This is a genomic window from Haemophilus parainfluenzae (assembly GCF_014931275.1).
Classification (GTDB): Bacteria; Pseudomonadota; Gammaproteobacteria; order Enterobacterales; family Pasteurellaceae; genus Haemophilus_D.
The window spans coordinates 1-115343 of the sequence record NZ_CP063110.1 but is presented as its reverse complement, the minus strand read 5'-3'; the positions used below and the strand labels follow the sequence as shown (position 1 = coordinate 115343).

109 protein-coding genes, 1 other RNA gene and 1 pseudogene are annotated in these 115343 nt (G+C 40.1%); 61 read left to right on the top strand and 50 right to left on the bottom strand.

The annotated features are described in order from the left end of the window. The first annotated feature begins 107 nt into the window (after positions 1 to 107). The 9 genes from INQ00_RS00555 to INQ00_RS00515 all read left to right on the top strand — a co-directional run bounded on the left by INQ00_RS00555 (position 108) and on the right by INQ00_RS00515 (position 10128). The gene (locus tag INQ00_RS00555; protein ID WP_049357642.1) at positions 108 to 506 is read left to right on the top strand and encodes a DoxX family protein; all 399 of its coding nucleotides are present in this window, start codon (positions 108 to 110) and stop codon (positions 504 to 506) included. A 181-nt stretch (positions 507 to 687) separates the two neighbouring features. Continuing rightward, a complete protein-coding gene (gene purH / locus INQ00_RS00550; RefSeq protein WP_197546987.1) occupies positions 688 to 2286 on the top strand; it encodes a bifunctional phosphoribosylaminoimidazolecarboxamide formyltransferase/IMP cyclohydrolase in 1599 nt (532 codons plus the stop codon). 193 nt (positions 2287 to 2479) lie between these two features. Further along, positions 2480 to 3769, top strand: a complete 1290-nt coding sequence (gene purD / locus INQ00_RS00545) for a phosphoribosylamine--glycine ligase (protein ID WP_197546986.1) — start codon at positions 2480 to 2482, stop codon at positions 3767 to 3769. Between the two features lie 24 nt (positions 3770 to 3793). Beyond that, positions 3794 to 5017 carry a DUF711 family protein gene (locus INQ00_RS00540; protein WP_197546985.1) on the top strand — a complete coding sequence of 408 codons (1224 nt, stop codon included), beginning with the start codon at positions 3794 to 3796 and terminating at the stop codon, positions 5015 to 5017. Positions 5018 to 5080: 63 nt separating this feature from the next. Continuing rightward, positions 5081 to 5626, top strand: a complete 546-nt coding sequence (locus INQ00_RS00535; protein ID WP_197546984.1) for a hypothetical protein — start codon at positions 5081 to 5083, stop codon at positions 5624 to 5626. Between the two features lie 97 nt (positions 5627 to 5723). Continuing rightward, positions 5724 to 6293 (top strand): hypothetical protein, encoded by a 570-nt coding sequence (locus INQ00_RS00530; RefSeq protein WP_197546983.1) that lies wholly within the window; start codon positions 5724 to 5726, stop codon positions 6291 to 6293. 115 nt (positions 6294 to 6408) lie between these two features. Beyond that, positions 6409 to 7674, top strand: coding sequence for a serine hydroxymethyltransferase (glyA, locus tag INQ00_RS00525; protein WP_054419842.1), 1266 nt, complete (start codon positions 6409 to 6411; stop codon positions 7672 to 7674). Between the two features lie 356 nt (positions 7675 to 8030). After that, positions 8031 to 9740: a tetratricopeptide repeat protein gene (locus tag INQ00_RS00520; protein WP_197546982.1), complete on the top strand. Its 1710-nt coding sequence runs from the start codon at positions 8031 to 8033 to the stop codon at positions 9738 to 9740. Between the two features lie 112 nt (positions 9741 to 9852). Continuing rightward, positions 9853 to 10128, top strand: a complete 276-nt coding sequence (locus INQ00_RS00515) for a DUF1294 domain-containing protein (RefSeq protein WP_197546981.1) — start codon at positions 9853 to 9855, stop codon at positions 10126 to 10128. Between the two features lie 74 nt (positions 10129 to 10202). Here INQ00_RS00515 and dsbB read toward each other — a convergent pair whose 3' ends face one another. Beyond that, the gene (gene dsbB, locus INQ00_RS00510; protein WP_197546980.1) at positions 10203 to 10736 is read right to left on the bottom strand and encodes a disulfide bond formation protein DsbB; all 534 of its coding nucleotides are present in this window, start codon (positions 10734 to 10736) and stop codon (positions 10203 to 10205) included. 19 nt (positions 10737 to 10755) lie between these two features. Further along, positions 10756 to 12294: a Na(+)/H(+) antiporter NhaB gene (gene nhaB, locus INQ00_RS00505; RefSeq protein ID WP_197546979.1), complete on the bottom strand. Its 1539-nt coding sequence runs from the start codon at positions 12292 to 12294 to the stop codon at positions 10756 to 10758. A gap of 133 nt (positions 12295 to 12427) precedes the next feature. On the opposite strand from nhaB, the gene fadR reads away from it, so the two are divergent. From fadR to ruvX, 4 genes are read left to right on the top strand one after another with little or no spacing between them, the layout of a single operon-like run. Beyond that, the gene (gene fadR / locus INQ00_RS00500) at positions 12428 to 13156 is read left to right on the top strand and encodes a fatty acid metabolism transcriptional regulator FadR (protein ID WP_197546978.1); all 729 of its coding nucleotides are present in this window, start codon (positions 12428 to 12430) and stop codon (positions 13154 to 13156) included. Between the two features lie 58 nt (positions 13157 to 13214). Beyond that, positions 13215 to 13949, top strand: coding sequence for a 16S rRNA (uracil(1498)-N(3))-methyltransferase (gene rsmE, locus INQ00_RS00495; RefSeq protein ID WP_049384563.1), 735 nt, complete (start codon positions 13215 to 13217; stop codon positions 13947 to 13949). Beyond that, positions 13949 to 14509 carry a YqgE/AlgH family protein gene (locus INQ00_RS00490; RefSeq protein ID WP_197546977.1) on the top strand — a complete coding sequence of 187 codons (561 nt, stop codon included), beginning with the start codon at positions 13949 to 13951 and terminating at the stop codon, positions 14507 to 14509. The genes rsmE and INQ00_RS00490 overlap by 1 nt, the downstream gene beginning before the upstream one ends. After that, complete coding sequence (gene ruvX, locus INQ00_RS00485) at positions 14509 to 14928, top strand: Holliday junction resolvase RuvX (RefSeq protein ID WP_197546976.1); 420 nt, start codon at positions 14509 to 14511, stop codon at positions 14926 to 14928. The genes INQ00_RS00490 and ruvX overlap by 1 nt, the downstream gene beginning before the upstream one ends. 48 nt (positions 14929 to 14976) lie before the next feature. On the opposite strand, the gene pgeF is transcribed toward ruvX, so the two are convergent. After that, positions 14977 to 15714, bottom strand: coding sequence for a peptidoglycan editing factor PgeF (gene pgeF, locus INQ00_RS00480; protein ID WP_197546975.1), 738 nt, complete (start codon positions 15712 to 15714; stop codon positions 14977 to 14979). Between the two features lies 1 nt (position 15715). Continuing rightward, a complete protein-coding gene (gene rluD / locus INQ00_RS00475; RefSeq protein ID WP_065243051.1) occupies positions 15716 to 16690 on the bottom strand; it encodes a 23S rRNA pseudouridine(1911/1915/1917) synthase RluD in 975 nt (324 codons plus the stop codon). A gap of 109 nt (positions 16691 to 16799) precedes the next feature. Between rluD and INQ00_RS00470 the strand changes: the two genes are divergently transcribed. From INQ00_RS00470 to INQ00_RS00440, 7 genes are all read left to right on the top strand, one after another. Next, complete coding sequence (locus INQ00_RS00470; RefSeq protein ID WP_005697879.1) at positions 16800 to 17591, top strand: outer membrane protein assembly factor BamD; 792 nt, start codon at positions 16800 to 16802, stop codon at positions 17589 to 17591. 91 nt (positions 17592 to 17682) lie between these two features. After that, a non-coding RNA gene (gene ssrS, locus INQ00_RS00465) (6S RNA) lies at positions 17683 to 17880 on the top strand. 26 nt (positions 17881 to 17906) lie between these two features. Then, the gene (locus tag INQ00_RS00460; RefSeq protein WP_197546974.1) at positions 17907 to 18479 is read left to right on the top strand and encodes a 5-formyltetrahydrofolate cyclo-ligase; all 573 of its coding nucleotides are present in this window, start codon (positions 17907 to 17909) and stop codon (positions 18477 to 18479) included. Between the two features lie 135 nt (positions 18480 to 18614). Beyond that, positions 18615 to 21185, top strand: coding sequence for an ATP-dependent chaperone ClpB (gene clpB / locus INQ00_RS00455; RefSeq protein ID WP_111387372.1), 2571 nt, complete (start codon positions 18615 to 18617; stop codon positions 21183 to 21185). A 111-nt stretch (positions 21186 to 21296) separates the two neighbouring features. Further along, entirely contained in the window at positions 21297 to 21890 is a 594-nt protein-coding gene (gene mog / locus INQ00_RS00450) for a molybdopterin adenylyltransferase (RefSeq protein WP_049362318.1), read from the top strand. Between the two features lies 1 nt (position 21891). Next, positions 21892 to 22230 carry a nitrogen regulatory protein P-II gene (gene glnB, locus INQ00_RS00445; protein WP_049362317.1) on the top strand — a complete coding sequence of 113 codons (339 nt, stop codon included), beginning with the start codon at positions 21892 to 21894 and terminating at the stop codon, positions 22228 to 22230. Continuing rightward, the gene (locus INQ00_RS00440) at positions 22230 to 23270 is read left to right on the top strand and encodes an AI-2E family transporter (protein WP_197546973.1); all 1041 of its coding nucleotides are present in this window, start codon (positions 22230 to 22232) and stop codon (positions 23268 to 23270) included. Before glnB ends, INQ00_RS00440 begins: the two co-directional genes overlap by 1 nt. 82 nt (positions 23271 to 23352) lie before the next feature. Here the strand turns inward: INQ00_RS00440 and secF are convergent, their stop codons facing one another. The 6 genes from secF to tgt form a co-directional block, all read right to left on the bottom strand. Then, positions 23353 to 24327 carry a protein translocase subunit SecF gene (secF, locus tag INQ00_RS00435; protein ID WP_054419816.1) on the bottom strand — a complete coding sequence of 325 codons (975 nt, stop codon included), beginning with the start codon at positions 24325 to 24327 and terminating at the stop codon, positions 23353 to 23355. Between the two features lie 10 nt (positions 24328 to 24337). After that, positions 24338 to 26188: a protein translocase subunit SecD gene (gene secD / locus INQ00_RS00430; protein WP_197546972.1), complete on the bottom strand. Its 1851-nt coding sequence runs from the start codon at positions 26186 to 26188 to the stop codon at positions 24338 to 24340. 23 nt (positions 26189 to 26211) lie between these two features. After that, on the bottom strand, positions 26212 to 26502 hold the full coding sequence (yajC, locus tag INQ00_RS00425; RefSeq protein ID WP_005695468.1) for a preprotein translocase subunit YajC: 291 nt from the start codon (positions 26500 to 26502) through the stop codon (positions 26212 to 26214). A gap of 101 nt (positions 26503 to 26603) precedes the next feature. Next, positions 26604 to 26831 (bottom strand): sulfurtransferase TusA family protein, encoded by a 228-nt coding sequence (locus INQ00_RS00420; protein WP_197546971.1) that lies wholly within the window; start codon positions 26829 to 26831, stop codon positions 26604 to 26606. A gap of 3 nt (positions 26832 to 26834) precedes the next feature. Continuing rightward, complete coding sequence (locus tag INQ00_RS00415; protein ID WP_197546970.1) at positions 26835 to 27347, bottom strand: hemerythrin domain-containing protein; 513 nt, start codon at positions 27345 to 27347, stop codon at positions 26835 to 26837. A gap of 52 nt (positions 27348 to 27399) precedes the next feature. Further along, a complete protein-coding gene (tgt, locus tag INQ00_RS00410; protein ID WP_014064085.1) occupies positions 27400 to 28572 on the bottom strand; it encodes a tRNA guanosine(34) transglycosylase Tgt in 1173 nt (390 codons plus the stop codon). Between the two features lie 176 nt (positions 28573 to 28748). On the opposite strand from tgt, the gene INQ00_RS00405 reads away from it, so the two are divergent. Beyond that, the gene (locus INQ00_RS00405) at positions 28749 to 29921 is read left to right on the top strand and encodes a pyridoxal phosphate-dependent aminotransferase (RefSeq protein ID WP_232086605.1); all 1173 of its coding nucleotides are present in this window, start codon (positions 28749 to 28751) and stop codon (positions 29919 to 29921) included. Between the two features lie 32 nt (positions 29922 to 29953). Here the strand turns inward: INQ00_RS00405 and queA are convergent, their stop codons facing one another. The 3 genes from queA to INQ00_RS00390 form a co-directional block, all read right to left on the bottom strand. Next, entirely contained in the window at positions 29954 to 31045 is a 1092-nt protein-coding gene (gene queA, locus INQ00_RS00400; RefSeq protein ID WP_049374339.1) for a tRNA preQ1(34) S-adenosylmethionine ribosyltransferase-isomerase QueA, read from the bottom strand. 193 nt (positions 31046 to 31238) lie between these two features. Continuing rightward, positions 31239 to 32618, bottom strand: coding sequence for a prephenate-dependent tRNA uridine(34) hydroxylase TrhP (gene trhP, locus INQ00_RS00395; protein ID WP_049371619.1), 1380 nt, complete (start codon positions 32616 to 32618; stop codon positions 31239 to 31241). A 179-nt stretch (positions 32619 to 32797) separates the two neighbouring features. Further along, positions 32798 to 34114: an NCS2 family permease gene (locus INQ00_RS00390; protein ID WP_197546968.1), complete on the bottom strand. Its 1317-nt coding sequence runs from the start codon at positions 34112 to 34114 to the stop codon at positions 32798 to 32800. Positions 34115 to 34314: 200 nt separating this feature from the next. Here INQ00_RS00390 and INQ00_RS00385 point away from each other — a divergent pair, with 200 nt between their 5' ends. Continuing rightward, positions 34315 to 34845, top strand: coding sequence for an inorganic diphosphatase (locus tag INQ00_RS00385; RefSeq protein ID WP_197546967.1), 531 nt, complete (start codon positions 34315 to 34317; stop codon positions 34843 to 34845). Between the two features lie 106 nt (positions 34846 to 34951). On the opposite strand, the gene INQ00_RS00380 is transcribed toward INQ00_RS00385, so the two are convergent. Beyond that, complete coding sequence (locus INQ00_RS00380; RefSeq protein WP_197546966.1) at positions 34952 to 38185, bottom strand: S8 family serine peptidase; 3234 nt, start codon at positions 38183 to 38185, stop codon at positions 34952 to 34954. Between the two features lie 204 nt (positions 38186 to 38389). Between INQ00_RS00380 and galE the strand changes: the two genes are divergently transcribed. The 4 genes from galE (at position 38390) to INQ00_RS00360 (ending at position 43626) form a co-directional block, all read left to right on the top strand. Then, positions 38390 to 39406, top strand: coding sequence for a UDP-glucose 4-epimerase GalE (gene galE / locus INQ00_RS00375; RefSeq protein WP_197546965.1), 1017 nt, complete (start codon positions 38390 to 38392; stop codon positions 39404 to 39406). 80 nt (positions 39407 to 39486) lie between these two features. Then, complete coding sequence (locus tag INQ00_RS00370; RefSeq protein WP_197542339.1) at positions 39487 to 40761, top strand: MFS transporter; 1275 nt, start codon at positions 39487 to 39489, stop codon at positions 40759 to 40761. Positions 40762 to 40859: 98 nt separating this feature from the next. Next, positions 40860 to 41504 carry an adenylate kinase gene (gene adk, locus INQ00_RS00365; protein ID WP_049374331.1) on the top strand — a complete coding sequence of 215 codons (645 nt, stop codon included), beginning with the start codon at positions 40860 to 40862 and terminating at the stop codon, positions 41502 to 41504. A gap of 97 nt (positions 41505 to 41601) precedes the next feature. Continuing rightward, positions 41602 to 43626 (top strand): hypothetical protein, encoded by a 2025-nt coding sequence (locus tag INQ00_RS00360; RefSeq protein ID WP_197546964.1) that lies wholly within the window; start codon positions 41602 to 41604, stop codon positions 43624 to 43626. A 69-nt stretch (positions 43627 to 43695) separates the two neighbouring features. On the opposite strand, the gene lipA is transcribed toward INQ00_RS00360, so the two are convergent. The 10 genes from lipA to INQ00_RS00310 all read right to left on the bottom strand — a co-directional run bounded on the left by lipA (position 43696) and on the right by INQ00_RS00310 (position 53597). Further along, positions 43696 to 44658, bottom strand: coding sequence for a lipoyl synthase (lipA, locus tag INQ00_RS00355; RefSeq protein ID WP_197546963.1), 963 nt, complete (start codon positions 44656 to 44658; stop codon positions 43696 to 43698). Between the two features lie 62 nt (positions 44659 to 44720). Next, on the bottom strand, positions 44721 to 45362 hold the full coding sequence (lipB, locus tag INQ00_RS00350) for a lipoyl(octanoyl) transferase LipB (protein ID WP_197546962.1): 642 nt from the start codon (positions 45360 to 45362) through the stop codon (positions 44721 to 44723). A 1-nt stretch (position 45363) separates the two neighbouring features. After that, positions 45364 to 45642, bottom strand: a complete 279-nt coding sequence (gene ybeD, locus INQ00_RS00345; RefSeq protein ID WP_111314896.1) for a DUF493 family protein YbeD — start codon at positions 45640 to 45642, stop codon at positions 45364 to 45366. 107 nt (positions 45643 to 45749) lie between these two features. Beyond that, complete coding sequence (locus INQ00_RS00340; RefSeq protein ID WP_197546961.1) at positions 45750 to 46937, bottom strand: serine hydrolase; 1188 nt, start codon at positions 46935 to 46937, stop codon at positions 45750 to 45752. A 21-nt stretch (positions 46938 to 46958) separates the two neighbouring features. After that, complete coding sequence (locus tag INQ00_RS00335; RefSeq protein ID WP_197546960.1) at positions 46959 to 47816, bottom strand: septal ring lytic transglycosylase RlpA family protein; 858 nt, start codon at positions 47814 to 47816, stop codon at positions 46959 to 46961. Between the two features lie 53 nt (positions 47817 to 47869). Beyond that, positions 47870 to 48985: a rod shape-determining protein RodA gene (gene rodA / locus INQ00_RS00330; protein WP_014064074.1), complete on the bottom strand. Its 1116-nt coding sequence runs from the start codon at positions 48983 to 48985 to the stop codon at positions 47870 to 47872. Further along, complete coding sequence (gene mrdA, locus INQ00_RS00325; RefSeq protein ID WP_197546959.1) at positions 48985 to 50961, bottom strand: penicillin-binding protein 2; 1977 nt, start codon at positions 50959 to 50961, stop codon at positions 48985 to 48987. Before mrdA ends, rodA begins: the two co-directional genes overlap by 1 nt. A gap of 15 nt (positions 50962 to 50976) precedes the next feature. After that, positions 50977 to 51444 carry a 23S rRNA (pseudouridine(1915)-N(3))-methyltransferase RlmH gene (gene rlmH, locus INQ00_RS00320; protein WP_054419779.1) on the bottom strand — a complete coding sequence of 156 codons (468 nt, stop codon included), beginning with the start codon at positions 51442 to 51444 and terminating at the stop codon, positions 50977 to 50979. A 39-nt stretch (positions 51445 to 51483) separates the two neighbouring features. After that, positions 51484 to 51792, bottom strand: coding sequence for a ribosome silencing factor (gene rsfS / locus INQ00_RS00315; RefSeq protein WP_005695495.1), 309 nt, complete (start codon positions 51790 to 51792; stop codon positions 51484 to 51486). 152 nt (positions 51793 to 51944) lie between these two features. Then, complete coding sequence (locus tag INQ00_RS00310) at positions 51945 to 53597, bottom strand: putative transporter (RefSeq protein WP_197546958.1); 1653 nt, start codon at positions 53595 to 53597, stop codon at positions 51945 to 51947. Positions 53598 to 53762: 165 nt separating this feature from the next. Between INQ00_RS00310 and INQ00_RS00305 the strand changes: the two genes are divergently transcribed. The 4 genes from INQ00_RS00305 to mreD all read left to right on the top strand — a co-directional run bounded on the left by INQ00_RS00305 (position 53763) and on the right by mreD (position 58419). Then, positions 53763 to 55553 (top strand): ABC transporter ATP-binding protein/permease, encoded by a 1791-nt coding sequence (locus INQ00_RS00305; protein WP_197546957.1) that lies wholly within the window; start codon positions 53763 to 53765, stop codon positions 55551 to 55553. Positions 55554 to 55724: 171 nt separating this feature from the next. Continuing rightward, complete coding sequence (locus INQ00_RS00300; RefSeq protein WP_005695498.1) at positions 55725 to 56780, top strand: rod shape-determining protein; 1056 nt, start codon at positions 55725 to 55727, stop codon at positions 56778 to 56780. A gap of 86 nt (positions 56781 to 56866) precedes the next feature. Next, positions 56867 to 57931 carry a rod shape-determining protein MreC gene (mreC, locus tag INQ00_RS00295; RefSeq protein ID WP_197546956.1) on the top strand — a complete coding sequence of 355 codons (1065 nt, stop codon included), beginning with the start codon at positions 56867 to 56869 and terminating at the stop codon, positions 57929 to 57931. Further along, the gene (gene mreD / locus INQ00_RS00290; RefSeq protein ID WP_111327318.1) at positions 57931 to 58419 is read left to right on the top strand and encodes a rod shape-determining protein MreD; all 489 of its coding nucleotides are present in this window, start codon (positions 57931 to 57933) and stop codon (positions 58417 to 58419) included. Before mreC ends, mreD begins: the two co-directional genes overlap by 1 nt. 41 nt (positions 58420 to 58460) lie before the next feature. On the opposite strand, the gene rhlB is transcribed toward mreD, so the two are convergent. The 8 genes from rhlB to ppdD all read right to left on the bottom strand — a co-directional run bounded on the left by rhlB (position 58461) and on the right by ppdD (position 64730). After that, positions 58461 to 59720, bottom strand: a complete 1260-nt coding sequence (gene rhlB, locus INQ00_RS00285; RefSeq protein ID WP_197546955.1) for an ATP-dependent RNA helicase RhlB — start codon at positions 59718 to 59720, stop codon at positions 58461 to 58463. A gap of 90 nt (positions 59721 to 59810) precedes the next feature. Further along, a complete protein-coding gene (locus INQ00_RS00280; protein ID WP_197546954.1) occupies positions 59811 to 60092 on the bottom strand; it encodes a GNAT family N-acetyltransferase in 282 nt (93 codons plus the stop codon). Next, on the bottom strand, positions 60089 to 60295 hold the full coding sequence (gene yacG / locus INQ00_RS00275; RefSeq protein WP_197546953.1) for a DNA gyrase inhibitor YacG: 207 nt from the start codon (positions 60293 to 60295) through the stop codon (positions 60089 to 60091). The genes INQ00_RS00280 and yacG overlap by 4 nt, the downstream gene beginning before the upstream one ends. Continuing rightward, positions 60288 to 60908: a dephospho-CoA kinase gene (coaE, locus tag INQ00_RS00270; RefSeq protein ID WP_197546952.1), complete on the bottom strand. Its 621-nt coding sequence runs from the start codon at positions 60906 to 60908 to the stop codon at positions 60288 to 60290. Before coaE ends, yacG begins: the two co-directional genes overlap by 8 nt. Positions 60909 to 60994: 86 nt before the next feature. After that, complete coding sequence (locus INQ00_RS00265) at positions 60995 to 61672, bottom strand: prepilin peptidase (RefSeq protein ID WP_197546951.1); 678 nt, start codon at positions 61670 to 61672, stop codon at positions 60995 to 60997. After that, complete coding sequence (locus INQ00_RS00260) at positions 61669 to 62892, bottom strand: type II secretion system F family protein (RefSeq protein ID WP_197546950.1); 1224 nt, start codon at positions 62890 to 62892, stop codon at positions 61669 to 61671. The genes INQ00_RS00265 and INQ00_RS00260 overlap by 4 nt, the downstream gene beginning before the upstream one ends. 8 nt (positions 62893 to 62900) lie before the next feature. Continuing rightward, positions 62901 to 64280 (bottom strand): GspE/PulE family protein, encoded by a 1380-nt coding sequence (locus INQ00_RS00255; protein WP_197546949.1) that lies wholly within the window; start codon positions 64278 to 64280, stop codon positions 62901 to 62903. 6 nt (positions 64281 to 64286) lie between these two features. After that, positions 64287 to 64730: a prepilin peptidase-dependent pilin gene (ppdD, locus tag INQ00_RS00250; protein WP_197546948.1), complete on the bottom strand. Its 444-nt coding sequence runs from the start codon at positions 64728 to 64730 to the stop codon at positions 64287 to 64289. A 144-nt stretch (positions 64731 to 64874) separates the two neighbouring features. Between ppdD and ampD the strand changes: the two genes are divergently transcribed. The 6 genes and pseudogenes from ampD (at position 64875) to tadA (ending at position 69516) form a co-directional block, all read left to right on the top strand. After that, positions 64875 to 65438, top strand: a complete 564-nt coding sequence (gene ampD / locus INQ00_RS00245; RefSeq protein ID WP_197546947.1) for a 1,6-anhydro-N-acetylmuramyl-L-alanine amidase AmpD — start codon at positions 64875 to 64877, stop codon at positions 65436 to 65438. A gap of 482 nt (positions 65439 to 65920) precedes the next feature. Further along, a pseudogene (gene rppH, locus INQ00_RS00240) lies at positions 65921 to 66383 on the top strand (RNA pyrophosphohydrolase); the annotation flags it as partial. A gap of 130 nt (positions 66384 to 66513) precedes the next feature. Further along, positions 66514 to 67308, top strand: a complete 795-nt coding sequence (locus tag INQ00_RS00235; RefSeq protein WP_197546945.1) for a sulfite exporter TauE/SafE family protein — start codon at positions 66514 to 66516, stop codon at positions 67306 to 67308. Positions 67309 to 67316: 8 nt separating this feature from the next. Continuing rightward, positions 67317 to 68126 (top strand): prolipoprotein diacylglyceryl transferase, encoded by an 810-nt coding sequence (gene lgt, locus INQ00_RS00230; protein WP_197546944.1) that lies wholly within the window; start codon positions 67317 to 67319, stop codon positions 68124 to 68126. Positions 68127 to 68136: 10 nt separating this feature from the next. Next, on the top strand, positions 68137 to 68988 hold the full coding sequence (locus tag INQ00_RS00225; RefSeq protein ID WP_049364941.1) for a thymidylate synthase: 852 nt from the start codon (positions 68137 to 68139) through the stop codon (positions 68986 to 68988). Between the two features lie 9 nt (positions 68989 to 68997). Next, positions 68998 to 69516, top strand: a complete 519-nt coding sequence (gene tadA / locus INQ00_RS00220) for a tRNA adenosine(34) deaminase TadA (RefSeq protein WP_152682592.1) — start codon at positions 68998 to 69000, stop codon at positions 69514 to 69516. Here the strand turns inward: tadA and ung are convergent. Next, positions 69513 to 70187: a uracil-DNA glycosylase gene (gene ung, locus INQ00_RS00215; protein WP_269057413.1), complete on the bottom strand. Its 675-nt coding sequence runs from the start codon at positions 70185 to 70187 to the stop codon at positions 69513 to 69515. The two genes, tadA and ung, sit on opposite strands and share 4 nt — an antisense overlap. Before the next feature lie 250 nt (positions 70188 to 70437). On the opposite strand from ung, the gene grcA reads away from it, so the two are divergent. The 8 genes from grcA (at position 70438) to INQ00_RS00175 (ending at position 77713) form a co-directional block, all read left to right on the top strand. Continuing rightward, the gene (gene grcA, locus INQ00_RS00210; RefSeq protein WP_005697846.1) at positions 70438 to 70821 is read left to right on the top strand and encodes an autonomous glycyl radical cofactor GrcA; all 384 of its coding nucleotides are present in this window, start codon (positions 70438 to 70440) and stop codon (positions 70819 to 70821) included. Between the two features lie 168 nt (positions 70822 to 70989). Further along, on the top strand, positions 70990 to 72786 hold the full coding sequence (lepA, locus tag INQ00_RS00205; protein WP_054419904.1) for a translation elongation factor 4: 1797 nt from the start codon (positions 70990 to 70992) through the stop codon (positions 72784 to 72786). Positions 72787 to 72798: 12 nt separating this feature from the next. Then, positions 72799 to 73848 carry a signal peptidase I gene (gene lepB, locus INQ00_RS00200; protein ID WP_054419746.1) on the top strand — a complete coding sequence of 350 codons (1050 nt, stop codon included), beginning with the start codon at positions 72799 to 72801 and terminating at the stop codon, positions 73846 to 73848. Between the two features lies 1 nt (position 73849). Further along, positions 73850 to 74533 carry a ribonuclease III gene (gene rnc, locus INQ00_RS00195; RefSeq protein ID WP_049357777.1) on the top strand — a complete coding sequence of 228 codons (684 nt, stop codon included), beginning with the start codon at positions 73850 to 73852 and terminating at the stop codon, positions 74531 to 74533. Then, the gene (era, locus tag INQ00_RS00190; protein ID WP_054419744.1) at positions 74530 to 75444 is read left to right on the top strand and encodes a GTPase Era; all 915 of its coding nucleotides are present in this window, start codon (positions 74530 to 74532) and stop codon (positions 75442 to 75444) included. Before rnc ends, era begins: the two co-directional genes overlap by 4 nt. Positions 75445 to 75521: 77 nt before the next feature. Beyond that, positions 75522 to 76127 (top strand): CDP-alcohol phosphatidyltransferase family protein, encoded by a 606-nt coding sequence (locus INQ00_RS00185; protein ID WP_178165393.1) that lies wholly within the window; start codon positions 75522 to 75524, stop codon positions 76125 to 76127. Positions 76128 to 76138: 11 nt separating this feature from the next. Next, the gene (locus INQ00_RS00180) at positions 76139 to 76771 is read left to right on the top strand and encodes a lysophospholipid acyltransferase family protein (protein WP_197546943.1); all 633 of its coding nucleotides are present in this window, start codon (positions 76139 to 76141) and stop codon (positions 76769 to 76771) included. 9 nt (positions 76772 to 76780) lie between these two features. After that, positions 76781 to 77713 carry a phosphatidate cytidylyltransferase gene (locus INQ00_RS00175; protein WP_197547479.1) on the top strand — a complete coding sequence of 311 codons (933 nt, stop codon included), beginning with the start codon at positions 76781 to 76783 and terminating at the stop codon, positions 77711 to 77713. Between the two features lie 50 nt (positions 77714 to 77763). Here the strand turns inward: INQ00_RS00175 and INQ00_RS00170 are convergent, their stop codons facing one another. Then, positions 77764 to 78978: a pyridoxal phosphate-dependent aminotransferase gene (locus INQ00_RS00170; protein ID WP_054419737.1), complete on the bottom strand. Its 1215-nt coding sequence runs from the start codon at positions 78976 to 78978 to the stop codon at positions 77764 to 77766. A gap of 154 nt (positions 78979 to 79132) precedes the next feature. On the opposite strand from INQ00_RS00170, the gene INQ00_RS00165 reads away from it, so the two are divergent. The 4 genes from INQ00_RS00165 (at position 79133) to menH (ending at position 83487) form a co-directional block, all read left to right on the top strand. Then, on the top strand, positions 79133 to 80413 hold the full coding sequence (locus INQ00_RS00165) for an isochorismate synthase (protein ID WP_197546942.1): 1281 nt from the start codon (positions 79133 to 79135) through the stop codon (positions 80411 to 80413). A gap of 5 nt (positions 80414 to 80418) precedes the next feature. Continuing rightward, positions 80419 to 82125 carry a 2-succinyl-5-enolpyruvyl-6-hydroxy-3-cyclohexene-1-carboxylic-acid synthase gene (gene menD / locus INQ00_RS00160; protein ID WP_197546941.1) on the top strand — a complete coding sequence of 569 codons (1707 nt, stop codon included), beginning with the start codon at positions 80419 to 80421 and terminating at the stop codon, positions 82123 to 82125. A gap of 54 nt (positions 82126 to 82179) precedes the next feature. Further along, positions 82180 to 82677, top strand: coding sequence for a hypothetical protein (locus INQ00_RS00155; RefSeq protein ID WP_230845720.1), 498 nt, complete (start codon positions 82180 to 82182; stop codon positions 82675 to 82677). 66 nt (positions 82678 to 82743) lie between these two features. Continuing rightward, positions 82744 to 83487 carry a 2-succinyl-6-hydroxy-2,4-cyclohexadiene-1-carboxylate synthase gene (menH, locus tag INQ00_RS00150; protein ID WP_197546940.1) on the top strand — a complete coding sequence of 248 codons (744 nt, stop codon included), beginning with the start codon at positions 82744 to 82746 and terminating at the stop codon, positions 83485 to 83487. A 67-nt stretch (positions 83488 to 83554) separates the two neighbouring features. Here the strand turns inward: menH and INQ00_RS00145 are convergent, their stop codons facing one another. The 8 genes from INQ00_RS00145 to nrfA form a co-directional block, all read right to left on the bottom strand. Beyond that, a complete protein-coding gene (locus INQ00_RS00145) occupies positions 83555 to 84757 on the bottom strand; it encodes a BaiN/RdsA family NAD(P)/FAD-dependent oxidoreductase (RefSeq protein ID WP_197546939.1) in 1203 nt (400 codons plus the stop codon). A 3-nt stretch (positions 84758 to 84760) separates the two neighbouring features. Then, positions 84761 to 85816, bottom strand: a complete 1056-nt coding sequence (gene nrfF, locus INQ00_RS00140) for a heme lyase NrfEFG subunit NrfF (protein WP_197546938.1) — start codon at positions 85814 to 85816, stop codon at positions 84761 to 84763. A 1-nt stretch (position 85817) separates the two neighbouring features. After that, positions 85818 to 86348 (bottom strand): DsbE family thiol:disulfide interchange protein, encoded by a 531-nt coding sequence (locus INQ00_RS00135; protein WP_197546937.1) that lies wholly within the window; start codon positions 86346 to 86348, stop codon positions 85818 to 85820. Continuing rightward, positions 86341 to 88245 (bottom strand): heme lyase NrfEFG subunit NrfE, encoded by a 1905-nt coding sequence (gene nrfE, locus INQ00_RS00130; RefSeq protein WP_197546936.1) that lies wholly within the window; start codon positions 88243 to 88245, stop codon positions 86341 to 86343. Before nrfE ends, INQ00_RS00135 begins: the two co-directional genes overlap by 8 nt. A 148-nt stretch (positions 88246 to 88393) precedes the next feature. Beyond that, entirely contained in the window at positions 88394 to 89359 is a 966-nt protein-coding gene (nrfD, locus tag INQ00_RS00125; RefSeq protein WP_197546935.1) for a cytochrome c nitrite reductase subunit NrfD, read from the bottom strand. Beyond that, positions 89356 to 90033: a cytochrome c nitrite reductase Fe-S protein gene (nrfC, locus tag INQ00_RS00120; RefSeq protein WP_065243863.1), complete on the bottom strand. Its 678-nt coding sequence runs from the start codon at positions 90031 to 90033 to the stop codon at positions 89356 to 89358. The genes nrfD and nrfC overlap by 4 nt, the downstream gene beginning before the upstream one ends. Next, entirely contained in the window at positions 90033 to 90698 is a 666-nt protein-coding gene (gene nrfB / locus INQ00_RS00115) for a cytochrome c nitrite reductase pentaheme subunit (RefSeq protein ID WP_070776062.1), read from the bottom strand. The genes nrfC and nrfB overlap by 1 nt, the downstream gene beginning before the upstream one ends. Before the next feature lie 72 nt (positions 90699 to 90770). After that, positions 90771 to 92294 carry an ammonia-forming nitrite reductase cytochrome c552 subunit gene (gene nrfA, locus INQ00_RS00110; protein WP_197546934.1) on the bottom strand — a complete coding sequence of 508 codons (1524 nt, stop codon included), beginning with the start codon at positions 92292 to 92294 and terminating at the stop codon, positions 90771 to 90773. 520 nt (positions 92295 to 92814) lie between these two features. Between nrfA and INQ00_RS00105 the strand changes: the two genes are divergently transcribed. Both INQ00_RS00105 and INQ00_RS00100 read left to right on the top strand, forming a co-directional pair. Continuing rightward, positions 92815 to 97476, top strand: a complete 4662-nt coding sequence (locus INQ00_RS00105; RefSeq protein WP_197546933.1) for a YadA-like family protein — start codon at positions 92815 to 92817, stop codon at positions 97474 to 97476. A gap of 113 nt (positions 97477 to 97589) precedes the next feature. Next, entirely contained in the window at positions 97590 to 98309 is a 720-nt protein-coding gene (locus tag INQ00_RS00100; protein WP_197546932.1) for a DUF554 domain-containing protein, read from the top strand. Between the two features lie 20 nt (positions 98310 to 98329). Here INQ00_RS00100 and mutM read toward each other — a convergent pair whose 3' ends face one another. The 4 genes from mutM to radC all read right to left on the bottom strand — a co-directional run bounded on the left by mutM (position 98330) and on the right by radC (position 100520). After that, the gene (mutM, locus tag INQ00_RS00095; RefSeq protein ID WP_065243867.1) at positions 98330 to 99145 is read right to left on the bottom strand and encodes a DNA-formamidopyrimidine glycosylase; all 816 of its coding nucleotides are present in this window, start codon (positions 99143 to 99145) and stop codon (positions 98330 to 98332) included. A gap of 72 nt (positions 99146 to 99217) precedes the next feature. After that, positions 99218 to 99388, bottom strand: a complete 171-nt coding sequence (gene rpmG / locus INQ00_RS00090) for a 50S ribosomal protein L33 (RefSeq protein ID WP_005613503.1) — start codon at positions 99386 to 99388, stop codon at positions 99218 to 99220. 11 nt (positions 99389 to 99399) lie between these two features. Beyond that, on the bottom strand, positions 99400 to 99636 hold the full coding sequence (rpmB, locus tag INQ00_RS00085) for a 50S ribosomal protein L28 (protein WP_005599762.1): 237 nt from the start codon (positions 99634 to 99636) through the stop codon (positions 99400 to 99402). A 218-nt stretch (positions 99637 to 99854) separates the two neighbouring features. Next, a complete protein-coding gene (gene radC, locus INQ00_RS00080; protein ID WP_197546931.1) occupies positions 99855 to 100520 on the bottom strand; it encodes a RadC family protein in 666 nt (221 codons plus the stop codon). Positions 100521 to 100721: 201 nt separating this feature from the next. On the opposite strand from radC, the gene coaBC reads away from it, so the two are divergent. The 5 genes from coaBC to crp all read left to right on the top strand — a co-directional run bounded on the left by coaBC (position 100722) and on the right by crp (position 104046). Continuing rightward, positions 100722 to 101924 (top strand): bifunctional phosphopantothenoylcysteine decarboxylase/phosphopantothenate--cysteine ligase CoaBC, encoded by a 1203-nt coding sequence (gene coaBC, locus INQ00_RS00075; RefSeq protein ID WP_197546930.1) that lies wholly within the window; start codon positions 100722 to 100724, stop codon positions 101922 to 101924. A gap of 84 nt (positions 101925 to 102008) precedes the next feature. Then, complete coding sequence (dut, locus tag INQ00_RS00070) at positions 102009 to 102464, top strand: dUTP diphosphatase (RefSeq protein WP_197546929.1); 456 nt, start codon at positions 102009 to 102011, stop codon at positions 102462 to 102464. A gap of 3 nt (positions 102465 to 102467) precedes the next feature. After that, entirely contained in the window at positions 102468 to 103121 is a 654-nt protein-coding gene (gene slmA / locus INQ00_RS00065; RefSeq protein ID WP_005698358.1) for a nucleoid occlusion factor SlmA, read from the top strand. A 21-nt stretch (positions 103122 to 103142) separates the two neighbouring features. Continuing rightward, a complete protein-coding gene (locus INQ00_RS00060; protein WP_005695554.1) occupies positions 103143 to 103361 on the top strand; it encodes a YheU family protein in 219 nt (72 codons plus the stop codon). Between the two features lie 16 nt (positions 103362 to 103377). After that, the gene (crp, locus tag INQ00_RS00055) at positions 103378 to 104046 is read left to right on the top strand and encodes a cAMP-activated global transcriptional regulator CRP (RefSeq protein ID WP_014064026.1); all 669 of its coding nucleotides are present in this window, start codon (positions 103378 to 103380) and stop codon (positions 104044 to 104046) included. Between the two features lie 509 nt (positions 104047 to 104555). Here crp and nagE read toward each other — a convergent pair. Next, positions 104556 to 106022 (bottom strand): N-acetylglucosamine-specific PTS transporter subunit IIBC, encoded by a 1467-nt coding sequence (nagE, locus tag INQ00_RS00050; protein WP_197546928.1) that lies wholly within the window; start codon positions 106020 to 106022, stop codon positions 104556 to 104558. A 228-nt stretch (positions 106023 to 106250) separates the two neighbouring features. Between nagE and INQ00_RS00045 the strand changes: the two genes are divergently transcribed. The 6 genes from INQ00_RS00045 (at position 106251) to nagA (ending at position 111713) form a co-directional block, all read left to right on the top strand. Continuing rightward, on the top strand, positions 106251 to 106940 hold the full coding sequence (locus tag INQ00_RS00045) for an N-acetylmannosamine-6-phosphate 2-epimerase (RefSeq protein ID WP_197546927.1): 690 nt from the start codon (positions 106251 to 106253) through the stop codon (positions 106938 to 106940). Positions 106941 to 106951: 11 nt separating this feature from the next. Then, positions 106952 to 107890: an N-acetylmannosamine kinase gene (locus INQ00_RS00040; RefSeq protein ID WP_197546926.1), complete on the top strand. Its 939-nt coding sequence runs from the start codon at positions 106952 to 106954 to the stop codon at positions 107888 to 107890. Further along, entirely contained in the window at positions 107883 to 108749 is an 867-nt protein-coding gene (locus tag INQ00_RS00035; protein WP_005698439.1) for a MurR/RpiR family transcriptional regulator, read from the top strand. The genes INQ00_RS00040 and INQ00_RS00035 overlap by 8 nt, the downstream gene beginning before the upstream one ends. Positions 108750 to 108758: 9 nt before the next feature. Further along, positions 108759 to 109637 (top strand): N-acetylneuraminate lyase, encoded by an 879-nt coding sequence (nanA, locus tag INQ00_RS00030; RefSeq protein WP_005695560.1) that lies wholly within the window; start codon positions 108759 to 108761, stop codon positions 109635 to 109637. Between the two features lie 90 nt (positions 109638 to 109727). Continuing rightward, entirely contained in the window at positions 109728 to 110531 is an 804-nt protein-coding gene (gene nagB / locus INQ00_RS00025; protein ID WP_197546925.1) for a glucosamine-6-phosphate deaminase, read from the top strand. A 36-nt stretch (positions 110532 to 110567) separates the two neighbouring features. Next, complete coding sequence (gene nagA, locus INQ00_RS00020; RefSeq protein WP_197547478.1) at positions 110568 to 111713, top strand: N-acetylglucosamine-6-phosphate deacetylase; 1146 nt, start codon at positions 110568 to 110570, stop codon at positions 111711 to 111713. Between the two features lie 63 nt (positions 111714 to 111776). On the opposite strand, the gene recF is transcribed toward nagA, so the two are convergent. Genes recF through dnaA form a run of 3 tightly spaced genes read right to left on the bottom strand, consistent with a single transcriptional unit; the run spans position 111777 to position 115343 of the window. After that, a complete protein-coding gene (gene recF / locus INQ00_RS00015) occupies positions 111777 to 112859 on the bottom strand; it encodes a DNA replication/repair protein RecF (RefSeq protein ID WP_014064019.1) in 1083 nt (360 codons plus the stop codon). A gap of 5 nt (positions 112860 to 112864) precedes the next feature. Beyond that, on the bottom strand, positions 112865 to 113965 hold the full coding sequence (gene dnaN, locus INQ00_RS00010) for a DNA polymerase III subunit beta (RefSeq protein ID WP_014064018.1): 1101 nt from the start codon (positions 113963 to 113965) through the stop codon (positions 112865 to 112867). A gap of 10 nt (positions 113966 to 113975) precedes the next feature. Then, positions 113976 to 115343, bottom strand: coding sequence for a chromosomal replication initiator protein DnaA (gene dnaA, locus INQ00_RS00005; protein ID WP_197546924.1), 1368 nt, complete (start codon positions 115341 to 115343; stop codon positions 113976 to 113978).

The window sequence follows — 115343 nt, the reverse complement described above, 5'->3', positions numbered from 1 at the left end:
TATTTCCTAATAGTAAAAAGTCTTTTTCGATTCGAGGTATTGTTTGGCTTTGAGTTAATCATTAATATACGCCCCGTTCTCAAATCACTTTTTATTAGGAAAACTTTATGAAAAACTTAGAAAAATACTCTCCGTATGTTTTAGCTTTATTACGTATCGTCGCTGCGTATATGTTTATCTTACACGGCACAGCGAAATTCTGGGAATTCCCAATTTCAATGACGGGCGGTAACGGCGCAGTGGGCGATCCAATGATGATCGTCGGTGGAGTAATCGAGATTGTTGGTTCAATCCTATTAATTTTAGGCTTATTTGTTCGCCCGGCGGCATTTATCCTTTCGGGTCAAATGGCTTATGCGTATTTCTTTATGCACGTTGCAGGTAAAGGGAATTTATTCTTCCCAATCGCGAACGGTGGTGAACTTGCTTTACTTTACTCTCTCGTGTTTTTCTATTTTGTGTTTGCTGGTGCCGGTGCATTTTCTTTAGATAACCGCAAACGCTAATTACATTATTCACACTGTTAGATTGCCCGCATTTTGCGGGCTTTTTTGTTTTCTAAACCTCCTAAATAAGCCGTCGAATCTTGAAGTGCGCTTACCAGGAAAATTTTTTCTACATAAACGCAAACGTTTGCGTTATAATTCCACGCGCTTATTTTTAACCATTTAATTAAAGGAAAATGTAATGACAGATCGTCCAATTCGTCAGGCTTTACTGAGTGTTTCTGATAAAACTGGTATCGTAGAATTTGCTCAAGGCTTGGTACAGCGAGGTGTAAAACTCCTTTCCACAGGCGGTACCGCAAAATTGTTGGAGCAACATGGTTTGCCGGTGACTGAAGTGTCTGATTATACGGGGTTCCCAGAAATGATGGACGGTCGTGTGAAAACCTTGCATCCAAAAGTACATGGCGGGATTCTTGGTCGTCGTGGTATAGATGATTCCATCATGCAGCAACATGGCATTGAAGGCATTGATATGGTTGTCGTGAATTTATATCCGTTTGCAGCCACTGTGGCTAAACCAGATTGTACTTTGGCTGATGCGGTAGAAAATATCGATATCGGTGGACCAACCATGGTGCGTTCTGCAGCGAAAAATCATAAAGATGTGGCGATTGTGGTAAATAATGGTGATTTCAATGCAATTCTTGCAGAGATGGATAAACATCAAAACAGCCTAACGCTTGAAACCCGTTTTGATCTTGCGATTAAAGCATTTGAACATACTGCGCAATATGACTCCATGATTGCCAACTACTTTGGACAAATGGTGAAACCATATCATGTAGCAGAGGAAGAAGATGCGAATGCGAAGTGCGGTCAATTCCCACGGACTTTAAACCTTAACTTCGTGCGTAAACAAACCATGCGTTACGGCGAAAACGCCCATCAAAATGCGGCTTTCTATGTTGATTTGAATGTGAAAGAGGCGAGCGTGGCTACGGCTAATCAACTCCAAGGTAAAGCCTTGTCTTACAATAATATTGCAGACACCGATGCAGCACTTGAATGCGTGAAAGAATTTGATGAGCCAGCTTGTGTGATCGTTAAACATGCCAATCCATGCGGTGTAGCTTTAGGTAAAGATATTTTAGACGCCTATAATCGCGCTTACCAAACTGATCCAACTTCTGCATTTGGCGGCATTATTGCGTTCAACCGTGAATTAGACGAAAAAACCGCGAATGAAATTGTGGAGCGCCAATTCGTTGAAGTGATTATTGCGCCGAAAGTTTCTGCTGAAGCGCAAGAAGTCGTGAAACGTAAGAAAAATGTTCGTTTGCTTGAATGTGGTGAATGGACGTCACGTTCCGAACGTTTAGATTTCAAACGCGTGAACGGAGGCTTGTTAGTACAAGATGCCGATTTAGGCATGGTTGGTTTGGATGATTTAAAAGTGGTGAGTAAACGTCAGCCAACTGAACAAGAATTAAAAGACTTATTATTCTGCTGGAAAGTGGCGAAATTTGTGAAATCGAATGCCATTGTTTACGCCAAAGACAATCAAACTATCGGCATTGGTGCAGGCCAAATGAGCCGCGTGTATTCTGCTAAGATTGCGGGTATTAAGGCGCAGGACGAAGGCTTAACCGTAGCTGGTTGTGTAATGGCATCTGATGCGTTCTTCCCATTCCGTGACGGTATTGATGCTGCAGCAAAAGTAGGGATTCAATGTGTGATCCATCCAGGTGGTTCAATGCGCGATCAAGAAGTCATCGATGCAGCAGATGAACATAATATGGTGATGGTATTGACTGGAATGCGTCATTTTAGACATTAATTTATGTCGTAACTTCGCTCAATGAGCGAATTACTTTTTTACTTATTCCTCCCCCCTCTTTCGTAAAGAGGGGGGCAGGGGGGAGATTTAAACGATGCTAAATATACTATGAGGTTGAAATAACTTCTGCCAAATCTCCCCTCCCCCTCTTTGCTAAAGAGGGGGTTAAATTCAAAAAGATACAAGGAGCATTATGAACATCCTCATCATCGGAAATGGCGGTCGTGAACACGCCTTGGCTTGGAAAGCTGCACAATCTCCATTAGCGGACAAAGTTTTCGTCGCACCGGGCAATGCGGGGACAGCATTAGAACACAAAGTAGAAAACGTGAATATTGCTGCAACAGATATCCCTGCTTTAGTGAAATTTGCTCAAGATAAACAAATTGGATTAACCATTGTTGGCCCTGAAGCTCCGTTAGTGATTGGGGTAGTCGATGCATTTCGGGCGGCCGGATTGAAAATTTTTGGCCCAACTCAAGCGGCTGCGCAATTGGAAGGTTCAAAGGCATTCACCAAAGATTTCCTCGCTCGTCATAAAATTCCAACGGCAGAATATCAAAACTTTACCGAAGTTGAGCCTGCGTTAGCGTACTTGCGTGAGAAAGGCGCGCCAATTGTCGTTAAAGCAGATGGTTTAGCGGCGGGCAAAGGCGTAATCGTTGCAATGACATTGCAGGAAGCGGAAGAGGCTGTGCGTGATATGCTTTCTGGTAATGCTTTTGGCGAAGCGGGTAGTCGAGTGGTGATTGAAGAGTTTCTAGATGGCGAAGAAGCTAGTTTTATCGTCATGGTAGATGGTAAAAACGTCGAACCTATGGCGACTAGTCAAGATCATAAACGCGTGGGCGAAAATGATACAGGCTTAAATACTGGCGGTATGGGCGCGTATTCGCCTGCGCCAGTGGTGACACCAGAAATTCATGATCGCATTATGCGTGAAGTGATTTATCCAACAGTCAATGGCATGGCAGCGGAAGGCAATGTTTACACAGGTTTTCTATATGCCGGATTAATGATCATGCCGAATGGTCAGCCGAAAGTAATTGAATTTAATTGCCGTTTTGGCGATCCAGAAACTCAGCCAATTATGCTTCGTTTAGAATCCGATCTGGTAGGATTTTGTCTGAAAGCTTGTGATGGTAAATTGGACGAAGTGAAATCCCAATGGAATCCAAAATCTTCCTTAGGGATTGTTTTGGCGGCTGAAGGCTATCCAGGCGATTATCGTAAGGGCGATGAAATCACCGGTTTGCCTCAAAGTGCGGTCGAAAATGAGAAAGTTTTCTTAGCGGGCGTTGCAGAACAAGAAGGCAAGTTAGTCACGAACGGCGGTCGCGTGCTTTGTGTTACTGCATTAGGCGAAAGCGTATTTGAAGCACAACAAAAAGCCTTAAAACTCGCTGAGCAAATTCAATGGTCTGGACGTTTTTATCGTCGAGATATTGGCTATCGTGCTGTTGAACGTGAACAGCAAAAATAACGACATTAAATGTTAAGGTATCGAATGGATTATAAAAATAAGGAATTATGTCATCTTCGCACAATCAGTTTTTTTCTAACGTTACATAAAGATAAAACGCAATGGGAAGATGCACTTTATTCGGTGAAACGTGATGTGGATTTGTTATTACCTGCTGTACAGAAAGCAGGTTATACCTTACAATCGATTCGAGTGATTACCAATCCCTTTGGTGAATATTTGGATTTAACCAATTTGCAGACAGCAAAAGCAGATTTGCAGTATTTAACGGAATTATTGAATAAATTTAATGAAAGTGGAATCCGTCTTCGATTTGCAATAGGCGCGGCGAGAAATAAAGAGGAAATTGCTTTATTACCAGAGTTAATCGCCGCTTATGGCGACTTGTGTAATGCTTGTGTCAATGTGCCATTAGATGAAAATGGCGTGTTAGATAATGAACTTATTGAGCAATCTGTTTATGCGGTACAACGAATTGCAAATATCACACCACGTGGCGAAGGCAATTTTAACTTTACTGTGAATTTTAACTGCAAGCCATTTATCCCTTATTTCCCCGCCGGTTATCATCTAAGTCATTTGCCAAACAGTTTTGTCATTGGTTTAGAAACACCCGATTTATTAGTTGAAGTATTAAAATCTGTGCCAAAATCGCCTCATAATCAATTTTATGCTGATTGCTATCAAGCTATGTCGCAAGCCCTGCAATATCATGTAGATCAAGTATTAGAGGTGTTAAGTGCGGTCAAATTGTCGGGTGAATTTGAATTTGCAGGCATTGATAGTTCGGCGGCACCATCTAAAAATTGTTCATCCATGACAAAAATCTATGAATTAATGGGATTGCCCTATTTTGGTGCAGCTGGTTCAGTCGAGGTTTCTGCTTTACTGACAAAAGTGTTTAAATCAATCCAACACGTGCCATTGGTTGGGTTTTCTGGATTGATGTTGGCGGTGACAGAAGATTTAGGTTTAGCCGAAGGTACACAAAAACACTATTTTGATATCCGTGCTTTACTGACTTATAGTGCAGTATGTGGTATCGGTTTAGACACAGTCCCAGTGGCGGGAGATGTCAAGGCAGAAAGCATTGCCGCTATTATGCGCGATACAGGAACAATGGCATTTCGCTTAAATAAACCACTAACTGTACGCTTATTCCCAATTCCGAATAAGGTTGCAGGTGAAATATCAGAATTTGAAAGTGATGATTTATGTAACTGCCGCCTTTTACACATTCCTGATTAGACGAAAATTTCCCTATTTTGTTGTGAACAACGTTATCCCTACTATCAATAAAAGGAGTATCTCATGAGAAAATTAATATTAGGTAGCCTTGCTGCTGCATTATTAACAGGTTGCTCGGGGGCTTCAAATGTCTCACAAAGTTCAACATTAGATGGCGAGTGGATTTGTCATACTATCCCGACACAAGATAAACAAACTTACGAGCGCTTAGATCACTTTGTCTTAAAGCCAGATGGAACAGGCGCCTTGCGAGGCATTTCCTACATTGAATTGGATAAAGAGACGACTATTCGTTATTTAACAAAAGGCAAGGTGAAATGGCAGAACCAAAATAATGTCTTGAGTTTTGATTTTGTTAATCGCGCGATGGTGCCTGCGCACAGTAACAATGTGGCGAAAGCTATCAAGCAAGATAAGAAATTACAAAAACAAGAAAAAGAGCAATTGGCTGCGTTTTATAGCAAATCAGGCGATCACGTGAATATGCCAATTGAACTTAAACAGAATGGCAATCAACTTATTTTAGATAAGGATTTTGCGACTTGCCGACGAGTCACAGAGAATGACAAAGATATTCAGTTATTGAATCAGTGGTTTGTGAAGAAATAAATGCAATTATTTTAAGCTTGATAAAAAAACAAGCGCGATTTTAACCTCACTTTATTTTTGTAAGTGCGGAAATCAACTTAATAAAAGGAGTATTACTATGAGAAAATTAGTATTAGGTAGTCTTGTCGCTGTATTGCTATCGGGATGTGCAACAGCGCATCAGCAAACTGAACAGGAAAAAGCATTGGTGGGTGATTGGATTTGTCATGTGAAACCAGCCGCCAAGGCACCTTTGCCAGTTGAGCATTTTGATTATGTCACTTATCGAGCGGATCAAACTGTGCTTCTACGCGGTATTTCACAGATTGATACAAAAGAAGGTTGGATGCGTTATTTATTGCAAGCCAAAGCCAAATGGCAGGCAAGTGATGGTAAATTGAGTTATGACTTTACCGATCGTCTATTTAAAACTGCCCATTCACCGCAAGTTGCGAAAATCATAGAGCAAGTTCCAGAGTTTAAAGACTATGAGAAGGAATTTGTTTCACCTTGCGATCGTTGTGGTGATCATTTGGATATGAAGATTAAAATGAAAAGTCCAACAAGGATGACAAATTTTAATACTTATACGAAAGAAACCAGCCAATGCCGTAAACTTAGTGCGGGCGAGAAAACAAAAGAAGTTAAATTAATTGAAAAATTAGTGAAAGAAAAAGGCTCGATTTAGATAAATGAATGTTTTTCATTGTAATAATGAAAAATATGGTCGAAATTTTTGGTTAAGTTTTTGCCTGGAAACAGGTAAACTATACACAAATAATTCAAACAACGAGGAAAACACAATGTTTAAAAAAAGTATGAACATCGCTGATTACGATCCGGTTCTATGGCAAGCCATTCAGGACGAAAATCGTCGTCAAGAAGAGCATATCGAGCTTATCGCATCTGAAAACTATGCGAGTCCACGCGTAATGGAAGCGCAAGGTTCTCAGTTTACCAACAAATATGCAGAAGGCTATCCAGGTAAACGTTACTACGGCGGTTGTGAGTACGCAGACATTGTGGAGCAGTTGGCGATTGATCGCGCGAAAGAGTTATTTGGTGCGGATTATGTGAACGTACAACCACACTCAGGTTCACAAGCAAATGCGGCAGTATATGGTGCATTAATCAATGCGGGCGATACCATTTTAGGGATGGATTTAGCACACGGTGGTCACTTAACCCATGGGGCAAAAGTGAGTTTCTCCGGTAAAATCTATAATTCTGTACTTTATGGTATCACTGCTGATGGTTTAATCGACTATGAAGATGTGCGTCAAAAAGCGTTAGAACATAAACCAAAAATGATCGTGGCTGGTTTCTCTGCTTATTCTCAAGTGGTAGATTGGAAAAAAATGCGCGAAATTGCGGATGAAGTGGGCGCGTATTTATTTGTTGATATGGCTCATGTTGCGGGCTTAATCGCAGCAGGTTTATATCCAAACCCATTACCATACGCACATGTTGTAACAACGACTACCCATAAAACTTTAGGTGGTCCACGTGGTGGTTTAATCCTTTCTTCTTGTGGTGATGAAGAGCTTTATAAACGCTTACAATCTTCAGTTTTCCCTGCAAACCAAGGTGGTCCATTGGTTCACATTATTGCGGCGAAAGCGGTATGTTTCAAAGAAGCATTAGAGCCTGCTTATAAAGAATACCAAGCAAACGTGATTAAAAATGCGAAAGCAATGGTAGAAGTGTTTAAACAACGTGGTTATGACGTGGTTTCAAATGGCACAGAAAACCATTTATTCTTAGTCAGTTTCATCAAACAAGGCTTAACAGGTAAAGCAGCAGATGCAGCACTAGGTAAAGCGAATATCACCGTTAATAAAAACTCCGTACCAAATGATCCACAAAAACCATTTGTGACCTCTGGTATTCGTGTTGGTACACCAGCTGTGACTCGTCGAGGCTTTAACGAGCAAGACTGTCGTGAACTAGCCGGTTGGATGTGTGATGTATTAGATGCATTAGGCAAAGAAAACGAAGAGCAAGTGATTGCAGCAACCAAAGAAAAAGTATTGGCAATCTGCAAACGTCTTCCTGTTTACGCAAGCTAATTTTTAATCATTGTTAAAAGAAACGGTAACATCAGTAAAGGATGTTGCCGTTTTTTATTTCAATTTTTCTATTCTCCACTGAGAGATGGAGAGCTAATCGCTTGATATTATAGTAACTATTTTTCTGAGCAATTGAATAGTTGAATAAAATACTATATTATTTGGTAGCTCAACTAAACGATAAATATATTAATTCTTCAGCCTAAAGAGCCTGGGTAAAAACCAGCCTCCATTATGCTTACTTAAATTGCCACGATAGTGGTTTAACGGTGCTGAGCCTATTATCCAATTTAGTTGAAAATCTGACCGCACTTTTGTACTCAACTGAAATACATTTATCTCTCCAAAGGAAATCCATGCTTAAAACATTATTTAATTTATTTCGAAAAACTGATAAAAACAGCCTTGAAACATTACAGCAACGTGTAGAACAAGGGGATGCTGAGGCAATGTATCAGTTAGGACGTTTTTATCATATTGGAGAGGTGGTAGAAGCTGATTACGATAAAGCGATGACGTTATATCACCGCGCGAATGCATTGGGTTATCCATTGGCGGCAAGTAATATTGGCGCACTTTATGATGATATGGGGGAGCCTGAAAAATCAGTGGAATGGTTTGAGCAAGGCATTCGTCAGGGCGATAAACGAGCGACAATCAATTTGGGACGATTCTATCTTTTAGGCATTGGCGTGGAGCAAGACACATTTAAAGGCATGCAAATGCTAGAGAAATATGACAATAATGGGCTTGCTTCATACCTCTTAGCACAGGTATATGATGGCGTTATAGGATATGACGTTCCAATTAATTATCCTAAAGCATTGGAATATTACTTGTTTGCTGAGAAGAATAAACAAGATTTAACCAATGAAGATTTAATGACGCTTTATAATAACCTTGGGATACTCTACAACGCTCACGAGGATATTCCAACCAATTATGTTGAAGCGCAAAAATACCTAACCAAAGCTGCTGAAATGGGGTTTCCTAATGCAATGTATGGTTTAGCAAATTTACACGATTTTAAAGGGGATAAAAAGCAAGCCTTCAAATGGTATTTAAAAGCTGCTGAAAATGGCTTAATTGATGCCTATTACTATGTTGGTAATGCTTATAAAAGAGGTGAGGGGGTTCAACAAGATAGCCAGAAAGCCTTGAAATGGTTAGAGCTAGCAGCAGAATACCAAATGAGGGATGCGGCTTGGGAATTGGCTGAGATTTACCAGGAAGGGCTAGGTAATGTGCCACAAAATTTAGAAAAAGCTCAAGAGTTTTATCTACTTGCAAAAGAATCAGGAGAGAATGTCGAACGTTCAGTGCAACAGCTGCAAAGTCGTCTTGCTGTGCGTGATGATTTTGATGCATTACTTGAACGAGCGAAAGAAGGCAATCTTGAGGCGCAAAAGGATTTAGCGATGGCTTACGTTCGAGGTGATGAAATTGAACAGAATTATGAAGAAGCCTTTAAATGGTATAAAGCTGCCGCCGAACAAGGCGATGCAGATGCACAAAATAGCCTTTATAACCGCTATGCAAAAGGCGAAGGAGTTGAACAAAATAGCGAAGAAGCGATGAAATGGCTACATCGTAGTGCCGATCAAGGTCATGGGCTAGCTTATTATAATTTAGGGTTTGAATATAGTTCAGGTGTTTTAGTCAAAAAAAATGAACTAGAAGCGATCAAATGGTATAAAAAAGCAGTAAAAAAAGACGTCACAGAAGCTTATTATCAACTCGGATTTCTTTATACTTATGGCGATACTATTAAAAAAGATTACAAGTCTGCATGGGAATGTTATGAATTGGCGGGCGGAAGCTGGAACGGTGAAGCACAAAATGAATTAGGTATCCTTCACTTTAATGGGCTAGGAGTACCAAAAGATGATGCAAAAGCCTTTCTCTATTTCCAACTTGCTGCTGAAAACGGCAGTCCTGAGGGAATGTATAATTTAGGTGCGATGTATGACAATGGCTTTGGGACAAAACGCAACCGCAAATTCGCTACTCAATGGTTTAAAAAATCCTGTGAAGCTGGATATGAAAAAGCATGCGAGATGCTATAAAAATAGAGCTTACTTTATGTTTATCCGTACAAAAGGATGGGCGTAATACATGGTCAATGTGTTAGAATTAACTATTCTTTTTATTGTTTTTTGATCTTCTAGTTTACGCATAATGCTGATTCAGCTTTTATTTGTAATGTTAGCGGCGGTAAATATCGCCGCTTATTTTTTAATGTGGAAAGATAAAGTCCGCGCGGTTCGTCACGGCTGGCGAATTTCTGAAAATACCTTCTTCCTATTAAGTCTTCTTGGTGGTTTTATTGGTGTTTATTGCGGGATGAAGCGCTTTCGCCATAAAACCAAACATTTCAGTTTCAAATTTGTTGTTATTCTCAGTGCCTTTATTTGGCTAGTCTTAATGCCTTACTGGTATTTCTTTCTTGAATAATATTGAGTACAGAATGACTTTCAGTAATAAAAAAGCCTAGAGAATATCTCTAGGCTTTTTAGCGTGTAGTTAGATTATTTAAAAATGAGGCGTCTTCTTCTGCTTTTCTTCACTTGTGAAATAGTAATTAATCCCAATACAAGGACATAAACAGCAAAAATAAACACGAGCCATTGCACCATAGTAATACCGAAGAGTGACCATTGACTTTCATTACAGCTACCTGTCGGATTGAAGACTGCGGGTAGCCATTTATGGAATGGTAAAGTTTCCGGAAAGTTAGGTATAAATTCACATTGTTTCCACGGTGCAGGGTTCATTTGTAAATCAAGGTGACGGATAGATATCATTAATCCTTTAATTGCACTAAATAAACCCACAATAAGAGCAAGAATGCGGATAATAAGCGAACTTGGGGCTAAGGCGCCGATAAGACCAGCGACGAATAAACCCACAACAGCTAAACGTTCATAAACACAAAGTACGCAAGGTTGTAAACCCATGCCGTATTGAAAATAAAGTGCGGTCGATTCTAAGGCAAAAGCGGTAAATGCCAAAAAGATCCACGCTGAACGTTTAAGGGATAATTGCTTAAAAAAGTCGAGCATTCTTTCTCCTTATGCTTCACTAAATAGGAAGAATTAAGCCAAGTTTCGCAAGCAAAATTGTCATATCTGGTAAGATAAATTCGATAGCAAGGAAACCCACCACAGTTAATACGATGGTGTAAGGCAATGCCATATAGACCATTCTACCATAGGAAAGTTTAATTAACGGTGCAAGAGACGATGTTAGTAAGAACAAGAATGCAGCTTGACCGTTTGGCGTTGCTACAGAAGGTAAGTTTGTACCTGTATTGATTGCGACCGCAAGTAATTCAAATTGGTGTGGTGCAATTGACCCAGCTGTAAGCGCATTTTTTGCTTCATTGATGTAAACCGTTGCAACGAATACGTTATCAGAAATTGCAGAAAGTAAACCGTTGAAACCATAGAATAAGGCTAACTGAGTTTTCTCTTCTGCACTTAATACGAAGTGGATAATTGGACCAAAGAGTTTTTGATCAATAATTACCGCAACGATAGAGAAGAATACCACTAATAACGCAGTGAAAGGTAAGCTTTCTTGGAATGATTTACCAATAGCGTGCTCATCGGTTACACCAGTAAAGGTAGTCGCAAGAATAATCACACTTAAACCGATTAGACCAACAGCGGCTAAGTGGAACGCTAGACCTAAGATTAACCAAATCGCGATAAGACCTTGAACAGAAAGACGTACTTTATCTTGTTTAGACATTTTTTGTGTATTTTCACGATCTAAATCAGCCAAGATTTTCCATACTTCTTCTGGTAATTTTTCGCCATAGCCAAATACTTTAAATTTTTCCACTAAAACACAAGTGAGTAATCCACAGATAAATACCGGGATGGTTACTGGCGCCATACGGAAGAAGAACTCAATGAAGTTCCATTTTGCTTGTTCTGCAATAATCAGGTTTTGTGGTTCACCCACCATGGTCATTACACCACCTAGTGCTGTCCCCACACCTGCATGCATCATTAAGCTACGTAAGAAAGAGCGGAATTTTTCGAGAGTTTCGTGATTTTTAATTTTGTTATCATCAGAAATATCAACTGCATCTTGTAGTGTTTTACCGGATGCGACTTTGTGATAAACCCCATAGAAACCCATAGCTACGCTGATAATTACTGCAACAACAGTAAGTGCATCTAAGAAAGCTGAAAGAAATGCAGCACTAAAACAGAACGCGACAGAAAGTACGATTTTAGAACGGATACGGACTAATAATTTGGTGAACACATAAAGCAAAAGTTGCTTCATAAAGTAAATACCGGCCACCATAAAGATTAAAAGTAAAACGACTTCAAAGTTTGCCATGATCTCGGCTTTAACGTGCTCTGCATTCGTCATACCAATAGCAATAGCTTCAACGGCTAATAAACCACCCGGTTGAAGAGGATAGCATTTTAATGCCATTGCTAGGGTGAAAATAAACTCAGCCACGAGTACCCAACCCGCCACAAATGGGCTTACCCAAAAGAATAAAATTGGGTTAATTACCAAGAAGGCAATAATAGTTAATTTATACCAATCAGGGCTCGAGCCCAGAAAGTTTTTCATAAAAGCTTGTGTGTAAGTCATATTGAACTCCGTTTTTTATAGTCCTATCATTGTAATATATACTGCTTTAAAGGATAATAGACCAGTTAAAGATTTATTCAATAAATCACATTTTTTTGATCTTTTTAGACTTTTTTATATTTATTTCATACTCATGCAAACAGATAATACCCTTTTACGGGCTCAAAGCCCAGCTGCGCTTGCCGAAGAATATATTGTTAGAAGTATTTGGGATGATGTATTTCCCGCCGGCACCAATCTTCCTTCTGAGCGTGATTTAGCTGATAAAATCGGCGTAACACGCACCACATTACGTGAAGTATTACAGCGTTTGGCTCGTGATGGCTGGCTTACCATTCAACACGGCAAGCCGACAAAAGTCAATGATATTTGGGATACAGCTGGTCCAAGCATCATTGAAACCTTAATTACCTTAGATCGCCAAAGTGCGCCGTTAATTATTGAAAATATGTTGTCATTGCGTAGTCGCATGTCAGAATCTTATATTTATGAGGCAGTAAAAAATTCACCTAAAGCTTCTGCAGCCTTGTTCAAAGGGATGGATGCTTTAGAGAATACCGCTGAAAGCTACATGGAATTTGACTATGCCTTATTTCGTCAGTTTACCGTAATGGCTAATAAACCTTTCTATCGTTTAATTTTCAATAGCTTACGTGGGGTTTATCATAAAATTGGTTTGCTATTCTTTAGTAACGAAAAACATCGCCAAGTGACACATGATTTTTATGTAGAATTGCGTGATATTTGTGAAAAAGGTCAATCTGATTTAGTGGTGGAATGTATTCGTAAACACAAACAAGTTACCTCCGCCTACTGGCGAGCCATTTTAGAAAGTTTGCCAAAAGATTTAGCAACAGAATAATATTAAAAGTGCGGTTGAAAATGACCGCACTTTTTCCTTATATCAAAGACTCAATATTATGCGTATTCCAAGAATTTATCATCCAGAATCCCTTAAAAATCAATCTACTTGCCAACTTTCAGAGGATGCGGCTAATCATGTAGGGCGTGTACTTCGCATGACTGAAGGTGAGCAAATTGAATTATTTGATGGTAGTAATCATATTTATCCAGCAAAAATTATTGAAGCGAGCAAAAAAGCCGTTAAAGTGGAAATTCTTGGTTGTGAATTGAGTGATAAGGAGTCGAATTTATCGATTCATTTAGGGCAGGTTATTTCACGCGGCGATCGAATGGAATTTACTATTCAAAAATCTGTGGAATTGGGCGTGAATGTGATTACACCATTATGGTCAGAACGCTGTGGCGTGAAGTTGGATGGTGAACGTATGGATAAGAAAATCCAGCAATGGCAAAAAATTGCTATTGCAGCTTGTGAACAATGTGGCCGTAACGTTGTGCCAGAAATTCGTCCATTAATGAAATTACAAGATTGGTGTGCAGAAAATGATGGCGCGTTGAAATTGAATTTACATCCAAGAGCCCAATATTCAATTAAAACCTTGCCTTCTATTCCAAAAGAAGGTGTTCGTTTGCTTATTGGTTCAGAAGGCGGTTTATCACCTCAAGAAATTGCTCAAACTGAACAACAAGGATTTACTGAAATTTTATTAGGAAAGCGTGTGTTACGTACAGAAACAGCCTCTTTAGCGGCGATTAGTGCGTTGCAAATTTGTTTTGGAGATTTGGGATAATGATGGATTTACAAGGGCAATTTTTAATTGCGATGCCACAGTTGGAGGATTATTTCCAAAATACCGTGGTGTATATGTGTGAGCATAATGAGCAAGGTTCGATGGGTTTAGTGATTAATCAACCCACCGATTTAAGCATTGCTGAGTTGTATTCAAAAATGAATTTTATGATGAAAAATGACCGCACTTTTAGCAATGAACTTGTACTTGCGGGTGGCCCAGTACATTCTGAGCGTGGTTTTATTCTGCATAAGAAAACCGCGAAAGAATTTGAGCACAGTTATAAAATTACCGATGAGATGTATCTCACCACTTCGGCAGATATTGTGGAAACCTTTGGTTCAGAGGGTGCACCCGAAAAATATCTTGTTGCGCTCGGTTGTGCAAGTTGGACAGCAGGACAGTTAGAACAAGAGATTGCAGATAATGCCTGGTTAGTGGCACCAGCTTCAGACACTATTTTATTTGAAACGATTTATGAAGATCGTTATCCTGCCGCGAATCAATTATTAGGGATTAATCCTCATAATTTTGTCTTTTCACAAGTGGGGCACAGTTAATGGCCATCACAGCAATCGCGTTTGATTTTGGCACAAAAAGCATTGGTTGTGCAGTCGGGCAAAGTATCACGGATACGGCGCAAGCCTTACCTGCATTTAAAGCGCAAGATGGCATTCCAAACTGGGATGCTATTGAAAAATGCTTAAAAGACTGGAAGCCTGATGTTATTGTGGTGGGATTGCCTTTAAATATGGATGGTACCGAGCAAGATTTAACACTTCGTGCGAAAAAATTTGCCAACCGCTTAAATGGTCGTTTCGGTATCAAAGTAGAACTGCAAGATGAGCGCTTAACGACGGTTTCTGCGCGAGATGAAATTTTCCAACGTGGCGGTTATCGTGCTCTCAATAAAGGCAAAGTAGATGGGATTTCTGCTTGCTTGATTTTAGAAAGTTGGTTTGAAAACTATTCAGAATAAGCCAAAAATAAACCGCACTTTAAGGTGCGGTTTGTTGTATTGATAGGTTTATTTTTTTATCCAAATCAGACTCGCCATTCTTCCTGTTTTGCCATCTCGACGATAGGAAAAGAAGGTCTCTTTTTCATTGAATGTGCAATGTTCCCCACCGTAAATTTGGGTAATCCCTAATTTGTTGAGGCGTTGAGTAGCAATTTGATAAAGATTGCCGAGGTATTTTCCGGATTCATTCGGATCGGGTCGAAAAGCCGTTTCTGCAATCGGGTCAAAAGCCATAAATTGTTCAATCACTTCTTTGCCTACTTGGAACGCATTAGGTCCGATAGCAGGCCCAAACCACGCAATAATCTCTTCGGGGGCAGATTGGAAACATTTCATCGTTTCTTCTAACACTCCATCACAGAGTCCACGCCAGCCCGCATGTGCCGCCGCTATTTCAGTCCCTTGCTTATTGGTGAATAAAACCGGTAAGCAATCAGCTGTCATCACCAAACATACTTGGTTAGGTTGATTGGTGTAAACCGCATCAGCCTCTAAATTATTACCCTCATAAGGCACCGTAATTACACGAGTGCTGTGCGTTTGAGTTAAAAACAACGGGAAATGTGGCAGATTAAATTTTTCGACCAATAAAGTGCGGTTAGTTTTGACCGCACTTTTATCATCTTCGACATGATCACCCAAATTGAAACTATCGAAAGGCGGCAGGCTTACGCCACCTTCTCTCGTAGTTGTAAACGCTTGGATATGTGGTGGAACATTCCAGTTTGGAACAATGGCTTTCATCTTAATAATCCAATTCGTCTTTATGTTCGAGGTAATCCGCTTTTAAGGCATGCAGTAATTCGACAAAGTCATCTGGCAATGGGGCATACCATTCCATCATTTCACCTGTAATTGGGTGAGCTAAACGCAACATAACCGCATGTAAGGCTTGGCGTTTAAAATTACGCAGAACCTCATTGAAGGCTTCGCTTGCATTTTTAGGTGGGCGAGGACGACCTCCGTAAGTTTGATCACCTAATAATGGATGCGCAATATGTGCCATGTGCACACGAATTTGGTGAGTTCGACCGGTTTCTAAACGTAAGCGTAAACGCGTGTAATTACGGAAATTTTCCATAATGCGGTAGTGCGTCACAGCGGGTTTACCCATTGGGTGAACCGCCATCAATGTGCGTTTTGTCGCGTGGCGAGCCATTGGTTGGTCTACGGTTCCACCTTTGGTCATAATGCCACTGGCGACGGCTTCGTATTCACGAGTGATCTTGCGTTTTTGCAAGTCACGCACGAGTTTCGTTTGTGCAGGAATCGTTTTAGCAACAACCATGAGACCCGTTGTGTCTTTATCTAAACGATGCACAATTCCTGCGCGCGGTACTTCGGCAATAGGTGGATAGTGATAGAGTAGTGCATTAAGTACCGTGCCATCCGGATTGCCTGCACCAGGGTGGACGACGAGATCTTTAGGTTTGTTAATCACGATAATATCGTCATCTTCATAAACGATATTGAGTGGAATATTTTGTGGCTCAAAACGGTTTTCATCTTCCACTTCTACCGAAATCTCAATTTGCTCTCCGCCATAAACTTTTGCACGTGGAATATCGGCAATTTCACCGTTCATTTTTACCTGTTTTGCTTCAATCCAGGTTTTTAAACGCGAACGGGAATATTCTGGGAACAACTCTGCGAGGGTTTGGTCTAAACGCTGTCCCATTTGTTCGGGCTGAATTTCAGCCGTTAAGGTCATTTGTGGCATAAAAAATCCATCTAAAAATTTAAAAAGTTGGCTTATTGTGTAATGTTCTATACAATATTCGTTAATTGTAACTTATTTATTGATTTTCGTAAAAATTAAGGAAAAAAGAATGCGTAAAATAAAATCTCTTGCACTTATTGCATTGACCTCATTCGCGATTGCAGCTTGTAGCAGTGGTAATAAAGAAGTGGAACAAGCTTCTGTTGATGATCTTTATGCAAAAGGGGCCGCAGCATTGCAAGAAGGAAGCTATTCTGACTCGATTCGTTATTTAAAAGCAGCAACAGAGCGTTTCCCTGGTAGTACTTACCAAGAGCAAGCAATGCTTGATTTAATTTATGCAAACTATAAAACGCAAGATTACACCGCAACGTTGGTAACTGTAGATAACTACTTACACCAATTCCCACAAAGTCCAAACCGTGACTATGCAGTGTATATGGCGGGTTTAACTAACTTGGCAACGGCTGATAACATGATTCAAGACTTCTTTGGTATCGATCGTGCAACGCGTGAAACAACTTCAATGAAAACGGCGTTTTCAAACTTCCAAAGCTTAGTGCGTGCGTTCCCAAATAGCCCATATTCACAAGATGCAGTAGCACGTATGGCATACATCAAAGATTCATTAGCTCGTCATGAATTAGAAATTGCAAAATTCTATGCAAAACGTGATGCATGGGTAGCTGTAGCAAACCGTGTAGTGGGTATGTTACAACAATATCCAGATGCCAAAGCGACTTACGAAGGTTTATTCTTAATGAAAGAAGCCTATGAAAAAATGGGTTTACAACAATTAGCGAGTCAAACTCAACAAGTCATCGATGCGAATAAAGATAAACAATTTGCGGACGTGAAAAAACCGGAAGAGTCTGATTTAATTCAACCGGTTAAAAAATAATCCCGTCCCTTGTGGGACGTGCTTGAATAAGCAAAATTATTCAAATAAAGGCTAGTCAAACCAATCAAATTGAGCTAGTATAAATTTAAAAGATTTCCTGGGGTGTTCGTGGATGGGTTATGTCCCTGAGCCGATACTTAGAACTTTATAAATCGGTTTCCCGCCATTGGTGTGTAGGCTTGACCTTTGACTTTGTCATTGGACTAAAGAAACCTAAAAATGGCCTTACCGGTTTCCTTGGACCGTCGGGTTCAAGGACTACTACTCGTAGCGGCACTCTGGGACCTTTCTCTTAAATCCATTCTTTCCAATCGAATGAAATCAACACAGCAAACGCTTCGCAATCAACTCCGTCAACAAATTCGTAAAACACGAGCAAATTTGACCGCACTTCAGCAGCAACAGGCGGAAGATTCCATTACTCAACAAGCTCTTGCATTAATTGAAGAACGAAATGCGCAGCATATTGCCTTGTATGTTTCCTTTGATGGAGAAATCTCCACAGATAAACTTATTAAAACCCTTTGGGCACAAGATAAGCACGTTTATTTGCCGGTATTACACCCTTTCAATCCTAACCACCTTTTGTTTTTACGTTATTTGCCAGATACACCGATGCTGAAAAATAAATTTGGCATTTGTGAGCCCAAACTCAATGTGCAAAACGTATTGCCTTTGGATGAATTAGATATTCTTTTTACGCCACTCGTCGCGTTTGATAAACAAGGAAATCGTCTAGGTATGGGCGGTGGTTTTTATGATCGTACCTTACAACATTGGCAAAATACTTCTTTTATCCCTGTGGGATTAGCCCATCAATGTCAGCAAGTCGAACAGCTTCCCACAGAAGTGTGGGACGTGCCACTTCATCAAATCTTAGTTGCTTAAACCTATCAAGACGTAAAGTTTGATAGAAAAAATTAAAAATAGTCTATTTTTTCTCTTGAAATACCAAAAAAGGGTCTTATTTAATTACTCATAAAGGGGATGACCCCAAGTATTTTATGCAGGAGAAGATAAGATATGAATATTGAAAAATTTACCACTAAATTCCAACAAGCACTTAGTGAAGCACAGTCATTAGCGCTTGGTAAAGATAATCAGTTTATCGAACCAGTGCATTTATTGGCCGCACTTTTAAATCAACAAGACGGTTCAATTGCACCGATTTTGACAGCAAGTGGCGTGAATGTCGCGTTATTACGTAATGAATTAAACGCAGAATTGAATAAATTGCCACAAGTGTCAGGTAATGGCGGAGACGTGCAAATTTCTCGTCAATTACTCAACTTATTGAATTTATGTGACAAATTAGCACAACAAAAACAAGATAAATTTATTTCCAGTGAATTGTTCTTATTAGCGGCGCTTGAAGAGCGTGGCGCATTAAATGACATTTTGAAAAAATGTGGTGCGAAAAAAGAACAAATTTTACAAGCGATTCAACATATTCGCGGAGGACAAAGCGTGAACGATCAAAATGCAGAAGAAAGCAGACAAGCTCTTGAAAAATATACGATTGATTTAACAGCTCGTGCTGAAAGTGGCAAACTCGATCCAGTTATTGGTCGTGATGAAGAAATTCGTCGAGCCATTCAAGTATTGCAACGTCGTACCAAAAACAACCCAGTATTAATCGGTGAGCCTGGTGTAGGTAAAACCGCTATTGTGGAAGGTTTGGCACAACGTATTGTCAATGGTGAAGTACCGGAAGGCTTGAAAAACAAACGTGTCCTTTCTTTAGATATGGGTGCCTTGATTGCAGGTGCTAAATATCGTGGTGAATTTGAAGAACGTTTAAAAGCGGTATTAAATGAACTTGCAAAAGAAGAAGGTCGCGTGATCCTCTTTATTGATGAAATCCATACCATGGTTGGTGCAGGTAAAACTGACGGTGCGATGGATGCAGGTAATTTATTAAAACCAAGTTTGGCACGTGGTGAATTACACTGTGTGGGTGCAACAACGTTAGACGAATATCGTCAATATATCGAGAAAGATGCTGCACTTGAGCGTCGTTTCCAAAAAGTCTTTGTGGATGAGCCAAGTGTGGAAGATACCATTGCGATCTTACGTGGTTTGAAAGAGCGTTATGAGATCCATCACCATGTAGATATTACTGACCCAGCAATCGTGGCAGCGGCAACACTTTCGCATCGTTATATTTCCGATCGTCAATTGCCGGATAAAGCCATCGACTTAATCGATGAGGCGGCTTCTAGTATCCGTATGGAAATTGACTCTAAACCTGAGCCGCTCGATCGTCTTGAACGCCGTATCATCCAATTAAAATTGGAACAACAGGCGTTACAAAAAGAAGAAGACGAAGCAAGCCGTAAACGTTTAGAAATGTTAGAAAAAGAACTTTCTGACAAAGAACGTGAATATGCTGAGCTTGAAGAAGTATGGAAGTCAGAAAAAGCAGCGCTTTCAGGTTCTCAACACATCAAACAAGCGTTAGATGCGGCGAAAACTGAAATGGAGCAAGCACGTCGTGCTGGCGATTTAAGCAAAATGTCTGAGCTTCAATACGGTCGTATTCCAGAATTGGAAAAACAACTTGCTGCCGCTGAAACCGGTGAAGGCAAAGAAATGAGCCTATTACGCTATCGTGTGACAGATGAAGAAATTGCGGAAGTACTTTCTAAAGCAACCGGCATTCCAGTTTCTAAAATGATGGAAGGTGAGAAAGAAAAACTCTTACGCATGGAAGAAGAATTGCACAAACGTGTGATCGGTCAAGAAGAGGCAGTCGATGCCGTAGCAAATGCGATTCGTCGTAGCCGTGCAGGGCTTTCAGATCCTAACCGCCCAATTGGTTCTTTCTTATTCTTAGGTCCAACTGGTGTAGGTAAAACTGAGCTTTGCAAAACTTTAGCGAAATTCCTCTTTGACAGCGAAGATGCGATGGTGCGTATTGATATGTCAGAGTTTATGGAAAAACACAGCGTATCTCGTTTAGTGGGTGCGCCTCCAGGCTACGTAGGCTATGAAGAAGGTGGTTACTTAACTGAGGCTGTACGTCGTCGTCCATATTCGGTGATTTTGCTTGATGAAGTGGAAAAAGCCCATGCGGATGTATTCAATATCTTGTTACAAGTATTGGATGATGGTCGTTTAACTGATGGTCAAGGCCGTACTGTGGACTTCCGTAACACGGTGGTGATTATGACCTCTAACTTGGGTTCTGATTTGATCCAAGGTAGTAAAGACGAAAGCTATGGTGAAATGAAAGCCTTAGTGATGTCAGTGGTGAGCCAACATTTCCGTCCGGAATTCATCAACCGTATTGACGAAACTGTGGTATTCCACCCACTTGGTAAAGATAATATCCGTGCGATTGCAAGTATCCAATTAGAACGTTTAGCAAAACGTATGGAAACTCGTGGTTACGAATTAGTGTTTACTGAAGCTTTATTAGATTTCATTGGTGAAGTGGGTTACGACCCAATTTATGGGGCGCGTCCATTAAAACGTGCAATCCAACAAGAGATCGAAAACAGCTTGGCACAACAAGTTCTATCTGGTCAATTATTACCAGGTAAAGTGGTCACAGTGGATTATGTGGATGGCAAAGTTCAAGCCAGACAATAATTTGTAAAATGAAAGCCATTTAGTGAAAGCTAAATGGCTTTTTTATGCTTTGGTAAAAGATAAAATAGGGTAGAATGACGCTGTGTATTGCGTATAAAAATGAGGAAAAAAATGACCGCACTTTTAAAAATTGGTTTGGTTTCAGTATCAGATCGTGCATCAAGTGGTGTGTATCAAGATCAAGGGATTCCAGAATTACAACAATGGTTAGAGCAAGCGTTGGTGGATCCTTTTGAAGTGGAAACGCGATTAATTCCAGATGAGCAACCATTAATCGAACAAACGCTGAAAGAATTAGTGGATGAGCACCATTGTCATTTAGTGCTCACAACGGGCGGTACAGGTCCGGCAAAACGTGATGTGACACCTGATGCCACGTTAGCAGTAGCCGATCGTGAAATGCCTGGATTTGGCGAGCAAATGCGTCAAGTGAGTTTACATTTTGTGCCGACAGCGATTTTATCTCGTCAAGTTGGTGTGATTCGTAAAAATAGTTTGATTTTGAATTTACCGGGTCAGCCAAAAGCCATCAAAGAAACTTTAGAAGGCGTGAAAGATGAGCAAGGCAAAGTCTTAGTGAAAGGAATTTTTAGTGCGGTGCCTTACTGCTTGCAATTAATCGATGGTATTTATATTGATACCAAGCCTGAAGTGATTACAAGCTTCCGACCGAAAGCCGCACGTCGCGAAAATTTGGAGAAATAAGATGAAAAAAATCGAAGCCATTATTAAGCCATTTAAATTAGATGATGTGCGTGAAAATCTATCTGATATTGGCATTAGCGGAATGACGGTGACTGAAGTCCGTGGTTTTGGTCGTCAAAAAGGGCATACAGAGCTTTATCGTGGTGCGGAATATATGGTGGATTTTCTGCCTAAAGTGAAAATCGAAATTGTCGTGCCAGATGATTTGCTTGAACAATGCCTTGAAACCATTGTTGAAACTTGCCAAACAGGCAAAATCGGTGATGGTAAGATCTTTGTTTATGATGTAGAACGCGTGATCCGTGTTCGTACAGGCGAAGAAAATGAGGAAGCCATTTAGTGGAAAAAAACTTAAATTTTAACCGCACTGTAGTCGCTATGGCGGCTTTAGTGATTGTGTTTGCGGGAATTAAACTGGCGGCAGAGATTGTCGTGCCTTTTTTATTGGCATTATTTATTGCCATTATTTGTTCGCCAGTGATTAAAGCAATGACACAACGCAAAGTACCACATGGTATTGCGATTGCCTTGTTGTTTATTTTGATTTTAATTGTATTCTTTTTCCTCGCGGGATTAATTAACAGCAGTGTGCAAGAATTTACGCGTTCTATTCCGCAATATAAAGTACTGCTTTCAGAGCGTATAAATGACTTTATGGCATTAGCCCAAAAACTGAAATTGCCGATTGTGATTTCTCGCGAAGCCATTATGGAGCATTTTGATCCAAGTGTGATCATGAACTTTGTGAGCCGTTTGTTATTAAACTTTTCTGGCGTGGTGACGAATGTTTTTGTGTTGATCTTAGCGGTGATTTTTATGCTGCTTGAAGCACCAACCATGAAGCATAAACTTGCTTTAGTTTTAAGTGATAATGAACATGATGTTGTCGCGGAAGAACATCACATCGATCGTATTTTAGATGGTGTGATTAGTTATCTTGGTGTGAAAACGGTGATTAGTTTGCTTACCGGCGTCTCGACGTGGATTTTGTTGGATGTAATGGATGTCCAATATGCGATTTTATGGGCAACCTTAAGCTTCCTATTAAATTACATTCCAAATATTGGCTCGATTATTGCAGCCGTGCCGATTGTTGTCCAAGCGTTATTGCTGAATGGATTTGGTGTGGGTATGGGCGTGACAGCTGGTATCATTGCATCAAATATTGTGATTGGTAATATTATTGAACCAAAAATGATGGGAAAAACTTTAGGGCTTTCTACCTTGGTCGTATTCTTTTCGTTGCTTTTCTGGGGATGGTTGCTCGGTACAGTCGGTATGTTACTTTCAGTGCCATTAACAATGGCGTTTAAAATTACCTTGGAAAGCTCTGAATCAACGAAGAAATATGCGGCTTTATTAGGTGATGTAAACGACTAAAGTGCAGTCATAAAATGTCATAATTTTAGCAATAAAAAAGCCACCGTTATGGTGGCTTTCTTTTTATCTGATGTTTAATAGATTAAGGTAAATCATCTACTTCTTTATCCACTTTGGGTGGAATCATATGTTCACGGCGTAGGCCGATATCATAAGCAATCGCAATCGCGATAAAGATTGATGAGTAAGTACCAAAACCGATACCAATTAATAACGCTAATGAGAAGTTATGAATTGATGGACCACCAAAGAAGAACAAGGCAATCACAACAAGAAGCGTTGTGAGAGATGTCATGATGGTTCTCGATAAGGTTTGCGTTAAGGAAATATCAATAATATCGATAGTTTCTACACGGCGAATTTTACGGAAGTTTTCACGCACACGGTCGAATACCACGATACTATCGTTGATAGAATAACCTACAACGGAAAGAATCGCCGCCACGAAGGTTAAATCCATTTCGACTTGTAATGCAGAGAATACACCGAGTGTAATCACCACGTCATGCGCAAGTGAGGCAATACCACCAAAACCTAAACGCCATTCAAAACGTGAACCCACGTAAATTAACATCATTGCCAAGGTAGCAAGAGTCGCATAAACCGCACCTTGAGCTAGTTCTTCACCGACGTTCGGACCGACGAATTCGATACTGTTAATATGAATATTCGGATCAATCGTTTGGAGCATGCTTTTAACGTGATCACCAATAGCAGAATCGTTATTGTCAGCCGGCAAACGAATCATCACGTCTTGTACAGAACCGGTTGTTTGTACAATCGGGCTTGCAATACCATTTTGATTTAATGTGCCACGGATTTTCTCTAAATCAGCCGGTTGTGAGAAATGAGTATCAAATACCACACCACCGGTAAAATCCAAGCCCCAGTTAAAGCCTTTTGTCACAATGAAGAAGAGGGAAATCGCCATCAAAATCACAGAAAATGCATATCCCACAAATCTCACTTTCATAAATTCAGTGAGAGGGAATGGCAATTTAATCCCATTCACTTCACGGATAAAATGTCCGTTTTTATCTTTTGCAAATAATCTCATCTTATCCTACCTAAATTGATAATTTTTCAAGACGTTTACCGCCGTATATGAAGTTCACGATAGCACGTGTTCCGGTAATCGCTGTAAACATTGAAATTGCCACACCTAATGCAAGGGTTACTGCAAAGCCTTGAATTGGGCCAGTACCCACAGCATAAAGAATGATTGCCGTTAAAATTGTGGTTAAGTTCGCATCGAAGATAGAGGTGAATGCACCATTATAACCTTCGTTAATGGCTTGCTGGATTGGACGACCATTACGAATTTCTTCTTTGATACGCTCAAAAATAAGTACGTTGGCATCCACCGACATCCCCAGGGTTAATACGATACCCGCAATCCCTGGCATGGTGAGTGTTGCACCTGGTAGGATAGACATCAATCCGACTAATAAAACGATATTAATCACCAAGGCGAAGCTTGCGATAATACCGAAGATTTTATAGTAAATCAGCATGAATACTATGACGGCAATTAAGCCCCAGAAGCTTGCATCAATACCTTGTTCTACGTTTTGTGCACCAAGAGAAGGACCGATTGTACGTTCTTCAACAATTTGCACTGGCGCGATTAATGCTCCTGATTTTAATAACATAGAAAGGTTTTGTGCTTCTGCAGAACTGCTTACACCCGTAATTTGGAAGTTAGAACTAAAGCGCCCTTGAATGGTTGCGACGTTAATGACTTCTTCATTTTTCTCTAAAATGGTTTTGCCATTTTCGTCTTTTTTACCGTTGTCTTTGTATTCTACATACAAGGTTGCCATTGGTTTTTTGTAGTATTTCTTGGTAGTTTGCGACATGATTTCGCCGCCTTCACTGTCCAAGGTTACACTTACTTGTGGCGTACTGGTGTTTTGGTCTAAACCAGAACTTGAGTTGATGATGTGTTCACCACCCAATACCGCACGTTTGTAAAGCGCAACAGGTCGACCTTGACGGTCATATTTGATTTCTGTATCAGAAGGCAACATACCACGAGCAGCGGATTCAGGGTTCACTAATGAATTCACAATGCGGAATTCAAGTGTTGCGGTTGCCCCTAAGATTTCTTTTGCGCGCGCAGTATCTTGAACACCCGGTAATTCGATAACGATACGTTCTGCACCTTGACGTTGGATAACCGCTTCAGCTACGCCTAATTCAGCGACACGTTTACGTAAAATCGTTAAGTTTTGCTCGATGGCTAAGTTACGTGATTCTGTTAATGCCGCTTCTGAAAGGGCAAGGTTTAAGGTGTTGTCACCAATGTCAGACACGTCTAATGTTGGGTGTAACTGACGAATAATACGCGCTGCTTTTGACATTTGGTCTGCGTTTTCTAATGTGACCGTTGTACCAAATTTGTCGCCATTTTTAATCGCCGTAAACTGAATTTTTTCTTTACGTAATTCGTTGCGTAATGTGTCTTGTAACTGTTCTTGACGTTTAGCAAGCGCAGAATTCATGTCCACTTCCATTAAGAAGCGTACACCACCACGTAAGTCCAAACCCCATTTCATCGGGTTAGCCCCAATGCTGCTTAACCAAGCCGGTGTTGCCGGTGCAAGGTTTAATGCCGTGGTGTAGTTGTTGCCTAGTTTTTCTGCAATTTTATCTTTGGCAAGAAGTTGGTCATCTGTGTTGGTGAAACGGGCAAGAATGGAGCCATTTTCAAGAACGATAGATTTGGTTGGAAGGTTATTTTCTTTCAGTACATTTTGTACTTCAGTTAATGCGGTGGTGTCTGCTTGTTGTCCGCGAGTACCGGAAATTTGCACCGCTGGATCTTCACCATAGATATTTGGAAGAGAGTATAAAGCACCAATGGCGACCACAAGGATCACCATTAGATTCTTCCATAATGGGTAACGATTTAACATAGTTTTCCCTTTAGGAATTTAAATTAGAGAGATTTTACAGAACCTTTCGGTAATACTGAAACGATGTAGTTACGGTTAATCGTGATTTCAGTGGTATCGTTTAAAGCGATAACAATTTCAGCACCTTCGGTTACTTTAGTGATTTTACCAATCAAACCACCAGCGGTTAATACTTCAGTGCCTTTCGCTAATTCAGACATTAATTTTTTGTGTTCTTTGTTACGTTTCGCTTGTGGGCGGTAAATCATAAAATAAAAAATTAAACCGAAGATCACGAAAATAAATAACGTGGACATTGGGCTTTGTGCTTCCATTGTGTTTTCCTTATAAATGAAAAGTTAAAAGTGTGCGTAAAATACCATAAAACGGCATTCAGTAAAAGCCGATGAAGGCAATAACAACGAGAATTTTAGGATTAATTGATTTTTTTCAAGCAAACTTCGAAGATTTGCTCGGAAAGCCAATGTTGATCCACTAATTCACATTGATTTTCTTCACAAAAAACAACAAAATTTTCCACCGCACTTTGACGATTTAATTGCAAAACTAATTCCTCATTCGGCGCTAAATTTGCCAAAGCCTTCTTCGCCGTTAAAAGCGGAATCGGGCAGGAAAGTGCGGCCAAATCTAATTGATATTTCATGGTTTAAACTTGGCGACGAGCAAACATAATTTTGCCCATGGCGGTCAGTTGTTCTGCGGATAAATATTGCTTACCAAGCTCAAATAGCGGCTCTTCAAGGGCAAGATGTCTATCATAGCTTGCTACAAATAGCGTAATCAGTCTTTCATCTACATCAATCCGTTTCTCTGCAATCAATTCTTCTAGTTGTTCAGAAAGTTTTGCCCAATTTTCATGCAAAGTAACATGTTGGCGTTCTAATTCATCTACCGATTCTTTCGCTTGAGGCGCTTTTTCAATTAAAGCAGGGAAAAAATCTTTTTCTTCATCATCATGATGAAGGGGTGCCGCGTGATTAAAATACTGCAAAATGGTTTTCACATCATTTAATACGGCTTGATTCACGCCATTTTTTTCTAAGTAGCCAGGAAGAATGGTGAGTTGCTTACAAAAGCGTCTCACTTTGTTATGACAGGCATAAAGCATATCAATCGGCTCATTCCAAGTGGCAAATTGTTGAGGTTCAAGGATTTGCATAAGGTTTCCTTTGTTAAAAAGTGCGGTCATTTTTGACCGCACTTTGCATGTGTTATTCTGATAATTGTGTTTCAGAAGATTGAGTAGGATCTAACTGTAATGGTGGAACAGGTTTGCCCATACGAGCATAGAATTCCACCACAAAATCATCAAAACGATCGTCTTCGATAGCTTGACGAATCTCCGCCATTAAACGTTGATAATAGCGTAAATTGTGAATGGTATTTAAGCGCGCACCTAAAATTTCACCGCATTTATCTAAATGATATAAATAAGCTTTGGTGTAGTTTTTACAGGTGTAGCAATCACATTCTGGATCTAATGGACTTGTATCATCGCGGTATTTTGCATTACGGATTTTGACAATACCATCTGTCACGAATAAATGGCCGTTACGTGCGTTACGGGTTGGCATTACACAGTCAAACATGTCAATACCACGACGCACGCCTTCCACTAAATCTTCTGGTTTACCCACGCCCATTAAATAACGGGGTTTATCAGCCGGGATTTGTGGGCAGATGTATTCTAAAATACGGTGCATGTCTTCTTTAGGTTCACCTACCGCTAAACCACCCACCGCATAACCGTCAAAGCCAATATTGACTAAGCCTTCTAATGATACTTTGCGTAATTCTTCAAATACGCCGCCTTGGATAATACCGAATAGGGCATTCTTATTGCCTAATTCATCAAAGCGATCACGGCTACGTTTTGCCCAACGAAGAGACATTTCCATGGATTTTTTCGCATAATCGAAAGTCGCAGGATATGGCGTACATTCATCGAAAATCATCACGATGTCAGACCCCAAATCATATTGAATCTCCATGGATTTTTCAGGTGAAAGGAAAATACGCTCACCGTTAATTGGATTTTGGAATTTCACACCTTCTTCGGTGATTTTACGTAATTTACCTAAACTAAATACTTGGAAGCCGCCACTGTCAGTCAGAATAGGACGATGCCATTGCATAAAATCATGCAAATCACCGTGTTTACGCATCACCTCTTGACCAGGTCGAAGCCATAAATGGAAGGTGTTACCTAATAAAATTTCTGCACCTGTTGCACGCACTTCTTCCGGTGTCATACCTTTTACGGTGCCATAGGTCCCCACTGGCATAAATGCTGGGGTTTCTACGCTGAACGTACCTTGTGGACGTTCAAATACCAAGCGACCACGACGCGCACTGCCGCTGGTTTTATCTAATTCATATTTCATTTTCTTTCCTCAACGAATAAACAGTTCGAAGATTTTTTGCAATAAAAAAGCCTGTCTTGTTTTCACAGGCTTAACAATCTTTGTGAGAGAGCATTTTATGCGGTGTGATTTAATAAGTCAAAAAATCTCTTGCAGAAGTAAATTTTCATGCTAATTTGAATAAAAATGCATTTTAAATGAATAATTATATTTTAAATCGGGAGGCGATTATGCAACGGAGAACACTTTTTAAATTAGCAGGTACGACAGCGTTAGGTATGGCATTGGCACCAAAATTGATGGCAGAAAATCAGGTGCCAAAAGCAACGTCAACGAAAGTATTACATCTCAATTTTAATGAGAATGCGTTAGGGATGTCGGAAAAAGCAAAACAAGCGATTATGAATAGTTTAGCAATCGGTTCATATTATCCAGATGATCAACGTGCAGCAGTCATTACGCAATTAGCTGCTAAACACAATGTCGCTGAAAGTTTCATTTCATTGGGAAATGGTTCTTCAGAAAATATTCAAGCAGCCGTCCAAGCATTGATCGTTAAGGCTCAAAATGCAAAACAAGCGGTTCAACTCGTGGTGCCGGATCCAACATTTAATTATGCAGAATTATATGCAAAAGCGTTAGGTGTGCCAGTGGTGAAAGTGCCGCTCGCAGACGATTTTTCTTTTGATTTAACGAAGTTAAAAAACGCCGCAGAAGCCTTTGATGGTGTGACGATTTTCTATTTATGTAACCCAAATAATCCAACATCAATGATTACGCCGGCTAAAACACTTTTCCCTTGGATTAAATCATTTTCTCAAAATAGCTATTTTCTGCTAGATGAAGCTTATGCGGACTTTGTGGAGGATCCTGCCTTTGAAACAGGTATGACATTAGTCAAAGAAGGCTTGAAAAATGTATTAGTGACACGGACTTTCTCTAAGTTTTATGCGTTAGCGGGCTATCGTGTGGGATATTTACTTGCTCAGCCGGAAGTGGTTGAAGAAGTGGAAAAATTTATGTCATTGGATAACACGAATCTTGCGGGAGCCGTGGCTGCAGTGGCCTCTTTACAAGATAAAACCTTTGCAAAATTGAGTTTCCAAAGTAATGCGGTTTCACGTCAGATTGTTCAAAATGCCTTAACAGAACTTGGTTTAAAATTTGCACCATCTAATGGTAACTTTATTTTCCATGAGATTAAGGGAGACGTAAAAACTTATCAAGAACGCATGAAAGCGCATTCTATTTTGGTGGGACGGGAGTTTTTGCCTATTCAAGGATGGAATCGTCTCACGCTTGGTACACCAGATGAGATGAAAGTGTTTGTTAAAGTACTAAAAGAATTTAGAGCAAAAGGTTGGATTTAAAAAAATGGGTGGCATTTGACCACCCATTTTTCTTATTCTAACCCTTTTACATTGGGATTTTTAGTAATAAACATCGCATCACCATAACTGAAAAAACGATAGCGATTTTCGACCGCACTTTTATAGGCGTTCATAGTGTGGCTAAAGCCTGCAAAGGCAGACACTAACATAATCAATGTACTTTCCGGTAAGTGGAAGTTGGTAATTAACGCATCCACCACACGGAAGGATTTACCCGGGTAAATAAAAATGGATGTATCTGAAAAATAAGGTTCAATTAAATCTGGGTTGCCATTTTCTTCTGCAGATAGGGCTGCCGTTTCAACTGAACGCACTGATGTTGTACCTACCGCAATCACACGTTTACCCGCTTTTTTCGTTTCAATAATGGCATTGCAGACTTCTTGAGAAAGCTCCACATATTCCGCGTGCATAATGTGATCTTCGATATTTTCAACGCGAACAGGTTGGAATGTGCCTGCGCCCACGTGCAAAGTCACAAATTCAAAATTGACACCTTTTTCGTGTAATTTTTGTAAAAGCTCATCATCAAAATGCAAGCCAGCCGTTGGCGCAGCCACTGCACCAGGCACTTTGTTATACACGGTTTGATAGCATTCTTGATCCGCTTCTTCATCAGGGCGATCAATATAAGGCGGTAACGGCATATGACCGATTTCTTGCAACACATCAAGTACATTGCGACTTTTATCCGCTAATTCCACTTCAAAAAGCGCATCTTGACGACCAATCATAATCGCTTTTACGCCCTTATTTTCACCGAGCTTATCTTCACCTAAAAATAATTCAGCGCCTTCTTTTGGTGCTTTTGACGAACGAATATGTGCTAAGAAATGATGTTCACTTAAAACACGTTCAACCAATACTTCAATTTTTCCGCCACTGGCTTTACGACCAAACATACGAGCAGGAATCACGCGCGTATTGTTAAAAATCAACAAATCCCCTTCGTCGATTAAATCCAATACATCGGTAAAAGTGCGGTGAGAAATTTCCCCGTTTTCACCATTAAGCTGTAGCAAACGGCAAGAAGAGCGATCTTCTTTAGGGTAACGAGCAATCAGCTCATCAGGTAAGTCAAAATGAAAGTCAGAAACACGCATAATTATAAATAATGAAAGCTAAAAATGGGGCATAGTCTAGAGCTATTCGGAGGAAAGAACAAGAAAAAAAGCCCTTTCAAAAAGGTGAAAGGGCAAAATATTTGGAGTCATACTATGAGTTGTTGAATTAACAAATCAGGTATGGGATGTATTATAGTGCATTTATTAACAAATGCAACAATTTTTTAACAAATTAATTGTGTGGATTGCGTGTGTTGGTGTTGACTAAGTTACGCATCAACAATGCATAATCAAGTTGGACGTCTTGTGGGACATCTAAAAAGACAAAGTGACCATCGCCAAGTGCGGCTTCCACATTTTCATTTTTGCGATTGAGCATTTTTTCAATTTTAAAGACGATGTTGCCTTGTGGAGTCATCATTTCTACTTCATCACCAAGCAAGAATTTATTTTTCACCGCCACTTCAGCCATACCTTGCTCGTTACGTTTACCGGTAAATTCACCGACAAATTGTTGGCGTTCAGAGATAGAGTAGCCGTATTCGTAATTTTGGTATTCATCGTGCGTATGGCGACGTAAGAAACCTTCGGTATAACCACGATGAGCAAGGGATTCCAACGTATCCATTAAGCTTTCATCAAATGGTTTGCCTGCTGCCGCATCATCAATGGCTTTGCGGTAAACTTGTGCGGTTCTCGCGCAGTAATAGAATGATTTAGTACGGCCTTCGATTTTTAAAGAATGCACACCAAGTGCGGTCAATTTTTCCACGTGTTGTACGGCACGCAGATCTTTTGAGTTCATGAAGTAGGTGCCGTGCTCATCTTCAAACGCCGTCATTTGCTCATCGGGCTTTTGTGATTCGGTATAAAGGAAAACCTTATCCGTTACTGCACCTTCACCTAAGGTTGGTGCGACATTTTTCACTTCGATTTGTTGAGCAGGATCGATTTTTGGCACGATGTTGCCCACTTCATCCGTCGTGCCTTCTTCCATTTTGTATTCCCAACGGCAAGCATTCGTGCAAGTGCCTTGGTTAGGGTCGCGTTTGTTGATATAGCCAGAAAGCAAGCAACGGCCAGAATATGCCATGCACAACGCACCGTGTACGAAGATTTCGAGTTCGATATCGGGCACGTGTTGGCGAATTTCGGCAATTTCTTCAATGGATAATTCGCGCGATAAAATCACACGAGTTAACCCCATTTGTTTCCAGAATTTTACCGTTGCCCAGTTTACCGCATTCGCTTGTACAGAAAGGTGAATATCAATATCCGGGAAGTTTTCACGCACCAACATAATTAAGCCTGGGTCAGACATAATTAAGGCATCTGGGCCCATGTCGATGACAGGTTGTAAATCTTTGATAAAGGTTTTGAGTTTGGAATTATGCGGTGCAATGTTTACCACTACATAGAATTTTTTACCAAGTGCATGGGCTTCATCGATCCCGATTTTTAAATTGGCATGATTAAATTCATTGTTACGTACACGTAAGCTGTAACGTGGTTGGCCTGCATAAACGGCATCTGCACCATACGCAAAGGCATAGCGCATATTTTTGAGGGATCCCGCAGGGGAGAGTAATTCAGGTTTAAATGGGGTTGTCATAATATTCTCTTGTCTGATTTCAGGTCAGTAGCTTGCTTTTGGCAAGCCGTATTAAAGGCCTGTATTTTAGGCGGATTTAGGGATTTGTAAAGTAAAAGTGCGGTTGGTTTTTTGATTGTTTTTTAGGTTAAAAATAAAAAAGGCGAACCATTCGTTCGCCTTATCAAAATTGTATTTAATTAAATCGCCCAGCCGCCAGCATAGAATGCGACAAGGACAATGGCGATGATAATTGTGCCGATGTTGAGTTTTTTCACATCACCACTCACGATACGACCAATCACTAATGCCGCAAAGCCAAGCATGATACCGGTTACGATGTTTGCCGTTAACACGATGAATACCGCGCAAACTAAGCCGCTCATTGCGCCCACGAAATCATCGAAGTCTAATTTGCTCACATTGCTTAGCATTAATAAGCCTACATACATTAACGCCGGTGCAGTTGCATAACCTGGCACTAAGAATGCAAGTGGTTGGAAGAATAACATTAATAAGAATAATACGCCGACCACGATAGCGGTGATACCCGTTTTACCGCCTGCGGCTGTCCCTGCTGCTGATTCGATATAAACAGCGGCTGGCGCAGTACCGAATAAACCTGAGAATAAGCTACTTACAGAATCAGAGGTTAAGGCTTTGCCACCGTTGATGATTTGTCCATCTTTATCTAATAAGTCCGCTTGTCCTGCAACGGCGCGAATAGTACCTGTTGCGTCAAATACGGCGGTCATCACTAACGCAAAAACAATCGGTAAAATGGCAGGTTGTAATGCACCTTGGAGATCTAATTGTAAGAAAAGTGAGTTTTCACCAAAGGTTGGCATTTTGAAGATTTGGCCATTGAATGTTACGTTTGGATCGAAGATTAAACCTACGATAGTAATCGCGATGATGACCCATAAAATCCCGCCTTTTACTTTCATTTTTTCTAAGCCAATAATGAATGCAAGACCGATTAAGGACATCATCACAGGGAACGAGGTGAAATAACCTAATTTAACCGGTAAACCCGCTTGGTTGCCGACCACTAAGCCTACGCCATTTGCGGCGATTAAAAGTAAGAATAAGCCGATCCCGATCCCTGCACCATGCGCGATACTTGATGGCAGGTTACGTAGAATCCATGAACGAATACCTGTTGCAGAAATTAAGGTGAACACCAAACCCATGAGGAATACGGCACCTAATGCCACAGGAATAGAAACATGTTGACCAATCACTAAGCTAAATGCGGTGAAAGCAGTTAATGAAATGGCACAGCCGATCGCCATTGGCGCATTTGCCCAAAAACCGATTAAAATTGATCCAAGCCCCGCGACTAAACAGGTTGCAATAAACACTGATTCAGCCGGAAAGCCTGCATCACCCAGCATTTTAGGCACAACAATCACGGAATACACCATCGCTAAAAAGGTGGTTAAACCTGCGATGATTTCTTGACGAACCGTTGAACCGCGTTTGCTGAGTTCAAAGGTTTTTTCTAAACTTGACATAAAGTCCCCTAGGTTAATAATCAAAAAAAGACGTGCTATTTTATAGCAAATTACTTAAAAGTAAACGTTTGCGTAATCGTTTTCTGTCAGTCTGGCGGGAAAGTGAGGTCAGTTTTGAGGATGTTTTTCGCATATTTTTTTATCGACTAAAAACTGCTATACTCTGCAAGTTTTTAACGTAATCAAAAAAAGGAAAAACAATGGCTGATTTTAATCAAATTTTAACGCCAGGCGATGTAGATGCTGGCATTATCAATGTGGTAAATGAAATTCCAGAAGGTAGCTGCCACAAAATCGAATGGAACCGTAAAGTTGCAGCGTTCCAATTAGACCGTGTTGAGCCAGCGATCTTCGCAAAACCAACTAACTATGGTTTCATTCCACAAACTTTAGACGAAGATGGCGATGAGTTAGACGTTTTATTATTAACTCGCCAACCACTTGCAACAGGTGTATTCCTCGAAGCAAAAGTAATCGGTGTGATGAAATTCGTTGATGATGGCGAAGTGGACGATAAAATCGTTTGTGTGCCAGCAGATGACCGCGATACCGGCAATGCATACAACAGCCTTGCCGATGTGCCTGCGCAATTAATCAAACAAATTGAATTCCACTTCAACAACTACAAAGCATTAAAAAAACCAGGTTCAACGAAAGTGACTCACTGGGGCAATGTAGAAGAAGCAAAAGAAGTGATTCGTGAATCAATCAAACGTTGGAACGAACGTTAATTTTTCATTTTAATGAATTTAAAAGGAATCAAGTTGATACCTTTTTATTTATCTATGAGCAAAAGTGCGGTCAATTTTGACCGCACTTTTGTCTTATTGAATATCGTTAAAACGAGAAACGTAATTCCGCATTAACATTATTGGCTTTGGTATCGTGGTTATAAGCACCTTGATAGCCGACTTTCATACTCAATACTGGTGTAAATTGAGCTTGTAGTGCCACACCTGTCGTGACGACATTTTTCAATTCTTTACCATAAAGATTCGCTACACCTTGGTTATTGATAACTAAGCTACCTTCAGCGGCTTTATCTTTATGGAAACGATGATAAGCCACATCACCTAATAGATTTACTTGAACGCCACCGATTGCAAATGGAATGGATGGACGTAAACCTGCAGAGGTGACGATTAAATCACGATTGTTGTCTTTTAACTGCACTTCGTCTTTTGTCACACCTTTGTTTTTGATGTGCATATAGCTTACGCCAGCATAAGGTTCAATCGCAAAATGTTCCCCTTTTAAGCCCGTGTAGGCAAGTTCAGCAAAGACATTTTGTGTTTGGCTATGGGTTTTCACGCCTTGTGCAAATTCAGCCCGTTGTTCGTGTTTACCCCAGCTTTGAATAAAGCCAATTTTCGGTGTTAACACGTTGAAGCGATGTTCAGCTGTTAAGCCTAAATGTACGGCACGATCTCTCGAAGTGCGGTCAATTTTGTGGCTGTTTTGTGTTGAGCCAACAAATACACCTATATGTTTGTTTGTATCAATGGTCGCATCAATACCCACAAGTTGATTGTACGCATGGCTGCTTAAGCTATCTGTGCTGAAGTGGGTGAAGGTGCCACTTGTCCAAATTTGTGTGCCTGCATCAAGCTGAGCTCTGACCGCACTTGGTTGGGCAAGTTGCTGACGAAGCAATAAGCCGTTTAACACATTGTGTTGTTGAGCCGAGAGATCCTCATCATAGCTTAAACGAGCAAAAGCTTGGCGAGCATTCTCTTCAGTTCCCAAAACAAGGTTTTGGTAATCAGGGCTGTTTGTTGCTGCATCTAAGGTGTTGGCGATAGCCGCTTCATTTTCAGTGGTTGCTGCAGATGCAAGGGCTTTTTTCTGAACGGTCACTTTCAATGTATTCGCATTACTTTCATTTTTCACCGTAAGGAAATCATAAGTGCGAGGTGTTTCAACTACTGCATTTTCAGCTCCTACAAATGAGCCAAAACCTTGTACTGAAACCACTTTTTGTGGATCTTGTTGTAATTGAGGCAGAATTTCTTCGTCAAATTTATTTGGCACTAAAACAGAACCGTCTGCAAAGGTTGCATTGACGTTCGCAATACCATTATTCAGTAAGAAACGACCACCTTTTTCTACCGTTGCAGTGACCGTTTTCGCAGTGCTGGTTAAGGTTTCGGTGGCAAATCCATTCTCACTTGGTTTAGTGACTTCCGCTTTCGGTAACACTTCCAATGTTGCACCTTGTTTTACGATAACTTGTTGTGCCGAACCAAGGGATTGATTTAACCCTGAAAGCTGACCTTCATTCACGGTAATTTCACCAGTGAAGCTGTTATTACCGGTGAGGGTTAAGGTACCAGAACCATTTTTAGTTAATGCACCGACATAGCCCTGTGCAGCACGTTCATTACGAGCCACTTCACGTGCTAAACCTACTTGATATTCCGCTTTTTCTTCAGCTGTCGCGCCTGCACGATTTTGCATTAACGCTTGTAATTCTGCTTTGAGTGTTGCCCAAGTTGCCGCTTCAGTTTGATCTTCGACTTGACGTGCTTTGATGGCTTTATCGCTAATATCATTTGACCAAACATCATTTTGGTTGAGGTTGATTTTCACGTTTCCTAAGAATTGACCAGGACCAAACATGGCTTTGCCAAGATCCAAAATACCCCAACCCCAAACGTTACTTGGTACACCTTGTTCAGTTTCCCAACGTTCTAATGGTTTACCTTCAAGCCCTTTACGAAGTGTGGTTTGTCTCGCAGTAGTGAGCATAACATCGCGCGCTTGATCGGTTGTCATGTATGGATAGCGAGAAAGAATGACACCTAACGCACCACTTACGTGAGGCGCCGCCATTGAAGTACCACCAGCCGATTTGTAGATAGGCTCACCATAAGTGTCGTTGTCTTGTAATTGAATATAGGCAGAATAGATGTTGGCGGATGGTGCCGCAATCGTCCACCATTTTGAATGGCCGGCTAGGTTAAATTCTTGAATATCTGCGCCTGCTTTTTCATCACTCACATCGTCATTTGAGTCATTCGGATAACCTTCACCACCGACTTGCCCTGTGACGTTTACCCAGTATTTTTCTGCATCAGGTCTGAAATAAGGCAACATCGCACGCGTAAAGGACTCTGCCATCATACTGCGGTTACCCGCTGTAAAAACTTGAATCACTTGTTTATTTTTTGCCACTTCATAAGCCGCATCAACAAAGTTTTTCTCACCACTGGTGACAAATTGATAATAAGCTTTTTCAGCTTCGTCTAAGTTACTTAAATAAATATATGCCGCAGGACTGGAAATTGGCTCAGGTGCTTTTGGTACATCGTAGTATTGCACGCCATATTCAGGCACATCACGCCAATCATATTTTGGTTTGTAGCCTTGTGCGCCAGCAAAGGATGAATTAACACGACGGTTTGACCCCCAACTGTTATTAATCACTTTTGCACCGGCATCTGCTAGGGCAGAGTAGCCTTGTAAGAAGAAACCATAGTCTTGATTTGGACCATAGGTCATGTTGTCGTTACCACCGGTATTGGCAGAATACAGATTAGCACCGAATGCTACACCATGCATCTCGTTGCCATCACGCGTTGCCGCCATTGTACCGCCAACGTGCGTACCGTGTGCATCATTGGTATATTTATGCCATGTGCCGTCAATATTGAAGGCTTCACCTTTAGTGAAGATGCCATTATCTGTTTTATCAAAATTACGTTTGCCGTTTTTTACGGGTTCGTTTTTATTAATTGGCCCATTGCCCACAGAGGCATCGGGATAACGCATGTCATCTTTACTATAAGTCCCTTCCGTTTTTACAACGTGGATTCGACCGTCTTGAAATTCAGGGTGGTTTAATAGTACGCCAGAATCCATTACGCCAATTTTCACGCCAAAACCATTAAAGCCAAGGGCATAAGCCGTGGAGGCATTCATTGAGGTCAAGCCCCAGTCTTTGAGGTATTCGGCACTTTCCCAACTTTTGGTATTACCAGCTTGGCCTTGTTCAGAATAAGCGGCTGCATTAGCAGCATACCAACCAACGAGTAATGCGAGTGCGGTTTTTTGAAGTATTTGAGGTTTCATGTTGTCTTCCTTTATCTTTTTGATTTTCGCAGGCTATTATTCGCCTCATCGAGAGGTGCTTCAATGATTCAAATCAAATTCCTATAGAAAAATGTTTATTATGTGACAACGATCACACCAAAGTGCGGTCAAAAAAGGGGATAAATTTATGTATCGTAGAAATCAATGTTATAATTCACGAACAAAATGATTAAGGAGCAAACCATGGCGATTTTAGTAACAGGTGGAGCCGGCTATATCGGTTCACACACCGTAGTGGAATTATTAAATGTAAATAAAGACGTGGTGGTATTGGATAATTTATGCAATTCCTCCCCAAAATCTTTAGAACGAGTCAAAGAAATTACCGGTAAAGACGTGAAATTTTATGAAGGCGATATTTTAGATCGAGCTTTATTACAAAAAATCTTTGCTGAAAACAGCATTCAATCGGTCATCCATTTTGCGGGTTTAAAAGCTGTGGGTGAAAGTGTTCAAAAACCCGCTGAATACTATATGAATAACGTATCAGGCACGATTGTTTTGATTCAAGAAATGAAAAAAGCAGGCGTGTGGAACTTTGTATTTAGTTCATCTGCAACGGTTTATGGTGATCCAGAAATTATTCCAATTACGGAAGATTGTAAAGTGGGTGGCACAACCAATCCTTACGGCACATCTAAATACATGGTGGAACAAATTTTGACTGATGTTGCGAAAGCTGAACCGCAATTTAGTATGACGATCTTACGTTATTTCAACCCCGTGGGCGCTCACGCAAGTGGCTTGATTGGTGAAGATCCAAATGGCATTCCAAATAATCTATTGCCTTACATCAGCCAAGTTGCGATCGGTAAATTACCGCAACTTTCGGTATTTGGTAGCGATTATGATACTCATGATGGTACAGGTGTACGTGATTATATCCATGTGGTGGATTTAGCGATTGGTCACTTAAAAGCATTAAATCGCCATGAAAATGACGCAGGTTTACACATTTATAACTTAGGTACAGGTACGGGTTATTCTGTGCTTGATATGGTGAAAGCGTTTGAACAAGCGAACAATATCGAAATCCCGTATCGTCTTGTTGCGCGTCGCCCTGGTGATATTGCAACATGCTATTCTGATCCAAGTCTTGCTGCGAAAGAGTTAAATTGGACAGCTGAACGTGGTCTTGAGCAAATGATGAAAGACACTTGGAATTGGCAAAAAAATAATCCGAAAGGATACAGAGATTAATCTCACTCTTGTTGGGCGGAGTATCATTCCGCCCTTAATATTTCAATCAGATAAAACACGCTCAAAAATAACCGCACTTTATGTCAGAACAATCCCTTTCTAGTCAAATATTTACCCGAAAAATGCTGATCTGTGTCTTTACTGGATTTAGTTCGGGTTTACCACTTTTCGTGTTATCGCAAATGTTGCCGGTATGGCTGACAGATAAAGGGCTTTCCGTTGAATTAATCGGTGCATTGACAGGGGTGATGGTGCCATATGGTTTGAAGTTTTTATGGGCACCATTATTAGACCGCTATTTCCCGCATTTTTTAGGGCGTCGTCGTAGTTGGTTATTGATTTCTCAAGTGATTTTGCTGATTTCCCTTTATGCGATTAGTCAGTTTGATCCTGTGGCACAGTTGGGAACAGTAGCTAAACTTGCGACATTTATTGCCTTTGTATCTGCGACACAAGATATTGTGCTTGATGCTTATCGCCGTGAAATTTTGACCGATAATGAATTAGGATTGGGAAACACCATCCATATCAATGCTTATCGTGTTGCAGGTTTAATTCCTGGGGGGCTGTCGCTTTATTTAGCGACGATTCATCCATGGGAAACCGTCTTTTTACGGACCGCACTTTGTATGCTAGCGGGCATATTTATGACGCTCTTTTTAGCGAAAGAACCAAACATTGCACAGGTCGATCGTGATCAACCTTTCTATATGGTGTTTTGGATACCCTTGAGAGAGTTCTTCCAACGTAAAGGCGTCGCGCAAGCCATCGGTTTTTTACTCTTTTTGTTCTTGTATAAATTTGGTGATTCGTTTGCTACTACGTTACAAACTAAATTCGTCTATGACATGGGCTTTGAAAAAGAGCATATTGCGTTGGTGGTAAAAAGTATCTCTCTTTGGGCAAGTATCTCAGCCGGTCTCGTCGGTGGCGTGATTATGTTACGCCTAGGCATTAACCGCGCATTATGGGTATTTGGTTTTATCCAATTGATTACTATTGGTGGATTTATTTGGTTAGCTGCATTTGGGCATTTTGACCATATCGGTGCTGCAGAACTTTGGAAATTAGGTTTCGTGATTGCGGGTGAATATATCGGTGTTGGTCTTGGTACCGCTGCCTTTGTCGCCTTTATGGCTCGCGAAACGAATCCGCTTTATACAGCCACTCAATTAGCTTTATTTACCAGCCTTTCTGCTTTACCAAGTAAAGGGCTTGGTATGTTATCGGGCTACTTGGTTAAAGCAGTAGGCTACTATCATTTTTTCTGGATTTGTTTATTCCTTGCTATCCCAGGAATGATTTGTTTATTTTGGGTGGCACCATGGAATGAAAAAGGAAATGAAAAAGCTTAAAATAAAATAAAGTGCGGTCAAAATTAACAGCAAAATCATTTGACCAAACAAGGCTTTAACGGTATTTTAAACAGGTCTATTATTTATTGGAGATTCGTATGAAAATTATTCTTTTAGGTGCACCTGGTGCAGGAAAAGGCACACAAGCGCAATTTATTATGAACAAGTTTGGTATCCCACAAATTTCAACAGGGGATATGTTCCGTGCAGCGATTAAAGCAGGGACTGAATTAGGCAAACAAGCAAAAGCATTAATGGATGAAGGGAAATTAGTACCGGATGAATTAACCGTGGCGTTAGTAAAAGATCGTATTTCTCAACCAGATTGTGCAAATGGTTTCTTATTAGATGGTTTCCCACGTACGATTCCACAAGCGGATGCATTAAAAGAGTCAGGCGTGAAAATTGACTACGTTTTAGAGTTTGATGTACCAGATGAAGTGATCGTTGAACGTATGAGTGGTCGTCGTGTACACCAAGCATCTGGACGTTCTTACCACATCGTTTACAACCCACCAAAAGTGGAAGGTAAAGATGATGTGACGGGTGAAGATTTAATTATCCGTGCAGATGATAAACCAGAAACGGTATTAGATCGTTTAGCGGTTTACCACAAACAAACCAGTCCATTAATTGATTATTACCAAGCTGAAGCGAAAGCAGGTAATACGCAATATTTCCGTTTAGATGGTACTCAAAAAGTGGAAGCTGTAAGCCAAGAATTAGATAAAATCTTAGGCTAAAAAAGATTGAAAACTGACCGTACTTTGAAGAGAAAAGTGCGGTTAATTTTTCAAAAGGATTTTGAGATCATAAATTGAGATCGCATCTGGGGACGTTATGAGCAAGAAAAAAACAATAACATTGACGATTTCGGCTATCGCAGTGGCACTTGGGATCGGCGCACAATTTTATACCAATCACAAAATCGATCAGGTATTAAAAAATTTCCCTTACTCTTTGGATAATCAAGCAACATTGAATGTGACGCAAACTGCGAAAAACTTTTTTATTCGTGAGTTAATCTTTAGCGTAAAAAATAGCGAGTCGAAAAACACGAGTGTGATTTCAACCAAGCTTACCGCGTTGCCTTTCTTTATTACGGCTGAGTCACAGTTATCCGATCAATTAGTTCGTCAATTAAATAAAACATTAAATATCACGATTGATAAAAATACAATTAACAGTAAATTTTCTCCAGTAGGGGATTATTTACAGTCTGATATTTTGACGGAATTCCGTGATTTTGCGAATAAGTCCCAAAACCTTTCTATCGGTCTTAATTTCTTAAAAAATAAAGAAGTTGAGCTGAAAACAACCTTAAGTGGATTTAATTACGATAAAGACACTAAACTGGAACAAATTGAAGGTGAAGCTCATCTAGTACCTGTCGGTGCAAATCAGTATGACCTATCAAGTATAGAATTAACCGCGAAAAATGCCGAATTAGCGTTGTTAAATGGTGAAAATACACATATTTACCTTAAAAATGCGACTTACCATTTTGATGTAAAACCAGGCGAGGCAGATAAACGAGATCTGAGCACAAAATTCAGCAGTGATATTTTGCGCGTAGCCAATAAAAGCCGTACGACGGAAGAAAGTCAAGCAACAGCGGGTGGTTTAAATTTATTAGTTAAGCAAAACGGTGTACCTGGTTCGATCAATTTTCATCATGAATTTAAAAAATTAAGTGATGGTTCATTAAGCATTAAAGATGGCGTCAATTTGTTGACGAAAATTTTTACACAAAATGATCGTTTTGATAGTTCGTTATCTGTGCTTTCTGTTAATGTCCCTAAAAATAATCAACCTTACTTTAACTTACAAAATGCAGGTCTTGAACTTAAGTTGGCGAATACGGATTTAACTAAAGCCAATGTGGATTTTAAACTGAATGTTGAAAGCGTGAAGCAAACGCCTACCGATGAAGACCGTAAATGGGAAGCCAAAGGTGGTAAGGTTAATATTCAGTTAGATGATTACAATGTGGCAAATGAACTGGCTTTTGTACCGTTTTTATTAGATACCATTGCAGAGAAAGAAGCGCCGGCAAAAGACAATAAAGATTTCTTAAATGCCAAAGATAAATGGGTAAAAGAATTTAGTGGTAAAACCAATATTGAAGCCGCGTTAAAATCATTTAATATGGCCGATTTAGTGCTTGATAACATATCAGCCAGTGATAAGACGGAAACATTAGACAATGACCAATATAATGAGCATATCACATTGTCTGCGAATAAAATTGGTTATCCAAGTGCGGGTTTCCAATTTGAGAAATTATCTGTGGATGCGCCATTTAAAGTTAATCATAGCAAAGCGCATTTATCAGCAAGATTTTGCTCAGCACCTTTTTATGGTGCATTATGTAACACGCATTTAACGTCAGCAACATTTGAGAAATACATTAAAAACTCATGGAAAGAGCTCGATTTAATTGTTGATAATGCAACGTTAAATTTCAATTTAAATACTTATCCTGAAACCACTGCTTATCCAGTTAAATTGGAAGTTAGTGGTATTGTGCCTCAAGTACCAGAAGATGATTCATCGGATATGATTCCTGATAATATTGAAGGCACATTTAATCTGACATTAAATAAAATGTTGTTTGATGACCAAAATGAAAAAGCCTTAGCAATTAAGGAAAACTCATACTTTTGGCAATATTTAAGTAGCTTTGTGAAACATGATGGAAAACTTCACCGAGAATTTGTGGAAGAAGGTGATAACTATGTTTCTAGAGTAGAAAAAACGGAAAATGGCTATTTAATTAATGGTCGTACGTTTGAAGATCTTCGTCAAGAAAGCATGATGGAAACTGACGAGGGGGAAGAAGGGAAACCCGCCGCAACTGACTAGTTGAAAGGATGACATAAAAAATGACCGCACTTGAGATTTAAGGTGCGGTCATTTTTTATCTGTTTTTGATTACTTCACTAATCCACCACTTGCTTGTAAATCAGCATGGTAGGAAGAGCGAACAAATGGACCACAAGCTGCGTGTTCAAAGCCCATTGCGTTGGCTTTATCACGGAACTCATCAAACTCTGCTGGAGGCACATAGCGAGCAACCGGTAAGTGATGGCGACTTGGTTGGAGATATTGGCCAAGTGTAAGCATGGTGACGCCATTTGCACGTAAGTCTTCCATCACTTCAAGGATTTCTTCATTGGTTTCACCCAATCCAACCATTAAGCCTGATTTAGTTGGAATGTTTGGGAACATTTCTTTGAAATCATGAAGTAATTTTAAAGACCATTGATAATCAGCACCTGGACGAATTTCTTTATATAAACGAGGCACATTTTCCAAGTTGTGGTTGAATACATCTGGTGGATTGTCTTTTAATTTTTCTAAGGCTTGAGTAATACGACCACGGAAATCAGGCACTAAAATCTCAATTTTAATACCGGGATTTAATGCACGTACTTCTTTTACACATTCAGCAAAATGGCCAGCTCCACGATCAGGTAAATCATCGCGGTCAACAGAGGTAATCACCACATATTTCAACTTCATATCTTGGATGGTTTCAGCTAATTTACGTGGTTCATCCGGATCGGGTGGTAAGGGTTTACCATGTGCAACGTCACAGAAAGGGCAGCGACGAGTACAAATTGCGCCTAGAATCATAAAGGTTGCCGTGCCATGATTAAAGCACTCGTGTAAATTTGGACAAGAAGCTTCTTCGCATACAGAATGTAGGCCATGACGACGCATCCCGTTTTTAATCGTTTCGATCTTTAATGAGCTAGACGGCAATTTGATCTTCATCCATTCCGGCTTTTTCAATAATTCTTGGTCAGGATCGATATTTTTAACAGGGATAATTGATGTTTTGGCAGCGTCGCGGTATTTTACTCCGCGTTCCATTTTAAAAGGCGTTGACATTGTTCTTTCCTAAAGAAAAATGCCTGATTCAGGCATTTTTAAATGTGTTATAAAAGTGAATGTTATAAATTTGTAACATTATAGCCCAAAAGTTCGGCAAAGTGTTTAATTAATTTGGGGGAAACCTTGTCAAGTGTCGCCTCTTCTTTACCAATAAAGTCAGCAAGCTGACACATTTCAAGCCCTGCATAGCCGCAAGGATTAATATAATGGAAAGGATTGAGATCCATATTGATATTAAATGCCAAACCGTGGAAAGAGCACCCTTTACGGATACGTAAGCCTAATGAACAGATTTTTTTGCCGTCAATATATACGCCTGGTGCATCGGGTTTTGGATAACCTTTAATGCCATAGTCTGCGAGGGTTTCCACGACAGATTGTTCAAGTGCGGTCACTAATTGACGAACATTTAAATGTTCATGACGTTTAATATCAATGAGCACATACATGACCTGCTGACCTGGACCATGATAAGTAATTTGACCGCCGCGATCTGATTGAACAACAGGTATATTACTACTTTGTAATAAGTGCTCTGGTTTGCCGGCTTGGCCTTGTGTGAAAACAGGGTGATGCTCGACAAGCCAAATTTCATCAGTTGTTTCTGCATCTCGATTATCGGTGAATTCCTGCATTTTATGCCAGATCTCTTGATAATCTTGTAATCCTAATTGACGGACAATTAAATCTGTTTTGTTCATCTTAGATAACCATTTTGACACCTTCCACTTTAGCAAGCTCTTTGTAAAGGGTTTCTACTTGCTCAAAGTTTTGTGCCACGATATCAATTGAAACAGAATTATAGGTTCCTTTGCTGCTGCGTTTTTCCTTTGGAATATAATCACCAGGTAAATATTTTTGTATCACCGCAACGATGTCTTGCGCTAAGCCTTCACGGTTAACACCTGCGACTTTAAATGTCATTGCAGCGGGGAATTCCATTAACTCTTTTAGTTTTTCATAATCATTTTCGGTTGTCATGTTGCATCCTTATTTAAGAGTAAGGTGCATGAATCAGTTAAATTCACACACCTTACGAATTTATTGATGTGATATAAATGGGGAAGTGCGGGTAATTTTCAAGGCCTTTAATCAAATAATCCTTTGATTGTTAACACTAACCAGTCCCAACCTTTACCGAAGAAACCACCTTCTTGCACGTCTTCTAATGCTTGAAGATTAACAATTGCCACATCCTTGCCATCTAGTTGATAAACGATTTTACCAACAACCTGACCTTTTGTTAAAGGTGCTTGTAAGTATTTGTTATCTAATTCGTAACGTGCTTTTAAGTCTGCTTGTTTCCCTTTTGGCACTGTAATAAAGCCATCTTGTAATAAACCAAGTTGAACTTCACCTTTATCACCGTAGTAAACCGATTGTGTTGAAATTTTTTCATTGGCTTTGTGGGCTTTTAATGTTTCAAAGTTAGCAAACCCCCATTGTAAGAGCTTTTTGCTTTCTACTTCACGCCCTTTATAGGTTGGTACGCCCATCACAACAGAAATCAAACGCATATTATTTGGACTTGTTGCCGATGCGACAAGGTTATAACCTGCTTGGCTAGTGTGACCTGTTTTCATGCCGTCTACATTAATGGTTTTGTCCCATAGTAAGCCGTTACGGTTAGGTTGTTTGATTTTGTTAAAGGTGAAGTCTTTTTCTGCGTAGATTTTATATTCATCCGGTAAATCACGAATAATATGTGCACCAATAATCGCCATATCACGAGCAGTTGAATATTGGTTTGGATCGTCTAAACCGTGTGGAGTCGTGAAGTTGGTATTTTTTAAGCCAAATTGTTGAACGTATTTATTCATGGTATCAACGAAGTTAGCCACGGTACCAGAAATATGTTCTGCCACTGCGACACACGCATCATTACCTGAAACAATGATAATCCCTTTGTTTAAATCACCTACGGATACTTGTTGATTTAAATTTAAGAACATTTTTGAAGAATCTGGGAAGTTTCTTCCCCAAGCACTTTCGCCAATGGTAACCATATCTTCATTATGAATTTTGCCTTGTTTTAATGCAGCACCTACCACATAACTAGTCATCATTTTAGTTAATGAAGCAGGGTATTGGCGTTGATCTGGATTAAGTGATGCAAGCACCGCACCAGAATTGTAATCCATTAAAACATAGGTTTGCGCATTCACTTCTGGTACAGCAATACCGTATTGAAGATCTTCAGCTGCAGCGAATGTTGAGGCAGCCATTAATCCCGAGAATAGAACAATTTTTTTCAATTTTGCAGATTGTTTTAACATAGTTTTTCCTTTAATAGCGTATTAGTTTTTATAAGTATAAACGATTACTGGTTGTCCATTGGTCGTTTTTTGTAATTTTGTTTTTAATTGATTAACATCAGCTTGATCAGCTAACGGACCAAAATGAATTTCGTAGTTTTGTCCATTTTGGTTAATTTCTGCCTTTATGCCGTCTAGATCGAGTCTGTTTATGATGTCTTCGGCTTGATTTTTTGACGACACTGCGAGAAGTTTTAGCTTGAAGACAGTTTTTGCATCGTTTGTGCTGTCTAAGTTTTGATTTTTTTTTTCGTTATTTTTATTGATAACTAAACGATCACTGGCTTCTTGTGTTTTAGCATGCTTAGCTAATGTTTTTGCTCCCGCACCTGAAATTTGACCTTTATGATCCACATGTAACGCTTCAATTCTTACTTGCCCTGTACCACGAGCAATAAGACCCAATTCTTTCGCAGCAGAATGGGATAAGTCAATGATACGTTTCTCACTGAATGGACCGCGATCATTAATCCGCACGATCACTTTGCGATTATTATGCAAGTTTGTGACAACTGCATAAGAGTTTAAAGGCAACGTTTTATGGGCAGCGGTGAACAGTGCCGAATTATAGCGTTCACCATTAGCTGTTTTACGACCATTAAATTTATGGTGGTAATAGCTTGCTGTCCCTTCTTTTGAATAGGATTTCGCTTCATTACCTTGCGTGGTGTATGTTTTACCATTCACTTCATAGCTCTGTGGCGCTTGAACGGTCGTGGTAATCGACAGTGAATCCCCTTGAATGCCATACATCTTCTGTGTATTAGCAAAAGCGGCAATACTTGTACCAATTGTTAAGGTGAAAAGTGCGGTCGTTTTTAAGATGTTTTTTAATGTCATACTTATTACTTTCAAGATTATCGGTGCTCTTCATAAGAAAGCCAAAAGGGAAATTAGTTCCCTTTCATAAAGCGAGGTTTGTGAGTATGAATAGACATCACTAAACCAAAGCTCGCCATAATGGCCACATATGAAGTACCGCCGTAGCTAAAGAGTGGTAAAGGCACCCCTACGACAGGCAAAATGCCGCTCACCATACCAATATTCACGAAGACATAAACGAAGAATATCAGTGTTGTTGCACCAGCAAGAATGCGCCCGAAAGAGGTTTCTGCATTCACTGCAATTATTAAGCCACGGATAATAATAAACAAATAAATTGCCATCAGAATAAGAAAGCCGACCATTCCATGTTCTTCACTCATCACGGCAAAAATAAAATCAGTGTGTGGTTCAGGCAAAAACTCTAATTGGGATTGTGTCCCTTGCATCCATCCTTTGCCTGACATACCGCCTGAACCGATGGCAATTTTGGATTGCAAAATGTGGTAACCTGCCCCAAGCGGATCTTTCTCTGGATCAAGTAAGGTTAATACACGCATGCGTTGGTAGTCATGCATTAAATACATCCACATGATAGGAATAAATGCTGCTAAGCCAACTACCGCAGCAAGAATAAGCCACCAACTCATCCCTGCTAAGAATACCACGAATAAGCCCGATGCACTAACCAGAATTGATGTTCCTAAGTCTGGTTGAATGGCTACAAGTAAAGTTGGTACCATAATCATGGCGATAGCAATAAAGGTTTCGCTCATTTTAGGTGGTAATGGACGATTACCTAAATACACGGCGACCATTAATGGCACCGCGAGTTTGACAATTTCAGACGGCTGAAAGCGAATAAAACCAAGATCTAACCAACGCTGTGCTCCTTTACTGGTTGTACCGAAGGCATCAACTAAAATCAGCATAATAAAACCAACCAAATATAAATAAGGAGCCAGTCGCTGATAAAATTTAGGGGGGAGTTGTGCCATAATCATCATGACAACAAAACCTAATATGACCTGAATGATACGGTTTTGGAACATGACTTCACTGGCACCAGATGCACTATAAAGCACAAGCATACCATAGGCAGTAATGGCAGCTAAACCAATAAATAATAAGAAATCAATATGTAAGCGTTGCCATAATCGCAAGCATAAAGGCACTTTTTCTTCCATTATTCATTCTCACTTGGTTGGGGTTCTTGCGTTGGTACGTCTAACTCAGTTTGGTCCGTCATCTTTTCTTTTTCAGCATTTTGTTGACGTTCAATTTGCGGCAAGCGTTTATTTAGGTAGAAATCCATAATTTGACGTACAATTGGCGCGGCATTACTTGAGCCGCCCCCCGCATTTTCTAAAATAATCGTGACAACTAATTTCGGATCTTCGTAAGGTGCATAAGCAGTGAACCAAGCATGGTCATGCAATTCTTTTTTCAATCCTGCAGCATTATATTTTTGGTTTTCTTTTAAGCTGAATACCTGTGCAGTACCGGATTTCCCAGCTACATGGTAATTGGTGCCGACAAAGGCTTTTCGTCCTGTTCCTGCACCATAATTCACCACGTTAAACATCCCTCGTTTAGCGGCATCCCAATAAGCTTGTTTCGGATCAGTAATATCCTCATATAAAAGCGGGTCTTGATAGGGCTCAATGATAGAGCCTTCTACTGATTTCATTAAATGAGGCGTATGTATTTTCCCGTTATTAACCACGATAGAGGTGGCTTTTGCTACTTGTAATGGCGTAGCCGTCCAATAACCTTGTCCAATCCCTACAGAGATTGTATCGCCTTGTACCCAAGGTTTTTTATAACGTTTTTGTTTCCATTCTTTACTCGGCATATTGGCCGTGGCTTCTTCTTGGATTTCAATACCTGTCGGCATACCAAAGCCAAAGCGTTTCATCCACATGGAGAAACGATCAATACCTAAATTAAAGGCAGTTTGATAGAAGAAGGTATCCGATGATTCTGTAATGGCTTTATTTAAATCTGTATAGCCGTGCCCTGATTTTTTCCAATCTCGGAAACGCTTTGTCGAGTTTGGAAGCATCCAGTAACCAGGGTCAAAAATGGTAGTATGAGGCGTAATCACCCCTTCCGTTAATGCTGCAACAGCAACAAATGGTTTTACCGTAGAGGCTGGTGGATAGACCCCTTGTGTTGCACGACTGTAAAGTGGGCGAGCAGGGTCGTTTAATAAGCGTTTGTAATCGCTAGCGGAAATCCCATCCACGAATAAATTATTGTCATAACTCGGTGTGGAAACCATCGCTAACACGCTGTTATCTTTCGGATCAAGCACGACAACAGCACCTTTTTGCCCTGAAAGTAATGACATAATATAGCGTTGCAAGGCTAAATCGATAGTCAGATGAATACTTTTACCCGCTGTGGCTGGTTGCTCACGTAATTTACGGATAACTTTCCCGCGGTTATTGATTTCCACTTCTTCAAAACCCGTCGTACCGTGGAGTTGTTCTTCGTAATAGCGTTCAATACCCAGTTTTCCCATATCAGTGGACCCTGAGTAGTTAGCAAATTTTTCTTCTTTTTTTAGGCGTTCAACATCTCGGTCATTAATACGCCCAACATAACCCAAAATATGGGTCATGGTTTCACCATACAGGTAGTTTCGTTTGAAATAAGGGCGAACATCAAGGCTTGGATATTTATACTGGTTTACTGCAAAACGGGCAATTTGTTCTTCCGTTAAACTTGGTTTGAGTAAAATCGGCGTATAACGTGTACCGCGACGACGTTCTTTTTTGAAATGCTCAATGTCTTCATCAGTTAGCCCTACAACATATCGCAATTCTTCAAAAGTGCGGTCTAAATTTTCTGTTTTTTCCGGCACGATATATAAACCGAAAAAGGTGAGGTTTTCTGCCAGTAATTCGCCGTAACGGTCGTAAATTAATCCACGAGTAGGAGGAAGCGGAAGTAATTTAATACGGTTACCATTAGAGCGAGTTTGGTACATGTCGTAATTCACCACCTGGAGATGGTAAATATTGGCAAATAGTACGCCGCTGAGAGCCAAAATACCGATGAATGCCACCAATGTTCGACGCGCAAACAAATTTCGCTCCGCTTTTTTATCGCGGATCGGTTCATTAGTTGGTGCAGAAAAGAATTTTTTTAAATTCATCGGTAATGTAATGCGTTATTCTCTGTGATAAGGATGGTTTGTTGTCAGTGACCAAGCGCGGTATAAACTTTCTGCCACCACAACACGCACTAACGGATGGGGCAGTGTGAGTGGTGACAGGGACCAACTTTGTTCTGCTACAGCTTTACATTCAGGGGATAAGCCTTCTGGCCCGCCAATAAGCAAGCACACATCACGACCATCATTTTTCCAGCCTTCTAGTTGCTCTGCGAGCTGTGGTGTTGTCCAAGGTTTGCCTGGGATATCTAATGTCACCACTTTACCTTTTCCGCAAGCGGCTAACATTGCTTTGCCTTCTTGCTCTAAGATGCGTTTAATGTCAGCATTTTTGCCACGTTTGCCTGCAGGGATTTCAATAAGTTCAAAAGGCATGTCTTTAGGAAAACGACGTTGGTATTCTTCAAATCCAGTTGTCACCCAAGCTGGCATTTTTGTGCCCACTGCGATTAATGTGATTTTCATCCTTTTCCCTTTCAAAAGACAGTCAAAATTGACCGCACTTTATGCCCAAAGTTTTTCTAACTGATACATCTCACGTGCATCACGTTGCATAATATGTACGATAGTTTGACCGAGATCGACCACGATCCAATCAGCTGTATTACGACCTTCTTCACCAAAGGTCTCATAACCGGCTTTTTTACATTCTGCAATAAGGTTATCTGCCATAGCAGACACTTGGCGGCTAGATGTACCAGTACAAATAATCATATTTTCAGTAATCGATGATTTGCCTTTTACATCAAAATGCACAATTTCGGTGCCTTTTAAATCATCGAGTTTATCAATTACAAATTCAACTAATGACATTTCTTTTCCTATTTGAATAAAGCGATGAATTCTATCATTGAATGAAGGAAAGGGGTAGGCTTAGGGCGGATTTTATTTGAATTGTTTTATGGTTGTAACAGTGCTTGGCATAAACATTGGGGCAGTGATACTGCCCCAAGTTTGAAAGGGTATTAAACCCATAAAAGAATCGCTAACAATTGTGGTGAAATGATCCGCAGGAACATTGTGAGCGGATAAACTGTCGCGTAGGAAAGGGATGCTGCACCACTTCCTTCTTTTAGTTCGTTTGCGAAAGCGAGCGCTGGAGGATCAGTCATCGAACCCGCCAATAAACCACAAAGTGAAAGGTAATTTAATTTCGCATATAAACGGGCAATGATTCCCACAATCATTAATGGTATGAGTGTGATAAAAATACCGTATCCCATCCATTCAAGACCAGAACCATTGGTGAGCGTGTCTACAAAGCTACCGCCAGATTTTAAACCCACCACGGCAAGGAAGAGCACAATACCAATTTCGCGCAATGCCAAGTTAGCACTTGGTGGCATAAACCAATAAAGTTTACCGATAGAGCCAATTCGAGCTAGGATTAACGCGACGACTAATGGCCCGCCAGCTAGCCCTAATTTTAATGCCACCGGGAAGCCCGGAATATAGAAAGGAATAGATCCGAGTAACACCCCTAAGCCAATCCCAATAAATACCGGTAACATTTGCACTTGTAGCAGTTTTTGTTTAGCGTTCCCGATAACTGAAATGGCTTGGTTGAGAATGTCGGTTTTACCCACCATATGCAATACGTCACCGAATTGAAGGGTGGTATGGGCTGTTGGCACCAATTCCACACCTGCACGGTTTAAACGTGAAATGACTACACCGTATTTTTGATGAATGCCGAGATGACGAATTTTTTTACCTAATACTTTTTCATTGGTAACCACAACGCGTTCAGAACGAATTTCGCCACTCAAGCTTGCGACTGGAACATCTACTTCTTCCCCGATAATAAGATGCATTTTTTTCAAGCCTTCAGGATTACCAACTAAATGCAAAATGTCACCAAGTTGAACATCGGTATCTGCTTTTGGCACAATGACTAATTCACCTCGTTTTAAGCGAGAACAAACTACATCTTCATCGTCAAAACCAGGGATCTCAATTAAATGGATACCATTGAGATTGGTATTAGTGACTTTTAGGGACATGCTTTTAAGTGCTTCTTTGTCGTGGCCACTTTCTTTTTCAAAATTCGCCGCTTCTTCATCCACTTTAATTTTAAAGAAAAGGCGAATAAGCCACATAGAAAGCAAAATGCCACAAATCCCAAAAGGATAGGCCATCGCATAGGCCATCCCCATGTTAGATGTCGTTTGTGACATCCCTAATTCGGAAAGAATTTGCTGACCCGCACCGAGAGATGGCGTATTTGTGACCGCACCCGAGTAAATACCAAGTGCGACATCGAGGGGAATATCTGCAAACTTATAAATGAGAATCGTCACTAACGCACCGAGCGCAACAATTAAGATTCCTAACCCATTTAAGGTTAATCCTGATTGCCGTAAGGACGCAAAAAAGCCCGGTCCTACTTGAATACCAATCGTATAAACAAACAGAATTAAGCCGAACTCTTGAACAAAATGTAACGTATGGGTATCCAGTTTAATGCCATATTGCGTAGTAAAATGGGCAACCAAAATACCACCAAATAGCACGCCACCAATACCTAATCCTACACCTTTAATTTTAAAATGCCCGATCCATAGACCAATTACGGCAACGAGGGCAAGCAAACTAATGGTAATCGCAGTTTCACTCATACCGACCTCTAATTTATTAAAAATTTAACTATTTTGGATTATAACAATTTGATTTCCTACCCGCTTGTAACAAAGTCAAAAAATGTTATCTCTATCACATTTTTTCTTGCTTAAAAATAAACACCGCCTAAAATGACCGCACTTTTTTGATTTTATAGGTTGATTATGGATTACGCTCAAGAGGCCATTAATTCGCTTTTATGGATAGTAAAAACTCTAGCGATGACGGCAGTTGTGTTTAGCTTTGGTATTTTCTTATTAGTCCGTTTTACCCACTGGGGTAAACAATTTTGGCAATTTGCGGGGGGGTATCTTTCACCACGTCGAAGTATTAAACCTTTGCTATTTTTCTTGTTAATTGTGGCGATGACATTAGTCAGTGTGCGTATTAGCTTGGTGCATTCCGAGTGGTATAACAATATGTACACGTCCTTACAGGAATTTAATGAACCAGTGTTTTGGGATCAAATGGTGCTGTTTTGTGTGATTGCGACAAGCTCTGTCATGACGGCATTACTTAGCTATTATTTAGAACAACGCTTTTCTATTAATTGGATTGAATGGTTGAATAGTCAGTTAGTCGATAAATGGATGGATAATCGTGCGTACTACAAAACGCAGTATGTTTCCGCTAACTTAGATAACCCCGATCAACGTATTCAACAAGATGTGCAATCTTATGTGAGAACCTCGCTTTCCTTAAGCACTGGTGTGATTGATGCTGTCACCTCGATGATTTCTTACACGATCTTATTGTGGGGATTAGCGGGGCCAATGATGGTATTTGGTACTGAAATTCCTCGTATGATGGTGTTCTTGGTGTTCACTTATGTGATTATCACCACCGTGATAGCATTCCGTTTAGGACGACCGTTAATTATGTTGAATTTCGTCAACGAACGCTTAAGCGCTAACTATCGTTATTCTTTAATTCGTATCAAGGAATATGCGGAAAGTGTAGCATTTTATGCCGGTGAGAAAGTTGAGCGTAGCCAACTTTATAAACAATTCGGATCGGTGATCAATAACATGTGGGATATTGTTTATCGAACCTTAAAATTCTCTGGTTTTAACCTAGTGGTTAGCCAAGTTTCGGTCGTGTTCCCTTTACTCATTCAAGTGGGACGTTATTTTGAGAAACAAATTAAACTCGGCGATCTTATGCAAACGCTACAAGTATTTGGTAAGTTGCATTCAAATCTTTCATTCTTCCGTAATTCTTACGATGGTTTTGCAGGATATAAAGCCACATTAGATCGTTTAACTGGCTTTAGTTATGCGATTGATATGGCGAATCGTCAATCTACGTCGCATTTACATGAACACGAAACAGACGTGATCTTTAAGGATTTAAGCATCAGTAATCCATTTGGAAAAACCTTAATTGAGAATTTAAATTTGACGCTGCCAAAAGGTTCAACCCTATTAATCCAAGGTAATTCTGGTGTGGGGAAAACCACGTTGTTGAGAACCGTGGCAGGGCTGTGGGCGTATTCTGAAGGGGATGTGTATTGCCCAACCCATCAGCTTTTCTTATCGCAAAAACCTTATTTACCACAAGGCAGTTTATTGACTGCGCTAGCTTATCCGAATGAAGAAAAGGCTTTTAATCGTGAGGAGATGATTGAGGTATTAAAACAAGTGTCTTTAGGGCATTTACGAGATCGTTTAGATCAAGAACAAGACTGGACGCGTATCCTTTCTCTTGGTGAGCAACAACGTTTGGCTTTCGCACGTTTGTTATTACATAAACCAAACGTCGCGTTCTTGGATGAAGCCACTGCGAGTATGGATGAAGGCTTAGAAGATAATATGTATCGACTATTAAAAGAACGTTTACCTAATACAACGGTTATTAGCGTGGGGCATCGTTCAACTTTACAAGCTTTCCATCAGCAACAATTGATGATTTTAGGTAACGGGAAGTGGCGATTCACTGACCAAAATCTCGTATAAAACACCATTAAAATTGACCGCACTTACCTTGTTAGAAAAAATAGTGAGGTAAGTGTAGATGAACAAAGTAAAAAATCCTGTTATCAAACTCGATTTTTTGGTACATTTATCACAATTTTTTTCTATGCTCAGAAATGAGTAATTTTTCACCAAACTAATGACGGAATTCTTATGTTATTCAAAAAAATTCGTGGTTTATTTTCAAACGATCTTTCTATCGATCTAGGTACAGCAAATACATTAATTTACGTGAAAGGCCAAGGCATCGTACTTGATGAACCTTCAGTTGTGGCAATTCGTCAAGACCGTATGGGCGCATACAAAAGTATTGCGGCAGTAGGTAAAGAAGCAAAACAAATGCTTGGTCGTACCCCAAAAAGTATCGTGGCTATTCGTCCGATGAAAGATGGTGTAATTGCTGATTTCTCTGTGACAGAGAAAATGTTGCAATACTTTATCAAGCAAGTACATAGCGGTAACTTTATGCGTCCTAGCCCGCGCGTACTCGTTTGTGTACCGGCTGGTGCAACTCAAGTTGAACGTCGTGCAATCAAAGAATCAGCATTAGGTGCAGGTGCACGTGAAGTATATTTAATTGAAGAGCCAATGGCGGCTGCTATCGGTGCTAACTTGCCGGTTTCTACAGCGATCGGTTCAATGGTCATTGATATCGGTGGTGGTACCACTGAAGTGGCTGTGATTTCTTTAAACGGTATCGTGTATTCATCTTCTGTACGTATTGGTGGTGACCGTTTTGATGAAGCGATCATCTCTTATGTTCGTCGTACTTTTGGTTCCGTTATTGGTGAGCCAACTGCAGAGCGTATCAAACATGAAATTGGTACAGCATACATTCAAGAAGGCGATGAAATTTTAGAAATGGAAGTGCACGGTCACAATCTTGCTGAAGGTGCCCCTCGTTCATTCAAATTAACCTCTCGTGATGTACAAGAAGCTCTTCAGCAGCCATTAAATGGTATCGTTGCAGCGGTGCGTACAGCGCTTGAAGAATGCCAACCAGAACACGCCGCAGATATTTTCGAACGCGGTATGGTGTTAACGGGTGGTGGTGCTTTATTACGCAACATTGATGTATTGTTATCAAAAGAATGTGGCGTACCAGCAATCATCGCAGAAGAACCATTAACTTGCGTAGCTCGTGGTGGCGGTGAAGCAATCGAAATGATTGATATGCACGGCGGCGATATTTTTAGCGACGAAATTTAATCTCTAAAAGTGCGGTCAGAAAAATCGGCGTTTTTAATTCGTCTGATTTTTTGACCGCACTTTTCCTTTCAACCCTAGGACAGTGAATGAAACCCATTTTTGGTAAAGCACCACCATTAGGTATTCGACTCGCGTTAGCAGTGATTGCTTCGATGACACTCATTTTAGTTGATGGGCAAACCTCATCAATGACGAAGGCGCGTAGTGTCATGGAAACTGCCGTGGGGGGCCTATATTACCTTGCGAATGGGCCAAGAACGGTTCTAGATGGTGTATCAAATAACTTGGTGGATACCAATAAACTGCTTATTGAAAATAAAGTATTGCGTGAGCAGTTGCGTGAGAAAAATGCCGATCTTTTATTATTGGATCAACTCAAGGTAGAAAACCAACGTCTTCGTTTACTGCTTAATTCGCCTTTACGCACCGATGAATATAAAAAGATTGCAGAAGTGCTTACAGCTGAAACCGACGTCTATCGTCAGCAAGTGGTGATCAATCAAGGTGAACGAGATGGTGCTTATGTTGGGCAGCCTGTGATTGATGAAAAAGGGATGATTGGGCAGATTATATCTGTCGGTGAGAATACAAGCCGAGTGTTACTTTTGACCGATGTGACCCATTCTATTCCTGTGCAAGTTTTACGTAATGATGTGCGCGTGATCGCGAGTGGCACAGGGCACTCAGATGAACTTACCTTAGATAATGTGCCTCGTTCTGTGGATATTGAAAAAGGCGATTTATTGGTGACTTCAGGTTTGGGCGGCCGTTTTGTTGAAGGCTATCCTGTGGCTGTTGTGCAAAGTGTCTCTCGTGATGGCTCAAATTACTTTGCAACGGTGAAAGCGAAACCTTTGGCTGAGTTAGATCGTTTACGTTATTTGCTTTTACTTTGGCCGAGCAATCTTGATATGTCGAAAGTCAAATCCATGTCACCAGAAGAAGTGCGTCGACTTGTACAGCAACGTTTAGAAAGTCAAGCTAATGAAGCAACTCATTCAGTGAGTAAAACCAAAATTACAGATGATCAAGAGGATGGAGTACAGCCGCATACAGGAAAAGAAATTGTGGATCCTGACATTCCGACCACAATGCCTCAACAAGAGGAACCCATTTCTCCAGATCAGCAACAACATAGGGAAGAAGACTAATGCAAGGGCGTTTTATTTTTCAATGGGCGACCATTTTATGCTTCTTTGTTGTGGCATTAATTATGGAATTAGCCCCATGGCCAGCAGGCTTTCAAGCTTTTAAACCGTCTTGGTTGGTTTTAGTTTTGCTTTATTGGACGCTTGCGCTACCCGATAGAGTAAGCATTGGTTGGGCATTTTTACTCGGGGTTTTATGGGATATTGTGCTAGGCTCTATTCTTGGGGTTCATGCACTGGTGCTTTCTGTGGCTTTCTATTTTGTTTCCAAATATTACCTAATTTTGCGCAACCTTTCTCTTTGGTTCCAAAGTTTATTGGTACTTCTTTTTGTTTTTGCGATTCGAGTGGCTATTTTCTTGGTTGAATTCTCTTTGCATGGGGCATTTTTCAACTGGCAGGAAATCTTTGGTGCCATCGCATCAGGTGTGTTATGGCCATGGGTTTTCTTATTGATGCGTACTACACGTCGAAGAGTCGGATTACATTAATCATAAAAAAAGCTGATGAAGGAGTTCATCAGCTTTTCTTTTTAGTTTTTACGACGGTAGTTTGTTTTTCTCGTCGTAGTATTTCTTGTTTGAGGCGCAGGATTGCGTTTTAAACGATAAGGTTTTGGAATATCACTAATCAATGAATTCGGGTCATATTGGCTGACCGGAATAGAATGACCAATGTATTCTTCAATTGCCGGTAAATTCATCGCATATTCTTCACAAGCAAAGCTGATAGACGCACCACTTTCACCCGCTCGACCAGTACGGCCAATACGGTGAACGTAATCTTCTCGGTCATCGGGTAGATCAAAGTTAAAAACATGAGTCACGTCTGAAATATGTAATCCACGCGCTGCAACATCGGTTGCAACGAGAATATCGAGCTCACCATCTGTAAATTGTTTGAGCAATGAAAGACGTTTTTTCTGTGCTACATCCCCTGTGAGTAATCCCACACGATGGCCATCTGCCGCTAAATAGCCCCAAATTTCTTCACATTTATGTTTAGTATTTGCAAAGACAATACAGCGCTCGGGCCATTCCTCTTCCATTAACGTGAGTAAGAGTGGGATTTTATCTTCATTTGACGGATAGAACAGTTCCTCTTTAATTCTATGTCCCGTTTTTTGTTCTGGTTCAATTTCGATATATTCAGGGGAATTCATATCTTCAAAGGCAAGTTCGCGCACTTTGTAAGAGAGCGTTGCAGAAAAGAGCATGGTGAGGCGTTCTTGCGGAGAAGGACACTTGCGTAATAAATAACGAATATCACGAATGAATCCTAAATCAAACATGCGATCAGCTTCATCCAACACCACGACTTGAATGTCATCTAAACGAATAATGCCTTGTTTGACATAATCGATCACACGCCCCGTGGTACCAATTAAAATATCCACACCGTCTTCAATCGCCTTAAGTTGTTTATCATAGCCATCACCACCATAAGCAAGTGCGGTTCGTAATCCACTTGTTTTAGCTAACAACTCTGCATCATTATTAATTTGTACTGCCAGTTCACGGGTTGGTGCAAGAATTAATGCGCGAGGTTGATTGGTGGCAAAATCAGGTTGATGTGTTAATAAGTGATGAAATGTTGCCGTTAAAAATGCCATCGTTTTACCCGTACCGGTTTGCGCTTGGCCTGCAACATCTTTTCCTTGTAATGTGATAGGTAATGATAATGCTTGAATTGGGGTGCAATATTCAAATCCCTTATCTTGCAGGGCTTTTTGTACGATAGGATGTAATGGAAGATCAGCAAATCGCTGCTGACTTAAATAATTTTTTTGCATGATAAATAATGGTTCTCAGAAATAAATGGGGCTAAGGATAGCACGAAGTCAGAAAAATATCCTTAAAAATGACCGAACTTATTAATAAGCTTAAGCTTGTGATTTAGCTGATTGGGTTCGCTCCCATTTTCTTGCAATATAGCTACAAGTTGGGTGCAAAGTGAGCTTTTTAGCCTGGATGAAATGAATTAAGGCTTGATAGAGTTTGTCTGCCACACCTTGCCCTCGAAGAGAATCATCAACAAATGTATGATTAGCATTAATGGTATCGGGTTTTTCATAAAAATAGGTGAGTTTCGCGATTTTCTTGCCTTGCTCATCGAGCAAGAAAAACTCGCCCTGTTCACCATTATCGTGATGCTGAAGACTCATTTGATACTCCATTCATCACTGAGATTGGGATCCATAGCAAAATCTGCAGTATCACTTGGAATGGCTTTTTCTTCTGCAGCCCATTCCCCTAAATCAATGAGTTGGCAACGTTTGCTACAAAAAGGGCGAAATTGGCTTTCCTGTGTCCAAAGTACAGGCTTTTGGCATGTCGGGCAGGGGACTTCAAAAATTTCATCAGACATTTTTCTTTCTCGATTCACTTAAATAAAATTGGTGCAATTCTAGCACTTTTTGTTTTAAGTGCGGTAAGTTTTCAGGCAATTTTGCATCATTTGAAATGATATCATCCGCCCATTTTAATCGTTCTTCACGGCTGACTTGTGCATTCATAATGGCTTGAATTTGCTGAATATTATTATGATCTCTCGATGACGCACGAGCCAGCTGAGTTTCAGGTTTTACATCGACAACAAGTATGCGGTCGCAAAGCGTAGTGAGCTTATTTTCAATGAGTAATGGGACGACAAATAACGTATAAGGAGCACTCTGGCTGTTTAACTGGGCCAACATCCTTTCGCGAATAGCGGGATGTAATAAATGATTGAGCCAGTTTTTCTCATTTTCGTCTGCAAATACTTTTTTTCGTAGCTCGGCCCGATTTAATTCGCCTTCTTCAGTCAAAATTGATTTACCAAAGTGCTCAGCAATTTGAGCAAGTAGCGGCGAGCCTTTTTCAACCACTTCTCTTGCCACAATATCTGCATCAACAATGGGGACACCAAGTTCAACAAAAAGATTTGCAATCGTGCTTTTTCCACTACCGATGCCGCCAGTGAGGCCCACAATATAAGTCATAATATTCCTTGCTACTTGATTTAGAGGGGATGCTTCGCATCTATCCTTTAAATATAATATTTTCCAACGTTGCCAATATATTACATTTATAGGGTTATTGCACTGGTGATGATTAAAGATAAGCAAAGAAAGGGACCGAAAGGTAAAACGGACTTACGAGAAATCCAATAAGCCATTATGCCTAATAGACAAGCAATGAATAAGAAAAGTGGTAAATGTGTGATGGTGAGATAAGTCCCGATTCCTAAAGCGAACCAATAATCGCCACGGCCTAACGCTTCCTTCTTATAAAACCATTTAGACAAATGATAGATAATATAAAAAATACCGAAAAAACTAACCGCACTTTCTAAACTTTGAGAAAGCGTCAGAATTGAAAATTCTTGATGTGCGCCGAATAAACCTAGGAAAAATAAAAAGAGGCAAGGTGTCGGTGAAATCAGTTGATAATGCCAGTCTAGCCAACTGATAACAAACAGTAGACTAAGCGTAATCGCTAGCCATAAAGTAAATAATTCATCCTGAAGAAAATAATAGAGTACAGCAAAACTGAGTCCAAACCCTAAAAAATAAAGACAAATATGACCGCACTTTTGAGATTGAATCGCTGCTTTTTCGCTATGGAAAATAGGACTGTTTTCAGGATAAAGTTCGATATAGTTCTGATAAATTTCTTGTTGTAGATTGGGGATAAAACGATCAATATAAAGCCAAACAAAGATACCCGCTAAACCACCCAATAAGAAAAAGGCTAATATCATCATTGGATTACGGATCCCATATTAAAAATCGGCAGATACATGCCCATCATAATAATACCGATTAAACTACCAATGATGAGCATCATTAAAGGCTCTAAAAGTTGGGAAAGTAAATCAATTTGATGATTGAGCTTTTCTTGATAGTTATCAGCAATATGACGCAACATCAACGCAAGTTTTCCACTTTTTTCTCCAATCTGTAGCATTTGTTGTGCTTCCATTGGGAAAAGATGACTACTGACACTTTCTGAAAATGGATAACCTTGCGAAACCCACTGTAAAATTGACCGCACTTCTTGTTGTAGCAGAATATCACCTTTTAAGGTACGTTGTGTTTGCCAGGTTTGTTGTTTGGGGAGGAAGCTATTTAAGGCTGGCGTTAATGCCACTCCGGATTGAAGCATTAATTGGAGGTTATGGCTAAAACTGATTAGGCGAGAAAGGCAAATGATATTGCCCCAAATTGGCATGCGGCTAATTAGTGCATTCTTTTTTTGATTTAGCCAAAGGGAATGTTTTAATGCCATCTTCAACATAAAAATAGCGAAAGTGCAGGCAATCATTAACGCAACAAAATGATGTTGTAGGAATTGAGACATGGCTAATAACACAGCAGTCAATGTAGGCAATTCAGCGGAATTTTCGCCATACATTTCAGCAAATTGCGGTACAACGAAGAGTAATAAAATCAACGTAAGTGAAAGCGAAATACCTAATACCATGGCAGGATAAAGCATAATTTTTTGCAATTTGCGTTGAAGCGTTAATGATTGTGTTCGACGTTCTGCAATTTTAGTGCATACCTCTGCCAGTTTTCCTGTCATTTCTCCCACTTGAATAAGTTGAATCTCTTGAAAGTTTAAATACTTTCCTTGTATTTCCAAGCTTTGTGAAAACGGAAGACCACTTTCAATTAACTCAATTAAGGCGCTAAGCCACTGATGCAAACCCAATTGTGTGCAGTTGTCTTGCAAAATATGTAATGCATTTTTTAATGGAATGGCAGAACTGAGCAATGTAGCCAGTTGATTCAATAAAGCACTGATTTCTGCATTTTTCGGTTTCTGATTAAGTTGCCAATCTTGTTGCAAGCGAATGTGACTAAAACCTTTTGCAATTAACAGAAATTGTGCGGCTTGTTTAGATTGAGCAACAAGGCTACCTTTTTGCCATTGTTGCCGCTGATCATAGGCTTGGAAGTAAAAGAGTTTTTGTTTTGCCATAGAGACTCCTATTTTTTGCCTAACACGCGTTGAATTTCATCGAGATCGGTGACTTGATCTTTTACTTTTTCTAATGCGCTTTGATAAAGTGAGTCAAAATCGGTTTGGTAACGGTTGTTTTCACATTGTAAAAATTGATACACCCCAATACGTCCCCGATATCCCTGATGGCAATCGCAAGACTCACTAAAATGTTGACTGCACTTTAAGCAACGTTTACGCACCAATCGCTGTGCGATAACTAATAAGAGACTATTTTCAATTTCGTGAGATTGAATGCCTAATTGCTGTAAGCGTGAAATTGCTGAGATGGCATCGTTGGTATGTAAGGTAGAAAGCACTAAATGGCCAGTTTGAGCTGCTCTTAATGCCATTAATGCACTTTCTTCATCTCGAATTTCACCAAGCATAATAATGTCGGGGTCTTGTCGTAAAAATGTGCGAAGTAATCGACTAAAATCTAAACCAATTTGTGGATTTACTTGAGTTTGAATGATGCCTTCTAATTCAATTTCAACGGGATCCTCTGCCGTCATAATATGTTTATCTGGCGTATTGAGCCATTGAAGTGCGGTATAAAGTGAGATACTTTTTCCACTTCCTGTTGGTCCCGTTACAAGGATTAAACCCTGAGGTTGACCGAGTGCATGTTGAAATTGATTTTGTTGGTTTTGTGTCATACCCAATTCAGCAAAACTTAACTGAACAGGTTTATTTTGTTGCAATCGTAATACCGCTTTTTCTCCCCAATGCGTGGGCAAGGTAGAAAGGCGGAAATCTAAAATATCGGAGAATGTCGTTTTGAATTGAAAACGGCCATCTTGTGGTAGCCGAGTTTCACTGATATCCAGTTTGGCTAAGAGTTTTAAACGAGAAATCACACGATTGGCGAGTGATTTACTGATAATCGGCTGTGGTTGTAGTACGCCATCAATACGCAAACGAACCAAAAGGCCATTTGGCTGAGTTTCTAAATGAATATCGGAGGCATTTTTTTGCAGGGCGGTTTCAAAAATACCATTTAATAATTGAATAACGGGTTCATCTTCATTAGATAAATTGGCAGTGCTTTCGTCTTCTGAATGATGATAAAACGTCGCTTGTTCTTCTATTTGATTGGCTTTCGGTGCAAGGGATTGTAAAAGTTGTTTGAGTTGATGTGTTTCAAATAAAATTGGCTCAACCAATTTTCCACTTAAAAAAGCAAAGGTTTCACAAGCCGCAAGATTATTCAGCGAATCCACCGCAAGCCATAAATGGTGTTCATCTTCTTTAAGTGGTAGCGCAAAGTAACGCAACAGCAATGCTTGTTGCTGTTGGTTTTGTTGCCAATATTGTGGCGAGATCTGATAAATCTCGCCATTTTTTGCGATTGCTTGATAGGCCATGTTTCGCTATTTGGTAGGAGAGCAGAAGCCCGCAGGGAATAAATCCGCATTGCTCGGGCAAGCGGTTGTCCAGGTCACACCTGATGAGGTTGAGCCTGTCGCCGTTAAAGAATAACTGATCCCATCCAATGCGCCATTTCCTGTTACCGTAATCACACCCGATTTCGTGGTAATGGATTTAACATAGCCTTTTGCAGTAGTAATGTCTGCTGTAATGCCATTTGAACCACCAGAACAGTTTGTTGGGGCATTGGTGCTATAGACACATAATTCCACATCAGATTTATAAGGTGCAGAAGCTTGCAATAATTCGGAGATGGCTGCTTTTTTGGTATAATTTTGATAAGACGGAATGGCGATCGTCGCGAGAATAGCAATAATCGCAATCACGATCATCAATTCAATTAACGTAAAACCTTTATGTAAGGGTTTAGAAAAAGTCAGTTTCATTAAATTAAATTTCCTTTTGGTTGAATAAAAAAATGCCAGAATTTTGGCTGCAACATTGTGTAAAAGGGAAAGATGAAAGTAAAATTGACCGCACTTCTTTTGCGATCGAGATCGCAAAAATGAAATTTAATCGCAGAAAAACAGATGAATAAGATAAAAAATGGCTGGTTAAGCCAAACAAGAAAAGTAATTTCACCACATTTTGATGAACGTCCTAATGTAGAGGATATTTCATTACTCGTCATTCATTACATCAGTTTGCCGCCAGAACAATTTGGTGGGGGATATGTAGATGATTTTTTCCAAGGAAAACTCGATCCCACTATCCATCCTTATTTTGAAGAGATTTATCAATTTCGAGTGTCAGCCCATTGTTTAATTGAACGGGATGGCAAGGTGACGCAATATGTGAGTTTCGATGATAGAGCATGGCATGCGGGGCTTTCTTGTTTTGAAGGTCGGGATAAATGCAATGATTTTGCGATTGGGATTGAGCTAGAGGGCAGTAATGAACAACCTTTTACAGAGGAACAATACCAAGTGCTTGCTGAATTAACACGAGATATCATACAAGCTTACCCGAAAATAACGCTCGATCGTATCGTTGGGCATTGCGATATTTCACCTGGTCGTAAGATCGATCCGGGTCAATATTTTGAGTGGGAGCGCTATTTAACGTTAGTCAAAAAAGGCTTGGATAAAAAATAATCACTAAAATTTTTGATTGAATGTGAGTAAGATAATTTCTGTGAATAAGCCTTATCTTAATGAAATTAAAGAGAAAATCTTCCCTCTAAAATTGAAGATAAAATGCTGAGAAGAGTTATGCAACACTCGCCATTTGCTCAATCACAGTTTTATCCACAGAAATATTGAATAACTCACAGTTGTTATTTCTTCACCAAGCAAGGAATGTTTAAATTAAAAAATGACTGATTTTTGACCGTACTTTGACGAGAAAAAGTGCGGTCATTTTTTTCGGAAAATTTTTGATTAAAGGTTATGCAAAAATGAAAAAATGAAGTGTGAAAAGCGATTTTTGATCTTTATACACAGTTAAATTTAGATTATCCAAGTGTTACCCACAGAGTTATCCACAATAGGATAAATATGCCCATTCGGTTGATAAAAAAGCGAATTTATGAAACAATCTGCAAATTATTTTTGTACAAAATTTAAGGTGAACGATAGTGATCGATTTTGATGGCTACCGTCCAAATGTAGGCATTGTCATTTGTAATCGCAAAGGACAGGTGCTTTGGGCTAAACGATACGGGCAGAATTCGTGGCAATTTCCACAGGGTGGAATTAATGATAACGAAAGTGCCGAACAAGCCATGTATCGTGAATTATATGAAGAGGTTGGCTTACAACCCAAAGATGTGAAGGTGCTTTACGCGTCTAAACATTGGTTGCGTTATAAGCTGCCGAAGAGATTGCTGCGTTATGACAGCAAACCCATGTGTATTGGGCAAAAACAACGTTGGTTTTTGTTGCAATTAGTGGGCGATGAAAAAAATATTAATATGAACACAACAAAATCACCCGAATTTGATGGTTGGCGTTGGGTGAGTTTTTGGTATCCCGTACGTCAGGTTGTGTCCTTTAAAAAAGATGTTTACCGCAAAGCGATGAAAGAGTTTGCCCAAGCAATATTTGGTAACGACAAAACATTGCTTGAAAATACGCAAGAGCATGAGATAAATAAACCGTATCACGCCTCACGTAAGAACAGCTTTTCTAAATATCAAAAACGTCCATCTTATAAATCAAGGGGGTAATAATGCTCACTTTTATCCTGCTTTGTTTGCTTGTCGGGGCTATCGTTGGTTTTCTTGCTGGATTATTTGGCATTGGCGGCGGATTGGTTATTGTGCCAACCTTGGTTTATTTATTGCCGATGATGGGTATTCCTGATCAAATGTTGATGTCCACAGCCTTAGGGACTTCATTTGCAACCATCGTGATTACTGGATTTTCTTCCGCACAGCGCCATCATAAACTGGGAAACATTGTGTGGAGTGCAGTGAAAGTACTCGCGCCGGTGATCATGATTACGGTATTTATCTCAGGTTTATTTATTGGCAAACTCGATCGTGATGTATCTGCTAAAATCTTTGCTTGTTTAGTCGTTTATTTAGCAGCCAAAATGATCATTTCTATTAAGAAAAATACAGTAAATGCTAAGCCTTTAACAACACAATCTTCCGTCATTGGCGGTATTTTGATTGGTATGGCATCAAGTGCAGCAGGCATTGGTGGCGGTGGTTTTATCGTACCATTTTTAAACTCTCGCGGTATTGATATGAAAAAATCTATTGGTTCTTCTGCATTTTGTGGCGCACTTCTTGGTTTATCTGGCATGTTAAGCTTTATGGTGAGCGGTTGGGGTAACCCTTCCATGCCGGATTATTCTCTAGGGTATATTTATTTACCCGCAGTGCTCGGTATTACAGCCACCTCATTTTTCACTTCTAAATTAGGGGCAACAGCGACCTCAAAACTCCCTGTATCAACCTTGAAAAAAGGCTTTGCCTTGCTATTAATTGCAATCGCAGTTGATATGTTTATGAAATAAGGAATGTTATGAATTCAGAATTTTTGATGCTTCCACATTTTGATCCTACTATTTTCACTTTTGGTGATAGCAATATTGGGTTGCGTTGGTATGGTTTAATGTATTTATTAGGCTTTATCTTTGCTCGTTGGTTAGCTGTTCGTCGTGCAAATCAACCTAATAGTGGTTGGACTGTCGATCAAGTGGATACGTTACTTTTTAATGCTTTTATGGGGGTATTCTTAGGTGGACGTATTGGGGATGTTTTCTTCTATAACTTTGGTCATTTTATGCAAGATCCACTGTATTTATTCCGTGTTTGGGAAGGGGGAATGTCATTCCACGGTGGATTAATTGGGGTGATTATCTCAATGATTTGGACCTCTTATTCTCAAAAAAGAAGCTTCTGGCAGACAGCAGATTTTATGGCGCCTTTGATTCCATTTGGTTTAGGGATGGGGCGAATTGGTAACTTCATCAATTTAGAACTTTGGGGACGAGAAACCAATGTTCCTTGGGCCATGATTTTCCCAAATGATCCATTGTTATTACCACGCCATCCTTCACAGCTTTATGAAGCATTCTTAGAAGGTTTCGTGCTGTTTATTATTCTGAATGTCTTTATTAAAAAGCCTCGCCCAGCAGGTTCTGTAGCAGGATTATTCCTTGTTGGTTACGGGATTTTCCGTTTTATCGTTGAATATGTCCGTGAGCCGGAAGTTGAATCTTTCTTAGGCATCATGACACGTGGCCAAGCTCTTTGCTTACCGATGATTATTGGTGGTGGATTAATTATGGCATGGGCATACAACCGCGCAAAAAGTGCGGTTCATCAGTAAGGAGTTTTTTATGAAACAATATTTAGATCTTTGTCGACGCATTGTAAATGAAGGTGAGTGGGTTGCTAATGAGCGTACTGGCAAGCGTTGCCTTACTGTGATTAATGCAGATTTAGAATATGATGTTGCCAATAATCAATTCCCCTTAATTACCACGCGAAAAAGCTATTGGAAAGCAGCGATTGCGGAATTTTTAGGTTATATCCGTGGTTATGATAACGCCGCTGACTTCCGCAAGCTTGGCACCAAAACATGGGATGCAAATGCCAATGAAAATGCCGCTTGGCTTGCCAATCCACATCGTAAAGGCACCGATGATATGGGACGCGTTTATGGTGTGCAAGGTAGAGCATGGCGTAAACCGAATGGCGAAACCATCGATCAACTTCGTAAAATTGTGAACAATTTAAGCCGAGGGATTGATGACCGCGGTGAAATCCTGACTTTCTTTAACCCAGGTGAATTTGATCTAGGCTGTTTGCGTCCTTGCATGCACACTCATACTTTCTCTTTAGTCGGCGATACATTGCACTTAACGAGCTACCAACGCTCTTGTGATGTGCCACTTGGCTTAAACTTCAATCAAATTCAGGTCTTTACTTTCCTTGCTTTGATGGCGCAAATTACCGGCAATAAACCGGGTAAGGCATATCATAAAATTGTAAATGCGCATATTTATGAAGACCAACTTGAGTTAATGCGTGATGTGCAATTAAAACGTGAACCATTCCCTTCACCACAATTAGAAATTAATCCTGATATTAAAACCCTTGAAGATCTTGAAACTTGGGTAACGATGGATGATTTCAAGGTGGTGGGTTATCAATCTCACGAACCGATCAAGTATCCTTTCTCAGTTTAGGCATTCAAAGTGCGGTCAGATTTAGACGAGAAATTTATGCAACACGCCCTGATGCTTGCTGATCGTGCAGAGGCACTCGGCGAGATTCCTGTCGGGGCGGTGTTGGTGGATGATGAAGGAAATATTCTCGGTGAAGGCTGGAATTTATCTATCATTGAAAATGATCCGACCGCTCACGCTGAAATTGTCGCATTGCGTAACGCCGCACAAAATATTCAAAATTATCGTCTGCTCAATACCACACTTTATGTCACCCTTGAGCCTTGCACCATGTGTGCAGGTGCGATTTTGCATAGCCGGATTAAACGATTAGTCTTCGGTGCGTCAGATTATAAAACAGGGGCTGTAGGTTCTCGCTTTCACTTCTTTGATGATTATAAAATGAATCACACGTTAGAAATTACCTCTGGCGTGCTCGCAGAAAAGTGCGGTCAGAAATTAAGTGATTTTTTTAAAAAAAGACGAGAACAGAAAAAGGAAGAAAAGCGGGAAAAGAATCTCCCGCTTGATGTTGAATCACAATCTTAAACTTGCCAATTAATTTCAGTTAAACCATTTTGCTTTAAGTATTCGTTGGTTTTAGAAAAATGATGACATCCTAGAAAACCACGATGTGCTGAAAGAGGGGAAGGGTGAGGGGCAGTTAAAACATAATGACGATTGCGATCAATAAATTGCCCTTTTTTCTGCGCATGGCTTCCCCAAAGTAAAAATACTACTTTTTCACGGTGTTCATTGAGTGCTGCAATTACTTGGTCGGTGAAGATTTCCCAACCAAATTTAGCGTGTGAATGCGCCATACCGCGCTCTACAGTTAGCACAGTGTTAAGCAACAGTACACCTTGCTCCGCCCATTTCACCAAGTAACCATGATTTGGCATTTGAAAACCAGGAATGTCGTTAGCCAATTCTTTATACATATTCAGTAAAGAAGGGGGAATTGCAACCTCAGGTTTCACCGAAAAAGCTAAGCCGTGCGCTTGATTTGGGCCGTGATAGGGATCCTGTCCTAAAATGACAACTTTCACCTCATCAAATGCCGTATATTTAAAGGCATTAAACACTTCGTCTTGTGGTGGGTAAATGGTTTTTCCGGCAAGTCGCTCTTGATGCACTTGTTGTAGAATGTGTTTAAAGTAAGGTTTTTCTTTCTCTTGACCGATAACATCTGTCCAGGTTTTCATTCTGTATTTCCTTATTGGATAAGCTTGGAGACATTATAAATGAAATTGCTGAGAAAGGCTTTATTTGAGAGTAATGTTAATATCTTGTTAAAATCATGGGCATATTGAGTTCTTGTTACGACTAAAACTTTAATCTAGATCAATTTTTAAAAATTAGTCAGAAAAAAGAACCTGTTTTAGGTCAAAATTAATTGAATTCTTCAAATAGTTTGATAAAATTTGCACAGTTTAATAAATATACAACCGCCAAATTAGGAGGCACTTTATGATCAAAGGTATTCAAATTACTCAAGCAGCAAATGACAATCTTTTAAACTCATTCTGGTTATTAGACAGCGAAAAAAATGAAGCTCGTTGTTTATGTGCAAAAGCTGAATTCGCAGAAGACCAAGTAGTAGCAGTAAGCGAATTAGGTCAAATCGAATATCGTGAATTACCAGTAAATGTAGCACCAACTGTTAAAGTTGAAGGTGGTCAACACTTAAACGTAAACGTATTACGTCGTGAAACATTAGAAGATGCAGTAAACAACCCGGATAAATACCCACAATTAACTATCCGTGTTTCTGGTTACGCAGTACGTTTCAACTCTTTAACACCAGAACAACAACGCGACGTTATTACTCGTACTTTCACTGAAAGCCTATAATTTCAGTTTGAATGAAAAAAGAAACCCCGAAGTAATTCGGGGTTTTGTTTTATCTAAAAGGTTTGAAAATTTGACTGCACTTTTCCCTTTCATCCCTAGCGATTTCCGTGCTTTTCAGGTACAATCCGCCAGTTAAATTTAATGATTTTTGAGAAAACTAATCTATTTATGAAGAATATTCGCAACTTTTCTATTATTGCCCATATTGACCACGGTAAATCGACCCTTTCTGACCGATTAATTCAGACCTGTGGGGGCCTTTCGGATCGTGAAATGGAAGCGCAAGTGTTGGATTCCATGGATCTTGAGCGTGAGCGCGGTATTACCATTAAAGCGCAGAGTGTAACCTTAAATTATCAAGCCAAAGACGGTGAAACATACCAATTAAACTTTATCGATACACCAGGGCACGTGGACTTCTCTTATGAAGTATCGCGTTCTCTTGCCGCTTGTGAAGGGGCATTGTTAGTTGTGGATGCTGGACAGGGCGTAGAAGCTCAAACCTTAGCAAACTGTTATACCGCCATTGAAATGGATTTAGAAGTAGTGCCGATTTTGAATAAAATCGACTTACCAGCGGCAGATCCTGAACGTGTTGCAGAAGAAATTGAAGACATCGTGGGTATTGATGCGATGGAAGCTGTACGTTGTTCGGCTAAAACCGGAGTGGGTATCGAAGATGTATTAGAAGAAATCGTTGCGAAAATTCCCGCGCCAGAAGGTGATCCTGATGCACCGTTACAAGCATTGATTATTGACTCTTGGTTCGATAACTATTTAGGCGTGGTGTCATTGGTTCGTATTAAAAATGGTGTGTTGCGTAAAGGCGATAAAATCAAAGTAATGTCTACCGGACAGGCTTACAACGTTGATCGTTTAGGGATTTTTACGCCAAAACAAGTGGATACGACGATATTAAATACCGGCGAAGTGGGTTGGGTTGTTTGTGCAATTAAAGATATTTTAGGTGCACCAGTAGGGGATACCTTAACGCATCAGCATAATCCAGCAAGCCATGTATTACCAGGCTTTAAGAAAGTAAAACCACAGGTTTATGCTGGTTTATTCCCAGTTAGCTCTGACGATTATGAAGCTTTCCGTGATGCGTTGGGTAAATTAAGCCTAAACGATGCATCACTTTTCTATGAACCAGAGAATTCAACCGCTTTAGGTTTTGGTTTCCGTTGTGGTTTCTTAGGGCTTTTACACATGGAGATCATTCAAGAGCGTTTAGAGCGTGAATATGATCTTGATTTGATTACCACCGCGCCAACTGTAATTTATGAAGTTGAAATGACGAGTGGTGAAGTGGTTTATGTGGATAGTCCAGCGAAATTACCGCCATTGAATAATATTTCAGAAATTCGCGAGCCTATTGCGGAATGTAATATGTTGGTACCACAGGAATTCTTAGGTAACGTGATTACCCTTTGTGTGGAAAAACGTGGCGTACAAACCAATATGGTGTATCACGGTAACCAAATTGCATTAACTTATGAAATCCCAATGGGCGAAGTAGTATTGGATTTCTTCGATCGTTTGAAATCAACTTCTCGCGGTTATGCCTCTTTGGATTATGGTTTTAAACGTTTCCAAGCGGCGGACATGGTGCGCGTGGATATTATGATCAACGGTGATCGTGTTGATGCGTTAGCGTTAATTGTTCATAAAGATAATGCACCTTACCGTGGTCGTGAGTTAGTTGAAAAAATGCGTGAGCTGATTCCACGTCAACAATTTGATATCGCGATCCAAGCAGCGATTGGTAACCACATTATTGCGCGTTCAACCGTAAAACAATTGCGTAAAAACGTATTAGCAAAATGTTATGGTGGTGACGTGAGTCGTAAGAAAAAACTCTTACAGAAACAGAAAGAGGGTAAAAAACGAATGAAGTCTTTAGGTAACGTGGAAGTACCGCAAGAAGCGTTTTTAGCGATCTTACATGTAGGTAAAGATAAATAGGAAAGTAGAGTAATGTCGAATGTATTTTTTATTCTGTTGTTAGCCGTGGGATTTGCTGGTTGGAAAGCGTTAGACCATTTCCAGCTGCCTAACACATTCAGTATTTTATTGCTGATTTTGACCGCACTTTCTGGCATTTTATGGTGCTATCACCGTTTCGCCGTGATGCCGAGACGTCGTCGTCAAATCGCACGAGCAGAACAACGTTCAGGCAAAGCGTTAACGGATGAAGAAAAAGCAAAAATTGAGCCAATTTCAGAAGGTTCGGAATTTATTTCTTCACTTTTCCCTGTGTTATCTGTAGTGTTTCTTGTACGTTCATTTATTTTTGAGCCGTTTCAAATTCCATCAGGATCAATGGAAGCAACATTGCGTGTAGGGGATTTCCTTGTTGTTAATAAATACACTTATGGTATCAAAGATCCGATTTTCCAAAATACGATTATTGAAGGTAATAAGCCAGAACGTGGTGATGTAATTGTGTTCAAAGCTCCAGAGCAAGCGTTACTTCATACAAGCTTAGGTGCAACGAGAGCAGCGTATGCTGAAAATCTTGCGTTAACATCCAAAGACAATATGTCAGGCGTAGATTATATTAAACGTATTGTGGGTAAAGGTGGCGATCGAATTATCCTTGATGTTGAAAAAAGTGCTTTAACCATTGTGCATGGTAAAGATGGCAAACCTTGTGAAATAGACTGCCAAGCTAAAGTATTTGAATATAAACAAGAACCAACTAATCCAGCATTTCCAACTCAAGTGGAATATCTGGAAATCGGCGATGTGACACATACGATTTTAGTTGAGCCAATGCGCCGTTATTCTGGTATTGAATTCTATCCACAAGAAGGTTTACCTGCTGCAGAATGGATTGTGCCTGAAGGGCAATATTTTGTGATGGGCGATAACCGTGATCATAGTGATGACAGTCGCTTTTGGGGATTTGTACCGGAAAAAAATATTGTGGGTAAAGCCACTTATATTTGGATGAGTTTAGAAAAAGAACCAAATGAGTGGCCAACAGGCTTCCGTTTCGACCGTTTCTTTACAAAAATTAATTAATATGAATCATTTAGATCGACTAGAACGAAAAATTGGTTATCAATTTTCCGATCTAAAACACTTAAAATTGGCACTGACACACCGCAGTGCCTCCACTCAACATAATGAACGCCTAGAATTTCTAGGCGATTCGATTCTCAATTATGTCATTGCAGACGCGCTTTATCATCAATTTCCTCGTTGTAATGAAGGTGAACTTAGCCGTATGCGCGCAACATTAGTGCGTGAGCCGACACTGGCAATGATTGCCCGAAATTTTGAGCTTGGGGATTATATGTCCTTAGGCTCTGGTGAGCTAAAAAGCGGGGGCTTTCGCCGAGAATCTATTTTAGCCGATTGTGTTGAAGCGGTAATTGGCGCAATGGCATTGGATTCAAGCTTTGATAAAGCGGCAGATATTGTTCGTAGTTGGTATAAAACCTTATTGGCTGAAATTAAGCCAGGCGATAACCAAAAAGATGCCAAAACGCGTTTACAAGAGTATTTACAAGGTAAGCATTTCGCCTTGCCAACTTATGAAGTGATTAAAATTGAAGGGGAAGCTCATTGCCAAACCTTCACCGTGGAATGTACGGTAAAAAACGTACCAAATATTGACCGCACTTTTATTGCAAAAGGTTCTAGCCGTCGTAAGGCAGAACAAGCGGCCGCAGAACAAATTTTAAAAATATTGGAAATAAAATGACCGAATTAAATCAAGAACAAGAGACCTATTGTGGTTTTATTGCTATTGTAGGCCGCCCAAATGTAGGGAAATCCACCCTGTTAAACAAAATTTTGGGGCAAAAAATCTCGATTACTTCCCGCAAGGCACAAACCACGCGTCACCGTATTGTGGGAATTAAAACCGAAGGCATCTACCAAGAAATTTATGTGGATACGCCGGGACTTCATATCGAAGAAAAACGAGCGATTAACCGTTTAATGAATCGTGCAGCCAGCTCAGCGATCGGGGATGTGGATCTTATTATTTTCGTCGTGGATGGCACACATTGGAATGCCGATGATGAAATGGTGTTAAACAAATTACGTAATGCCAAAGCGCCTGTTGTACTCGCTATCAACAAAGTTGATAACGTCAAGAATAAAGATGATTTGTTGCCATTTATTACTGATTTAGGCAGTAAGTTTGATTTCGCGCATATTGTGCCGATTTCTGCACAACGTGGTAATAACGTGCATCAATTAGAGAAAATTGTTCGTCAGTCCTTACGTAAAGGTGTTCATCACTTCCCTGAAGATTACGTGACCGATCGTTCACAACGTTTTATGGCGTCGGAAATTATCCGTGAAAAATTGATGCGCTTTACCGGTGAGGAATTACCTTATTCTGTGACCGTTGAAATTGAACAATTCAAAGTAAATGAGCGTGGTACTTACGAGATTAATGGTTTGATTTTAGTTGAGCGTGAAGGTCAAAAGAAAATGGTGATTGGTGCTCAAGGACAAAAAATTAAAACCATTGGTATGGAAGCGCGCGCTGACATGGAACGCTTATTTGATAATAAAGTCCACCTAGAACTTTGGGTCAAAGTGAAGTCTGGTTGGGCGGACGATGAACGGGCCTTAAGAAGTTTGGGGTATATGGACGAATAAAAACTTGAGTAATACTCTATACTATTCTATTATTAGCGAAATTTTTATGTTTACTAATAAAAACAAGGAGATGGTAGATGAGTATCTATGCCTTAAAACCCAAATTTCAGAATTTACTTCGGCCTTTAGTTAGGCAATTAGCAGCAAAAGGCGTGACAGCAAATCAAGTTACGCTAATTGCTTGCTTACTTTCAATTTTATTAGGTGTGGTTCTCGCACTATTCCCGACATTTTCCACTCTTTTCTTCCTTATTCCTATTTGGTTGTTTTTACGTATGGCGTTAAATGCTGTTGATGGCATGCTAGCGCGTGAGTTTAATCAAAAAAGTCGATTAGGGGGTTATCTTAATGAAATTACTGATGTCGTCTCTGATGCAGCACTTTACCTTCCTTTTGCTTTTGTCGCGCCTTTTGATGGTATTCAAATCTCAAGTATTATTTGGCTTGCGGCGTTGAGTGAGTTATGTGGCATTTTGGGACAAGTTCAAGGCAAAACACGTCGTTATGATGGTCCAATGGGTAAAAGCGATCGTGCGTTTGTGTTTGGTGTACTCGGTTTACTCTATGCGGTGAATGGTAGTTTGCATTCACTTTTCTGGTGGGTAGCGAATATCCTGATTATCTTGCTCATCGTGACTTGTATTAAGCGAGTAAAAAATGGATTAGCGGAAGTGGCAGAGTAATAGGAGTAAATATGATCGCGAGATTAATCGATTTTTTATTGTGTCGTTTTGCCTCTTTTATTACAGGTGTTCGACCTCAAGCAGCAATTTCTGAACAATCTTCAGAGGGGCATCGTGTCTATTTTGCCAATCATAACAGCCATGGTGATTTCATCTTACTTTGGATTTCATTACCTTATGAAGTGAGAAAACAAACTCGCCCTGTCGCAGGCAAAGATTATTGGACGAAAGGCGCAATTCGTCGTTTTCTAGCTAATAAAGTGTTTAATATGTTACTTATTGAGCGTAATAGCCAAGATCCACAAGCGGCAATACGACAAATGACGGAAGCATTGGAGAATGATTCGCTTATTCTTTTCCCTGAAGGAACCCGTAAAACGGATGATGATTTGCCTCTCCAACCCTTTAAAAGTGGCTTGTATTACCTAGCAAAAGAAAATCTTGATTGTGAATTTGTCCCAGTTTGGATTAGCAATATGAATAACGTTTTACCAAAAGGCTTTATTTTACCGATCCCGTTGTTATGTGATCTTTATGTCGGTGAACCATTAAAAATTGGGACAGATGAGACTAAAGGTGAATTTTTAACACGTGCGCAATCGGCATTATTAAGTTTAAACATCAGTGAAAAAGGCAAATCTTAGGAGTAAATGATGACAGAAATATGGCAACTCTTCGGTGGTTTATTTATCGCCTTAATTTTTGCTTCCACAGTGGGATATGTTTTAAAACGCAGAGCGGGCGTGGATACACCTAATAGTGTCATTGATAATCTGAATGCACGCATCAATGCTTGGTGGGTGATGATTGGGATTATCTTTATTGCGAGCTTATTGGGTTTTTATGGCGTGATTGTGCTCTTTTTGATTATTTCATTTATGGGATTGCGTGAGTTTCTTTCTCTATTGAATATTCGTCGAGGCGATCATCTTGCACTTGCAGCCTGTTTTTATGTGATCTTACCATTGCAATATTTTTTAGTCGCCATTGATTGGTTTAGTATGTTTACTATCTTCATTCCAGTATATGGCTTCTTATTTTTACCGATTCTTTCAGCATTACTGGGTGATCCTGCGAATTTCTTAGATCGTTCTACGAAAATTCAGTGGGCATTGATGATTAGTGTATTCTGTATTTCACATATTCCGGCTTTACTGACACTTGATATCTCAGGTTATGAAGGAAAAAATCTGTTATTAATGATTTTTTTAATCTTGGTGGTACAGTCTAGCGATGTGTTGCAATATGTTTGGGGTAAACTCTTCGGCAAACATAAAATTGCGCCAACCTTATCCCCATCCAAAACAGTAGAAGGCTTTGTTGGCGGTGTATTAAGTGCAAGTTTATTAGGTATGCTACTTCATTGGATGACACCATTTAATGCATGGCAGGCGTTTTTAATGAGCATGTTAATTTGCCTAATGGGATTCTTGGGTGGACTCGTGATGTCAGCAATGAAACGCAGTATGGGCGTGAAAGACTGGGGGAATATGATCAGCGGTCATGGCGGTATTTTAGATCGTATGGATTCGCTTTGTTTCTCTGCACCAATTTTCTTCCATGTTGTGCGCTATTTCTGGGCTTAGATATAAATCATGAAATAAAAAAAGAGCGGTTAATTAACCGCTCTTTTTTATTATTGCTGATAAGTTTCTAAGAATCGTGCTAGTTTGCCAATCGCTTCTTCTAATTGGCCTGCATAAGGGAGAGTCACCACACGGAAGTGATCAGGCGAGTGCCAGTTAAAGCCTTTACCATGTACCAAAAGCACTTTTTCTTTACGTAGTAAATCGAGTACAAATTTTTCATCACTATGAATGTTGAATTTTTTGATGTCGAGTTTCGGGAACATATACATTGCCCCCATTGGTTTTACGCAGCTAACACCAGGGATTTGAGTGAGTAATTCGTAGGCTTTATTACGTTGTTCAAGTAAACGACCGCCAGGTTGAATAAATTCATTGATGCTTTGATAGCCGCCTAATGCGGTTTGAATGGCGTGCTGCATTGGTACGTTTGCGCATAAACGCATAGATGCCAGCATATCTAAGCCTTCAATATAGCCTTTTGCGTGTTGTTTTGGACCATTTAAAATCATCCAACCTTGGCGGAAACCTGCAACACGATACGCTTTTGATAAACCATTGAATGTAATCGTTAATACATCTGGTGCAAGGGCAGCGATATGATGGTGGACAGCACCATCGTAGAGAATTTTGTCATAAATTTCATCCGCAAAAATAATCAGATTATTTTCACGTGCTACTTCGATAATTTCTTCGAGCAATGCTTTACTGTATACCGCACCAGTCGGGTTATTTGGGTTGATCACCACGATAGCTTTAGTTTTGGCATTGACTTTCGCGCGAATATCATCAATAGCAGGGAACCAGCCCGCTTCTTCATCACATAAATAATGTACCGCTTTCCCGCCAGAAAGCGTTACAGCCGCTGTCCATAACGGATAATCTGGCATTGGTACTAATACCTCATCACCATCATTAAGAAGGGCTTGCATTGACATGGTAATCAATTCAGACACACCATTCCCGATGTACACATCGTTTACCGTTGAATCATGAATGCCTTTGGATTGGTAGTATTGCACGATAGCTTTACGTGCGGAATACAAGCCTTTAGAGTCACAATAACCTTGTGCAGAAGGTAAGTTGCGGATGACATCAACTAAAATTTCATCTGGCGCTTCAAAGCCAAATGGGGCCGGGTTGCCGATATTTAATTTTAAGATTTTGTTGCCTTCTTCTTCTAAGCGTAAAGCTTCTTTGTGAACCGGTCCGCGAATATCGTAGCAAACGTGTTCTAATTTGTCTGATTTTGGAAATGAGCGCATTAATAACATCCTATGATAATTAGATTTTCATTCAAAAATTACGTCTAATTTACGCTTAAATTCTTATCTTGAAAAGATTTAATAAAAAAATTTTTTGAATGTATTAAAGTGCGGTAGAATATGGGCTAATTTTTTGTGTATTTTATTATTTTTCATGGGCCCTTTAGAACAAGCTAAATCTGCGCTAATTCGCCAATTTGACGCTTTGGCGACAACGGATCCGCAAGCATCTATTGTACATCTTCAAACGAAGGTGGAATCGGATGTTGATCTTTTGGCGTGGATGAAAGGGCAGTCAGTCTATCCGCAATTTTATTTGCGTTTTCGTGATGAAGCTAAAACCGTCGCTGCCGTGGGTAAAGTGCGGTCATTTTCAGATGTGAATTTGGCACAGCAATTTATTCAAGAGCATGATTTTCCTTTAGTGGGCGGTTTACAGTTCCAAGGTGAAAGTCAGTTTATTTTGCCGCAAGTTTTAATTGAACAGCAAAATGGTGAGACCGTAGTTTCAGTTTTTGTTGAAACAAATGAGCTTGATTCAGCAAAAGTGATGTTGAATTCATTTAAAAAAATGACCGCACTTTTACCGCTCAATCAATTAACCATCGAAAGTGTAGCGCCAAAAGCGAATCAAGACACGTGGTGTGATTGGGTCAATCAAGCGCTCACTCGAATTCGACAAGGGGAATTAACCAAGCTTGTCTTAGCAAATGAAACGGTGTTTCGCATTCATGGCGAATTAAACGGAAAAGATTTTCTTGCTGCAAGCCAAGCCAGAAATAGCGGTTGTTACCATTTTCTATGGGCAGATAACGCCCAAAACTGTTTTGTGGGTTCGACGCCAGAACGCTTATTTGCACGAGATAATCGTCTGTTATTTACAGAAGCCCTTGCGGGTACCGCACCTGTTAGCGATAATCCACTTGAAAATGATGAACGAGCAAATTGGCTGTTAAATGATGAAAAAAACCTCAATGAAAACTGGTTGGTGGTTGAGGATATTTCACAAAATATCAGTCACTTAGTGGAACAAATTACCGTTGATGATGTCGCATTAAAGCCATTACGAAAAGTGCAACATTTGATTCGAAAAATGCAGGCAAAATTGACCGCACTTTGTACGGATGCCGATTTGCTGAAAGCGATCCATCCAACGGCTGCAGTGTCAGGCTTACCGCAACAACAAGCGAAGAAAGCCTTGGCTGAAATTGAAACTTTTGATCGTCGTTGGTATGCCGGAACGTTAGGCTTGATGACCCAAAATCTCTCGGAATTTTGTGTCACCATTCGTTCGGCTTTTATTGGAGAAAATCAAGTGCGTGTATTTGCTGGAGCCGGTATTGTAGAAGGCTCACAACCTGTAGAAGAGTGGTTGGAAATTGAACGTAAAGCGGCAGGGCTCATTTCCCTGTTTGCAGAGAATAACGGAGAATAAGAAGAATGTCTGTAAGCGTATTTAATCGTTGTTGGTCAAAGGTGATCTTAGAAACCTTGGTTCGCCAAGGGGTCAGTCACTTTTGTATTGCGCCTGGTTCACGATCAACACCTTTAACGCTAGAAGCTGTGCGTTTACAAAATGCCTCTCGAGCAACGTGTCATAGTCATTTTGATGAACGTGGATTAGGCTTTTTTGCCTTGGGGATTGCGAAATCTACGCAAGCACCTGTTGCCGTGATTGTAACTTCAGGGACTGCTGCTGCAAATTTATATCCCGCGATTATTGAAGCTCGCCAAACAGGCGTGAATTTAATTATTCTTACCGCTGATCGTCCACCTGAATTATGGGAATGTGGTGCGAATCAAGCGATCGTGCAACAAAATATGTTTGCAGATTATCCAGTAGCAAGCGTAAATCTACCGAAACCTCAAGTAGATTATGCGGCGAAATGGTTAATTTCTACGTTAGAGCAAGCTTGCTATAAACAAAAACAACAACCAGGCGTGGTGCATATCAATGTGCCTTTTGCTGAGCCACTTTATAATGCGCAAGAACAAGAAATTGACAGCCATCCGTGGTTAATGCCAATTCAACGTTGGTTAAGCCAGCCTAAAAATTGGGTTGATCATCAACTTCTACAACAAGAAGTGCTTATGCACGAGAATTGGGATAGCTGGCGTACGAAACGTGGTGTGATTGTCGCAGGGCAATTAACCCCAGAACAAGCAATGGGTATTAATTCATGGGCAAATACCATGGGGTGGATTTTGCTGACGGATATTCAATCCGGTGTTGAACCGCTCATGCCTTATGCGGATATTTGGCTAGCAAACCAAACCGTGAAGCAAAAATTACTTCAAGCTGATATCGTGATTCAATTTGGTTCTCGTTTTATCAGTAAACGTATTAACCAATTCTTAGCGGAGTTCCAAGGCGAATTTTGGGTGGTGGAGCAAAGTCAAAATGCAGTTGATCCAAATCACCATACGCAAACTCGCTTTAACGCCAAAGCACATCATTGGTTGCGTGCACATCCGCCATTGCGTCAAAAAACTTGGTTACTCGAGCCACTTGCGCTTTCAAAATTCTGTGCAACCTTTATCGAACAACAAGTTGGTGGCAATCTTAATGAAGCCTCATTAGCACATCATATTGAGCGTGTTTTACCTTACAACGGTATTTTGTTCTTAGGAAATAGCCTTTTTGTGCGCTTGGTTGATGCATTAACGAAATTGCCAGAAGGTTATCCAATTTTCACCAACCGTGGTGCAAGCGGAATTGACGGTTTATTAGCAACCGCTGCGGGTATTGGTATTGGTTCGAATCAACCTGTAGTGGCGATGATTGGCGATACGTCCACGCTTTATGATTTGAACTCTTTAGCCTTATTTAAGAATGTGACTCAACCAACCATTATTTTTGTGATCAATAATAATGGTGGTGCGATCTTTGATATGTTGCCGGTTGATGAAGAGGTAAAAGAACAATTCTATCGCTTGCCACATAATGGTGATTTCTCACAAATTGCGAATATGTTTGGCTTGAAATACGCCTTACCTTACACCTGGGCGGATTTAAGTGCGGTATTAAAACAGGCTTACACGCGTCGCCGTGCAACCTTAATTGAAATCAAAACGAACCCTAGCGATGGCAGTGCAACTTACAAACGTTTGATTGATCAAATTAGTCATGCGGTGATAGGGGAGTAGTTAGCACCTTTATGCTAACTAAAATTCATTCATTTATAAATAAAGGAGATGAGTATGCTTAAGAAACATGCTTACAAAGCAATTTTTGCTGCATTAGTAACGAGCCTATTAACGGGTTGTATCGCTTATGAGGAAAGCACCAAAATCACCATGAACGATGTGCGTAATATGGATTATGGTAGCTATCCGAAAAATTACGAAAAAGCCATTCGCCAGCATTTAGCTCGTACTTTAATTGATCCTAATTCTTTAATGCTTGATGGCTTTAGTAAACCAAAAAAATTCTTACGAATTACAAGCAGACGCTATGATGCAGAAACAGAAACTTATAGCCCTGCAGCTTTCTTAAAATACTACATTGTTTGTGCCAGAGTGAATGCGAAAAATAGCTATGGTGGCTATACAGGCTGGCAAGAACACATTTTTTATTTCCGTGATGGAAAAATTGTGAATTCAAGTGAATATGGTTTGATCGATGGTTGCAGTGACCCAAATGATATCGTTATAAATAATGAAACCTTTTCAGATGTGGATATTATTGATAAGCCATAGGGTTAATGAATTTTACTATATGGTCTGGCCCAACCTGACCTAAATTTTATGTATTCCGTACAAATCATGACCAATCTTATCTTCCTTCACGGCTTACTTGGTACAAAATCGGACTGGCAAAAAGTCATCGAAAATCTACCGCACTTTCGTTGTCTCTCTCTCGATTTACCGTTTCATGGAGAGAATAAAGCTGTAGCGGTTGAAGATTTTGAGCAAACGGCTCAATTTCTTGAAAGCCAAATACAAAGTCTCATAAAAGATGAACCTTATATCCTTATAGGTTATTCACTTGGTGGGCGAATCGCACAATATTATGCACTACATGCTCAAGTGCAAAGAGGCAATTTACAAGCAGTGATTTTAGAAGGGGCGAATTTAGGTTTGCAGTCTGAGCAAGAAAAACAAAGCCGTTTAGTTAATGACAAAATGTGGGCTGAGCGTTTTTTCCATGAAAACCCTGAAACCGTGCTAGAAGATTGGTATCAACAGCCTGTGTTTTCTCATTTAAATGAACAGCAACGTAAGTCCTTAATTGAAAAGCGAAAAGCCAATTTCGGGGAAAATATTGGTAAGATGTTATTAGCAACTAGCCTTGCCAAACAGCCTGATTTTCGAGAGAAAGTGCGGTCAAGTTTGCTGCCATTTTTCTATTTTTGCGGTGAGCGAGATCAAAAGTTTCGTCAAATGGCAGAGGATAATCAACTTGATTTAACGCTTATCCCTTATGCTGGACATAATGCTCATTTAGAAAATTCGACATGTTTTGCGAAAAAAATTGAAGATATCATTTTAAAAATCGCTAATCCTTAAGTCCTAAACAACAAAAAAAGCTGATGCGTGAACATCGGCTTTTTGTCTTTTAAATGTAGAGAGGGACTTAACTTTCAGCAATTCCCATCGCACAAACGGCTGCAGAACTCCATGCCCATTGGAAGTTGTAGCCACCTAACCAGCCGACAACATCCAACACCTCACCGATAAAATAGAGACCTTTAATCTTTGTCGCCTCCATGGTTTTGGATGAAATCTCATGAGTATCAACGCCCCCCATTGTGACTTCAGCCGTTCGGTAGCCCTCAGTACCATTAGGAATAAATTGCCAGTTGTGGATTAAATTCTCTAACTTTTCTAACCGCACTTTACTCACGTTTGCGATCACTTCATCTTGAATCAAGCCTTGTTCTAACCAAAGTTCGACTAATTTTTTCGGCAATAAGCGACTTAATACGGTTTTAAGCTGCAATTTCGGCGAAGATTGACGCATCTCATCTAGGTGATGACGAATATCGTTATAAGGTAATAAATCTAAATGAATGCTCTCACCCGGTTGCCAATAATTGGATATTTGTAAAATAGCAGGGCCTGATAAACCACGATGGGTGAATAACATTTGATGAGTAAAGGTTTTGTGCTGATTCGTTGCAGCCACATCTAATGAAACGCCAGAGAGTGCCGAGTAGAATTTGTCACTTTCTCGCCATGTGAATGGCACAAGGCTTGCACGCGGAGGAATCACATTTAATCCAAACTGTTCTGCAATTTGATAGCCAAAAGGCGAGGCGCCCAAGCCAGGCATGGAGAGCCCACCTGTGGCGATAATTAAATTCTGGCATTGCCATTCAATCGCATTTACCTTTAATTTAAACCGTACTTTAGGGTTATTTTCAACCGCTTCAACATCACTCACTTCGCTGCGTAGTTGAATGTGAACACCGTATTTGTCACATTCCGTTCCGAGCATCTTCACAATATCTTCTGCACCGTTATCACAAAATAACTGACCTAATTCTTTTTCGTGGTAAGGAATGCCATACTCAGCGACTAAAGCAATAAAATCCCATTGTGTATAACGTTTTAAGGCGGATTTGACGAAGTGTTTGTTCTGGCTGATATAACGGCCAGACGTAATTTCCATATTGGTGAAATTACAGAATCCACCGCCAGACATTAAAATTTTTCGGCCAATTTTCTTACCATTATCAAAAATAGTGGCTTGTTTGCCCAGTTTGCCTAACTGGGCGGCACAAAATAAGCCGGCGGCACCGGCTCCAATAATGATATTTTCTGAATAGCGACTCATAATTTATTGTGATGCTTGCCCTTTTTCAAAATAGTCTATCATTTTGATTCGTTGGATGACAGTTCGGCGATCCACGGCAGCATTACCTGAATCTAATAATTGCTGCCAATAAGCTTTGGCTTTTTCAGCTTCATGATTTTTAAAGGCTTCAGTCGCCAATAATGTTATCACTGATATTTCATGTTTATCTTGTTTTAACGCCTCATCCATTATTTGCTGGATTTGTGGTGTGATATTTTGACCTGCTTGATAATAAAGTGCGGTTGCTTTTAAGCCTAAAATAGCCGGTGTTGTGCCTGAAATTTTTTCTGCATTGCTATAGGCGATGAGTGCATGATCAAATTCATCATTTTGCATATAGGCATCACCTAGCTGAGCCCAAAGCTCAGAGTTATTCACATCTTCTCGAATTTTATTTTGAATTTTGAGCACCATATCTTCTTTTTGATGCACCATTGATGTATCTGCTTTTTTGTTGGCAAGCTCAAGCATCTCTTTTTCACCTTGTTGAACACGCTCAAAACGATCAAGGGAGAAGTAATAACTTAAAGGAAGAATCAATAAGATTGCAAAGACCCAAATCGCGGATTTGGTTTCAAATTTGACCGCACTTTTTTCTTCTTTAGGGGCAGTATGAGGTTGATTTGCGAGTTGTTTTGGCTCGCTTTCTGATTTTTTAGTAGAAAATAAAATTAACGCAAAAGCACCAATTAATAACAAAATAGGCAATAGCCAGAGTAGTGCCGTATTCCATTGAAAAGGTGGCTTATAGTTCACGAAATTACCGAAACGAGCTGTCATCGTGTCGATAATTTGCTGATTCGTTTTTCCTTCATCCACCATTTTATAGACTTCAATACGTAAGTCATAAGCAATCGGCGAATTAGACTCAACTAAGTTTTGATTCTGACATTGTGGGCAACGTAAGGATTTTGCCAGTTCAACAGCACGAGTACGATCGGCTTGGTTTTTAAACGCATAGGTGTCGACCATTTCTGCGTGAGCAAAAAGGGTAAACGTCAGTAAAAGTGCGGTCAGAAATCGGGTTAATTTTTTCATTTTACTTTTTAGTTAATTCATCAAGTTTTGGTTTGATCTCAGTGAGCCATGTTTCTCGATCCATATAGCCTGAATGACGATAACGGATCATGCCGTGCTCATCGACAATATAGGTTTCTGGTGCGCCATCTACGCCTAATTGCATCGCAAATTCACCACGGCTATCGTCAATAGTGAGTATGAACGGATTGCCCATACGTTCGAGCATCGCAATACCGTTTTGAGGTTTGTCACGATAGTCGATTCCAACAATGGGCACTTCTTTTGAAATTTCCATCAAAAGAGGGTGTTCTTGTTGGCAATAGCCACACCAACTTCCCCACACGTTGAGTAGGAAAGGTTTCTTTGGAAAATCTCTCGGGCTGACAATTTGACTCGGTTCAAGCAAATTCGCTTGATAGAATTCCGGCACAGGCTTATCAATGAGCGCGGAGGCAATTTGTTTTGGGTCTTTGTGTAAGCCAATAAAAAGCAGTAAACAAATACTCAACAACAAAATCAGTGGTAAAAACAAAATAAACTTTTTATTCATCACGTTTTCTCTTCAAATTGATGGCTGAACATAATGCGCCAAGTGCCATTAAAATGCCTCCGAGCCATAACCAGCGAATAAGCGGCTTGTAATGTAAGCGGAATGTGAATTCACCTTTGCCTAAGTTATCGCCCATAACAATATATAAATCGCCCCAAAAGCCTGCATCTAAGCCTACTTCACTCATGGTCATGGTGCGAACATCATAATAGCGGCGTTCCGGTACAATTTCAGCGTAAGGTTTGCCTTGTTCTGACACGCTAAAGAAAGCGACTTCGGCGGTAAAGTTTGGCCCTATTTCATTGGAAAAACGATCGTAGTGGAATTCAAATTGACCTAATTGTTGGCTTTGTTGTGGCGCGAGTCGTACACCTAATTCACTGCCAAAGTAACTACTCATCACGGCGCCCATTGAGGCAATAGCTACGCCGCAGTGTGCGAGAATCATCCCGAAATAGGCAAGTCTTACTTTTACCCAGTTTTGCCATAAGGTGACGAATAATACCCAAATCGCGAGGGTGAGTAATACATAAGCGAAGAAATGGAAACGTAACGCACTGTCATTTTGTAGCGCATTCCAAATCATGCCATAAGCTATCACTGCTGCTGGAATGAGCAATAACAAGCGTTTGAAAAAGCGTTTTTTATCGGCTTGAAACCAGCCTAAGCAAAGCGTCGCCGCCATCGCGAAAAGCACTAAAGTGAGTAATGGCAAGAAAATGCTATTAAAGTAAGGCGCGCCTACGGAAATACTTCCCCAACTCATGGCTTGGAAAAGCATTGGATAGAAGGTGCCTAAGAAGGTACTGACGGTGGCAACGGTCAATACGATATTTAAGCCTAAAATTGCCCCTGTTTTAGAAATGAGCGGGAATTTGACCGCACTTTCATTGTTATTTGTGCGTAGGGCAAATAAGCTAAGTGAACCAACAGTTAGTAAGAAGAAAATGAGCAATAATACATAACCACGGGAGCTATCTAAAGCAAAAGCATGAACAGAGGTTAATGCACCTGAACGGACAATAAATGTGCCTAATACGCTGAATGCAAAAGCGAGTAGGGAGAAGAGTGTTGTCCAATAGCTGAAAGCACCTTGTTTTTCAGTCACCATTAAGCTGTGTAAAAGAGCAAGACCTAATAACCACGGCATAAGAGAGGCGTTTTCTACTGGGTCCCAGAACCACCAGCCGCCCCAGCCTAATTCATAATATGCCCACCAGGCACCGAGAACTATCCCTAAGGTTAAGAATAACCAAGAAACGAGCACCCAAGCTCGCATAGCACGTGCGATCGCTTGTGCAGAACGATTAAAGATTAAAGCTGAAATGGACATGGCAAAGTTAACGGCAAAGCCCACATAACCCACATATAACAGTGGCGGATGGAAAATTAAGCCAATATCTTGCAGCATTGGATTGAGATCTCGTCCTTCCGAAGGGGCAGGAAACGCACGTCCAAATGGATTGGAGTAGAACAAAATAAAAATAGCAAACCCAAGACAAATTAAGCCGAGTAAAGAAAGGGTTTGTGCAGAAAAAGTGCGGTCATTTTTGCGAGAGAAAAAGGCAAAAGCCACTAACCAAAGACTTAATGTGAAAAGCCAAAATAAAATTGAGCCTTCATGTCCGCCCCAGGTGGCGGCGACTTTGAAAAATGTCGGTAGTTGAGAATTGGAATGTGCTGCCACGTATTCCAATGTGAAGTCATCTGTCGCAAAAGAGTAAGCAAGAATACCGATGGAAACGCTCGTAAAAATACCGAAGCAATAACTTAATCCCCAAGCCGTGTTAGTGAGAGTGGGTTTATTTCGCCAAATACCAATTTGCGGCACGATGGAAAGTAAGAGCGCCGCGGTGGTGGCAAAGAGTAATGAGAGAAATCCGAATTCGGGGAGCATAGTATTCTTCAGTATTAATGGTTGTATTTGACAAAATAAGGTTAATTTTAAGCATGAAAAAACATACGTAAAATTAACCGCACTTTAGTCTTTTAAATAAACAAAAGGCGTATTGTATACGCCTTTTGATTAAATAAGAAGTTTATCCTTACGCAACGGTAAGTTGTCCTGCATACAAGATGAAGTAACGTAAGCAGAGAACCCCGATTAAGTCGAAGATTGACACAAGGATAATAAAGTTCTTGTTGTATTTTAAGTTGTCTTTTACGGCAAGGTTGGCAAGTAGTGGAATTAAGATACCAATTAAGAATACCCCAATCCAGAAGACTGCACCCCAGAAGCCAGATAATGCATTCTGTAAGGCAACCACTTTTTGGCCACCACCAAAATAAAGACCCACGAAGAAACAAACTAATAAACCAAGCTCAGTTACCATGATTGGCACTTCAAATTTATGAATGAAGTGTGATTCATGGCTATCACCTTTTAATTTACCTGCAATGAGGATAAATAAGAAGGTTGCAGCGATACCAGAAGAGGTACCTGAAGCCAAGAATAACGCTGGTAGAACAGGGTTATTTAACATTGGGTAACTAATCAATGCTGAAAGTAAGAAACCGGTATAAGCCCCTAGTACAGCAGCTAAGATGAAGAGAATGACTTCTACAGGACCAGTTAAACGTTCTAATACATTGATAATTTTACCGACGAAACCAAGTTTTGGCATAAAACGTTGAATGAACGCCATGATATCTTCTTTGAAGATAACCGCACACCAACATACCAAGAACAGCATATAAACTTGGAATAACATTACCCCCATAGACATTACAGAGTTAAATTGATAGTTAAACATCAATTTCCAGAATGTCCAAGGACGTGCCAAGTGGAAAATTAACAGGGTTAAACCGATTAATGTTGGCACAGAACCTAAAAAGGCGGCTGCTCTGATAATCCAGTTTTTGCTAGGATTTTCTAATTTGTGACTACGTTTATAAGCAATCGCTAATTGTACCGCACCGGAAGAAATACCAAGTAAGAACAAATAGATAGCGATTGTTGAATCCCACACCAAATTAGGTGTGTGAAACGGAACAGGATAATCTAATGTCATCTTCTTGGCTCCCCGTGTTGGAATGGAATATGGTAGAGATTTGGTTGAGTACCTAATTCCACTTTCGTGCGATAAACCGGTTTTTCTTTCACTTTGCGGGACACTTCGCTGCTTGGGTCATTCATATCACCAAAGGTTAATGCTTTGGTTGGACAAGCTTCTACACAAGCAGGTTGTTTGCCAGCTGCTAAGTTTGTATCGCGACAGAAGTTACATTTATCCGCAGTAAGATGCTCTGGATGAATGAAACGTACGCGATAAGGACAAACTGCGATACAGTATTGGCAACCCACGCAAAGATCTTTAGTTACATCAACGATACCTGTTTCAGGATCAATAAATGATGCACCGGTTGGACAAACAGCCACACAAGGGGCGTTTGTACAATGTTGGCAAGATTGACGGAAAAACTCGTATTCTTGATTTGGGAATTCGCCATAAGGTTCACTACGGAGAATTTCCAAACGTGAAACGCCTTTAGGAACGTGGTTAGTTTCACGACAAGCATCCATACAAGCGGTACAGCCGATACAAGCTGTTTCGTCGTGTACCATTGCATAGCGTTTCGGTTTATCCGCCTTTTCCTCTTTCGCTAAAGAGGTAACTGATGTCCCCGTCATAAGGATTAATGCCCCCATGCCGGAAACAAAGTTTCGGCGTGAACAAGCTGTCATTATTTATCCTTTTGTTCGGTTGATTGCGTTTGTGATTGTGCGTCTTTTGCCGCTTTGCGTTTTTGTTGTTCGCCGTGGCAATCTACACAAAGTTTCACACGATTTTTCGGTTGAATACCTTTCATCGCATCATCTTTCGGGTGTAATGTGTGGCAGCTTGCACAAGGCAATTTCATTGCGTGAACATCGTGCGCCCAAAGTTTTTCACGAAGTTTTGCTGGTTGGTGACAAGCAAAACAAACTTGGTTTTGTTCTTGTGCTGTGTACATTGGTTTTTTATCACCAAAGATATCGCCATCAAAACGCATCACATCTTTTGCACCACGACGGTGATCTTCCGAAATATTACCGTGACAGTTTACACAGTTAATCGGTTTACCTGTGTTAGGGCTTTTTTGATTTAAGTGTGCGCCATGGAATTTACCAAAGTGTAATTCACCACCAGATTGATCTAAAGTTTGGTTTTTATCAACTTGGTCAAATTTGTGACATTTTGCACAATATTGGTTTGGATCACGTTGGTTATCCATTTGTGGCTCGTAAGTAAGTTGAGAGGCAGGTGTTTTTGCCATCTCTTCCGCACTTGCAGCCATTGGCATTGCCGCAAGCATTGCAAGCAATGCAAGGGATTTTGCCGATTTGCTGATTAAAGAAGTTAAATTCATTCTGATTACCTCAAATATATGGTTAAAAATGACCGCACTTCGACACTTTAGTTACAAAGTGCGGTTCTTTTTTTATTGTTTTGTTGCGGTATCTTCAGCTAATTTGCCATTGGCTTTCGCTTCTTTTACCCATTGAGGTACAACAGTTTCTAAGAATTCTTTTTTCGCTTGACGTTCTTTCTCGATATCAATACCCATTACTTTCCATGCTTTATCAGCTGTAGAAATATCTGGTACTTCAACCGGAGTTTTTACGCCATGTTTAGTTAAGATTGCTGCAAGTTTAGCACGTGCATCCGCAGCTTTGTCTATGCCAGAACCTAATACGCGAAGCATTACATCAGGTGCGTGCATGTGGCCACCGTGGCTTGCTGCTGCGTAGTCCCAACGCCATTGAGCGTGACGGATATCCATTAAAGCAGGTTCCATTTCTTCTTTAGTTGCACCTGCATCCCATGCCGCTTTCGCTTCAAAGTGAGCACGAACAACTTGATCTTCTAAACGACCCATTACATCTTTCACTTCTTTTTTACGTGAAGCAACGATGTCTTTAAGTTTTTCTTTGCTTTGATCGTGACAGTTTGCACATGTGGTATCAAATGCATCGAATGGGTTTTGGATTTGGTGGTCGGTGTAAACTTTACCGTCTTTACCTTGTACTTTAGGCATGTGACAGTCGATACAAGTTACGCCGTTTTTACCGTGCATACCTAAAGACCAAATTTCAAAGTCAGGGTGTTGAGCTTTTAACATTGGTGCTTTAGAAAGAGAGTGAGTCCAGTCACTGAAACCGATATCATCGTAGTATTTTTCGATGTCATCAACAGTTTGACCGTTATCCCAAGGGAAGGTTACTTGTTTTAAATCACCTGCGAAGTAGTACTCAACGTGACAGTTAGCACAAACTTCAGCACGTTTTTCAGTGCGAGCAGCTGTGTTAAAGCTTAAGTTAGCTTGTTCTTTACCTTCAGCTTTTGCTTTTGCTTGAAGTGCATTATTTAAGTGATCTAATGCACGAAGAACGTGTGGACGAGCAATACGTAATGCTGGTTTGCCTTCGGCAAAGTCTTTTGATGTAGTATCGTGACAGTCTGCACAACCGATTGAGTTGACCACTTCAGGTCCACCTTTAGCCCATTTTGCACCAAAGTAACCATCTTCACCCCATTCTGCAATTAAACGAGGAACGTCTGGACCTTTACAAGTCCAACATGCCATTGGTTGAGGGCCATCATTTGCATTTTTGGGCGCACCAGTACGTAAAATATTACGTACATCTTCTACTGCATAAACGTGACCACGAGGTGCGTTATATTCTTTTGCGAAAGAATAGCCCCCCCATAACACGATTAAACGAGGATCTTGTTCATTAGCATAGATGATTTTGTCGCCTTTTTCAGTCGCTTTCCACGAATTGAATTGGCTAGGATATTTCTCAGCAAATTTTTCATTCACTGCTTCGATTTTTAAATTAGGGTTTGGTGCTTCCACAGGTTGTTCAACAGGCTTGTACACCATTTCAGCCATCGCTGAGTTATACACACCTAAAGCTGCGAAAGAAGTGGCCAAAACAAGGCTTTTTCTCAATGCGTTCACGATAATCACTCCATTAGGAAAGAATAAAAAAACAATTTTAAATGCAAACAATTCCTATTAAGCTTTTGAATTCACTCATAAAAATAGTTCAGTGCAAGCATAAGATACCAAAAAGTAGTAGTTTTTCTAAGGTTATCTTCCAAAAGTTTGAGGTTGATCAAACTTTAAAATCAAAATACTTCTAAAGAGGTATAAGGGGGTTAGGGAAGTGGTAGGTGAGTTGCATATTAAGAGAAAAAAGTGCGGTCAACTTTTACATTGTTTTTGACTTATATAAAGACGATTCCATGCTCATTATTACTGACTTTGACCTAATTTTAATGAGCATTCTTTTTACGCAAACGATACCTTGCATAGAAAATGTAAATTTCTTGTGAAAAATGGTATAAAAAGCGATCATTTTCTTGATCTTATAGATGAGTCAGCTATACTCCCAGAACCTTATTTTTACCCATCTTGTTCTATTGTTTGTTGGGATGTGATGAATACCTAAATCTATTTAACTTGGGAGAACTTTTTTATGAACAAAGTATTTAAGATTATTTGGAACAAAACGACACAATCTTTCGTCGTGACATCAGAATTAGCGAAAGGAGCCGTAAAAGCTTCTTCAAACTCCGAACAACGTGTAACAAGCGAAACACGTTTATCTTCTCTTTTTAAACTTTCTGCATTTGCACTTTCTTTATCTGCAGTGATGATGCCGGCGCAAGCGCAAGTGATTGTGGGGGATGGAAGCAATGCGCCTACAAATGTACATCCTTTTAGTATTGCGGTTGGGAACAGTGCCACATCAGCAAGCGGTGGAAGTACTACCGCTATTGGTTATGGCGTAAATGGTCGTTATGACAATAGTGTGCTGATTGGTGATGGCACAGGAAATTATGGTGGAACAGCGGGTAGTCGTAATATTCTCATCGGTCAAAATGCTCAAGTTGGCGATAGCACTTCTGTTGTACGAGTAAACCAGTCTATTGCTATTGGAGCTGGCATTAGAGCTGATAAAGCGGAGATATATGGTGGTTCTATTACTGAAGGCGCATGGGCTCGAGGCGATCAATCAATTGCGATTGGCGGTAATGTTGTTTCTTATGGTAATGCATCGGTTGCGATTGGTGGGGATGATACTGATAAAGCAGCGGCTACACAAACGACTTATATCAATACTAATGGCCAAGATAAAACGGGAACGGTTCAACAAGCATTTAAAGATTTAACTGGAGGGGATCTTCAAAGTCCCCGTTGGATGAATACGATTGCTGGTGAGGCTGCTGTATCATTAGGAACAAAAACAAAATCTGGGGATCTTTCATTAGCATTAGGTTCATTGGCTGCAGCTCAAAAAACGAATGCTGTCGCTGTTGGTACTGGGGCTAATGCATCGTTTGCAAACTCTGTTGCGATTGGTGGTGGTTCTGCGACGGATAAAGCAGGGGTTGCCTATACTACTCGTACTATTTTAGGGACAACCTATACTTGGGCTGGTGGTGCAAATACTATCGCAGGGGACGTTGTTTCCATTGGTAAAAAAGGTTATGAACGTCAACTCATCAACTTATCACCAGGTGATATTTCCGCAAATTCAACTGATGCAATTAACGGTTCTCAGCTTTATGCTGCGATGGCAGAAATTGAAAAAATTCATTATTTCTCGGTTAAATCAAATGTAACAGGTAACCAGAATAATACTGGTGCATCTGGAGTTAATGCGATTGCTATTGGTCCAAATGCGAGCACTATTACAGAAGCCTCGATTACTATGGGCTTAAATGCCAATGCATCTGATAGAGGTAAAAATGCAGTTGCGATTGGTGCAGATGCTAAAACAACAGCAGAAAATGGTGTTTCATTAGGCCACAAAGCTAATAGTGAGTATTCAAACTCTACGGCAATTGGTTATTCAAGCCATGCAAATGGTGGTAATGCTACGGCTGTTGGTACTAATGCCAAAGCCGTTACTAACTCGACAGCACTAGGTTCTAATACAGATGCTAAAGAGTTAGGCGTAGCCATTGGCCATACTGCCTCTTCTGCTTATGCAGGCGTTGCTACGGGGGCAAATGCAAATGTTAGTGGCATTTATGGTATCGCAATAGGTAATAATGCTAATGCTTCAGAACAAGCATCTATTGCTATCGGTAAGGGCGCAGCTGGCTCGGCAGCTGATGGTGTAGCGATTGGTTCATCAGCTAATGCAACGGTGCAAAATTCAGTTGCACTAGGTAAATATAGTGTTGCAGGTGGCAATGTTTTCGGTGGAACCGCCCATGAAGCAGCCTTCAAAAATGATACTGGCGTGAGTGAAAATAAACAGTTTAAAGCAGGTCTAGCTAATAATTCGCTTGGTGCTGTTTCAGTTGGTAAAGAAGGTTTTGAACGTCAAATTCAAAATGTTGGTGCAGGTCGTGTTACTGCTAATTCAACTGATGCAATTAATGGTTCACAGCTTTATACCGTATTAACTTATAGTGGCTTTAACGTACAACAAAATGGTACTTCTAAATCACGTATCAATAACAATGGTTTTGTGAACTTTAAAGATGGTAATTTAACCACTGTAAATGTAACTGATGCGGATAATGGCACAATTGTGAAATTTGATGTCAACACAACAACTATCACTACTGATGCAGAAGGCAATGCAACTGCAGCGAATCCAAGCAATCTAGCAACTGCAGGCGACGTGACTAGCGCAATTAATAAAGTACGTAACATGCCATTAACCTTTGCTGGTGATGCAGGAAAGGATGTAGAGCGTAAATTAGGTGAAAAAGTTAACTTAGTTGGTGGTGTAACTGATGAGACTAAACTTTCTGATGGTAACATTGGCGTGGTGGCAGATGGTACTGATAAGTTAGAAATCAAATTAGCTAAGGATATCAAAGTTGATAGCGTAAAAGCTGGTGATACAACCATTAATACTGATGGTTTAAAAATTGTCGGTGGTCCAAGTGTCACTAAATCAGGTATTGATGCAGCAGGTAATAAAATTAGCAATGTTGCAGCGGGTACCGATGACAAAGATGCTGTGAATTTTTCACAATTAAAAGATGTGGAAAAAGTAGCTAATAAAGGCTGGAATTTAACTGCTAATGGAGAAAATAGTAGTAATGTAGCACCTGGTGAAACGGTTGATTTGAATAACACCGATGGCAATATTAAAATTACCAAAAATGCAGCAGATGATAATGTGACGTTTAATTTAAATGAAACGATTAATGTTACTAATGTTAATGCTGCAGGTAATGTAACAGTTGGTGATACTGTTTTAAATACAGATGGCTTGAATATTAAAGATGGTCCAAGTGTAACAAAATCTGGTATTGATGCTGCTGGCAAGAAAATTAGCAACGTAGCAGCAGGTGATGTAAATGAAACATCACAAGATGCAGTAAACGGTAGCCAACTTTATCAAACAATTAATAACCTCACCACAAAAGGCTTTGGATTAACTGCTCAAGATGGTAATTCTGTGAAGAAACCATTAGGTGAAACGGTTGAGGTTGTTGGCGCAGATAAAAATATCAGCACCAAGGTTGAAGAAGGTAAAGTTAAGATTGCTTTATCGAAAGATATCAAGGTTGATAGTGTCACTGCGGGCGATACCAAAATTGATAAAGATGGTTTGAAAGCAGGTGATGTTACCGTGACTAACGCACCAATTAAAGTAGATGGTAACGTAGTAAATAACGTTAATGAGGCGATTAATCAAACTGCGAAACAAGCATTTAGTCCACTTACTTTTGCTGGTGATACTGGAAACAATGTAGAGCGTAAATTAGGTGAAACAGTTAACCTAGTTGGTGGTGAAACGGACACGACTAAACTTTCCGATGGTAACATTGGTGTGGTAGCAGATGGCACTGATAAGTTAGAAATTAAATTAGCTAAGGATATCAAAGTTGATAGCGTAAAAGCTGGCGATACAACCATTAATACTGATGGATTAACTATTGCTGGTGGGCCAAGTATAACCAAATCAGGTATTGACGCTGCAGGTAAGAAAATTAGCAATGTTGGAGATGGCGATGTATCTAAAGATAGCAAAGATGCAATAAACGGTAGCCAACTTTATAATGCTGTAGCGACCACTGATTTAAAACCTAATACAACAGGAAAAATTGATACACCTGTAGATGGCTCTAAATTGGTGAATGCAACCACTGTTGCAAATGCAATCAATAATTCTGGTTGGAATGTCACTGTGAATAAAGACGGTGGTGAAGCTGAAGGTGAAACTGTTCAAAAGGTAAGCCCAGGTAATACCGTGACTTATATCGCAGGACAAAATATCAAAATTAAGCAAGATGGCATGAATTTCACTATTTCTACTACCAAAGATTTAAAAGCCGGAACTGTAAATGCCACAACAGTTAATACTACTACAATCAATCTTGGTGAAGGTGATAATTCAACGCCAATTACAGTGGTAAGTGGTAAAGATGCAGCACCAAACTTGGATGGTAAAACACCAAATCGTATGAACTTTGGTGGTGAAACTATCGCAACATTAAGCGATGGCTTAAAATTTGGTGCAAATGTAGGTGATGTTTACGGTGCGAAATTAAATAGCCAAATCAATGTGAAAGGTGCAGATAGCAACACAAACTGGAGTGAGTTTGATGGTGGCGATAATGTGATGACCAACATTGATAAGAGCGGTAATGTTCGTGTAGGTATCAAGAAAAACCTTAAAGTGGAAAGCGTAACTGCAAACAAATTCACTGCGGGTGATACTGTGATTGATGGCAATGGCGTAACCATTAAAAATGGTCCAAGCATGACTAAAAATGGTATTGATGCAGGTAATAAACAAATTACCAATGTTGCACCAGGGCGCATTGCAGCAGACAGTACTGATGCGGTAAACGGCAGCCAATTACACGAAGTAAAAGCTGACATGAATAACAAGATCAATAAGTTAAATGGTCAAGTGAACAAGTTAGGTAAGCGTGTAAATGCAGGTACAGCAAGCGCGTTAGCGGCGTCTCAATTACCACAAGCTTACATTCCAGGTAAGAGCATGGTATCTGTGGCAGCGGGTAATTACCAAGGTCAAAATGCAGTGGCATTAGGTATGTCACGTATTTCAGATAACGGTAAAATCATTATTCGTTTAGCAGGTACTAGCGATACACAAGGTAAAGTGGGTGTAGCAGTTGGTGCAGGTTACCACTGGTAATTTATTGTTAATAAATAAAAGGCATGGGAAACCATGCCTTTTTTATTGCCAAAAGTGCGGTCGATTTTCATCTTGTTTTTCGTATAATAGGGTAAGTCAACTTGGAGAAGAATATGATTATCGGACCTTATATCAACGCACTGGCGATTATTAGTGGCGCAGTTATCGGTGCGGCGCTCGGTGGACGCATTCCAGAGCGTTTACGCACTAATCTAACCTTAATCTTTGGCTTGTGTTCCATGGGCATGGGTATTGTGATGGTGGCGAAAACCACCAATATGCCAGCAATGATTTTATCGGTGTTATTAGGGACGATAATTGGCGAGTTGCTTTTATTGGAACAGGGGATCAATAAACTGGCATCATCAGCCAAAGGTATTGTTGAAAAGATGTTTCCTGATAAGCCAAGTAGCATGCATAGCCAAGAAGAGTTCTTATCTAAATTTGTTGCGATTGTAGTTTTATTTTCATTTAGTGGAACGGGGATTTTCGGGGCGATGAATGAGGGGATGAGTGGTAATTTTGATATCCTCATTGTGAAATCCTTTTTAGATTTTTTCACCGCGATGATCTTTGCCACATCGCTTGGCATTTCTGTGGCAAGTATTTTTATGCCACAAACATTGGTTCAAGTGATTTTAGCTTATTCTGCGGTGTTTATTATTCCTTTTGTAACACCTGAAATGCGAGGTGATTTTGCTGCGGTAGGCGGTATGCTAATGATTGCGGCGGGCTTTCGCATTTGTAATATCCAAATGTTCCATGTGGCGAATATGTTGCCGGCTCTTTTTCTCGCCATGCCAATTTCTCATTTCTGGAGTACCTTTTTCTAAAAAATAGGCGTGTATAACGCCTATTTCTTTTTCTGACAATGAGGGCAATAAAAGCTATTGCGTTGCCCAATAATCATACTTTCAATCTTAGTGCCACATTTAGGACAAGGTTTATCTTTGTTTCCGTACACTAACAATTCCTGAGCAAAATAACCTGGACGGCCATCGGGTTGTAAGAAATCTTTTAATGTTGTACCACCTTGTGTAATGGCTTTCGCTAATACGTTTTTAATCGTTTCAACGAGTAAGGCACATTGGTTTCGTGTGAGATTTTCGGCTAATTTCATCGGATGCAAACCACATAAAAAGAGTGTTTCATTGGCATAAATATTTCCTACGCCCACGACGACAGCATTATCCATTAAAAAGGTTTTAAGTGCGGTCGATTTCTTGCGTGATTTTTTAAAAAGGTATTCCGCATTAAATTCATCAGAAAGTGGTTCTGGACCAAGTTTTAGAAAAAGATGAAAGTCACCTAAGCTTTCCGTCCATAACCATGCACCGAAGCGTCTCGGGTCATTATAACGCAGTAATTTGCCATTATTCATTACAATATCAAGGTGATCGTGTTTATCAATAGGACTATCGTGCGGCACAATTCGAACAGAGCCAGACATGCCTAAATGGCCAATGATATAACCTTTTTCAGTATGAATAATGAGGTATTTCGCACGGCGAGAAGTATCTAAAATTTTGACGTTTTTGAGCGTTGTTAATTCAGGAGAGACAACCCAGCGTAATTGTGGTTGACGCACTACAATTTTTTCAATGGTAAAACCTTTTAAATAGGGACTGACACCGCGTAGGGCTGTTTCGACTTCAGGAAGTTCAGGCATAGATAATCTCGGTAATGAATTTGTGATATAAAAAAACCCGAACAATGTCGGGCTTTTTTCAAATCAGCAAAATTATTTGATTTTTGCTTCTTTATAGATAACGTGTTTACGCACTACTGGATCAAATTTTTTGATTTCCATTTTTTCAGGCATATTACGTTTGTTTTTATCAGTTGTGTAGAAGTGACCAGTCTCTGCTGTAGAAACTAAACGGATTTTCTCACGAGCGCCTTTAGCTGCCATGTTTTAGCTCCTTAGATTTTTTCGCCACGAGCACGGATTTCAGCTAACACTGCATCAATGCCTTTTTTATCGATAATACGCATACCTTTCGCAGTTAAACGTAAGGTCACGAAACGGTTTTCACTTTCAACCCAGAAACGGTGAGTGTGAAGGTTTGGAAGAAAACGACGACGTGTCGCATTCAACGCGTGTGAGCGGTTGTTACCCACAGCTGGACGCTTGCCTGTTACTTGACAAACTCTAGACATAATAATCTCCAATAATTTAAATATAAGCTCGAGCTTATGGTTCGGATAATGAAGCTTAAAACTAAGCTTGCTTCCTCGTCAGGTCGCAGTATCCGACCCACTTACTATATTAAAGGTCGCAAATTATACTGACTTTATTTTCATTTCTCAAGTCCAAAAGCGATTTTTCCGTCTTTAAATGGAAATGAATGATAAAAAAATCATCAAATTCTCTAAAACTATAACAGATTATGTTCAGCAAAAGAATAACAAGTCCCTTTGCCGACAATAAAATGATCCAAAATACGAATATCCATTAACTCAGCAGCCTCAATAATTTTTTGTGTGATCATTTTGTCGGAATAGCTCGGTTCTGCTAGGCCAGAAGGGTGGTTGTGAGCCAAAATTAAGGCAGCTGCATTGCAGTAAAGGCTTTCTTTGATGATTTCACGCGGATAGACATTCGTTACATTAATTGTTCCTAAAAATAACCGCTCTTTTTTAATCAAACGATGTTGATTATCTAAAAATAACACCATAAAAATTTCACGTTCTTCATGGTGAAGCTCAGCTTGAAGATAAAGCTTTACCGTAGATGTGTCGCTAAATACATGCTCTATCAGTAATTCTTGCTTCAGATAACGTTTTGTCATTTCTGTGGTGGCTTGCAGTTGAATAAACTGCGTAATGCCTAATCCTTTTACTTTGCAAAAGGCTTCTTTATCTGCGCTTAATAAGGTTTGAAGAGAGCCAAAATGTTGCAGCACGTTATGTGATAATTCCATGACAGGGCAACCTTTAATCCCTGTTCGTAGAAAAATAGCGAGTAATTCGTGATCTTCTAGGGCTTCAACTCCATATTTCAACAATTTTTCACGAGGCATTAAAGGAGAGTTTGTTTGCATATTAATTAATGAAAAGAAAAAAGTGCGGTCAATTTTCAGGATGTTTTCAATCTTTGCGAGAAACTAGTTTTATTTTTGAAATCGAGATCGCAAAAATAAAATTTTTTATTGGCGAAATTTGAAGTAAAATAGGCGACCTTAAGTTGTTAAGTACTAACACACAAAACATATCCATTCTATTAAGTTGCAGCGGAGTAGCAAATGAGCTTGAGCGGAAAGCGTATTGTTGTCGGGATTACAGGAGGCATTGCCGCCTATAAAACCATTGAGTTTATTCGTTTATTACGCAAATCTAACGCAGAAGTTCGAGTGGCTTTAACGCCAGCCGCCGCTGAATTTGTCACACCTTTAACGCTACAAGCCATTTCGGGTAATGCGGTTTCTCAATCTTTACTTGATCCTCAAGCTGAATTAGCCATGGGGCATATTGAGCTGGCCAAATGGGCCGATGCGATTGTGATTGCGCCGGCTAGCGCCGATTTTATTGCGCGTTTAACCGTTGGAATGGCAAATGATTTACTCAGTACGATTTGTCTCGCGACAAGTGCACCTATTTTGCTCGCACCGGCTATGAATCAGCAAATGTACCGCCAGGCGATTACACAACAAAATTTGACCGCCCTTTCTGCGCGAGGTATTCATTTTGTGGGGCCAAATAGTGGCTTTCAAGCTTGTGGTGATGTGGGCGCAGGCAGAATGTCTGAGCCTGCTGAAATTTTCGAATCACTTCAATCACTTTTTGCTATCCAACAAGATTTAGTCGATTTAAGTGTCACTATTACAGCTGGTCCGACGCGTGAAGCTATCGATCCGGTTCGTTATATTTCTAATCACAGCTCAGGTAAAATGGGCTTTGCAATTGCCGAGGCTTTTGCAAAACGTGGGGCAAATGTCATCTTAATTGCGGGGCCTGTTAATCTGGCTACACCGAAAAATGTTCATCGTATTGATGTGACAACCGCCTATGAAATGTGGCAAGCCTCCCTTGAAAGTGCGGTCAAAAATCGCATCTTTATTGGCTGTGCCGCTGTGGCTGATTATCGAGTGGCGGAAGTCGCTGGTCAAAAAATTAAGAAAACCAATGATAACGATGAGCTTTCTCTTAAATTGGTGAAAAATCCAGATATTATCGCTAGTGTGGCAAGTTTAGAAAAAAATCGTCCATTTGTTGTGGGCTTTGCAGCTGAAACACAAAATGTCGCTGAATATGCGAAGAGCAAACTTCAACGCAAAAATTTAGATATGATTTGTGCTAATGATGTATCGGGTGGGCAAGTATTCGGACAAGATCAAAATGCCTTGCAGATCTTTTGGAAAACAGGCGAAAAAGCGTTGCCGTTAGCTGATAAAAACAAATTGGCAGAAGTGTTGGTCACCGAAATTGTTGAGCATTATCACAAATAAAATACGTTCAAAATTCGTTGGATTTTGTGACCGCACTTTTGTATGACAGATGTATGACAGATTTCTTTTAAAGGATAAATAAGCATGAAAAAAATTGATGTAAAAATTTTAGATAGCCGTATTGGCAACGAATTTCCTTTACCAACTTATGCAACCGAAGGTTCAGCAGGTTTGGATTTACGTGCATTGCTTGAAGAAGGCATTGAAATTCAACCAGGCGAAACCAAACTTATCCCAACAGGCCTTTCAATTTATATTGCCGATCCGAACCTTGCAGCAGTGATTCTGCCTCGTTCGGGTTTAGGTCATAAACACGGTATCGTTTTAGGTAACTTGGTGGGCTTAATTGATTCAGATTACCAAGGTCCATTAATGGTGTCGGTATGGAATCGTGGTCATGAACCGTTCAAAATTGAAGTTGGTGACCGTATTGCGCAATTAGTCTTTGTGCCAGTAGTACAAGCGGAATTCAATATTGTCAGCGAATTTACCGAAACTGAACGCGGTGATGGCGGTTTTGGTCATTCAGGTAAAAAATAAACTATGGTAGAACAATTATCTCTCGTAGAAGTTGATGAGATTGCGGCGGAAATCAAACCGCCAAAAATCGAAAAACGCACGGTAAAAGAACGTCGGCAACAAGTGTTGACGGTGCTTACCCATATGTTGCATTCTGAACGGGGAATGGAGCGTATGACAACAGCGCGTTTAGCGGAAGAAGTAGGAGTGTCAGAAGCGGCACTTTATCGTTACTTCCCAAGTAAAACTAAAATGTTTGAAGCCTTGATCGATAATATTGAAGCGAATTTATTTAGCCGTATCACCACATCGATTCGTAACGAAACCAATACGATGAATCGAGTGCGCGACATTATGCAGATGATCCTCGACTTTGCGCGTAAAAATCCTGGCTTGACACGTATTTTGACCGGACATGCCTTGATGTTTGAAGAGCCTCTTTTACAGGCTCGTGTCGCGCAATTTTTCGATCGTCTTGAAATGCAATTTGTGAATATTTTACAAATGCGAAAATTACGTGAGGGGCGGGGTTTTAACGTTGATGAACGCATTATTGCGGGGCATTTAGTGACCCTTTGTGAAGGGCAGTTTATGCGTTATGTCCGCACAAACTTCCGTTTAGGCGCAAATCAAAGTTTTGAACAGCAATGGCGTTTTCTTGAACCGCTTTTTGCTTAATTGACTTTAGTTGATAAATATATGATTATTCCGTGGCAAGAATTGCCAACAGAAACCTTAGAAAATATTGTGGAAAGTGTGGTACTTAGAGAAGGTACCGATTATGGTTCACACGAATTTTCTTTAGAACAAAAAAAACAACACCTACTAAACAAGATTCATAATGGAAGTGCAGTGATTGTTTGGTCAGAATTACATGAATCCATTGATATAAAAGATAAAATGGAATTTCTAAAATGAATCAATAGGAGCTTATATGTCAGAAGATGTAGAATTACTTGAAGAACAAAAGTTACAAGACGATGATCAGCAACGCGATCCTGCTCTGGATTGGTTCCTAACTCACTGTCATTTGCATAAATATCCTGCAAAATCGACCTTAATCCACGCAGGGGAAGATGCCAATATTTTATATTTCTTAATTAAAGGAACGGTGATGGTTTCATCAAAAGATGATGAAGGCAAAGAGATGATTTTATCTTATTTAGGTGCTGGACAATTTTTTGGTGAAGCGGGTTTATTTGATGAAGGCTCGAAACGTTCTGCTTGGGTAAAAACGAAAACCCCTTGTGAAATTGCAGAAATTTCTTATAAAAAATATCGTCAGCTTATTCAAATTAATCCTGAGATTTTAATGTTCCTTACTTCTCAGTTATCAAAACGCTTGCAAAATACATCTCGACAAGTGACTAACCTGGCCTTTTTGGATGTGGCGGGGCGTATTGCTCAGGCGCTTATGCATCTAGCAAAACAACCTGAAGCCATGACTCATCCGGATGGCATGCAGATTAAAATTACTCGTCAGGAAATTGGTCAAATGGTGGGCTGTTCACGTGAAACCGTAGGGCGAATAATTAAGATGCTGGAAGATCAAAATCTAATTCATGCGCACGGTAAAACCATTGTGGTTTACGGCACTCGATAGCAAAAATAACCGTCTTTAATAAGACGGTTATTTTGTTTTTGTTACATTGATGTGATAGTTGAAATGACTTTGTTAATTTTTATACGAAAAGCGAAAAAATACTTCTTCTAGTGCAATATCTTAATTGACAAAATAGCAGAAGACTTCTATCATAACACTGCCTTCCAATGTAGTTTCTTTGGAAGTCAGGATTGGTCTCCTGAATATACAAGTGGCTTTTAAAAGATTCTTAATCTTTTAATTTTATATCGCAGACTGGAACCCCAGAGATGCTTTAAATCTATGGTGGGCTAGGTAGAAATCCCGCAGGGATGCGATGCAGTAAGCCACTTGCTGTTAAGACCAATTCTGCTTAGTTCCACCACCCTTCAAAACAATCTTCAATTTTCAAACTTTCATTTTACTCACTTCAAACGAGAAATTCTCAGCTAAAGTGCGGTCATTTTTTACTTTATTTTTGGCAAAAAAATACCGACCCATTTCTGAGTCGGCATTTCATTTTGTGTGTGTTATTTCACTTTTTGTTTCATGGCTTCAGCCACAAGTTCAGCTTCAGGGCCGAGAACCACTTGTAAGCCATCGTTACCAATTTTCACGATACCTTTTGCACCAAGAGATTTAAGCTGCTCTTCATTAATTTTATGTTGATCGACTAAGCTTAAACGTAATCGAGTGATACAAGCATCAATATTTTTGAAGTTATCAGCACCACCTAAAGCATCAATAAATTTGACCGCTCTTTCTTCACGAGATTGGTTCGCTGCTGGTTGTGCGGCAGTAGTTTCTTCTGCTTCTTCTGTACGACCTAATGTTTTTAAGTTGAAAGCTTTAATTGCAAAACGGAATACTGCATAGTAAATTACGAAGAATACTAAGCCTTGTACGATTAGCATATACCATTCAACGGCTAATGGGTTACGTGATGAAAGCACCATATCTACGAGACCCGCACTGAAACCGAAGCCTGCGATCCAATTCATTGTTGCCGCGATAAAGACAGAAATACCGGTTAATACCGCGTGGATGAAGTAAAGCACTGGTGCAACAAACATGAAAGAGAATTCTAATGGCTCGGTGATACCTGTAAAGAATGAGGCAAATGCACCCGCAAGCATGATTGATGCCACTTTAGTTCTTTGACTTGGTTTAGCGCTGAGATAAATCGCTAATGCTGCACCCGGTAAACCGAACATCATAACAGGGAAGAAACCGGCTTGATACATACCCGTTACACCAACCGTTGCAGTACCTTCAGCAAGTGATTTTGCACCACCTAAGAAGTTTGGAATGTCATTGATACCTGCGACGTCAAACCAGAATACAGAGTTCAATGCATGGTGTAAGCCAACAGGAATGAGTAAACGGTTGAAGAAACCGTAAAGACCCGCACCAACAGCGCCTAAGTCTTTAATGCTTTCACCGAATGACACTAAACCACCGAAAATATATGGCCAGATGTAAAGCAATACGAAGCTGATGAACATCATGACAAAAGAAACGACGATTGGCACAAGGCGTTTTCCGCTAAAGAAGGAGAGTGCTTTTGGCAATTCCACTTGATAGAAACGATTATAAAGTTCAGCTGAAATCACCCCGATCAAAATCCCAATAAATTGGTTATTGATTTTCCCGAAGGCGGCAGGCACTTCACTTACGTCGATATGTTGTAGCTGAGCAACGCTGCCAGGTGAAAGTAGAGTGGTTACCACATAGTAACCCACTAAACCTGAAAGTGCAGCGGAACCATGTTTGTCCTTAGATAAACCGAAAGCAACGCCAACGGCAAAAAGCAGGCCCATGTTATCGATGATAGCACCGCCTGATTTAATTAAAAATGCAGCAAGTTGACTGTTAGCTCCCCAGCCATCTGGGTCAAGCCAATAACCAATACCCATCAGTACAGCCGCTGCTGGTAAGACAGCAACAGGTACCATTAAGGCTTGCCCAATTTTTTGCGCATAACCTAACACATTCATTTTTTTTCTCCTATTTATAGTAATGAAGTATTACTTCATATTCTAAAGTAAAAAAAAATATTTTGTACAAATGTGGTAACTTTATCTCAAAATTGAGAAGCCGATCACAATTTTTGAAATTGTACTTCAAAAAATATTTTTTTATGGTGCAAGTTTTACTGCGTTTTACTATAATGGACAAAAAGCCAAAAAGGAAACCAAGTGTTACTGTCTAATGTAGGAGTTTATATGTCGAAATTATCACATAATGAAGTATTAGATAAAATCAAATTTGGTCTTATTGCTTCTTGTCAGCCTGTTGATGACGGCCCGATGGATAAACCAGAAATCGTGGCAGCCATGGCACAGGCTTCTGTTGTTGGTGGTGCCGCAGGATTGCGTATCGAGGGCATAGAAAATCTTAAAGCAACACGCCCTACTGTGAATGTACCGATTATTGGTATTGTGAAACGAGATTTACCTGATAGCCCAGTGCGAATTACCCCATTTTTGCATGATATTGAAGATTTAGCGAAAGCCGGTGCAGACATTATTGCCGTGGATGGGACAAATCGCCCTAGACCAGTAGATATTGAAAGTGCGGTCAAAAAAATCCACGAATTAGGCTGTTTAGCCATGGCGGATTGTTCGAATTTAGAAGAAGGCTTGTACTGTCAAAAACTCGGTTTTGATATTGTGGGCAGTACGATGTCTGGCTACACAGGTGGTACTGTGCCAGAGGAGCCTGATTATCAATTGGTTAAAGATTTGAAAGCAGCAGGTTGCCGTGTCATGGCGGAAGGACGTTATAACACCCCTGAGTTGGCGAAAACGGCAATTGAAATTGGTGCTTATTGTGTGACAGTAGGTTCTGCATTAACTCGCTTAGAGCATATCGTAAGTTGGTTTACAGAAGCCATTCATTCAGCGAAAAAATAAAGGAAGAGGATATGTCATTAACAGTGGATAGTGGTCAGACATTACAGCGTTGTTTGGCATTAGATATTGGTGGCACGAAAATCGCTTCTGCTATAGTGAAAAATGGTGAAATTCAACAGCGAAAACAGATTTCTACGCCACAAGATGATGCCGCGCAAGCGATGCATCAAACCCTTGCGCAGTTGTTAAAAGAATATGAAGGGCAGTTTGATTATGTTGCCGTTGCTTCAACGGGCATTATTAATCAAGGCATTCTGACCGCACTTAATCCTAAAAACCTGGGTGGATTAGCCCAATTCCCATTAAAAGATAGCATTGCACAGCATACTGATAAACCGATTGGTTTACTTAATGATGTGCAAGCTGCCGCCTATGCCGAGTATCAATTACAAAATCCTAATGATGTTCAAAATTTTACCTTTATTACGGTTTCAACCGGCGTAGGGGGCGGTTTAATTTTAAATCATCGTTTACTTACTGAGCCAAACGGCATTGCTGGGCATATTGGCCATACTTTATCTGATCCTAATGGTCCAATTTGCGGCTGTGGTCGCCGTGGTTGTGTTGAAGCCATTGCATCAGGTCGAGCCATTGAAGCGGTTTCTTCTCAATGGGATGATCCTTGTGATCCGAAAGAAGTTTTTGTGCGTTTCCGTCAAAATGATGAAAAAGCGACCGCACTTGTGACTCGTTCAGCCCAAGCCATTGCAAATTTAATTGCGGATTTGAAGATTGGATTAGATATGCAAAAAGTCGTGGTTGGCGGTAGCGTAGGGTTGGCAGAAGGTTATTTACCGCTAGTTCAATCTTTATTAAGTGAACTTCCCGCTGTTTATCATTGCGAATTAGAAAGTGCTCAATTTGGACAAGATGCAGGCTTGATTGGCGCGGCTTACTGGGTAAAAGATTGCTTATTACAAGCAAAAAATACGGGAGTGGTTTATGGCTAAGAATGGCAATATTTTAAATACCATCAGCTCGTTATATCGTAGTTTAACGAAAACAGAGAAAAAAATTGCGGATGCGATTTTGTTGAATCCCGATCTTGCGGTGCAAGCGCCTTTAGCTGAAATTGCCGCTCATTTAGAAGTGGGGGAGGCGACCTTTGTACGTTTTTGCCGTACTCTCGGCTTTAAAGGTTTCAGTGATTTTAAATTGGAATTATCCATCGAGCTTGCCACAAAAGATGGCAAAGATAACACCGTATTAGATTCAGATATTACCGATTCTGACAACTCATTGAATATTGCGCATAAGCTGAAATCTGCCATCAATAACGTGATGGATGAAACCATTAATTTATTAGATTTTGAGCAGTTGGAAGAAGCAGTAAAAGCCATTCAACAAGCGAATCGTGTTTTCTTATTTGGTGTGGGTACATCCGGTATTACCGCGGAAGATGCCAAAAATAAACTGATGCGTATCGGTGTGCAAGTGGATGCGACAGGTAACAACCATTTTATGTATATGCAGGCATCGTTATTGACAAAAAAAGATGTGGCAATTGGTTTGAGTCATTCCGGTTATTCTCAAGAAACGACTCATACCATGAAAATTGCCAAAGAAAACGGTGCCAAAACCATTGCGATTACGCACAGTCTGCGTTCACCCATCACAGAATATGCCGATCTTGTTTTAGTGAATGGGAATAAGCAAGGCAAGTTGCAAGGCGACTCTATCGGCACGAAGATCGCTCAATTATTCGTATTAGATTTGATTTACGCTTTATTAGTACAGGCATCACAGGAAAGTGCGGTCAAAATAAAGCAAAAAACATTAAATGTCATTTTAGAACAACGTATCAAATAGGAGAGAAAAATGCGTAACTTAAAAGGTATTTTTAGTGCGTTATTAGTATCATTCAATGAAGATGGCTCTATCAATGAAAAAGGCTTGCGTGAAATTATTCGCTATAACATTGATAAGATGAAAATTGATGGTTTATATGTAGGCGGTTCAACAGGTGAAAACTTCATGCTTTCTACGGAAGAGAAAAAACAAATTTTCCGTATCGCGAAAGATGAAGCAAAAGACCAAGTCGCGCTAATCGCACAAGTGGGTAGTGTGAACTTACATGAAGCAGTGGAATTAGGTAAATATGCAACGGAATTAGGCTATGACAGTCTTTCTGCAGTAACCCCGTTCTACTATAAATTTAGCTTCCCTGAAATCAAACATTACTATGATACGATCATTGCTGAAACAGGCAATAACATGATTGTGTACTCAATTCCGTTCTTAACAGGCGTGAATATGGGAATTGAGCAATTCGGCGAACTTTATAAAAACCCGAAAGTGCTAGGTGTGAAATTTACCGCAGGGGATTTCTATCTATTAGAACGCTTGAAAAAAGCTTATCCAAATCACCTCATTTGGGCTGGTTTTGATGAAATGATGGTGCCGGCAGTCTCTCTTGGTGTAGATGGTGCGATCGGTAGTACATTCAACGTAAACGGTGTGCGTGCAAGACAAATCTTTGAATTAACCAAACAAGGTAAATTGGCTGATGCGCTTCAAGTTCAACACGTGACCAATGACCTTATCGAAGGCATTTTAGCGAATGGCTTATATCTCACTATCAAAGAGTTGTTGAAACTAGATGGTGTGGATGCAGGTTATTGCCGTGAGCCAATGACAGCGAAAGCAACACCAGAGCAATTAGCGAAAGCGAAAGAGTTAAAAGCAAAATATTTATAAATTAATGGAAAAGTGACCGCACTTGCTTCTTTCCTCCCTCTATAGCGGGATGGAAAGAATGTCAGTGTGGTACTGATAAGGAAGGTTATTATGCGTCTCATTCCTCTGAACAATGAACAACAAGTCAGCCGTTGGGCGGCGCGTCATATTGCTGATCGAATTAATCATTTTAAACCTACAGCAGAACGTCCTTTTGTATTAGGTTTACCAACAGGCAGTACACCACTTAAGACCTATCAAGAATTGATTAAATTAAATCAAGCCGGAGAAGTGAGTTTTAAACATGTGGTGACCTTTAATATGGATGAATATGTGGGTTTGCCAAAAGAACATCCAGAAAGCTATCACAGTTTTATGCATAATAATTTCTTCAACCATATTGATATTCAACCGCAAAATATCAATATTTTGAATGGTAACACCGATGACCATGATGAAGAATGTCGTCGTTATGAAGAAAAAATTAAATCTTACGGTAAAATTCATTTATTTATGGGCGGCGTAGGCGTAGATGGTCATATTGCCTTTAACGAACCTGCTTCTTCTTTAAGTTCGCGCACCCGTATTAAAACCTTAACACCAGATACCATTATTGCGAATTCTCGTTTCTTTAATAACGATGTAAATCAAGTACCAAAATATGCTTTAACAATCGGCGTGGGTACATTACTTGATGCAGAAGAAGTGATGATTTTAGCAACAGGCCATAATAAAGCCTTAGCCGTGCAAGCTGCGGTAGAAGGCAGTATTAATCACCTTTGGACGGTAAGTGCCTTACAGCTCCATCGCCATTTTGTTTTAGTATGTGATGAGCCTGCTCTGCAAGAATTAAAAGTGAAAACAGTGAAATATTTTACTGAATTGGAAGGTCGTGCGATTCATAGTGTGTTATAAGTGCGGTTAATTTTAATTTGATTTTAGGAAGGTATGATGAAGTATGCATTAATTAACAGCGTAATCTACACCAAAAATGAAGTGTTAAGAGATTATGCAGTGGTTATTGAAGGGGAATATATTCAATCCGTTATTCCACAAAGCGAATTAGAAAGTGGGATTAAAACCATTGATTTAAAAGGTCATAATCTCACAGCGGGCTTTATTGATCTGCAACTAAATGGCTGTGGTGGCGTGATGTTTAACGATCAAACAAGCGTAGAAACATTAGAAATTATGCAAGCGACTAATTTGAAATCAGGCTGTACTAGTTTCTTACCAACGTTTATTACCGCACCGGATGAAGATATCAAACGCGCAGTAAGTATCATGCGAGAGTATTTGAACAAGCATAAAAATCAAGCGCTTGGTTTACACATCGAAGGCCCTTATTTGAGCTTAGAGAAAAAAGGCGTACATCGCCCGGAATATATCCGTGAAGCGACGCCAGAGATGAAAGATTTCTTATGTGATAATGCGGATGTCATCACCAAACTGACCATTGCTGCTGAAAACCCAACGGTGCAATATATTCCTGATTTTGTGAAAGCAGGCATTATTGTGTCTATTGGGCACTCTAATGCGACTTATGAAGTAGCGAAAGCTGCCTTTCATAAAGGTGCAACGTTTGCTACTCACTTACACAATGCTATGTCGCCGATCAGTTCAGGACGCGCAATGGGTGTAGTTGGTGCAGTGTTAGATTCCGATGTTTACACGGGAATTATTGTAGATGGTGTGCATGTGAATTTTGGTAATGTTCGCTTAGATAAAAAAGCGAAAGGTGACAAACTTTGCATTGTAACTGATTCTCTTGCAGCTGCAGGTGCACCACCTGAATTGGAAACTTTCACTTTTGTAGGAAAACCAATTTATGTAAAAGAAGGTCGTTGCTACGATGCAAATGGTACGATTGCGGGTGCATCAATTACCATGATGGAGTCTATTAAGAATGCTGTAGAGTATGTAGAAATTCCATTAGCAGAGGCGATTCGCATGAGTAACCTTTACCCTGCAAGAGCGATTGGTGTAGATGATCGTTTAGGCTCAGTTGAAGCGGGTAAGGTGGCTAACTTGGCCGTATTCACAAAAGATTATGATGTGATTGGTACCGTATTAAACGGCGAATGGAAACCAAACTAAAGTGCGGTCAAAAATAGCATTGTTTTAAACGTAATCCGATCTTTAAACAGATCGGATTATTTTTTATGGTTGCAATTCAGTGATCTTACCGGTATCCACTTGGAACAATTTTCCTTTTCCCACTTGCATCTCTTTGAGTTGACCTTGAGTGATGGCAGTAACAAAGACTTGAGATCCACTTTGTTGCAAGCGTTCCGCAAGCAAGGCACGTTTATGTTGATCCAACTCTGAGGCAAAGTCATCAATTAGGAAGATACAATGACGCTGTTTTTGAATCATTAAATGTTCACCTTGCGCTAAACGTAGCGCACACATCAATAATTTTAATTGACCACGAGAGAGCACATCTTCAACCGGTAATCCATTGGCTTTAAAACGGAAGTCCGCTTTTTGTGGACCTGAAACCGTATAGCCAATGGCTTTATCTCGCTCAAAGTTTTGCGCCAGTAATTCACCATATTCTGTCTCTTTCTCCCAGCCTTGATGAAAGCTAACCGTAATCTCTAATTCGGGTAAAAATAATTGACAGGTTTTTTCGATTTCTGGGCGTAAGGCTTCTGCATATTCAGCACGCCAATCACTCACTTGGTGGGCTAATTTAGCTAATTCAATATCCCAAATTTTAATCGCAGAATAAGGCTGGTTTTGACTTAGTGCAGCATTCCGCTGTTTTAGTAAACGGTTTAATGCGACCCAAGAGGAATGAAAACTGTTATGGTGGTGGAATAAGCCCCAATCTAAAAATGCGCGTCGAAAACTCGGTCCGCCATTTAGTAGGGTCAGCCCTTCAGGCGTAATTAATTGCATAGGTAAAAGGTGAGCGAGATCGGCAATTTTATTGCCGTCTTCACCGTTTATTTTTGCGATGGTATTACCTTGACGAAGTTTTTGTAAGCCAACAGACCATTGATGCTGACTTTCTTGAATTTGGCCAAAAAGCGTGAAATGAGGTTCGTCGTAAGAAATAATGCGATTTGCGACCGCACTTTTGAAAGAGCGTCCATGTCCGAGATAAAAAATGGCTTCTAATAAGCTCGTTTTTCCGCTGCCGTTATTGCCGACTAAAAAGTTAAAGCCGTGATCAAATTCAAGATCCACGGCATTTAAATTTCTAAATTTTTCAACAATTAAGCGGGAGATGGCCATTATTCTTAGAGGCGCATTGGCATAATGACGTATTCTGCACTTGCATCTTCGCTGTTTTCAATTAAGCAGCTTGATGACGCATCAGTGAGGCGAATACGTACTTGTTGGCATTTTAAGGCGTTCAATACATCTAAAATGTAAGTCACATTAAAGCCCACTTCCATTTCTTCACCTTGATAATTCACATCCACGATTTCTTCTGCTACTTCGTGTTCAGGGTTAGATGCGGTAATTTTAAGTTGGTTTTCACTTAAGTTTAAACGCACGCTACGTACACGTTCATTTGAAAGGATAGAAGCACGTACAAAGGCTTGTTTTAAGGTTTCCCAGTTTCCTTCTACGATACGAGTTGCATTACGTGGTAATACACGACGGTAATCCGGGAATCGACCATCAATGAGTTTTGAGGTAAATACAATATGGTTTAAGTGGATACGAAGATTATTCGTGCCGATTTGCAAACGAGCAAGTTCATCACTGCTTTCTAATAAGCGATTCAGTTCTAATACACCTTTGCGAGGGAGAATAACTGAATGGGTTTGTAGATCTTGATCTAATTCGATCGTACAAACGGCAAGACGGTGGCCATCAGTTGCAACAGTACGTAATAAATTACCTTCCGTTTCAAATTTCATGCCGTTTAAGAAATAGCGGGCATCCTGGTTTGCCATTGAAAATTGGGTGGCTTCAATTAAGCGACGCAAGGTGCTTTGCGGTAACGCAAAATCCACTTCAGATTGCCAATCCGTTAGATTTGGATATTCTTCAGCGGGCAGAGTAGTGAGATTAAATTTACTGCGACCTGATTCTACAATGGCGCGATCTTCTTCAAAGGTAACTGTAATTTCAAATTCATCTGATAATGTACGGCAAATATCTAAGAATTTTTTAGCCGGAATGGTGAACGCGCCATCCGCGGTTGAAGAAGAAAGTTGAGTATAGCTAGAAAGCTCAACTTCAAGGTCTGTACCTGTAATAGTCAAACGGTTATCTTCAATTTGTAATAACACGTTATTTAATACAGGAATATTCGGACGATTGCTTAATACGCCACAAACTTGCTGTAAGGGTTTTAATAGATTTTCTCTTGAAATGCTAAATTGCATCATTGGCTCCTTATGCAGATAATGTGCGAATTAAATTCGCCCAATCTTCTTGAATACTGCTGTCTTTTTCACGGAATTTTGGCACTTCACGGCAGGCATTTAAGACTGTCGTATGGTCGCGTTCAAAGGCACGACCAATTTCCGGTAAGCTTTTATTGGTTAATTCTTTTGCTAATGCCATCGCAACTTGGCGTGGGCGAGTGACGGATCTTGCTCTGCTTTTCGATTTTAAATCCGCCACTTTAATTCGATAGTATTCTGCCACGACTTTCTGAATGTTTTCAATGGTTACCAAACGTTCTTGTAAGGCAAGAATATCTTTTAATGTGTCACGAACAAAATCAATATCAATGTGACCACCTTTGAAGTCTTGCATCGCTTTCACACGGTTTAATGCGCCTTCTAATTCACGAACATTGGTGCGTAAGCGTTGGGCAATAAAGAATGCCACTTCTTCTGGTAGCTCCATATTATGTTCTTCTGCTTTTTTCAGCAAAATTGCAACACGAGTTTCTAAATCCGGTGGTTCAATCGCAGTGGTTAAACCCCAACCGAAACGAGATTTTAGGCGTTCTTCAATTTTCTCAATTTCTTTTGGATAGCGGTCAGAGGTCAAAATAATTTGACGGCCAGTTTCAAATAAATTATTGAAAATATGGAAAAATTCTTCTTGTGTTTTTTCTTTCTCTGCGAAGAATTGAATATCATCCACTAATAATGCATCAAGAGAACGATAGAATTTTTTGAATTGATCCATTTTATTATCACGCATTGCTTTTACCATGTGCTGCATAAAATTATTAGCATGGATATAAAGCACGCGGGCATTCGGTTTATTTGCTAAAATACCATTACCGATTGCGTGTAATAAGTGGGTTTTACCTAAACCTGTACCTCCATATAAAAAGAATGGGTTTGCCGTTGGTTCACCTGGAGCAAGAGCAAGTTTTTGACCTACAGCACGGGCGAGTTGGTTTGATTTACCTTCAACAAAGTTTTCAAATAAATGCTTACGATTTAGATGTGATTCAAATTTGCTTGGTGCATCAGATTCTTGCTGAAAACTGACCGCACTTTCTTGATGATTAGCTGTTTGAGTTGAGGAAGGTTCAACAGCTTTTGGAGCTGGTTTTACCCCTTCTTTTACGATAATTTGTAAATTTGGATTTTTAGCAAGGGCTTGGCAAATCTGATGAATTTGAGCCAAGTAATGATTTTCTACCCAGCTTTTCACAAACATATTTGACGCATATAACACCACTTGATCTTGCGAGATTACATCCGCTTGTAGTGGGCGTAACCAAGTACTGAGATCCATCGGGGAAACCTGATCTTGTAGTTGAGATAAGCAATCTTGCCATAGGGTGGAAAGGCTCAC

Coding starts and splice junctions, on each gene's coding strand:
- secD (WP_197546972.1), bottom strand. CDS start 26,188: ATGTTAAATCGTTACCCATTATGGAAGAATCTAATGGTGATCCTTGTG.
- INQ00_RS00555 (WP_049357642.1), top strand. CDS start 108: ATGAAAAACTTAGAAAAATACTCTCCGTATGTTTTAGCTTTATTACGT.
- INQ00_RS00035 (WP_005698439.1), top strand. CDS start 107,883: ATGGCTAAGAATGGCAATATTTTAAATACCATCAGCTCGTTATATCGT.
- INQ00_RS00100 (WP_197546932.1), top strand. CDS start 97,590: ATGATTATCGGACCTTATATCAACGCACTGGCGATTATTAGTGGCGCA.
- rlmH (WP_054419779.1), bottom strand. CDS start 51,444: ATGAAAATCACATTAATCGCAGTGGGCACAAAAATGCCAGCTTGGGTG.
- INQ00_RS00540 (WP_197546985.1), top strand. CDS start 3,794: ATGGATTATAAAAATAAGGAATTATGTCATCTTCGCACAATCAGTTTT.
- INQ00_RS00255 (WP_197546949.1), bottom strand. CDS start 64,280: ATGGCCTATCAAGCAATCGCAAAAAATGGCGAGATTTATCAGATCTCG.
- rhlB (WP_197546955.1), bottom strand. CDS start 59,720: ATGCAAAAAAATTATTTAAGTCAGCAGCGATTTGCTGATCTTCCATTA.
- glnB (WP_049362317.1), top strand. CDS start 21,892: ATGAAAAAAATCGAAGCCATTATTAAGCCATTTAAATTAGATGATGTG.
- INQ00_RS00170 (WP_054419737.1), bottom strand. CDS start 78,978: ATGCGCTCATTTCCAAAATCAGACAAATTAGAACACGTTTGCTACGAT.
- INQ00_RS00380 (WP_197546966.1), bottom strand. CDS start 38,185: ATGAAACCTCAAATACTTCAAAAAACCGCACTCGCATTACTCGTTGGT.
- INQ00_RS00135 (WP_197546937.1), bottom strand. CDS start 86,348: ATGAATAAAAAGTTTATTTTGTTTTTACCACTGATTTTGTTGTTGAGT.
- nrfF (WP_197546938.1), bottom strand. CDS start 85,816: ATGAAAAAATTAACCCGATTTCTGACCGCACTTTTACTGACGTTTACC.
- INQ00_RS00340 (WP_197546961.1), bottom strand. CDS start 46,937: ATGTTAAAACAATCTGCAAAATTGAAAAAAATTGTTCTATTCTCGGGA.
- nhaB (WP_197546979.1), bottom strand. CDS start 12,294: ATGACTTACACACAAGCTTTTATGAAAAACTTTCTGGGCTCGAGCCCT.
- INQ00_RS00335 (WP_197546960.1), bottom strand. CDS start 47,816: ATGACATTAAAAAACATCTTAAAAACGACCGCACTTTTCACCTTAACA.
- yajC (WP_005695468.1), bottom strand. CDS start 26,502: ATGGAAGCACAAAGCCCAATGTCCACGTTATTTATTTTCGTGATCTTC.
- glyA (WP_054419842.1), top strand. CDS start 6,409: ATGTTTAAAAAAAGTATGAACATCGCTGATTACGATCCGGTTCTATGG.
- queA (WP_049374339.1), bottom strand. CDS start 31,045: ATGCGTGTTTCTGACTTTCATTTTGACTTACCTGATGAGCTGATTGCT.
- dnaN (WP_014064018.1), bottom strand. CDS start 113,965: ATGCAATTTAGCATTTCAAGAGAAAATCTATTAAAACCCTTACAGCAA.
- lepB (WP_054419746.1), top strand. CDS start 72,799: ATGTCGAATGTATTTTTTATTCTGTTGTTAGCCGTGGGATTTGCTGGT.
- nrfE (WP_197546936.1), bottom strand. CDS start 88,245: ATGCTCCCCGAATTCGGATTTCTCTCATTACTCTTTGCCACCACCGCG.
- rsmE (WP_049384563.1), top strand. CDS start 13,215: ATGCGTATTCCAAGAATTTATCATCCAGAATCCCTTAAAAATCAATCT.
- lipB (WP_197546962.1), bottom strand. CDS start 45,362: ATGAACAAAACAGATTTAATTGTCCGTCAATTAGGATTACAAGATTAT.
- lipA (WP_197546963.1), bottom strand. CDS start 44,658: ATGTCAACGCCTTTTAAAATGGAACGCGGAGTAAAATACCGCGACGCT.
- rpmB (WP_005599762.1), bottom strand. CDS start 99,636: ATGTCTAGAGTTTGTCAAGTAACAGGCAAGCGTCCAGCTGTGGGTAAC.
- INQ00_RS00265 (WP_197546951.1), bottom strand. CDS start 61,672: ATGATGATATTAGCCTTTTTCTTATTGGGTGGTTTAGCGGGTATCTTT.
- INQ00_RS00155 (WP_230845720.1), top strand. CDS start 82,180: ATGCTTAAGAAACATGCTTACAAAGCAATTTTTGCTGCATTAGTAACG.
- INQ00_RS00225 (WP_049364941.1), top strand. CDS start 68,137: ATGAAACAATATTTAGATCTTTGTCGACGCATTGTAAATGAAGGTGAG.
- recF (WP_014064019.1), bottom strand. CDS start 112,859: ATGGCCATCTCCCGCTTAATTGTTGAAAAATTTAGAAATTTAAATGCC.
- galE (WP_197546965.1), top strand. CDS start 38,390: ATGGCGATTTTAGTAACAGGTGGAGCCGGCTATATCGGTTCACACACC.
- era (WP_054419744.1), top strand. CDS start 74,530: ATGACCGAATTAAATCAAGAACAAGAGACCTATTGTGGTTTTATTGCT.
- slmA (WP_005698358.1), top strand. CDS start 102,468: ATGGTAGAACAATTATCTCTCGTAGAAGTTGATGAGATTGCGGCGGAA.
- INQ00_RS00420 (WP_197546971.1), bottom strand. CDS start 26,831: ATGAAATATCAATTAGATTTGGCCGCACTTTCCTGCCCGATTCCGCTT.
- lepA (WP_054419904.1), top strand. CDS start 70,990: ATGAAGAATATTCGCAACTTTTCTATTATTGCCCATATTGACCACGGT.
- trhP (WP_049371619.1), bottom strand. CDS start 32,618: ATGACAACCCCATTTAAACCTGAATTACTCTCCCCTGCGGGATCCCTC.
- rnc (WP_049357777.1), top strand. CDS start 73,850: ATGAATCATTTAGATCGACTAGAACGAAAAATTGGTTATCAATTTTCC.
- INQ00_RS00165 (WP_197546942.1), top strand. CDS start 79,133: ATGGGCCCTTTAGAACAAGCTAAATCTGCGCTAATTCGCCAATTTGAC.
- ppdD (WP_197546948.1), bottom strand. CDS start 64,730: ATGAAACTGACTTTTTCTAAACCCTTACATAAAGGTTTTACGTTAATT.
- grcA (WP_005697846.1), top strand. CDS start 70,438: ATGATCAAAGGTATTCAAATTACTCAAGCAGCAAATGACAATCTTTTA.
- INQ00_RS00280 (WP_197546954.1), bottom strand. CDS start 60,092: ATGAGTCTTCAGCATCACGATAATGGTGAACAGGGCGAGTTTTTCTTG.
- INQ00_RS00460 (WP_197546974.1), top strand. CDS start 17,907: ATGAAATCAACACAGCAAACGCTTCGCAATCAACTCCGTCAACAAATT.
- purH (WP_197546987.1), top strand. CDS start 688: ATGACAGATCGTCCAATTCGTCAGGCTTTACTGAGTGTTTCTGATAAA.
- INQ00_RS00405 (WP_232086605.1), top strand. CDS start 28,749: ATGAATAATTATATTTTAAATCGGGAGGCGATTATGCAACGGAGAACA.
- mog (WP_049362318.1), top strand. CDS start 21,297: ATGACCGCACTTTTAAAAATTGGTTTGGTTTCAGTATCAGATCGTGCA.
- INQ00_RS00385 (WP_197546967.1), top strand. CDS start 34,315: ATGGCTGATTTTAATCAAATTTTAACGCCAGGCGATGTAGATGCTGGC.
- INQ00_RS00185 (WP_178165393.1), top strand. CDS start 75,522: ATGAGTATCTATGCCTTAAAACCCAAATTTCAGAATTTACTTCGGCCT.
- INQ00_RS00260 (WP_197546950.1), bottom strand. CDS start 62,892: ATGGCAAAACAAAAACTCTTTTACTTCCAAGCCTATGATCAGCGGCAA.
- radC (WP_197546931.1), bottom strand. CDS start 100,520: ATGCAAACAAACTCTCCTTTAATGCCTCGTGAAAAATTGTTGAAATAT.
- INQ00_RS00175 (WP_197547479.1), top strand. CDS start 76,781: ATGACAGAAATATGGCAACTCTTCGGTGGTTTATTTATCGCCTTAATT.
- INQ00_RS00415 (WP_197546970.1), bottom strand. CDS start 27,347: ATGCAAATCCTTGAACCTCAACAATTTGCCACTTGGAATGAGCCGATT.
- ampD (WP_197546947.1), top strand. CDS start 64,875: ATGAATAAGATAAAAAATGGCTGGTTAAGCCAAACAAGAAAAGTAATT.
- coaE (WP_197546952.1), bottom strand. CDS start 60,908: ATGACTTATATTGTGGGCCTCACTGGCGGCATCGGTAGTGGAAAAAGC.
- rpmG (WP_005613503.1), bottom strand. CDS start 99,388: ATGGCAGCTAAAGGCGCTCGTGAGAAAATCCGTTTAGTTTCTACAGCA.
- rodA (WP_014064074.1), bottom strand. CDS start 48,985: ATGGAAGAAAAAGTGCCTTTATGCTTGCGATTATGGCAACGCTTACAT.
- menD (WP_197546941.1), top strand. CDS start 80,419: ATGTCTGTAAGCGTATTTAATCGTTGTTGGTCAAAGGTGATCTTAGAA.
- rluD (WP_065243051.1), bottom strand. CDS start 16,690: ATGCCACAAATGACCTTAACGGCTGAAATTCAGCCCGAACAAATGGGA.
- dsbB (WP_197546980.1), bottom strand. CDS start 10,736: ATGCTCGACTTTTTTAAGCAATTATCCCTTAAACGTTCAGCGTGGATC.
- adk (WP_049374331.1), top strand. CDS start 40,860: ATGAAAATTATTCTTTTAGGTGCACCTGGTGCAGGAAAAGGCACACAA.
- mutM (WP_065243867.1), bottom strand. CDS start 99,145: ATGCCTGAACTTCCTGAAGTCGAAACAGCCCTACGCGGTGTCAGTCCC.
- lgt (WP_197546944.1), top strand. CDS start 67,317: ATGAATTCAGAATTTTTGATGCTTCCACATTTTGATCCTACTATTTTC.
- ruvX (WP_197546976.1), top strand. CDS start 14,509: ATGGCCATCACAGCAATCGCGTTTGATTTTGGCACAAAAAGCATTGGT.
- INQ00_RS00310 (WP_197546958.1), bottom strand. CDS start 53,597: ATGAGTGAAACTGCGATTACCATTAGTTTGCTTGCCCTCGTTGCCGTA.
- nagB (WP_197546925.1), top strand. CDS start 109,728: ATGCGTCTCATTCCTCTGAACAATGAACAACAAGTCAGCCGTTGGGCG.
- rsfS (WP_005695495.1), bottom strand. CDS start 51,792: ATGTCATTAGTTGAATTTGTAATTGATAAACTCGATGATTTAAAAGGC.
- INQ00_RS00515 (WP_197546981.1), top strand. CDS start 9,853: ATGCTGATTCAGCTTTTATTTGTAATGTTAGCGGCGGTAAATATCGCC.
- INQ00_RS00490 (WP_197546977.1), top strand. CDS start 13,949: ATGATGGATTTACAAGGGCAATTTTTAATTGCGATGCCACAGTTGGAG.
- INQ00_RS00300 (WP_005695498.1), top strand. CDS start 55,725: ATGTTATTCAAAAAAATTCGTGGTTTATTTTCAAACGATCTTTCTATC.
- INQ00_RS00530 (WP_197546983.1), top strand. CDS start 5,724: ATGAGAAAATTAGTATTAGGTAGTCTTGTCGCTGTATTGCTATCGGGA.
- INQ00_RS00535 (WP_197546984.1), top strand. CDS start 5,081: ATGAGAAAATTAATATTAGGTAGCCTTGCTGCTGCATTATTAACAGGT.
- nanA (WP_005695560.1), top strand. CDS start 108,759: ATGCGTAACTTAAAAGGTATTTTTAGTGCGTTATTAGTATCATTCAAT.
- tgt (WP_014064085.1), bottom strand. CDS start 28,572: ATGAAATATGAATTAGATAAAACCAGCGGCAGTGCGCGTCGTGGTCGC.
- nrfB (WP_070776062.1), bottom strand. CDS start 90,698: ATGAATTTAACTTCTTTAATCAGCAAATCGGCAAAATCCCTTGCATTG.
- nagE (WP_197546928.1), bottom strand. CDS start 106,022: ATGAATGTGTTAGGTTATGCGCAAAAAATTGGGCAAGCCTTAATGGTA.
- pgeF (WP_197546975.1), bottom strand. CDS start 15,714: ATGAAAGCCATTGTTCCAAACTGGAATGTTCCACCACATATCCAAGCG.
- INQ00_RS00520 (WP_197546982.1), top strand. CDS start 8,031: ATGCTTAAAACATTATTTAATTTATTTCGAAAAACTGATAAAAACAGC.
- fadR (WP_197546978.1), top strand. CDS start 12,428: ATGCAAACAGATAATACCCTTTTACGGGCTCAAAGCCCAGCTGCGCTT.
- mreD (WP_111327318.1), top strand. CDS start 57,931: ATGCAAGGGCGTTTTATTTTTCAATGGGCGACCATTTTATGCTTCTTT.
- nagA (WP_197547478.1), top strand. CDS start 110,568: ATGAAGTATGCATTAATTAACAGCGTAATCTACACCAAAAATGAAGTG.
- secF (WP_054419816.1), bottom strand. CDS start 24,327: ATGAGATTATTTGCAAAAGATAAAAACGGACATTTTATCCGTGAAGTG.
- INQ00_RS00040 (WP_197546926.1), top strand. CDS start 106,952: ATGTCATTAACAGTGGATAGTGGTCAGACATTACAGCGTTGTTTGGCA.
- nrfD (WP_197546935.1), bottom strand. CDS start 89,359: ATGACATTAGATTATCCTGTTCCGTTTCACACACCTAATTTGGTGTGG.
- INQ00_RS00180 (WP_197546943.1), top strand. CDS start 76,139: ATGATCGCGAGATTAATCGATTTTTTATTGTGTCGTTTTGCCTCTTTT.
- INQ00_RS00390 (WP_197546968.1), bottom strand. CDS start 34,114: ATGTCAAGTTTAGAAAAAACCTTTGAACTCAGCAAACGCGGTTCAACG.
- mreC (WP_197546956.1), top strand. CDS start 56,867: ATGAAACCCATTTTTGGTAAAGCACCACCATTAGGTATTCGACTCGCG.
- INQ00_RS00045 (WP_197546927.1), top strand. CDS start 106,251: ATGTCGAAATTATCACATAATGAAGTATTAGATAAAATCAAATTTGGT.
- yacG (WP_197546953.1), bottom strand. CDS start 60,295: ATGTCTGATGAAATTTTTGAAGTCCCCTGCCCGACATGCCAAAAGCCT.
- INQ00_RS00305 (WP_197546957.1), top strand. CDS start 53,763: ATGGATTACGCTCAAGAGGCCATTAATTCGCTTTTATGGATAGTAAAA.
- nrfC (WP_065243863.1), bottom strand. CDS start 90,033: ATGACAGCTTGTTCACGCCGAAACTTTGTTTCCGGCATGGGGGCATTA.
- INQ00_RS00360 (WP_197546964.1), top strand. CDS start 41,602: ATGAGCAAGAAAAAAACAATAACATTGACGATTTCGGCTATCGCAGTG.
- coaBC (WP_197546930.1), top strand. CDS start 100,722: ATGAGCTTGAGCGGAAAGCGTATTGTTGTCGGGATTACAGGAGGCATT.
- INQ00_RS00145 (WP_197546939.1), bottom strand. CDS start 84,757: ATGAGTCGCTATTCAGAAAATATCATTATTGGAGCCGGTGCCGCCGGC.
- clpB (WP_111387372.1), top strand. CDS start 18,615: ATGAATATTGAAAAATTTACCACTAAATTCCAACAAGCACTTAGTGAA.
- mrdA (WP_197546959.1), bottom strand. CDS start 50,961: ATGAATTTAAAAAAATTCTTTTCTGCACCAACTAATGAACCGATCCGC.
- INQ00_RS00060 (WP_005695554.1), top strand. CDS start 103,143: ATGATTATTCCGTGGCAAGAATTGCCAACAGAAACCTTAGAAAATATT.
- menH (WP_197546940.1), top strand. CDS start 82,744: ATGACCAATCTTATCTTCCTTCACGGCTTACTTGGTACAAAATCGGAC.
- dut (WP_197546929.1), top strand. CDS start 102,009: ATGAAAAAAATTGATGTAAAAATTTTAGATAGCCGTATTGGCAACGAA.
- INQ00_RS00105 (WP_197546933.1), top strand. CDS start 92,815: ATGAACAAAGTATTTAAGATTATTTGGAACAAAACGACACAATCTTTC.
- crp (WP_014064026.1), top strand. CDS start 103,378: ATGTCAGAAGATGTAGAATTACTTGAAGAACAAAAGTTACAAGACGAT.
- INQ00_RS00470 (WP_005697879.1), top strand. CDS start 16,800: ATGCGTAAAATAAAATCTCTTGCACTTATTGCATTGACCTCATTCGCG.
- INQ00_RS00235 (WP_197546945.1), top strand. CDS start 66,514: ATGCTCACTTTTATCCTGCTTTGTTTGCTTGTCGGGGCTATCGTTGGT.
- purD (WP_197546986.1), top strand. CDS start 2,480: ATGAACATCCTCATCATCGGAAATGGCGGTCGTGAACACGCCTTGGCT.
- INQ00_RS00370 (WP_197542339.1), top strand. CDS start 39,487: ATGTCAGAACAATCCCTTTCTAGTCAAATATTTACCCGAAAAATGCTG.
- ybeD (WP_111314896.1), bottom strand. CDS start 45,642: ATGACAACCGAAAATGATTATGAAAAACTAAAAGAGTTAATGGAATTC.